Origin of the sequence: Acidovorax sp. SDU_ACID1 (genome assembly GCF_045291395.1) — a bacterium.
Taxonomy (GTDB): domain Bacteria; phylum Pseudomonadota; class Gammaproteobacteria; order Burkholderiales; family Burkholderiaceae_C; genus MR-S7.
This window is the reverse complement of sequence record NZ_CP152342.1, coordinates 2,645,242-2,754,205: the sequence shown is the minus strand read 5'-3', so window position 1 is coordinate 2,754,205 and position 108,964 is coordinate 2,645,242. Positions and strand designations below refer to the sequence as shown.

At 69.2% G+C, this 108,964-nt stretch carries 104 protein-coding genes, 7 tRNA genes and 7 pseudogenes (2 of these 118 running past the window's edge); 63 read left to right on the top strand and 55 right to left on the bottom strand.

Annotated elements, in window-relative coordinates; translation table 11 throughout:
- Positions 1-432, top strand: the 3' end of a protein-coding gene (gene rarD, locus AAG689_RS13590; RefSeq protein WP_406622502.1) for an EamA family transporter RarD. The gene continues 447 nt to the left of window position 1, outside the view; the window shows 432 of its 879 coding nt (coding positions 448-879); the start codon falls outside the window, past its left edge; it ends in the stop codon at positions 430-432.
- 76 nt (positions 433-508) lie between these two features.
- Positions 509-1,138 carry a hypothetical protein gene (locus tag AAG689_RS13585; RefSeq protein ID WP_406622501.1) on the top strand — a complete coding sequence of 210 codons (630 nt, stop codon included), beginning with the start codon at positions 509-511 and terminating at the stop codon, positions 1,136-1,138.
- Positions 1,139-1,141: 3 nt separating this feature from the next.
- On the opposite strand, the gene AAG689_RS13580 is transcribed toward AAG689_RS13585, so the two are convergent.
- The 3 genes and pseudogenes from AAG689_RS13580 to AAG689_RS13570 form a co-directional block, all read right to left on the bottom strand.
- Entirely contained in the window at positions 1,142-2,164 is a 1,023-nt protein-coding gene (locus AAG689_RS13580) for a tetratricopeptide repeat protein (RefSeq protein WP_406622500.1), read from the bottom strand.
- Between the two features lie 76 nt (positions 2,165-2,240).
- Positions 2,241-2,828: pseudogene (locus AAG689_RS13575) on the bottom strand (pseudouridine synthase); the annotation flags it as partial.
- The gene (locus tag AAG689_RS13570; RefSeq protein ID WP_406622499.1) at positions 2,777-3,622 is read right to left on the bottom strand and encodes a peptidoglycan DD-metalloendopeptidase family protein; all 846 of its coding nucleotides are present in this window, start codon (positions 3,620-3,622) and stop codon (positions 2,777-2,779) included. The gene AAG689_RS13570 and the pseudogene AAG689_RS13575, both read right to left, overlap by 52 nt.
- Positions 3,623-3,877: 255 nt before the next feature.
- On the opposite strand from AAG689_RS13570, the gene AAG689_RS13565 reads away from it, so the two are divergent.
- A complete protein-coding gene (locus tag AAG689_RS13565) occupies positions 3,878-5,281 on the top strand; it encodes an aspartate ammonia-lyase (RefSeq protein ID WP_406622498.1) in 1,404 nt (467 codons plus the stop codon).
- Positions 5,282-5,396: 115 nt separating this feature from the next.
- On the opposite strand, the gene AAG689_RS13560 is transcribed toward AAG689_RS13565, so the two are convergent.
- Positions 5,397-6,203, bottom strand: a complete 807-nt coding sequence (locus tag AAG689_RS13560) for a DUF4377 domain-containing protein (protein ID WP_406622497.1) — start codon at positions 6,201-6,203, stop codon at positions 5,397-5,399.
- 117 nt (positions 6,204-6,320) lie between these two features.
- Here AAG689_RS13560 and AAG689_RS13555 point away from each other — a divergent pair, with 117 nt between their 5' ends.
- The 8 genes from AAG689_RS13555 to AAG689_RS13520 all read left to right on the top strand — a co-directional run bounded on the left by AAG689_RS13555 (position 6,321) and on the right by AAG689_RS13520 (position 10,711).
- Positions 6,321-6,806 carry a sigma-70 family RNA polymerase sigma factor gene (locus tag AAG689_RS13555; RefSeq protein ID WP_406626340.1) on the top strand — a complete coding sequence of 162 codons (486 nt, stop codon included), beginning with the start codon at positions 6,321-6,323 and terminating at the stop codon, positions 6,804-6,806.
- A 5-nt stretch (positions 6,807-6,811) separates the two neighbouring features.
- Positions 6,812-7,759, top strand: a complete 948-nt coding sequence (locus AAG689_RS13550; protein ID WP_406622496.1) for a FecR domain-containing protein — start codon at positions 6,812-6,814, stop codon at positions 7,757-7,759.
- A 91-nt stretch (positions 7,760-7,850) separates the two neighbouring features.
- Positions 7,851-8,261 (top strand): STN domain-containing protein, encoded by a 411-nt coding sequence (locus AAG689_RS13545; protein WP_406622495.1) that lies wholly within the window; start codon positions 7,851-7,853, stop codon positions 8,259-8,261.
- Between the two features lie 175 nt (positions 8,262-8,436).
- Complete coding sequence (locus AAG689_RS13540; protein WP_406622494.1) at positions 8,437-8,757, top strand: TonB-dependent receptor plug domain-containing protein; 321 nt, start codon at positions 8,437-8,439, stop codon at positions 8,755-8,757.
- Positions 8,708-9,193, top strand: a complete 486-nt coding sequence (locus AAG689_RS13535; RefSeq protein WP_406622493.1) for a hypothetical protein — start codon at positions 8,708-8,710, stop codon at positions 9,191-9,193. The genes AAG689_RS13540 and AAG689_RS13535 overlap by 50 nt, the downstream gene beginning before the upstream one ends.
- Before the next feature lie 652 nt (positions 9,194-9,845).
- Positions 9,846-10,040, top strand: a complete 195-nt coding sequence (locus AAG689_RS13530; protein ID WP_406622492.1) for a hypothetical protein — start codon at positions 9,846-9,848, stop codon at positions 10,038-10,040.
- A gap of 3 nt (positions 10,041-10,043) precedes the next feature.
- The gene (locus AAG689_RS13525; RefSeq protein ID WP_406622491.1) at positions 10,044-10,274 is read left to right on the top strand and encodes a hypothetical protein; all 231 of its coding nucleotides are present in this window, start codon (positions 10,044-10,046) and stop codon (positions 10,272-10,274) included.
- On the top strand, positions 10,271-10,711 hold the full coding sequence (locus AAG689_RS13520; RefSeq protein ID WP_406622490.1) for a hypothetical protein: 441 nt from the start codon (positions 10,271-10,273) through the stop codon (positions 10,709-10,711). The genes AAG689_RS13525 and AAG689_RS13520 overlap by 4 nt, the downstream gene beginning before the upstream one ends.
- Before the next feature lie 209 nt (positions 10,712-10,920).
- Here AAG689_RS13520 and AAG689_RS13515 read toward each other — a convergent pair.
- From AAG689_RS13515 to ureE, 7 genes are all read right to left on the bottom strand, one after another.
- Positions 10,921-10,996, bottom strand: a tRNA-Thr gene (locus AAG689_RS13515).
- Between the two features lie 11 nt (positions 10,997-11,007).
- Positions 11,008-12,027 (bottom strand): class 1 fructose-bisphosphatase, encoded by a 1,020-nt coding sequence (locus AAG689_RS13510; protein ID WP_406622489.1) that lies wholly within the window; start codon positions 12,025-12,027, stop codon positions 11,008-11,010.
- A 14-nt stretch (positions 12,028-12,041) separates the two neighbouring features.
- A complete protein-coding gene (pepN, locus tag AAG689_RS13505; protein ID WP_406622488.1) occupies positions 12,042-14,741 on the bottom strand; it encodes an aminopeptidase N in 2,700 nt (899 codons plus the stop codon).
- A gap of 18 nt (positions 14,742-14,759) precedes the next feature.
- Positions 14,760-15,864, bottom strand: a protein-coding gene (prfB, locus tag AAG689_RS13500) for a peptide chain release factor 2 (RefSeq protein ID WP_144425164.1) whose coding sequence is annotated in 2 segments (ribosomal slippage) — positions 14,760-15,782 and positions 15,784-15,864 — 1,104 coding nt in all. Because the reading frame shifts where the segments join, the coding sequence is not laid out codon by codon here.
- Positions 15,865-15,940: 76 nt separating this feature from the next.
- A complete protein-coding gene (ureG, locus tag AAG689_RS13495; protein ID WP_406622487.1) occupies positions 15,941-16,603 on the bottom strand; it encodes an urease accessory protein UreG in 663 nt (220 codons plus the stop codon).
- Positions 16,600-17,301 (bottom strand): urease accessory protein UreF, encoded by a 702-nt coding sequence (locus tag AAG689_RS13490; protein WP_406622486.1) that lies wholly within the window; start codon positions 17,299-17,301, stop codon positions 16,600-16,602. Before AAG689_RS13490 ends, ureG begins: the two co-directional genes overlap by 4 nt.
- On the bottom strand, positions 17,291-17,818 hold the full coding sequence (ureE, locus tag AAG689_RS13485; RefSeq protein WP_406622485.1) for an urease accessory protein UreE: 528 nt from the start codon (positions 17,816-17,818) through the stop codon (positions 17,291-17,293). The genes AAG689_RS13490 and ureE overlap by 11 nt, the downstream gene beginning before the upstream one ends.
- A gap of 29 nt (positions 17,819-17,847) precedes the next feature.
- On the opposite strand from ureE, the gene AAG689_RS13480 reads away from it, so the two are divergent.
- Positions 17,848-18,330: a gamma-glutamylcyclotransferase gene (locus AAG689_RS13480; RefSeq protein WP_406622484.1), complete on the top strand. Its 483-nt coding sequence runs from the start codon at positions 17,848-17,850 to the stop codon at positions 18,328-18,330.
- A gap of 60 nt (positions 18,331-18,390) precedes the next feature.
- Here the strand turns inward: AAG689_RS13480 and AAG689_RS13475 are convergent, their stop codons facing one another.
- The 6 genes from AAG689_RS13475 to ureA are packed head-to-tail and all read right to left on the bottom strand — an operon-like array spanning position 18,391 to position 24,091.
- Entirely contained in the window at positions 18,391-19,095 is a 705-nt protein-coding gene (locus tag AAG689_RS13475; protein WP_406622483.1) for a DUF4198 domain-containing protein, read from the bottom strand.
- 18 nt (positions 19,096-19,113) lie between these two features.
- Complete coding sequence (locus tag AAG689_RS13470; RefSeq protein WP_406622482.1) at positions 19,114-21,129, bottom strand: TonB-dependent receptor; 2,016 nt, start codon at positions 21,127-21,129, stop codon at positions 19,114-19,116.
- Positions 21,129-22,847 (bottom strand): urease subunit alpha, encoded by a 1,719-nt coding sequence (ureC, locus tag AAG689_RS13465; RefSeq protein ID WP_406622481.1) that lies wholly within the window; start codon positions 22,845-22,847, stop codon positions 21,129-21,131. Before ureC ends, AAG689_RS13470 begins: the two co-directional genes overlap by 1 nt.
- Complete coding sequence (locus tag AAG689_RS13460; protein ID WP_406622480.1) at positions 22,847-23,152, bottom strand: urease subunit beta; 306 nt, start codon at positions 23,150-23,152, stop codon at positions 22,847-22,849. The genes ureC and AAG689_RS13460 overlap by 1 nt, the downstream gene beginning before the upstream one ends.
- A gap of 1 nt (position 23,153) precedes the next feature.
- Positions 23,154-23,744 (bottom strand): HupE/UreJ family protein, encoded by a 591-nt coding sequence (locus AAG689_RS13455; protein WP_406622479.1) that lies wholly within the window; start codon positions 23,742-23,744, stop codon positions 23,154-23,156.
- Between the two features lie 44 nt (positions 23,745-23,788).
- Positions 23,789-24,091, bottom strand: coding sequence for an urease subunit gamma (ureA, locus tag AAG689_RS13450; protein WP_406622478.1), 303 nt, complete (start codon positions 24,089-24,091; stop codon positions 23,789-23,791).
- A gap of 292 nt (positions 24,092-24,383) precedes the next feature.
- Between ureA and urtA the strand changes: the two genes are divergently transcribed.
- The 5 genes and pseudogenes from urtA to urtE all read left to right on the top strand — a co-directional run bounded on the left by urtA (position 24,384) and on the right by urtE (position 30,362).
- Positions 24,384-25,646 (top strand): urea ABC transporter substrate-binding protein, encoded by a 1,263-nt coding sequence (urtA, locus tag AAG689_RS13445; protein WP_406622477.1) that lies wholly within the window; start codon positions 24,384-24,386, stop codon positions 25,644-25,646.
- 81 nt (positions 25,647-25,727) lie between these two features.
- The gene (urtB, locus tag AAG689_RS13440; protein ID WP_406622476.1) at positions 25,728-27,314 is read left to right on the top strand and encodes an urea ABC transporter permease subunit UrtB; all 1,587 of its coding nucleotides are present in this window, start codon (positions 25,728-25,730) and stop codon (positions 27,312-27,314) included.
- 173 nt (positions 27,315-27,487) lie between these two features.
- A pseudogene (gene urtC, locus AAG689_RS13435) lies at positions 27,488-28,585 on the top strand (urea ABC transporter permease subunit UrtC); the annotation flags it as partial.
- A gap of 1 nt (position 28,586) precedes the next feature.
- Positions 28,587-29,456 carry an urea ABC transporter ATP-binding protein UrtD gene (gene urtD, locus AAG689_RS13430; RefSeq protein ID WP_406622475.1) on the top strand — a complete coding sequence of 290 codons (870 nt, stop codon included), beginning with the start codon at positions 28,587-28,589 and terminating at the stop codon, positions 29,454-29,456.
- Positions 29,457-29,669: 213 nt separating this feature from the next.
- Positions 29,670-30,362 carry an urea ABC transporter ATP-binding subunit UrtE gene (gene urtE, locus AAG689_RS13425; protein WP_406622474.1) on the top strand — a complete coding sequence of 231 codons (693 nt, stop codon included), beginning with the start codon at positions 29,670-29,672 and terminating at the stop codon, positions 30,360-30,362.
- 3 nt (positions 30,363-30,365) lie between these two features.
- Here the strand turns inward: urtE and AAG689_RS13420 are convergent, their stop codons facing one another.
- From AAG689_RS13420 to AAG689_RS13410, 3 genes are all read right to left on the bottom strand, one after another.
- Positions 30,366-31,196, bottom strand: coding sequence for an urease accessory protein UreD (locus AAG689_RS13420; RefSeq protein WP_406622473.1), 831 nt, complete (start codon positions 31,194-31,196; stop codon positions 30,366-30,368).
- Positions 31,197-31,391: 195 nt separating this feature from the next.
- Positions 31,392-31,934: a phage tail protein gene (locus AAG689_RS13415; RefSeq protein ID WP_406622472.1), complete on the bottom strand. Its 543-nt coding sequence runs from the start codon at positions 31,932-31,934 to the stop codon at positions 31,392-31,394.
- A gap of 100 nt (positions 31,935-32,034) precedes the next feature.
- Positions 32,035-32,616: a phage tail protein gene (locus AAG689_RS13410; protein ID WP_406622471.1), complete on the bottom strand. Its 582-nt coding sequence runs from the start codon at positions 32,614-32,616 to the stop codon at positions 32,035-32,037.
- Positions 32,617-32,631: 15 nt separating this feature from the next.
- Here AAG689_RS13410 and AAG689_RS13405 point away from each other — a divergent pair, with 15 nt between their 5' ends.
- A complete protein-coding gene (locus AAG689_RS13405) occupies positions 32,632-32,889 on the top strand; it encodes a hypothetical protein (RefSeq protein WP_406622470.1) in 258 nt (85 codons plus the stop codon).
- Between the two features lie 136 nt (positions 32,890-33,025).
- Here AAG689_RS13405 and AAG689_RS13400 read toward each other — a convergent pair.
- The 6 genes and pseudogenes from AAG689_RS13400 to AAG689_RS13375 all read right to left on the bottom strand — a co-directional run.
- Positions 33,026-33,127: pseudogene (locus AAG689_RS13400) on the bottom strand (tail fiber protein); the annotation flags it as partial.
- A 119-nt stretch (positions 33,128-33,246) separates the two neighbouring features.
- Positions 33,247-33,996, bottom strand: a complete 750-nt coding sequence (locus tag AAG689_RS13395; protein ID WP_406622469.1) for a hypothetical protein — start codon at positions 33,994-33,996, stop codon at positions 33,247-33,249.
- 104 nt (positions 33,997-34,100) lie between these two features.
- On the bottom strand, positions 34,101-34,994 hold the full coding sequence (locus tag AAG689_RS13390) for an IPTL-CTERM sorting domain-containing protein (RefSeq protein ID WP_406622468.1): 894 nt from the start codon (positions 34,992-34,994) through the stop codon (positions 34,101-34,103).
- Between the two features lie 131 nt (positions 34,995-35,125).
- Positions 35,126-35,527 (bottom strand): fibronectin type III domain-containing protein, encoded by a 402-nt coding sequence (locus tag AAG689_RS13385; protein ID WP_406622467.1) that lies wholly within the window; start codon positions 35,525-35,527, stop codon positions 35,126-35,128.
- Positions 35,524-35,805, bottom strand: a complete 282-nt coding sequence (locus AAG689_RS13380; RefSeq protein WP_406622466.1) for a hypothetical protein — start codon at positions 35,803-35,805, stop codon at positions 35,524-35,526. The genes AAG689_RS13385 and AAG689_RS13380 overlap by 4 nt, the downstream gene beginning before the upstream one ends.
- Complete coding sequence (locus AAG689_RS13375; RefSeq protein ID WP_406622465.1) at positions 35,802-35,924, bottom strand: hypothetical protein; 123 nt, start codon at positions 35,922-35,924, stop codon at positions 35,802-35,804. Before AAG689_RS13375 ends, AAG689_RS13380 begins: the two co-directional genes overlap by 4 nt.
- Positions 35,925-36,159: 235 nt before the next feature.
- Here AAG689_RS13375 and AAG689_RS13370 point away from each other — a divergent pair.
- From AAG689_RS13370 to AAG689_RS13350, 5 genes and pseudogenes are all read left to right on the top strand, one after another.
- Positions 36,160-36,848, top strand: a pseudogene (locus tag AAG689_RS13370) (LuxR C-terminal-related transcriptional regulator).
- Positions 36,849-36,867: 19 nt separating this feature from the next.
- Positions 36,868-37,541, top strand: a pseudogene (locus tag AAG689_RS13365) (response regulator).
- A complete protein-coding gene (locus tag AAG689_RS13360; RefSeq protein ID WP_406622464.1) occupies positions 37,541-39,439 on the top strand; it encodes a 7TM diverse intracellular signaling domain-containing protein in 1,899 nt (632 codons plus the stop codon). The pseudogene AAG689_RS13365 and the gene AAG689_RS13360 overlap by 1 nt, the downstream one beginning before the upstream one ends.
- Entirely contained in the window at positions 39,436-41,319 is a 1,884-nt protein-coding gene (locus AAG689_RS13355) for a sensor histidine kinase (RefSeq protein ID WP_406622463.1), read from the top strand. Before AAG689_RS13360 ends, AAG689_RS13355 begins: the two co-directional genes overlap by 4 nt.
- Positions 41,320-41,492: 173 nt before the next feature.
- Positions 41,493-43,220, top strand: coding sequence for an IPTL-CTERM sorting domain-containing protein (locus AAG689_RS13350; RefSeq protein ID WP_406622462.1), 1,728 nt, complete (start codon positions 41,493-41,495; stop codon positions 43,218-43,220).
- 94 nt (positions 43,221-43,314) lie between these two features.
- On the opposite strand, the gene AAG689_RS13345 is transcribed toward AAG689_RS13350, so the two are convergent.
- A complete protein-coding gene (locus AAG689_RS13345) occupies positions 43,315-44,235 on the bottom strand; it encodes an alpha/beta fold hydrolase (RefSeq protein ID WP_406622461.1) in 921 nt (306 codons plus the stop codon).
- A 166-nt stretch (positions 44,236-44,401) separates the two neighbouring features.
- Between AAG689_RS13345 and AAG689_RS13340 the strand changes: the two genes are divergently transcribed.
- The 7 genes and pseudogenes from AAG689_RS13340 to plsY all read left to right on the top strand — a co-directional run bounded on the left by AAG689_RS13340 (position 44,402) and on the right by plsY (position 51,802).
- Positions 44,402-45,739 carry an ABC transporter substrate-binding protein gene (locus tag AAG689_RS13340; protein ID WP_406622460.1) on the top strand — a complete coding sequence of 446 codons (1,338 nt, stop codon included), beginning with the start codon at positions 44,402-44,404 and terminating at the stop codon, positions 45,737-45,739.
- 9 nt (positions 45,740-45,748) lie between these two features.
- Positions 45,749-47,484 (top strand): annotated as a pseudogene (locus tag AAG689_RS13335) (ABC transporter permease).
- A 4-nt stretch (positions 47,485-47,488) separates the two neighbouring features.
- Positions 47,489-48,574, top strand: coding sequence for an ABC transporter ATP-binding protein (locus tag AAG689_RS13330; RefSeq protein WP_406622459.1), 1,086 nt, complete (start codon positions 47,489-47,491; stop codon positions 48,572-48,574).
- A gap of 19 nt (positions 48,575-48,593) precedes the next feature.
- Positions 48,594-49,469: a LysR family transcriptional regulator gene (locus AAG689_RS13325; RefSeq protein WP_406622458.1), complete on the top strand. Its 876-nt coding sequence runs from the start codon at positions 48,594-48,596 to the stop codon at positions 49,467-49,469.
- Between the two features lie 42 nt (positions 49,470-49,511).
- Complete coding sequence (locus AAG689_RS13320; protein WP_406622457.1) at positions 49,512-50,573, top strand: aldo/keto reductase; 1,062 nt, start codon at positions 49,512-49,514, stop codon at positions 50,571-50,573.
- A 64-nt stretch (positions 50,574-50,637) separates the two neighbouring features.
- Positions 50,638-51,138, top strand: a complete 501-nt coding sequence (ybaK, locus tag AAG689_RS13315; protein WP_406622456.1) for a Cys-tRNA(Pro) deacylase — start codon at positions 50,638-50,640, stop codon at positions 51,136-51,138.
- 31 nt (positions 51,139-51,169) lie between these two features.
- Positions 51,170-51,802 (top strand): glycerol-3-phosphate 1-O-acyltransferase PlsY, encoded by a 633-nt coding sequence (plsY, locus tag AAG689_RS13310; RefSeq protein ID WP_406622455.1) that lies wholly within the window; start codon positions 51,170-51,172, stop codon positions 51,800-51,802.
- Between the two features lie 3 nt (positions 51,803-51,805).
- Here plsY and AAG689_RS13305 read toward each other — a convergent pair whose 3' ends face one another.
- The 3 genes from AAG689_RS13305 to AAG689_RS13295 are packed head-to-tail and all read right to left on the bottom strand — an operon-like array spanning position 51,806 to position 53,937.
- Positions 51,806-52,798: an HD-GYP domain-containing protein gene (locus AAG689_RS13305; protein WP_406622454.1), complete on the bottom strand. Its 993-nt coding sequence runs from the start codon at positions 52,796-52,798 to the stop codon at positions 51,806-51,808.
- Between the two features lie 5 nt (positions 52,799-52,803).
- Positions 52,804-53,436 (bottom strand): TIGR02281 family clan AA aspartic protease, encoded by a 633-nt coding sequence (locus tag AAG689_RS13300; RefSeq protein WP_406622453.1) that lies wholly within the window; start codon positions 53,434-53,436, stop codon positions 52,804-52,806.
- 15 nt (positions 53,437-53,451) lie between these two features.
- Positions 53,452-53,937: a YajQ family cyclic di-GMP-binding protein gene (locus AAG689_RS13295; protein WP_024002072.1), complete on the bottom strand. Its 486-nt coding sequence runs from the start codon at positions 53,935-53,937 to the stop codon at positions 53,452-53,454.
- Positions 53,938-54,003: 66 nt separating this feature from the next.
- Here AAG689_RS13295 and murB point away from each other — a divergent pair, with 66 nt between their 5' ends.
- The 4 genes from murB (at position 54,004) to AAG689_RS13275 (ending at position 57,511) form a co-directional block, all read left to right on the top strand.
- Positions 54,004-55,080 (top strand): UDP-N-acetylmuramate dehydrogenase, encoded by a 1,077-nt coding sequence (gene murB, locus AAG689_RS13290; protein ID WP_406622452.1) that lies wholly within the window; start codon positions 54,004-54,006, stop codon positions 55,078-55,080.
- 121 nt (positions 55,081-55,201) lie between these two features.
- Positions 55,202-55,504 (top strand): iron uptake protein, encoded by a 303-nt coding sequence (locus tag AAG689_RS13285; RefSeq protein ID WP_406622451.1) that lies wholly within the window; start codon positions 55,202-55,204, stop codon positions 55,502-55,504.
- An 11-nt stretch (positions 55,505-55,515) separates the two neighbouring features.
- Complete coding sequence (locus AAG689_RS13280) at positions 55,516-57,198, top strand: PepSY-associated TM helix domain-containing protein (protein ID WP_406622450.1); 1,683 nt, start codon at positions 55,516-55,518, stop codon at positions 57,196-57,198.
- Positions 57,191-57,511 carry a DUF3325 family protein gene (locus tag AAG689_RS13275; RefSeq protein WP_406622449.1) on the top strand — a complete coding sequence of 107 codons (321 nt, stop codon included), beginning with the start codon at positions 57,191-57,193 and terminating at the stop codon, positions 57,509-57,511. Before AAG689_RS13280 ends, AAG689_RS13275 begins: the two co-directional genes overlap by 8 nt.
- A 68-nt stretch (positions 57,512-57,579) precedes the next feature.
- Here AAG689_RS13275 and AAG689_RS13270 read toward each other — a convergent pair whose 3' ends face one another.
- Complete coding sequence (locus AAG689_RS13270) at positions 57,580-58,446, bottom strand: MBL fold metallo-hydrolase (protein ID WP_406622448.1); 867 nt, start codon at positions 58,444-58,446, stop codon at positions 57,580-57,582.
- A gap of 106 nt (positions 58,447-58,552) precedes the next feature.
- On the opposite strand from AAG689_RS13270, the gene AAG689_RS13265 reads away from it, so the two are divergent.
- Entirely contained in the window at positions 58,553-59,446 is an 894-nt protein-coding gene (locus AAG689_RS13265; RefSeq protein ID WP_406622447.1) for a LysR family transcriptional regulator, read from the top strand.
- Between the two features lie 67 nt (positions 59,447-59,513).
- Here AAG689_RS13265 and AAG689_RS13260 read toward each other — a convergent pair whose 3' ends face one another.
- From AAG689_RS13260 to AAG689_RS13250, 3 genes are all read right to left on the bottom strand, one after another.
- A complete protein-coding gene (locus tag AAG689_RS13260; protein WP_406622446.1) occupies positions 59,514-59,972 on the bottom strand; it encodes a carboxymuconolactone decarboxylase family protein in 459 nt (152 codons plus the stop codon).
- Between the two features lie 64 nt (positions 59,973-60,036).
- Positions 60,037-60,930, bottom strand: coding sequence for an RNA polymerase sigma factor SigJ (gene sigJ, locus AAG689_RS13255; protein WP_406622445.1), 894 nt, complete (start codon positions 60,928-60,930; stop codon positions 60,037-60,039).
- Between the two features lie 64 nt (positions 60,931-60,994).
- On the bottom strand, positions 60,995-62,515 hold the full coding sequence (locus tag AAG689_RS13250) for a DASS family sodium-coupled anion symporter (protein WP_406622444.1): 1,521 nt from the start codon (positions 62,513-62,515) through the stop codon (positions 60,995-60,997).
- Positions 62,516-62,869: 354 nt separating this feature from the next.
- Between AAG689_RS13250 and AAG689_RS13245 the strand changes: the two genes are divergently transcribed.
- Together AAG689_RS13245 and queC are read left to right on the top strand one after the other, a co-directional pair.
- Positions 62,870-63,535 (top strand): 7-cyano-7-deazaguanine/7-aminomethyl-7-deazaguanine transporter, encoded by a 666-nt coding sequence (locus AAG689_RS13245; protein ID WP_406622443.1) that lies wholly within the window; start codon positions 62,870-62,872, stop codon positions 63,533-63,535.
- Positions 63,532-64,230: a 7-cyano-7-deazaguanine synthase QueC gene (queC, locus tag AAG689_RS13240; protein ID WP_406622442.1), complete on the top strand. Its 699-nt coding sequence runs from the start codon at positions 63,532-63,534 to the stop codon at positions 64,228-64,230. The genes AAG689_RS13245 and queC overlap by 4 nt, the downstream gene beginning before the upstream one ends.
- On the opposite strand, the gene AAG689_RS13235 is transcribed toward queC, so the two are convergent.
- Together AAG689_RS13235 and AAG689_RS13230 are read right to left on the bottom strand one after the other, a co-directional pair.
- Positions 64,214-64,921 carry an SDR family oxidoreductase gene (locus tag AAG689_RS13235; protein ID WP_406622441.1) on the bottom strand — a complete coding sequence of 236 codons (708 nt, stop codon included), beginning with the start codon at positions 64,919-64,921 and terminating at the stop codon, positions 64,214-64,216. The two genes, queC and AAG689_RS13235, sit on opposite strands and share 17 nt — an antisense overlap.
- Positions 64,922-64,966: 45 nt before the next feature.
- Positions 64,967-66,010 carry a helix-turn-helix transcriptional regulator gene (locus AAG689_RS13230; RefSeq protein ID WP_406622440.1) on the bottom strand — a complete coding sequence of 348 codons (1,044 nt, stop codon included), beginning with the start codon at positions 66,008-66,010 and terminating at the stop codon, positions 64,967-64,969.
- A gap of 39 nt (positions 66,011-66,049) precedes the next feature.
- Between AAG689_RS13230 and AAG689_RS13225 the strand changes: the two genes are divergently transcribed.
- Positions 66,050-69,394: a fibronectin type III domain-containing protein gene (locus AAG689_RS13225; RefSeq protein WP_406622439.1), complete on the top strand. Its 3,345-nt coding sequence runs from the start codon at positions 66,050-66,052 to the stop codon at positions 69,392-69,394.
- 227 nt (positions 69,395-69,621) lie between these two features.
- Here the strand turns inward: AAG689_RS13225 and argG are convergent, their stop codons facing one another.
- The 4 genes from argG to AAG689_RS13205 form a co-directional block, all read right to left on the bottom strand.
- Entirely contained in the window at positions 69,622-70,965 is a 1,344-nt protein-coding gene (gene argG, locus AAG689_RS13220) for an argininosuccinate synthase (RefSeq protein WP_406622438.1), read from the bottom strand.
- An 8-nt stretch (positions 70,966-70,973) separates the two neighbouring features.
- The gene (locus AAG689_RS13215) at positions 70,974-71,291 is read right to left on the bottom strand and encodes a pyrimidine/purine nucleoside phosphorylase (RefSeq protein ID WP_406622436.1); all 318 of its coding nucleotides are present in this window, start codon (positions 71,289-71,291) and stop codon (positions 70,974-70,976) included.
- A 93-nt stretch (positions 71,292-71,384) separates the two neighbouring features.
- The gene (locus AAG689_RS13210) at positions 71,385-72,035 is read right to left on the bottom strand and encodes a glycine zipper 2TM domain-containing protein (protein ID WP_406622435.1); all 651 of its coding nucleotides are present in this window, start codon (positions 72,033-72,035) and stop codon (positions 71,385-71,387) included.
- A 117-nt stretch (positions 72,036-72,152) separates the two neighbouring features.
- On the bottom strand, positions 72,153-72,527 hold the full coding sequence (locus AAG689_RS13205; RefSeq protein WP_406622434.1) for an ArsC family reductase: 375 nt from the start codon (positions 72,525-72,527) through the stop codon (positions 72,153-72,155).
- Between the two features lie 20 nt (positions 72,528-72,547).
- Here AAG689_RS13205 and folC point away from each other — a divergent pair, with 20 nt between their 5' ends.
- The 13 genes and pseudogenes from folC (at position 72,548) to AAG689_RS13140 (ending at position 80,540) form a co-directional block, all read left to right on the top strand.
- Positions 72,548-73,873 carry a bifunctional tetrahydrofolate synthase/dihydrofolate synthase gene (gene folC, locus AAG689_RS13200; protein ID WP_406622433.1) on the top strand — a complete coding sequence of 442 codons (1,326 nt, stop codon included), beginning with the start codon at positions 72,548-72,550 and terminating at the stop codon, positions 73,871-73,873.
- A 14-nt stretch (positions 73,874-73,887) separates the two neighbouring features.
- Positions 73,888-74,721, top strand: coding sequence for an SPOR domain-containing protein (locus AAG689_RS13195; protein WP_406622432.1), 834 nt, complete (start codon positions 73,888-73,890; stop codon positions 74,719-74,721).
- A gap of 26 nt (positions 74,722-74,747) precedes the next feature.
- Positions 74,748-75,236: a CvpA family protein gene (locus AAG689_RS13190; RefSeq protein WP_020230148.1), complete on the top strand. Its 489-nt coding sequence runs from the start codon at positions 74,748-74,750 to the stop codon at positions 75,234-75,236.
- A 46-nt stretch (positions 75,237-75,282) separates the two neighbouring features.
- Complete coding sequence (gene purF, locus AAG689_RS13185) at positions 75,283-76,791, top strand: amidophosphoribosyltransferase (protein ID WP_020230147.1); 1,509 nt, start codon at positions 75,283-75,285, stop codon at positions 76,789-76,791.
- Between the two features lie 74 nt (positions 76,792-76,865).
- A complete protein-coding gene (locus tag AAG689_RS13180; RefSeq protein ID WP_406622431.1) occupies positions 76,866-78,113 on the top strand; it encodes an O-succinylhomoserine sulfhydrylase in 1,248 nt (415 codons plus the stop codon).
- 13 nt (positions 78,114-78,126) lie between these two features.
- Positions 78,127-79,508 (top strand): annotated as a pseudogene (gene gltX / locus AAG689_RS13175) (glutamate--tRNA ligase).
- Positions 79,509-79,573: 65 nt separating this feature from the next.
- A tRNA-Ala gene (locus AAG689_RS13170) sits at positions 79,574-79,649 on the top strand.
- Positions 79,650-79,669: 20 nt separating this feature from the next.
- A tRNA-Glu gene (locus tag AAG689_RS13165) sits at positions 79,670-79,745 on the top strand.
- 47 nt (positions 79,746-79,792) lie between these two features.
- Positions 79,793-79,869: transfer RNA gene (locus AAG689_RS13160), tRNA-Asp, on the top strand.
- 6 nt (positions 79,870-79,875) lie between these two features.
- Positions 79,876-79,951 (top strand) — tRNA-Ala (locus AAG689_RS13155).
- 29 nt (positions 79,952-79,980) lie between these two features.
- A tRNA-Glu gene (locus AAG689_RS13150) sits at positions 79,981-80,056 on the top strand.
- 46 nt (positions 80,057-80,102) lie between these two features.
- A tRNA-Asp gene (locus AAG689_RS13145) sits at positions 80,103-80,179 on the top strand.
- Between the two features lie 55 nt (positions 80,180-80,234).
- A complete protein-coding gene (locus AAG689_RS13140; RefSeq protein WP_406622430.1) occupies positions 80,235-80,540 on the top strand; it encodes a cell wall-binding protein in 306 nt (101 codons plus the stop codon).
- Positions 80,541-80,547: 7 nt separating this feature from the next.
- Here the strand turns inward: AAG689_RS13140 and AAG689_RS13135 are convergent, their stop codons facing one another.
- The gene (locus tag AAG689_RS13135) at positions 80,548-81,306 is read right to left on the bottom strand and encodes a 3-hydroxyacyl-CoA dehydrogenase (RefSeq protein WP_406622429.1); all 759 of its coding nucleotides are present in this window, start codon (positions 81,304-81,306) and stop codon (positions 80,548-80,550) included.
- Between the two features lie 130 nt (positions 81,307-81,436).
- On the bottom strand, positions 81,437-82,486 hold the full coding sequence (locus tag AAG689_RS13130; protein ID WP_406622428.1) for an extracellular solute-binding protein: 1,050 nt from the start codon (positions 82,484-82,486) through the stop codon (positions 81,437-81,439).
- 231 nt (positions 82,487-82,717) lie between these two features.
- On the opposite strand from AAG689_RS13130, the gene AAG689_RS13125 reads away from it, so the two are divergent.
- Entirely contained in the window at positions 82,718-83,218 is a 501-nt protein-coding gene (locus tag AAG689_RS13125) for a chemotaxis protein CheW (protein WP_020227723.1), read from the top strand.
- A 27-nt stretch (positions 83,219-83,245) separates the two neighbouring features.
- Positions 83,246-84,982: a methyl-accepting chemotaxis protein gene (locus AAG689_RS13120; RefSeq protein WP_406622427.1), complete on the top strand. Its 1,737-nt coding sequence runs from the start codon at positions 83,246-83,248 to the stop codon at positions 84,980-84,982.
- A gap of 12 nt (positions 84,983-84,994) precedes the next feature.
- Here AAG689_RS13120 and AAG689_RS13115 read toward each other — a convergent pair whose 3' ends face one another.
- Entirely contained in the window at positions 84,995-86,224 is a 1,230-nt protein-coding gene (locus tag AAG689_RS13115; RefSeq protein WP_406622426.1) for a GNAT family N-acetyltransferase, read from the bottom strand.
- A 106-nt stretch (positions 86,225-86,330) separates the two neighbouring features.
- Here AAG689_RS13115 and AAG689_RS13110 point away from each other — a divergent pair, with 106 nt between their 5' ends.
- Positions 86,331-87,992 (top strand): NAD+ synthase, encoded by a 1,662-nt coding sequence (locus AAG689_RS13110; RefSeq protein ID WP_406622425.1) that lies wholly within the window; start codon positions 86,331-86,333, stop codon positions 87,990-87,992.
- 60 nt (positions 87,993-88,052) lie between these two features.
- Positions 88,053-88,391, top strand: a complete 339-nt coding sequence (locus tag AAG689_RS13105) for a P-II family nitrogen regulator (protein WP_020227719.1) — start codon at positions 88,053-88,055, stop codon at positions 88,389-88,391.
- A 3-nt stretch (positions 88,392-88,394) separates the two neighbouring features.
- On the opposite strand, the gene AAG689_RS13100 is transcribed toward AAG689_RS13105, so the two are convergent.
- From AAG689_RS13100 to AAG689_RS13075, 6 genes are read right to left on the bottom strand one after another with little or no spacing between them, the layout of a single operon-like run.
- Positions 88,395-88,988 (bottom strand): TIGR00730 family Rossman fold protein, encoded by a 594-nt coding sequence (locus AAG689_RS13100; protein WP_406622424.1) that lies wholly within the window; start codon positions 88,986-88,988, stop codon positions 88,395-88,397.
- Complete coding sequence (locus tag AAG689_RS13095; protein ID WP_406622423.1) at positions 88,981-89,376, bottom strand: diacylglycerol kinase; 396 nt, start codon at positions 89,374-89,376, stop codon at positions 88,981-88,983. The genes AAG689_RS13100 and AAG689_RS13095 overlap by 8 nt, the downstream gene beginning before the upstream one ends.
- Before the next feature lie 12 nt (positions 89,377-89,388).
- Positions 89,389-89,910 (bottom strand): RDD family protein, encoded by a 522-nt coding sequence (locus AAG689_RS13090; RefSeq protein ID WP_406622422.1) that lies wholly within the window; start codon positions 89,908-89,910, stop codon positions 89,389-89,391.
- Positions 89,911-89,928: 18 nt separating this feature from the next.
- The gene (locus AAG689_RS13085) at positions 89,929-90,759 is read right to left on the bottom strand and encodes a DUF3106 domain-containing protein (RefSeq protein WP_406622421.1); all 831 of its coding nucleotides are present in this window, start codon (positions 90,757-90,759) and stop codon (positions 89,929-89,931) included.
- Positions 90,760-90,789: 30 nt separating this feature from the next.
- Positions 90,790-91,230 carry a DUF3619 family protein gene (locus AAG689_RS13080; RefSeq protein ID WP_406622420.1) on the bottom strand — a complete coding sequence of 147 codons (441 nt, stop codon included), beginning with the start codon at positions 91,228-91,230 and terminating at the stop codon, positions 90,790-90,792.
- Positions 91,227-91,796: an RNA polymerase sigma factor gene (locus AAG689_RS13075; protein WP_020227713.1), complete on the bottom strand. Its 570-nt coding sequence runs from the start codon at positions 91,794-91,796 to the stop codon at positions 91,227-91,229. Before AAG689_RS13075 ends, AAG689_RS13080 begins: the two co-directional genes overlap by 4 nt.
- Positions 91,797-92,085: 289 nt before the next feature.
- On the opposite strand from AAG689_RS13075, the gene AAG689_RS13070 reads away from it, so the two are divergent.
- From AAG689_RS13070 to AAG689_RS13040, 7 genes are all read left to right on the top strand, one after another.
- Positions 92,086-93,888 (top strand): acetolactate synthase 3 catalytic subunit, encoded by a 1,803-nt coding sequence (locus AAG689_RS13070; protein ID WP_406622419.1) that lies wholly within the window; start codon positions 92,086-92,088, stop codon positions 93,886-93,888.
- Positions 93,889-94,017: 129 nt separating this feature from the next.
- A complete protein-coding gene (gene ilvN, locus AAG689_RS13065; RefSeq protein WP_020227711.1) occupies positions 94,018-94,509 on the top strand; it encodes an acetolactate synthase small subunit in 492 nt (163 codons plus the stop codon).
- A gap of 52 nt (positions 94,510-94,561) precedes the next feature.
- Positions 94,562-95,578, top strand: a complete 1,017-nt coding sequence (gene ilvC / locus AAG689_RS13060; RefSeq protein WP_020227710.1) for a ketol-acid reductoisomerase — start codon at positions 94,562-94,564, stop codon at positions 95,576-95,578.
- Positions 95,579-95,754: 176 nt separating this feature from the next.
- Positions 95,755-96,588 carry a CDP-diacylglycerol--serine O-phosphatidyltransferase gene (gene pssA, locus AAG689_RS13055; RefSeq protein ID WP_020227709.1) on the top strand — a complete coding sequence of 278 codons (834 nt, stop codon included), beginning with the start codon at positions 95,755-95,757 and terminating at the stop codon, positions 96,586-96,588.
- A gap of 187 nt (positions 96,589-96,775) precedes the next feature.
- Positions 96,776-98,485, top strand: coding sequence for a 2-isopropylmalate synthase (leuA, locus tag AAG689_RS13050; protein WP_406622418.1), 1,710 nt, complete (start codon positions 96,776-96,778; stop codon positions 98,483-98,485).
- Positions 98,486-98,567: 82 nt separating this feature from the next.
- Positions 98,568-100,106, top strand: coding sequence for a 2-isopropylmalate synthase (locus AAG689_RS13045; protein WP_020227707.1), 1,539 nt, complete (start codon positions 98,568-98,570; stop codon positions 100,104-100,106).
- 113 nt (positions 100,107-100,219) lie between these two features.
- Complete coding sequence (locus AAG689_RS13040; protein WP_024001067.1) at positions 100,220-101,305, top strand: serine hydrolase; 1,086 nt, start codon at positions 100,220-100,222, stop codon at positions 101,303-101,305.
- 57 nt (positions 101,306-101,362) lie between these two features.
- On the opposite strand, the gene AAG689_RS13035 is transcribed toward AAG689_RS13040, so the two are convergent.
- From AAG689_RS13035 to AAG689_RS13010, 6 genes are all read right to left on the bottom strand, one after another.
- Positions 101,363-102,172 (bottom strand): IclR family transcriptional regulator, encoded by an 810-nt coding sequence (locus AAG689_RS13035; protein WP_034690177.1) that lies wholly within the window; start codon positions 102,170-102,172, stop codon positions 101,363-101,365.
- A gap of 120 nt (positions 102,173-102,292) precedes the next feature.
- The gene (locus tag AAG689_RS13030; protein ID WP_406622417.1) at positions 102,293-103,567 is read right to left on the bottom strand and encodes an acyl-CoA dehydrogenase family protein; all 1,275 of its coding nucleotides are present in this window, start codon (positions 103,565-103,567) and stop codon (positions 102,293-102,295) included.
- A gap of 30 nt (positions 103,568-103,597) precedes the next feature.
- Positions 103,598-104,680, bottom strand: a complete 1,083-nt coding sequence (locus AAG689_RS13025; RefSeq protein ID WP_406622416.1) for a phosphotransferase — start codon at positions 104,678-104,680, stop codon at positions 103,598-103,600.
- A 119-nt stretch (positions 104,681-104,799) separates the two neighbouring features.
- On the bottom strand, positions 104,800-105,513 hold the full coding sequence (locus tag AAG689_RS13020; RefSeq protein ID WP_020227702.1) for a Crp/Fnr family transcriptional regulator: 714 nt from the start codon (positions 105,511-105,513) through the stop codon (positions 104,800-104,802).
- Positions 105,514-105,624: 111 nt separating this feature from the next.
- Positions 105,625-106,404: an oxepin-CoA hydrolase, alternative type gene (locus tag AAG689_RS13015; RefSeq protein WP_406622415.1), complete on the bottom strand. Its 780-nt coding sequence runs from the start codon at positions 106,402-106,404 to the stop codon at positions 105,625-105,627.
- A 1-nt stretch (position 106,405) separates the two neighbouring features.
- Positions 106,406-107,926 (bottom strand): 3-hydroxyacyl-CoA dehydrogenase, encoded by a 1,521-nt coding sequence (locus AAG689_RS13010; RefSeq protein ID WP_406622414.1) that lies wholly within the window; start codon positions 107,924-107,926, stop codon positions 106,406-106,408.
- Between the two features lie 69 nt (positions 107,927-107,995).
- Here AAG689_RS13010 and AAG689_RS13005 point away from each other — a divergent pair, with 69 nt between their 5' ends.
- Positions 107,996-108,964, top strand: partial view of a FimV family protein gene (locus tag AAG689_RS13005; RefSeq protein WP_406622413.1) — the 5' portion only. The gene runs 837 nt beyond the window's last position; only the first 969 of its 1,806 coding nucleotides appear in the window; its start codon is at positions 107,996-107,998; its stop codon lies beyond the right edge, outside the window.

Here is a 108,964-nt window from a genome sequence, read left to right as displayed (position 1 = left end):
TCGTGGGAGGTGTGGCTGGTCTCCGTGGGCTACACGGTGTATTTCGTGGCGCGCCGGCGCATGCGCACCGACCACCTGGGCGGGCACTGGCTCGACATGCTGCTGCTGATGCCGGCCGCGCTGTGGTTCGTGGCGAGCGCGCCGTCGTCGCTGCCGCTGGTGGCCGGGCACGCGCACCTGTGGGCCATGGTGCCGGTGCTGGGCGTGGTGAGCGCGGTGGCGCTGGCGCTCTACATGGCGGCCAGCCGGCTGCTGCCGCTGGGGCTGTTCGGCCTGCTGAGCTACGTGGAGCCGGTGTTGCTGGCGCTGGTGGCGCTGCTGCTGGGCGAGAGCATCCAGCCGGGCCAGTGGCCGACCTACGGGCCGATCTTCGCCGCCGTGGGCGTGCTGGTGGTCGATGGGGCGCTGCGGCTGCGGCAAGTGCGGGGTTGAGGTGATTTGGGGCTGCAGCGCCCGTCCATCAGGCGCTGGCAGCTATGAGAAAAGAAGCAAAAGGCAGGGGGAAGACGTGAGCACACGGAAATGGACATGGGCGGCGCTGGCCGCTGCCGCCGCGCTGGCGCTGCCCGCGGGCACGGCGCTGGCGCGCGACGAGGCGCATGGCAAGCGGCTGGTGGAATCGTTCGAGCTGCCGCCCGAGGCGCTGGCGGATTTCGCGCGCCACCAGGCGAAGACGGCGGGCACCAGGCCGGCGGGCGTGCTGTCCGACACCGTCACCTGGACGGCGCCGCGCACGCTGGACCTGCCCGCCAGCGGCAACCCCTACACGCTGGTGGTGCGCGTCTCGGGCGTGGCGCAGGCCGCCGGCGAGGGCCACACGCTGTGGATGGCCGGCTGGATGCTGGACGGCGGCGCGCGTCTGGGCATGATGCAGGGCGCGTCGTTCCCGGACGGCACGCGCGCGGGCGAGGTGCTGCGGCTCACGGGCGCGGCCCCGCCGGTGAGTTTCAAGGAAAACCGCACGGTGGCGCCGGTGCTGGCCTTCGCCGGCGCGCGCAACCTGCGCGTGGACGGCGTGCGGCTGGAGGTGTGGTCCGGCATGCGCCGCAGCTCGTTCGTGGAGCTGCTGTTTTCCGCCGTGCCGCTGCTCACCGGCGTGGTGTTCCTGGGCCTGGTCTGGTGGTGGCGCCGGCGGTAGCCGCTACAACCCCAGCGGCTGGCCGGGCTTCCAGGCGTCGGCCAGGCGCTCGGCCTCGGCGATGTCGCTGGGGTGCATCCTCTCCTTCAGGCGGCTGAGGCCCGCGCGGGCGCTGGACGGGCGGTGCCGCTCGGGCAGCAGCTCGTCGCGCTCGGGCGCGGCGCGGTAGGTGCGGTCGGCCAGCGTCAGCAGCATCCAGGCGGGGATGGGGCGCTGGCTCACCGGGTCGGCGCCGTGCGCGTAGAGCATGCCCAGGCTGTAGAGCCCCGCGGAATGGCCCTGGCGTGCGGCGCGCAGGTACCAGTTCTCGGCCAGCGAAGGCTGGCGCGCCGTGTGTTCGCCGCGCTCGTAGATGCCGCCCAGGCGCACGGCGGCCACCGGGTCGCCCAGCGTGGCGGCGCGCTCCAGCCAGCGCTGGGCCTCGGCCGGGTCCAGCGGAGTGCCGATGGCGTCGCGGTACGGGCTGCCGCCCAGCAGCATGCAGCCGAGCAGGGTCATGGCGCGCACTTCGCCCTGGTCGGCCAGCGTGCGCACCTCGGGCAGGGAGCGGGCGCCTTCGCCCATGCGCCACTGGCGCTCCAGCGCGTCGATGCGCGCGCGCATGTCCTGGCTGGCGCGGGTGTCGTCCACCTGGGCCGCACGGGCATCGCTGGCGGCGCGCGCGGCCTGCTGCGTCGCGCGGTCGCGGTCGTCCGCCGCCTTCCAGGCCAGCAGCGCGGCGCCCGCGAGCACGGCGCCGCCCAGGGCGATCAGCGTCCAGGGGCGCTGCGGCGCGGCCTGGCGCGTGGAGCGGGCGGGGCGGGGGGCCTCGTCTTCGTCGCCGCCGCGTGCGCGGCTGCGCGGCACCGCCTTGTCGTACACCACTTCGCAGCGCGGGCACTGCCATGCGGGCGCGGTGTCGGTGCTCTGGCGGGTGTAGTGACAGCGGGGGCAGGTGCGGCCGCCGGGCGGCGCGGGCGGTGGCGCGGGCGTGGCGGCGGCGGGCGTGTCCAGCGGTGCGAGGGAGAGTTCGGTGTCGGGCTTCATGTTGTGAGTAAAAACGGGCTCCAGCGCTTGTCCAGAAAGCGCTAGCAGCTCTTTTTCGATAGCTCGGCTGGGGCGGCGGATCGGCGTCCGCCCAGGTGCCGGGCGCCAGGCTCTCCAGCGTGTAGGGGCCGATGGCCGCGCGCACCAGCCGCAGCGTGGGGTGGCCCACGGCGGCGGTCATGCGGCGCACCTGGCGGTTGCGGCCCTCGCGGATGACGAGTTCGATCCAGCTGTCGGGGATGTGCTGGCGCACGCGGATGGGCGGGTCGCGCGGCCACAGCGCGGGCGCGGGGTCGAGGCGGCGCGCGCGGGCCGGCAGGGTGGGGCCGTCGTTCAGCTCCACGCCCGCGCGCAGGCGGGCCAGCGCCTCGTCGCCGGGGATGCCCTCGACCTGCACCCAGTAGGTCTTCTCCATCTTGTGGCGCGGGTCGCTGATGCGCGCCTGCAGCGGCCCGTCGTCGGTGAGCAGCAGCAGGCCTTCGCTGTCGGCATCCAGCCGGCCGGCGGCGCGCACGCCGGGCAGGGCGATGAAGTCCTTCAAGCCCCGCCAGCGGCCCTCGGGCGTGAACTGGCTCAGCACGCCGTAGGGCTTGTTGAAGCGGATCAGCCGGGTCACAGGAACAGGGCCGGATCGACCATGGTGCGATTGAGCATGACGCCCCAGTGCAGGTGCGGCCCGGTCACGCGGCCGGTGGCGCCCACCTGGCAGAAGACGTCGCCCGTGCGCAGCACGTCGCCCATCTGGCAGTCCATGCGGCTCAGGTGGCAGTACAGGGTGAGCAGGCCGCCGCCGTGGTCCAGCCAGACGGTGCCGCCGTTGAAGAAATAGTCGCCCACGTCGATCACCCGGCCGGGCAGCGGCGCGGCGATGGGCGTGCCCGTGGCGGCGGCGATGTCCATGCCGCTGTGCGGATTGCGCGGCTGGCCGTTGAACACGCGCCGCAGGCCGAAGCTGCTGCTGCGCCGCCCCGGCACGGGCTGGCGCATGCGCAGATCGTCCGGCGGCAGCGGGGTGGAGAACGTGGCCATCACCTGCTGCTGGTGGGCGCGCTCGCGCTCGTAGCGGGCGTTGTCCTCGGGCGAGAGATCGACGGTGCGCGGCGCCACGGTCAGGCGCTGCTCGCTGTATTTCTTGGGCGTGATGCGGTAGGGGATGCGCGCGGCCTGCGTGGCGATGTGCGCCTCGCCCGCGGGCGCGGCCAGGGGGATGCCCACGAGCGCCGTCCACTCGATCGCGTCGCCCAGCACCAGCACGGGCACGCCGTCCGCCGTGTGCGCCACGGGCCGCTCGGGCCCGGGCCCCAGGGACAGGCGGGCCACGCCGCCGGGCACGCGCCGGTCCTGCGGCCAGGGGCCGGCGGGCGGGGCCGCCCAGGCGGTGCGGGCGGCGAGCAGCGGCAGGGCCAGCGCCTGCAGCAGCGTGCGGCGCGGGAAGGCGGTAGGGGGCAGGGCAGGCATGGGCGGCAAGTGTAGATGCCGAAGGGGTTATGCGCGAAAGTAAGAAGCCCATGCGCGGGGCGTGCCTGCGGGCCATAATCGCGCCCCAATGCCCTGTGCGGCGGCGCATCGCTTCGTTGTGAAGCGTGCTTCGGCGTCAGGGCATTTCCACGTGAGAGCGTGTTGTGCCCTTTCGTGGGCACGCAAAAGGGCGCAACACGCTCTGGGCGCTGCGGCGCCTTTTTTCCATCCTTTTTTGACAGAAAGCTGTTCGCCATGCGTCAAGAACACGACTTCATCGGCATCAAGACCATCCCTCCGGACGCATACTGGGGTGTCCACACCGCACGTGCCGTAGAGAACTTTCCCATCACCGGCCACACCGTGGCCCACATGCCCGAGTTGATCCGGGCCTTCGCCTTCGTCAAGAAGGCCGCCGCCCGCGCGAACCTGCAGCTGGGCGTGATCAACGAAACCCAAGCCCGCGCCATTTCCGCAGCCTGCGACGACCTGATCGCCGGACAGCTGCACGACCAGTTCGTCGTGGACGTGATCCAGGGCGGCGCCGGCACCTCCACGAACATGAATGCCAACGAGGTGATCGCCAACCGTGCCCTGGAGCACCTGGGATTGCCCAAGGGCCGCTACGACGTGATCCACCCGAACGACCACGTCAACGCATCGCAGAGCACCAACGACGCCTATCCCACGGCGCTGAAGATCGCCACGTATTTCGGCATCGCGGCGCTGCTGCAGTCCCTGGCCGCCCTGCGCGGCGCCTTCGAGGCCAAGGCCGGGGAATTCGCCGCCATCCTGAAGATCGGCCGCACGCAGCTGCAGGACGCGGTGCCCATGACGCTGGGCCAGGAGTTCGCGGCCTTCGCCGCGATGATCGCCGACGACGAGAAGCGCCTGCGCGAGTCCGCCTACCTGATGGCCGAGGTGAACATGGGCGGCACGGCCATCGGCACCGGCATCAACGCACCGGTGGGCTACACGGACGTGGTCGTCCCTGCGCTGGCCGAGCTGTCGGGCGTGCCCGTGCAGGCCGCCGGCAACCTGATCGCCGCCACGTCGGACACGGGCGCCTTCGTCGATATCTCCGGCGTGCTCAAGCGCATCGCCGCCAAGCTCTCCAAGATCAGCAACGACCTGCGCCTGCTGTCCTCCGGCCCGCAGGCCGGCGTGGGCGACATCCGGCTGCCCGCGCGCCAGGCGGGCTCGTCCATCATGCCGGGCAAGGTGAACCCGGTGATCCCCGAGGTGATGAACCAGGTGTGCTTCGAGGTGATCGGCAACGACGCCGCCATCACCATGGCCGCCGAGGCGGGCCAGCTCCAGCTCAACGCCTTCGAGCCGCTGATGGGCTGGGCGCTGCACAAGAGCCTGCGCCACCTGGCCCAGGCTTGCCGCACGCTGCAGGTCAACTGCGTGGAAGGCATCGTGGCCAACCAGGCGCTGCTGGGCGAGCGCATCGCCGCGTCGGTGACGCTGGTGACGGCGCTCAACCCGCTGATCGGCTACGAGAAGGCCGCCGCCATCGCCAAGTCGGCCATCGCCTCGGGCAAGCCCATCGCGCTGGTGGCCGAGGACCTGGGCATCATGAGCCAGGCCGACATGCAAAAGCTCCTGGTGGCCGAACGCCTGACGCAGGCGGGCGCGCTCTCCGCCGGGACCTGAGGTGCCATGGAGTCCGTAGCTGCCCGCGCTTTCTGGCCGGGCGCTGCGGGCCGTTTCCAAGGAAAAAGCCGGTGCATGCACCGGCTTTTTCGCATGCGGCGCCGGCGCGCCGCTTTCAGCGCGTGCGCTCGGACTCGACCACCATGTCCAGCACGTAGGCGTAGGCCGAGGCATCCGCCGGCACGTTCTGGCGCTTGAAGCGGTTCACGCGCAGCACGTTGCGGATGCCGGGCTCGTGCGTGTAGCCCTCGATCTCGCTGTAGAACAGCTGCCATTCGCCCGTGCCCAGCTTCACGCCGTTGTCGCCATAGCGGACCTCGCGCACGCGCAGGCACTGCGCGCCCTTCATCACGCCGTGGCTGCAGGCGGCGCGTTGGGGCGCCACTTCCAGGAAGATGCGCTCGCCGGCGCCGCCGTATTTCGTCTGCGGCGTGGGCGTGCCGGCCAGCTCCCAGCGGCTGCCGTCGGCGAAGTGCAGCACCAGCTGCGGCGCCGCGCCGCTGCGCAGGTCCACGCGCTGGGCTTGGGGCAACTGCGCGGCCACGCGCTGCTCCAGGGCCATCAGGTCGCGGTCGGCGCAGGCGCGCAGGGTGGACATGGGGCGGCTCACCTGCAGGCGGCTGCCTTCCAGCGTATAGCCCGCGCCCAGCGTGTTGCACAGGTTCTGCACCGAGAGCTGCTGGCCGCCGAAGTGCAGCCGCGCGGCCGGGCGCCCGTCCAGCCGCCAGCCGGGCGCGGCCTGCCCGCGCCCGTCGTAGGCGGCGGCCAGATCCCAGTCATAGGCTTGCAGTTGCGTGGATGCGTTGGCGGGCGGCGGGGTGGGGGTCACGGACGCTCCTTGCGGCGAGCTGCCGCAGGCGGCCAGCAGGGCGGCCAAGCCCAGTGCGGGCATGGCCTTGGTGAAAAAAGATGTGTGGTTCATGGCAGGACCTTACCGCAGGTGCGCACACTGCCGGGTAGGAGAGGGGCGCATTCAGGACGCGATGCGCCGGTGTATGCGCACCAGGCCGGGCGCTCCGCGACCTCCCTTCCGAACCCGCTGCAGCGCGACGTCGCCGCCCTCTACACCACCCACTACGGCTGGCTGCAAGGCTGGCTGCGCAAGAAGGTGGGCAACGCCTTCGACGCGGCCGACCTGGCGCAGGACACCTTCGTGCGCATCCTGGGCGCGCGCGAGCCGCAGGCCATCGACGTGCCGTGCGCCTACCTGACCACGGTGGCCAGGGGCGTGCTGATCAACTGGTGCCGGCGCCAGGCGCTGGAGCGCGCCTACCTGGAGGCGCTGGCCCTGCTGCCAGCGCCCGAGGCGCCGTCGCCCGAGCAGCGCGCCGTGGTGCTGGAGACCCTGCACGAGATCGACGCCATGCTCGATGCGCTGCCGCCGCTGGCGCGGCGCGCGTTCCTGCTGTCGCAGCTGGACGGTATGAAGTACGAGGACATCGCCCGGCAGCTCGGCGTGTCGCTCACCAGCGTCAAGCGCTACATGGCCCAGGCCTTCCGCCAGTGCCTGGCGCTGATGGACTGACGGCCATGGACGCGCGCCTGCTCGACGAAGCGGCCGACTGGCTGATGCGCCAGCACGGCGAGGGCATGACCGCCGCCGAACGCGCCGACTTCGAGCGCTGGCGCCAGGCCAGCCCCGCGCACGTGCGCGCCTGGGAGCGCGCCGAGCGGCTCATGGGCATGCTCGGCGGCCTGCCGCCCGCCCTGGCCCGGCCCGCGCTGGACCGCCCGGCGCGCCGCAGCCGCCGCGCCACCGTGGCCCGGCTGGCCGCGCTGCTGGCCGTGGCGCCCGCGGGCTGGCTGGGCTGGCGCCTGGCGCAGGAACAGGGCTGGACAGCCGACCTGCGCACAGCCACGGGCGAGCAGCGCACCGTCACGCTGGCCGACGGCAGCCGCCTCGTGCTCGACACGGCCAGTGCCGATGACATCGAATTCGATAGCGCCCAGCGCTTGCTGCATATGCGCCAGGGGGCGATTTCATTGCAAACCGCGCCCGACCCGGGCGGCGCTCGCCGGCCGTTGATCGTGCACACCGCCCTGGGCCGGCTGCGCGCGCTGGGCACGCGCTTCACCGTGCGGCTGGACGGCACCGCCGTGCTGCTGGCCGTCACCGAGGGCGCGGTGGAGGTTACGCCGCGCGGCGCCTCCGCGCCCGCCCTGGTGGTGCCGGCCGGCCGCCAGACCGTGGTCACCGGGCAGGGCGCCGGGCCGCTGCGCCCCGTGGCGCCGCAGGACCACGCCTGGGTGCACGGCATGCTGATGGCCGACGCCATGCCGCTGACCGAGGTCTGCGCGCAACTCGTGCGCTACCGGCCCGGCCTGCTGCACTGCGCGCCGGAGGTGGCGCGGCGCAAGGTCTCGGGCGCATACCCGCTGGCCGACACCGACCGGGCGCTGGCCATGCTGGCCGACACCCATGCGCTGCAGGTCCATCGCCGCTGGGGCGGCTACTGGGTCACGGTGGCGGATCGCTGAAATTTTTTGCCGGAAGGTGAGACCCTTTGGCGCGTCGCTTGGCAAGGCATGTGAACCCCTTCACCGAACGCCCCGAAAGGACTTGCCTTCCATGCCCGCTTCTCCCTCCGCCATCCACCCCCTGGCCCATGCCGCGCGCCTGGCTCTGCTGGGCTGGGCCATCGCGGCCGGCGCCGCCCAGGCCACCCAGGCCACCCAGGCCGCAGATAGGCCTGCCGACGGCCCGGTGCAGACCTACCAGATCGCCCCCGGCCCGCTGGGCCGCGCGCTGGCCGAAGTAGCAGCCACGGCCGGCATCGCGCTGTCGTTCGACCCCGCGCTCACGCAGGGGCGGCAAAGCCCGGCGCTGTCCGGCAGCCATACGCCGCGCGAGGCGCTGCAGCATCTGCTGGCCGGCAGCGGGCTGCGCCTGGAAACCATGCGCAACGGTACGTTCACCGTGGTGGAGCAGCCTGCTGTGGTGACCCCTGTTCGCCCCACTCAGCCCCCCCTCTGCTGGTGACTACAGCCTGCGCGAGGTGCGTGTCGAGGCCCGGCGCCTGGGGGAGACAGAGGGAACAGGCTCATACACCAGCGACGCCATCACCGTTGGCAAAACGGCTCAGGCCATGTGTGAGATGCCGCAATCGGTGTCGGTGCTTACCAAGCAGAGGCTGGAGGATTAGAACATTACCGACTTGGGTAAGGCCGCAGAGCAGATCGTGGGTCTGACGGTACAGGATAGCGGCCACCGTTTGACAGACATCTATTCACGTGGCTTCGCTATCGATAGCGTTCAAATTGATGGTGGTGCGCCAATGTCTACGTCGAGTAGCAGCTATACGTTCATCTCCTATGACATGACCGAATTCGACCGCGTTGAAGTTCTGCGTGGCGCGGCGGGCCTGCTCAATGGAACAGGCAACCCAGTGGGTGCCGTCAACCTCGTGCGGAAGATGCCGACAACCAATGACAGCAGCCCCCACAAGCACCCAACGTGTCTACGACGCAGTGTGTGAACTGCATGCTCTGGAGCAGGTGGCCACGCGCGAGATAGTGGCCGAACTGACGGGGCTCAAGATGTCCATCATTGACGACCGCATGCGCGCCCTGGTGAACGACGGCAGGCTGAAGCGCGTGCTGCGCGGCGTGTTCGTTCCTGTGGAGATTCACCCGCCTGCGCGCTGCATCAGCAAGACCGTGCTGTCTGATGGGTCGGTGAAGCTGGAGATCGGCGACGAGGTACTGACCCTGACGCCGCGCGAAGACCGAGCGCTTGCACTGCTGCAGGTGGGAGCCGCCATGCAGGGCTGGGCATTGCTCGCCTGGCCGCCGCATGATGCCCCGCAAGACCATGAAGAAGCTGGCGGCCCCGTGAAGGAGGCCGCAGGCAAAGCCGCGCCTACCCTTAAGCGAAACGCGGCCGGTATCGAGAAGGCAACGCCGAAGGCGTGAAGTTCCTTGGAAACCCTTGGATTGCCGAAGCTATCGCCGAAGCCTGGAAGGCGCAACAGGAGCGCACCCCACGCGAGGTGGATATGGAACACTTGAAAAGCGAAACTGTAGGCGCCAAGGAAGCTGCAGAGCTTCTAAAAATTCACCCTCACTCTGTCGAGAAGCTACTTAGGTAAGGGCGGATTGCCGGCGCCAAGATCGGCCGCAGTTGGGTGATGATGCGCAGTGACGTGCTGGCTTACATAGAGCGCGCCATCATTGAACAGACCGGGAGACGCTTGGTTGCGCTGGGCAAAGTTCCACCGAAACCCCCTCAGCGTCGCCGCCGTATGCTCGGGTAAGACTGTTTGGCCCTTTCGGAAACCCAGTGGGATGCAAGTAAGCCACATCGTGCTAGAGTCCGTCCGGCCTGAAAGGCCCGGTGCGTAAGAACACCATTGGATAAGCGGTTGCAGCCCCCACCGACAAGCGGGGTTTTGTCGCGCCCAAATTTTGGGGCTGGTGCGTCTGCATCGCCCTCATGTTTTCGGGCGGGATGGGCCTACCCGTAAGGATGGCCGCACGGCTTATCCCGTGTTCTTAACATCCCGCCCACCCGCTGCGCGTAAGAACGCAAACGGTGGATTTCCAGTCTCGATAAGGAGCTGAATCCATGACCGCAACCCAGGGCCGCACTGCGCCCATCCAGGTCAATCCGTCCATTCCCGCCCACCACCTAGCCGCCGTTCTCGCCGCCTTCAATGCTGCCAACCTGGCGGCCAGCTACATCGAGCGCGGCAACATCGCCGCCGCCCGGCGCAAAATGGTGCAGGCGCGGGCATCCGTCAACCAACTGGTGGAGGGCTGAACCATGGCCGCCATCAGAAAGAACCTCGACGCATACGACGCCCTGAACGCCGCCGTCACTAAGGCTCATGCCATGTCAATGATGACCTATGGCAACGCTGGCGAGTGCTTCCGCTGCATGTCGAATGCCCTGCAAGATGAATACCTATGGGCGCTTGGCGACCTGTTGAGCGACGCAGTGGCGGCGCTGAGAATCATCGATGGTGCCCAGGAACAGAAAGGTGGTGCAGCATGAGCACCACGCCTTGCCTCGCCGCCTGCGCACTGGTGCCTGACCCGGAGAAGCCTTGCCTGAAATCGCCACCAGCGCTTGATGGGAAAGCGCTGGCAGCTATTGAAACGGTAGTGAATGCTGGTGCTTCAGAGTTGCCCAGCGTGCGGCAGGTAGAGCGCCTGATTTTGGGCTTCATGATTTCCAGCGTCGAGGACCTGAGTGCCGTTCGCTGTGATGACGCCGACTGGAGCAGTGACGACGTGGACACCGAGATGGCGGCAGACTTGGTTCTGGCGCACCTGAAGCGGATGCGCGCTGGCGACCCTGGCGATTTCTCCCTGAACTGGTGGCAGGCGGCAAGCGCTATCCACCTGGGGCACAGGGCATTCAGCCGCCCCGATTCCACCTATGGCCAGCACGCTGGCCGGCTTGGTGCAGGACTTCTCCGCGCTGATTAAGCTGCCCGCCTTCGTGGAAAACCAGCCCCAGGAATAAGGCGCGGTCCCGCGCACACTGGGGTGCGCAATCCGACCGAAGCCCCTGCGCGGGGCTTTTCTGTTCCTGGTGTTGGCCCGCTTTTCCGAAATCGTCTTACATCCGCCCTTACATCGGACGGCCAAAGAAAAACCCCGCTATCTTCTGGATAGCGGGGTTTCTTTTGCTGACTTGGTGCCGGAGACATGAATCGAACACGCGACCTTCTCATTACGAATGAGCTGCTCTACCGACTGAGCTACACCGGCGAAGACTGAAATTATATACCGGAATGATAGCTGGTCACGCGCTCGACCTCGTTCTTCGAGCCCAGGATCACGCTCACGCGCTCGTGCAGCTGGGTGGGCTGGATGTCGAGGATGCGCTGCTTGCCGTTGGTGGCGGCGCCGCCGGCCTGCTCGACCAGCCAGCCCATGGGGTTGGCCTCGTACATCAGGCGCAGCTTGCCGGGCTTGTTCGGTTCGCGCTTGTCCCAGGGGTACATGAAGATGCCGCCGCGCATGAGGATGCGGTGCACGTCGGCCACCATGCTGGCGATCCAGCGCATGTTGAAGTCCTTGCCGCGCGGGCCTTCCTTGCCGGCCAGGCACTCCTGGATGTAGCGCTTGACCGGCGCGTCCCAGTGGCGCATGTTGCTCATGTTGATGGCGAATTCCTTCGTGTCCTCGGGAATGCGGATGTTCTCGCGCGTGAGCACGAACGAGCCCTGTTCGCGGTCGAGCGTGAACATGGCCACGCCGTCGCCCACGGTGAGCACCAGTGTGGTCTGCGGGCCGTAGATGCAATAGCCCGCCGCCACCTGGCTGGAGCCGGGCTGCAGGAAGTCGTCCACGGACACGGGTTCGGCGGCGTTGGGGTCGTCGTGGTGCTTGCGCAGCACCGAGAAGATGGTGCCGATGCTGACGTTCACGTCGATGTTGGACGAGCCGTCCAGCGGGTCGAACATGAGCAGGTATTCGCCCTGGGGGAAGCGGTTGGGCACGACATAGATGCCGTCCATTTCTTCGGACGCCATCGCGGCCAGATGGCCGCCCCATTCGTTGGCTTCGATCAGCACTTCGTTGGCGATGATGTCGAGCTTCTTCTGCACCTCGCCCTGCACGTTCTCGGAGCCGGCGCTGCCCATCACGTCGCCCAGGTCGCCCTTGTTCACGGCGAGGGCGATGCGCTTGCAGGCGCGCGCCACCACTTCGAGCAGCAGGCGCAACTGCGGCGGGATGCGGCCGTCGACGCGCTGTTGTTCGACGAGGTAGCGGGTGAGGCTGATGCGTTCGGTCATTGCAAGAATCTCCTTCAATTGGCGAGGGCGCGGGTGACGACCTCGCGCACGTCGTTGGACAGATCGGGCTTGGCGGCCACGCGGGCGATGGCTTCGCGCGCGGCCGTGCGGTAGGGCTCGGCGAGTTTGCTCCAGCGGTCGAGCGCACGCGCCAGGCGCGACGCGACTTGCGGGTTCAGGCTGTCGAGCTCCAGCACGCGGTCGGCCCAGAACACGTAGCCTGCCGCGTCGGCGCGGTGGAAGCCGCCGGGGTTGGCGCTGCAATAGCTGAAGATCACGCTGCGCGCGCGGTTGGGGTTCTTCAGGTTGAAGTCGGGATGCTTCATGAGCTGGCGCACGGCGGGCAGCACGTCGCCGCCATGGTCGGGGCGGCTGGCCTGCAGGGCGAACCACTTGTCGATGACCAGTGCGTCGTCCTTGAAGATCTGGTGGAAGCGCCCGAGCGCGGGCGCCGCGAGTTCGTGGCCGCTGGTGACGAGGGCCGAGAGCGCGTTGAAGCGGTCGGTCATGTTGCCCGCATCCTTGAAGCGCTGGTAGGTCTTGCCGGGCCACACGGCGTCGCCGCTTTCGCGCGCGGCCAGGCAGAGCATGGCGAGTGCGCTGCCCGCGAGCGCGCGGCGGCCGCTGCTCACGGCGTCGGGGCGGTAGGCGCCGCAGTCCTGATGCGTTTCCCAGGCCCATTCCCAGTCGCCGCGCAGCGCGGTGGCGAGCTCCATGCGCAGCGCCTCGCGCACGGCATGGATGCGCTGGGGATCGACCATGTCGAGTTGCTCGGCGATGTAGCTTTCCGAGGGCAGGGTGAGCACCAGGTCCTTGAACGCCGCGTCGAGCTGCGGGTGGCGCAGCACGTCGCGCATGGCCTGCACGAACGCGGGTTGCAAGAGATTTTGGCCTCCAGCGCTTGTCTGGTCTGCGCTGGCAGCTATTGCATTAATAGCAATGCGCAGCATCAGACGCTGGCTGGCCTCCCAGCGGTTGAAGGCGTCGGTGTCGTGCGCGAGCAGAGTGAGCAACTGCTCGTCGGTGTAGTCGCACTCCAGGATGACGGGCGCGCTGAAGCCGCGCAGCAGCGAGGGCACGGGCTGGCTGGGCACATTGACGAAGGTGAGCGTCATGCTCGGCTCGGTCAGCACCACGGTGCGGTCTGCGGCGCCCGTGGCCGCTTCGCCCTGCAGTTGCAGGGGCAGGGCGGCACCGTCGGCACCGAGCAGGCCCAGCGCCACGGGGATGACGAAGGGCTGCTTTTCCGGCTGGCCCGGCGTGGCGGGGCAGCTTTGCGAGAGGGTGAGCGTGTAGGTCTGCGCTGCGGCGTCATAGCGACCCTCGGCCTTCACGCGCGGCGTACCGGCCTGGCTGTACCAACGCTTGAACTGGTCGAGGCGCTGCGCCAACTCGCTGCCGGGATTCGCATCGGCGATGGCCTGCGCGAAGTCGTCGCAGGTGACGGCCTGGCCGTCGTGGCGCTCGAAGTAGAGCGTCATGCCCTTGGCGAAACCGTCGCGGCCCACGAGGTTGTGCTGCATGCGCACGACTTCCGAGCCCTTTTCGTAGATGGTGACGGTGTAGAAGTTGTTGATCTCGACGTAGCTGTCGGGCCGCACGGGGTGGGCCATGGGGCCGGCGTCCTCGGGGAACTGCACGGTGCGCAGCACGCGCACGTCCTCGATGCGCTTGACGGCGCGCGCCGAGGGGCTGCCCGCCATGTCCTGGCTGAACTCCTGGTCGCGGAAGACGGTGAGGCCTTCCTTGAGCGAGAGCTGGAACCAGTCGCGGCAGGTGACACGGTTGCCCGTCCAGTTATGGAAGTACTCGTGGCCGACCACGCTCTCGATGTTGGCGAAGTCCACGTCGGTGGCGGTCGCCTGGCTCGCCAGCACGTACTTGGTGTTGAAGACGTTCAGGCCCTTGTTCTCCATCGCGCCCATGTTGAAGTCGCTGGTGGCGACGATCATGAAGCGGTCGAGGTCGAGCGAGAGCCCGAAGCGCGCCTCGTCCCAGGCGATGCTGGCCATCAGCGAGTTCATCGCGTGCTCGGTCTTTTCCAGATCGCCGGGGCGCACGTAGACCTGCAGCAGGTGGTCGCGGCCCGCGCGGCTCTTGATCTTCTGCTCGCGCGCGACGAGCTTGCCCGCCACCAGCGCGAACAGGTAGGCGGGCTTCTTGTGCGGGTCGTGCCACTTGGCGAAGTGACGGCCTTCCGGCAGGTCACCGCTTTCGACGAGGTTGCCGTTGGAGAGCAGCACCGGGTACGCGGCCTTGTCGGCGCGCAGGGTGACGGTGTAGCTCGCCATCACGTCGGGCCGGTCGAGGAAGTAGGTGATGCGGCGGAAGCCCTCGGCCTCGCACTGGGTGAAGAAGGTGTCGCCGCTCACGTACAGGCCCGAGAGCTGCGTGTTCTTCGCCGGCGCGCAGGTGGTGAAGATTTCCAGGTCGAACGGCTCTTCGCCTTCGGGCAGGTTCTCCAGCACGAGCTGGCCGCCGTCCATCTTGAACGAGGTGCCCGCGCCGTTGACCATCACGCGCGCCAGGTTCAGCTCCTCGCCGTGCAGGCGCAGCGGCTGGGGCGCCACGGCCGGATTGCGGCGCAGGCGCATCCTGTTCAGCACGCGGGTCTTGGCCGGGTCCAGGTCGAACGCGAGATCCACCGTGTCGATCCAGAACGCGGGCGGCGCGTAGTCCAGACGGTGGATGGCGGTGGCTTGTCCTTCTTTCATCATGATTCCTTCGGGCGCTTACACGCCCTGCTTGAGCGAGGCTTCGATGAACACGTCCAGGTCGCCGTCCAGCACCTTCTGCGTGGCGGAGACTTCGACGTTGGTGCGCAGGTCCTTGATGCGGCTGTTGTCCAGCACGTAGCTGCGGATCTGGTGGCCCCAGCCCACGTCGGTCTTGGTGTCTTCGAGCTTTTGCTGCTCTTCCATGCGCTTTTGCATCTCGTGCTCGTAGAGCTTGGAGCGCAGGCGCTGCCAGGCCACGTCGCGGTTGCTGTGCTGGCTGCGGCCATCCTGGCATTGCACCACGATGCCCGTGGGAATGTGGGTCAGGCGCACGGCCGAATCGGTCTTGTTGATGTGCTGGCCGCCCGCGCCGCTGGCGCGGTAGGTGTCGGTGCGCACGTCGGAGGGGTTGATGTCGATCTGGATCGAGTCGTCGATCTCGGGATAGACGAACAGCGACGCGAACGAGGTGTGGCGCCCGCCCGAGGAGTCGAACGGGCTCTTGCGCACCAGGCGGTGCACGCCGGTTTCGGTGCGCAGCAGGCCGTAGGCGTATTCGCCCTCGATGTGGATCGTGGCGCTCTTGATGCCGGCCACGTCGCCGGGCGTCTCTTCGTCCACGGTGGCCTTGAAGCCCTTGCGCTCGGCGTACTTGAGGTACTGGCGCAGCAGCATGCCGGCCCAGTCGCAGGCCTCGGTGCCGCCGGCGCCGGCCTGGATGTCGACGTAGCAGTTCAGCGGATCGGCCTCCTTGCTGAACATGCGGCGGAACTCCAGCTCCTCGATGAGCGGGCGCAGCTTGTCGGTCTCGGCCTCGATGGTGACCAGGCCTGCCTCGTCGCCTTCCTCCTTGCTCATCTCGTAGAGCTCGGCGTTGTCGGCCAGTTCGGCGGTGAGCTTCTCCAGCGTGAGCACCACGCCGTCCAGGAGCTTCTTTTCCTTGCCCAGTTCCTGCGCCTTCTTGGGGTCGTTCCAGACGTTCGGGTCTTCCAGAGAGGCGTTTACCGTGCGCAGGCGTTCGTACTTGGCATCGTAGTCAAAGATACCTCCGTAACTCTTGCGTCCGGGTGGACAGGTCTTCGAGGGTGGTGCCGATGAGGTTGATGTGTTCTGCGTCCATGGTTGCGGTGTCCTGTGTGTCTTGTTGGGGAGTAACCCGCGATTTTCTCATGGGACGCGCATTGCACCGCCCGGCCTCACCCCGCCCGCAGCAGGCCTTGCCGTTCGATGAAGTCCACCACCGCATCCAGGCCCTGCTGCGTCTTCAGGTTGGTCATCACGAAAGGCTTGAGCCCCTTGGGCGTGGTGCGCATGCGCGTGGTGTCGGCGTGCATCACCTCCAGGCTGGCGCCCACGTGCGGCGCCAGGTCGGTCTTGTTGATGACGAACAGGTCGCTCTTGGTGATGCCGGGGCCGCCCTTGCGCGGGATCTTCTCGCCCGCGGCCACGTCGATCACGTAGATCGTGAGGTCGGAGAGCTCCGGGCTGAACGTGGCGGCGAGGTTGTCGCCGCCCGATTCGATGAAGACGATGTCGGCATCGGGGAATGCGCTGAGCATGCGGTCGATGGCCTCCAGGTTGATGGAGGCATCTTCGCGGATCGCCGTGTGCGGGCAGCCGCCCGTCTCCACGCCCAGGATGCGCTCGGGCGGCAGCGCGCCGCTGATGGTGAGCAGGCGCTGGTCTTCCTTGGTGTAGATGTCGTTGGTGATGGCGACCAGGTCCCATCGGTCGCGCATCGCCTTGCAGAGCATCTCCAGGATGGTGGTCTTGCCCGAGCCGACGGGCCCGCCGATGCCCACGCGCAGCGGGGGCAGCTTCTTGGTGCGGTGGGGGATGTGGTGCAGTGCGGTGGTCATGATCTGAAGAGGCGTGAGTACTGGTGTTCATGCCGGGCCGAGAGGATGGCCAGCATGGGCGAAAACGCTTGCCGTGCGGCGTCCGGCAGGGCCAGGGCGTGCTCCACGGCGGCGGGGATCTCCTGGCTCAGCCGCGCCAGGATGCGCTGGCCGCTGCTCTGGCCCAGCGGCACGGCCTTGATGGCGGCCTGCACCATGTTCTCGGCCCAGCCGAAGGCGTAGGCCAGCAGGGCACCCTGCGGCGCGGCGCCGGTGCAATGTGCGGCGTAGGAAAAGGCGATGGGGTAGGCCGCATCGTGCGCGGCCAGCCAGGCGATGGTGTCTTGCCGCCCGGCATCGCCCGCATGGCGGTTGCGCAGCCAGTCGACGAGCGAGCGGCCCATCTGCTCGGCCTGCAGGCGCAGCTCGCCGGTTTCGCGCGTGGTGCGCACCCAGGCGTTGAGGGCGGCGATGCGCTCTAGGTCATGCGCGGCCCAGGCATGCAGGGCCTGCGCGATGGCGGCCATGTCGCCGCGTGTCTGGGCGAGCTGCAATTGCTGCACCAGCCAGTCGCCCGCTTCCTGCTCCGTCGCGGCCAGCCCGGCATGGACGGCCGCCTCCAGCCCTTCGGAGTAGGAAAAGCCGCCGATGGGCAGCGCGGGCGAGGCCAGCCACATCAGCTGCAGCAGGCTGCCGGGCGCGAGGGACTCAGTGGTCATGCGCGTGGCCGTGACCATGGCTGTGGCCATGTCCGTGATGGCTGTGGCCGTCGTTGGTCACATGCCCTCCGTAGGCGCCGCCCTCGGGCTCGAAGGGCAGATCGGCTGCCTCCACCGTCATGTGCATGGCGCGCAGCATGTCGGCCAGCACGTGGTCGGGCTCGATCTTCAGGTGGTCGGGCTGCAGCTCGATGGGCACGTGGCGGTTGCCCAGGTGGTAGGCGGCGCGCATCAGGTCGAACGCCGAGCCGTGCTGCGCGCACGCCGTGATGCGCAGCACCTTCTGCGGTGCGGCCAGCACGCGAACCAGGCTGCCGTCCTCGGCCACCAGCACGTCGCCGCCGCGCACGGCCTGGCCGCGCGGCAGGAAGACGGCGAGCTGGCGGCCCTGGCTGTCTGTCGCGGAAAAGCGGCTTTTCTGGCGCACGTCCCAGTCGAGTTCCACGGTGGCGGCGCGCTTGAGGAGGACGGGCGAAAGGCCCTGGCCCTGGGCCAGGAGTTTGTTGGCGGTGAGCATGGCGTGGTTCCTGCTTGGATGATCGGCCTATGGTGACTGAAAAATCTTCTTCATGGCTGCCCTGCGGCGCGGCCTGGGTGGCCGTCTATGGCACCTTGCGCGCGGGTGGCGTCAACGACGTCGCGCGCCTGCGGCCCGGTCTCGCGCGTGTGGGCAGCACGGTGCTGACGGGCACGCTGCACGACCTGGGGTGGTATCCGGGCCTGTGCCTCGCCGGCACGCAGCCGGTGCAGGCCGAGGTCTATGCGCTCGACTCCGCGCTGGAGCAGCAGCTCGACCGTATCGAAGGGCTGTGGCCCGAGGACGTGGGCGAATACGCCAAGCGCCTGCTGACCCTGCCCGTTGCGCTGGCGCAGGGCGGCACGCAGGAGATGCCGGTGCTGGTCTATGAGGCCCTGCCGCCCGCCGTGCGCGGTGCGCCGGTGATCGCGGTGAGCGACTGGCTGGCATGGTTCGCGCAGACGGGGCGGGGCGCGCCGGGCGGGGCGTTTCAGCTCAGGAGCCATATGTAGCCTTGTGCTATCAAAAACAATAGCTGCTTGCGCTTGGTGCATAAGCGCTGGAGGCATATTTCATTCATGAACCGGAAAGGCCAGCAGGTATTCGTAGCTCAGGCTTGTCGTGCGTGCATCGCCCGCTACGGGCGCGCGGCGGATCGCCAGCAACTGGTTGATGCCCGCCACCGGCGTCACCGTGGCCGTGCCGTCGGCGGCGGTCGTGACGGGCGCGCCTTTCTCGCCGAGTGAGAGACGGATGCCCTCGGCCGGCTTGCCGTCCAGCAGCGCCTGCACGCGCAGCGGCTGGCCCGCATGCGGCGTCTGGTGGGCGAGCGGCACGATCTCGAACGGCTGGCCCAGCGGCTGCCGGGCGAACGCGCCCCAGGCGATGAGGGTCTTGTGGTACTTGACGGCGTGCACGCCGCTGGTGGCGCCGGGGTTTTCGTTCATGGGCTTTTCCACCATCGGCCCGTCGCCCGCGCGGCTGAAGTAGCCGTTGTCGAAATGCACGGCCAGCATGGCGGCCTGGCGCTCGGGCCGCACGCGCACGCCGCCTTCACGCGGCTCGATTTTCACGGGGATGCTGCGACCGCGCTGGTCGAAGGCCTGCACGCTCTTGAGCTTTTCGGGCCGGAAGGTTTCGAGCACGCCTTCGTGCCCGCCGAACTGCACGACGTAGCCTCCGCCCGCGTCGGGCTCCAGCCAGACGTTGTGGGCCAGTGCGGGCGTGGCGAGGGCTGCGGCGCAAGCGAGCGCGGAGAGGGTGGAGAGAAAACGCATGGTGAAGATTCCTGTGGATCAGAACTGCGCCTGCACGCCGATGCGGAACGTGCGCGGCACGCCGGGGGCGAAGACCTGGGTACCGCCGCCCATGAAGGACGATGAGGAGGCATACACCTTGTCCGTGAGGTTGGCGACGGTGGCGTAAAGCCGATAGCCGGTGCCGGGCACGGCGTAGTTCACGCCCGCGTCCCAGATGGCGTAGCCGCCATAGCTGACGCTGTTGCCGGCGTTGACCGCGTAGCGGCCCACGCGGCGCCAGGCGAGCGTGCCTTCCCAGCCTGCTACGGGGCGCCATGCGGCGCTCACCGTGGTGGTGGTGCGCGGCACGCCGGCCACCTGCTTGCCGGGCATGGCGGGGTCGGCGTTCTGCGTGACGCGCGAATGCGCGCTGCCCCAGGCCAGCGACAGATCGAGCTGGCGCGTGGCGGCCCAGAGGACGCTGGCCTCGACGCCGCTGCGGCGCGTGGCGCCGTAGTTCTCGTAGAGGCCGGGCGCCACGGCGCGGATTTCATCCGACGACAGCAGCCGGTACACGGCCACGTCCAGCGTCAGGCCCGCGAAGGGCTGGATCTGCGCGCCGACTTCGGTCTGGCGGAAGATGTTGGGGCCGAGCGTGCGCGCGCCCAGCGCGTATTTGGCGAACTCGTCGGGCAGCGCGAAGCCTTCCGACCAACTCGCACGCGCCAGCACGCCGGGCAGCAGTTGCGAGCGCACGCCTATCTTGGGGCTGGCGTGCGACATGCGCGCCAGCGGGCCGCAGTCGGCACTGTCGGTCTCGGGGCCCAGCGGACGGCAATTACCGGTGAAGCGATCCCAGCGCAGGCCGAACGAGGGCTGGAACAGCGGGTGCACGGGCGCATCCACTTCGGCGAAGGCCGACACGCTGTTCAGCCGCGTGCGCCGGTCGAGCCCTGGCGGCGCGGTGCGCATGCGGTCGTTCTCGCCATCGTGGAACTGGTAGTCCGTGGTTTCGCGGAAGGTTTCGATGCCCGCAACCCAGTTAATCGGCGTGAACGCCGTGAAGTGGCGGCCATTCAGGCTGGTGCCCGCGCCATAGACCGTGCGGTCATAGGTCTCCTCGCGCTGGCGCCAGGCGCTGCTGCTCACGGGGCGGCTGAACCAGCGCGTGAAGTCCTGCCGCGTGGTGTAGGCAAAGGTGAGCCATTGGAGTTCCGGCGCGATCGTGTACTGCACGTCCGCGCGCAGCGTGGCGAAGTGCTTCTTCGATCCGTCGAGCATGGCCTGCGGCTCCTTGCCGTAGGGGTCGGTGGCGAAGCGCGCCGCCGTCACGTAGCCGGGCGAATCGCCGTCGCCCTGGTGCAGGCGGCCCGAGAGCGCGATCTCTAGCGCAGGCGTGACGGCCTTGCTCCAGCGCGCGGCCAGCGTGGTGCGCTCCGTGCTCGATTGGGTGCGAAAGCCATCGGAGCGGTAGTGCTGCGCGGCGAGGTTGAGCGTCTGCCCCTCGCTGGGCTTGAGGCCCAGCGCGGCCTGCGCATCCAACGTGCCGTGGGAGGCGATGCTCGCATCCACTTCCTTGTACTCGCCGCCCTTGCGCGTCTCGATCGCCAGCAGCCCCGCGCGGTTGAAGTTGCCATACAGGGCGGACACCGGCCCCTTGTAGGCGGTGAAGCGATCGATCTCCAGCGGCACGATGACGTTCAGATCGACGTAGCCGTCGGCATGCGACATGGCCTCGTTGAGCGGGATGCCGTCCAGCACCACGCCCACGTCCCCGCCATGCCCGCCGCCGCCGAATCCGCGCATCACGATGGCGTTGCCAACGCCCGGGAGCTGGTAGTCCTGCACGTTCATGCCGGGCACCTGGCGCAGCAGATCCTCGGGGCGGGTGATGTGGGCGTTCTGGATGTCCTGTGTCTCCAGCGTGGTGGTGGAGTACGCCGCCGCGCCGCCGCGCGCGGATTCGCCCTTGACCTCCACCGCGTCCAGTACGGGTGTCTGGGCCTGGGCGGTGTGTGCCAGGGCCAGCAGGCAAGCGGCGGTGGCGTGTCTGGCGGACGATGCGCCGCGCATCAGAACAGGAAATACCGTTGCGCCATCGGCAGGCTGGTCGCCGCCTCGCACACCAGCAATTCGCCATCGGCGCGCACCGTATAGGTCTGCGCGTCCACCTCCATGCGCGGCGCCAGGCCGTTGTGGACCATATGGCCCTTCTTCACGCCACGCATGTTCTTCGCTGCCGCAAGGCGCTTGGCGAGGCCGTAGCGCTGGCCCACGCCCGCGTCCAGCGCGGCTTGCGAGACGAAGGTGAGCGAGCTGCGCGCGGTATTGCCGCCGAAGGCGCCGAACATCGGCCGGTAGTGCACGGGCTGCGGGGTGGGGATGCTGGCGTTCGGGTCGCCCATCGCCGCCATCGCGATGCTGCCGCCCTTGAGGATGCACGCGGGCTTGACGCCGAAGAACGCGGGCTTCCAGATCACGATGTCGGCCCACTTGCCTGCCTCCAGGCTGCCGACTTCGTGGCTGATGCCGTGGGCGATGGCGGGGTTGATCGTGTACTTGGCGACGTAGCGCCTGGCGCGGAAGTTGTCGTTGCGCGCGCTGTCCTCGGGCAATGTGCCGCGCTGTGCCTTCATCTTGTGCGCCGTCTGCCAGGTGCGGATGATGACCTCGCCCACGCGGCCCATGGCCTGGCTGTCGCTGCTCATCATGCTGATGGCGCCCATGTCGTGCAGGATGTCCTCGGCGGCGATGGTTTCCTTGCGGATGCGGCTCTCGGCGAAGGCCAGGTCCTCGGCGATCGCGGGGTCGAGGTGGTGGCACACCATGAGCATGTCCACGTGCTCGTCCAGCGTGTTGCGCGTGAAAGGCATGGTGGGGTTGGTGGAGCTGGGTAAAAAGTTCTCCACGCCCACCACTTTCAGGATGTCGGGCGCATGGCCGCCGCCCGCGCCCTCGGTGTGGAAGGCGCACAGCGTGCGGCCCTTGGTCGCCGCGATGGTGTCCTCCACGAAGCCCGATTCGTTGAGCGTGTCGGAGTGGATGGCCACCTGCACGTCCTCCAGCTCCGCCACGTCCAGGCAGTTGCTGATCGCGCTGGGCGTGGTGCCCCAGTCCTCGTGCAGTTTCAGTCCGATCACGCCCGCGTGGATCTGTTCGTGCAGCGCGCCGGGTAGGCTGGCGTTGCCCTTGCCGAGGAAGCCCAGGTTCATCGGAAAGGCGTCGGCCGCTTGCAGCATGCGCTCGATGTGCCACGGCCCCGGCGTGCAGGTGGTGGCAAAGGTGCCGGTGGCCGGGCCGGTGCCGCCGCCGATCATGGTGGTGACGCCGCTGGCGAGCGCCTCCTCGATCTGCTGCGGGCAGATGAAGTGGATGTGGCAGTCGATGCCGCCCGCAGTGACGATATGGCCCTCGCAACTGATGATCTCGGTGCCGGGCCCGATCACGATATCCACGCCCGGCTGCGTGTCGGGATTGCCCGCCTTGCCGATGGCGGCGATGCGCCCGTCCTTCAGGCCGATGTCGGCCTTGACGATGCCCCAGTGGTCGAGGATCAGCGCATTGGTCAGCACGGTATCCACGGCGCCCTCGGCCCGCGTGCGCTGCGATTGCGCCATGCCGTCGCGGATGGTCTTGCCGCCGCCGAACTTCACTTCTTCGCCATAGCCGCCTGCGGCCAGGGTGAAGTCGCGTTCCACCTCGATGACGAGGCCCGTGTCGGCCAGCCGTAGGCGGTCGCCCACGGTGGGGCCATAGGTTTCGGCGTAGGCGCGCCGGTCGATGCTTGCCATCACAAATCTCCCTGCACCAGTCCGCGAAAGCCGAACACGCGGCGCGCACCGGAAAAATCGACGAGTTCCACCGTGCGCTGCTGGCCCGGTTCGAAACGCACGGCCATGCCGCTCGCGATGTTGAGGCGCATGCCGCGTGCGCTGTCGCGGTCGAATTCCAGCCCCGCGTTGGCCTCGGCGAAGTGGTAGTGCGAGCCGACCTGGATCGGCCGGTCACTCGCGTTCTTCACCACCAGCGCGAGCGTGCGGCGGCCGGGGTTGAGCGCGTGCGCGCCGTCGCCTGGGATGAGTTCACCGGGAATCATGTCAGGCCCATCGCGTCAGCATGAACACACCCAGCAGTGCCGTGGCCGCGCCGCCCGCGCGGGCGATCCACTGGTGGCGCTGCATCACCGCATGGCCCAGCAGCATGCCCGCGACGTGCAGCACGGCCGAGCCCGCCGCCATACCCGCCAGCGCGCCGAAGGCGGCGCCGCCGCCATCGCCCGCCAGTTCATAGCCATGCGCCGCGCCGTGGAAGAACGCGAACACGCCGGCCAGGGCAGCGGCTGCGCCCCAGGGCATGCGCTTGTGGACGGCCACGAGCAGGCCGAGCACCAGCACCGAGGCGGCGATCATCGGCTCCACCCCAGGCACCCACAGGCCACTGAAGCCTGCCAGCGCACCCAGCACCAGCAGCGCCACGAACGCGGCGGGCGCACGCCACGCGGGCCGCACGGCCAGCGCGCTCCAGGCGCCCACGGCCAGCATGGCGGCGAGGTGGTCGAGGCCCGTGAACGGATGCACGAAGGCGTGCGCGAAGCTGTCCGCCACGCCATGCGTGTGCGGCTGTCCGCCCACGTGGGCAAGAGCCGCGAAGGGCAGGGCGGCGAGGGAGAGGGGCAGTATCTTTTTCATAGCTGTTCGTGCTTGGTGGATAAGGGCTGGAGGCAAAAAAGGCTTCAAATGATGGGCTCGTGCACGGTCACCAGCTTGGTGCCGTCGGGAAAGGTGGCTTCGATCTGGATGTCCGGGATCATCTCGGCCACACCCTCCATCACGTCGGCGCGCGCGAGTACGGTGCGGCCCGCGCTCATCAGCTCGGCCACGGTGCGCCCGTCGCGCGCGCCTTCCATCACGAAGGCGCTGATGAGGGCCACGGCCTCGGGGTAGTTGAGCTTGAGCCCGCGCGCCTTGCGGCGCTCGGCCAGCAGCGCGGCGGTGAAGATCAGCAGCTTGTCTTTTTCACGAGGTGTCAGTTCCATTTCGCTTCGCTTAAGGCTCGATTAATCAGTTCGTGCGGCCAGGAATACCGGCCGAACACGCGGTGTCAGCTCCATGCACCGGGATATGCAAAAACGGTGCCTGTGCGTCGCCGCCGTGGTGCATGGCGCGCGCCCGATGCTGGTGCGTGGCTGGCCGTCATGGTGCCTGCGCCGCCGCTTTTGCACCACGAGCGTGAGAAGGCGCGGTGGCACGGTGCTTGCAAGACGAGAGCAGTCCCGCCGTTTTCGCAGATGGCGGCCTTCTCCATCGACAGCCAAGGATCGCATCGTGATGAACCCGCGCCGTTTCACCCTCCAGACCCTCGCCGCCGCTGCGGCCATCGCCAGCCTGCCGCTCGCCGCGCATGCGGCGGACACCATCAAGGTGGGCGTGCTGCATGCGCTCTCCGGCACGATGGCAATCTCGGAAACCGCGCTCAAGGACATGGCGCTGATGACCATCGAGGACATCAACGCTAAGGGCGGCGTGCTCGGCAAGAAGCTGGAGCCCGTGGTGATCGACACGGCCTCCAACTGGCCGCTGGCGGCCGAGAAGGCCAAGCAGCTCATCGGCCAGGACAAGGTGGCCGTCACCTTCGGCTGCTGGACCTCGGTGTGCCGCAAGTCGGTGCTGCCGGTCTACGAGGAGAACAACGCGCTGCTGTTCTACCCCGTGCAGTACGAGGGCGAGGAACTCTCCAAGAACGTCTTCTACACCGGCGCCGCGCCCAACCAGCAGGCCATTCCCGCCGTGGAATACCTGATGGGCGAGGACGGCGGCAGTGCCAAGCGCTGGGTGCTGCTGGGCACCGACTACGTGTACCCGCGCACGGCCAACAAGATCCTGCGCGCCTTCCTCAAGGCCAAGGGCGTGGCCGACAAGGACATCATGGAGACCTACACCCCCTTCGGCCACAGCGACTACCAGACCATCGTGGCCGACATCAAGAAGTTCTCTGCCGGCGGCAAGACGGCGGTCGTCTCCACCATCAACGGCGACTCCAACGTGCCCTTCTACAAGGAGCTGGGCAACGCGGGCCTGAAGGCCACCGACGTGCCCGTGGTCGCCTTCAGCGTGGGCGAGGAAGAGCTGCGCGGCCTCGACCCCAAGCCGCTCGTGGGCCACCTCGCCGCGTGGAACTACTTCATGAGCGTGAAGAACCCCACGAACGATGCCTGGATCAAGCAGTGGAGCGCCTACGCCAAGGCCAAGAAGCTGCCCGGCCAATCGACCAAGCCGCTGACCAACGACCCGATGGAAGCCACCTACGTCGGCATCCATATGTGGAAGCAGGCGGTGGAGAAAGCCAAGAGCACCGACCCCGACAAGGTGATCCCCGCGATGGCCGGGCAGACCTTCAAGGCGCCCAGCGGCTTCACGCTGACCATGGACGCCAAGAACCACCACCTGCACAAGCCGGTGCTGATCGGCGAGATCAAGGCCGACGGCCAGTTCAACGTCGTCTGGAAGACCAAGGCGCCCGTGAAGGCCCAGCCCTGGAGCCCGTACATCGACGGCAACGACAAGAAGAAGGACGAGCCTGAAAAGAAGTAACTCCCGAGTCTCCTCGCCCTGGTGGGCAGCCTTCGGCGCGGCGCGCACAGTCGCGCGCCGCGCCGTTTTTTTGAGGTTCGTATGTTGAGACAACTGTTGTTGCGAACGCTGGTGTGGATGGCCTGCATGGGCGGCGTGCACCTGGTCCACGCGCTCACGCCCGAAGCCGCGCTGGCGATGGCGCAGGGCGACAGCGCGGGCCGCATCGCCGCCATGCAGACGGCAGTGGCCGAGCAGCCCGATGCGCGCACCGCCGCCTTTCTGCGCGCGCTGGCCGAGGGCGAGGTGGCCGTCGCGGACGGCCGCGCGTTGATCGTCAAGGACGGCCAGGCGCAAGATCCGGCGACCGGGCAGGACGTGACACTGCCCGAGGGCGCGGAGGACGTGAGCAACAACAACCGCATGCGCTCTGCCATCGGCGCTGCGCTGGCCGCGCTCGACCTGTTCGCGCCCGATGCCGGGCAGCGCCTGCAGGCCGCGCAGGCCATGCGCCAGGGTGCGACGGCCGAGCGCCTGCCGCTCATCGACAAGGCGCTGGCGCAGGAGAGCGACGCGCGCGTGAAGCGGGCGCTGGAGCAGATCCGCGCCAGCGTGCAGCTGAACAGCGGCGACGCGATGGGCCGCATGGCCGCCATCGCCACGCTGCTGGAAGACGCCAGCCCCGCCACGCGCCTGCTGCTCAGCGAGCGGTTAGCGCAGGAGCGCGACGAAAAGGTGCAGGCCGCCCTGCGCCGCGCGCTTGCGCAGGTGGACGACCAGCTCGCCTGGGGCGAGCGCCTGGGCGTGGCCTTCACGGGCGTCAGCCTGGGCAGCATCCTGCTGCTGGTCGCCCTGGGCCTCGCGATCACCTACGGGCTCATGGGCGTCATCAACATGGCGCACGGCGAGCTGATGATGATCGGCGCCTATGCCACCTATCTGGTGCAGGGCCTGTTCCAGAAATACCTGCCCGGCGCATTCGATGCCTACCTGATCGCGGCCGTGCCCGCGGCCTTCCTCGCGTCGGCGCTCGTCGGTGCCATCCTGGAGCGCGGCGTGCTGCGCTTCCTCTATGGCCGCCCGCTGGAGACGCTGCTCGCCACCTGGGGCATCTCGCTGATCCTGATGCAGCTCGTGCGCACCGTGTTCGGCGCGCAGAACGTCGCGGTGGAAAACCCGTCGTGGATGAGCGGCGGCTGGCAGGCGCTGCCCAACCTCACGCTGCCCTACAACCGGCTCGTCATCATCGCCTTCGCGTTCGCCGTGCTGGCGCTGGTGGCCTGGGTGATTGCGCGCACGCGCATGGGATTGTTCGTGCGCGGCGTGACGCAGAACCGGCCCATCGCCTCGTGCATGGGCGTGAACACCGCGCGGGTGGACACCATGGCCTTCGCGCTCGGCAGCGGCATCGCCGGGCTGGCAGGCTGCGCTCTCAGCCAGGTGGGCAACGTGGGGCCGGACCTGGGCCAGAGCTACATCGTCGATTCGTTCATGGTCGTGGTGCTCGGCGGCGTGGGCCAGCTCGCGGGCACCGTCTATGCCGCGCTGGGGCTGGGCGTGCTGAACAAATTCCTCGAAGGCTGGACGGGCGCGGTGCTCGCCAAGATCGCCGTGCTGGTGTTCATCATCGCCTTCATCCAGAAGCGGCCGCAGGGCATCTTCGCCATGAAGGGCCGCAGCGCGGAATGACCATGAAACACCCCCCTGAGTCGCTTCGCGCCTTCCCCCGCTCTCGCAACGCTGCGCGTTGCGGGCAGGGGGACGCAGCCAGCGCGGCGGGGCGGCCCTTGCGCGGCTGCCCGCGCATGGCGCGCGCCAGTTGCATGGCGCATGGGTAGTGCGCAGCACGATGGAAAACTGACATGACAACCCTATCCATACCGATTCAACTGCCTGGCCGCAAGCCGCTGCTCACGCGCAAGGGCTGGGGCGCGTTCTTCGCCGCGCTGCTGGTGGTGTGCGCGCTCGCGCCCGCGCTCAACCTGTGGGTGCCGCCGGGCAGCGCGTTGCACCTGTCGGACTACGCGGTGGCGCTCACGGCCAAGATCATGTGCTACGCCATCGTGGCGCTGGCGATGGACCTGATCTGGGGATACACCGGCATCCTCAGCCTGGGCCACGGCCTGTTCTTCGCGCTCGGCGGCTACGTGATGGGCATGCACCTGATGCGCGACGCTGCCGGGCCTGACGGCCTGCCCGCCTTCATGGTGTTCCTCGACTGGAAGGAGATGCCGTGGCACTGGGCGCTGTCGGACAGCTTCGCCGCCACGCTGGTGCTCATCGTGGCCGTGCCGGGGCTGGTGGCCTTCGTGTTCGGCTGGTTCGCGTTCCGCTCACGCATCAAGGGTGTGTACTTTTCCATCATCACGCAGGCGCTCACCTATGCGGCCATGCTGCTGTTCTTCCGCAACGAGACGGGCTTCGGCGGCAACAACGGCTTCACCGACTTCAAGCGCATCGCGGGTTTCGCCATCGCCACGCAGGAAACGCGCATGGCCCTGTTCGTCATCACGGGCTGCACGCTGCTGGGCTTCTACCTGCTGGCGCGCTGGCTCGTACAAAGTAAGTTCGGCCGCGTGCTGCAAGCCATCCGCGACGCGGAAAGCCGTGTGATGTTCTCGGGCTACGCGCCGCTGCCCTACAAGCTCACCATCTGGGTCATCAGCGCCATGATGTGCGGCGTGGCCGGGGCGCTCTACGTGCCGCAGGTGGGCATCATCAATCCCGGCGAAATGAGCCCCGCCGCCTCGATCGAAATGGCCGTGTGGGCGGCAGTCGGCGGGCGCGCCACGCTGATCGGCCCCATCGCGGGCGCATTCATCGTCAACGGCGCCAAGAGCTGGCTCACCGTGGTGGCGCCGGAGTTCTGGCTCTACTTCCTCGGGCTGCTCTTCATCGCCGTGACGCTGTTCCTGCCGAACGGCGTGGTCGGCTTGCTGCGCCGCAAGAAAGGGGCAAGGCATGACACCCGATCTGATGGAGGCGGGCGCGCAGCGCTTCGGGCGCGCGGCTCCCGCACCGGCCGCCGCCGCTTCGGGCGGCCGCAGCCCAGGCTACGCGCGCCCGGCCGTCCCCGGCGAGGTGGACGTGACCCACGGCCGCATCCTGTACCTGGAGGACGTGCACGTCAGCTTCGACGGCTTCAAGGCCATCAACGGCCTGCACCTCGACATTGCCCCCGGCGAGCTGCGCTGCATCATCGGCCCCAACGGCGCGGGCAAGACCACGATGATGGACATCATCACCGGCAAGACGCGGCCCGACAAAGGCACGGTGTTCTTCGGCTCCACCATCGACCTGCTGCGCCACAACGAGCCGCAGATCGCGCAGCTCGGCATCGGCCGCAAGTTCCAGAAGCCCACGGTGTTCGAGCACCTCAGCGTGTTCGAGAACCTCGAACTCGCGCTGAAGACGCACAAGGGCGTGCGGCATTCGATGTTCTTCCGGCTCGACAGCGCGCAGAGCGGCCGGCTGGCCGAGGTGCTGCACACCATCCACCTCGCCGGCAGCGAGGCGCGCCTGGCGGGCGAGCTGAGCCACGGCCAGAAGCAGTGGCTGGAGATCGGCATGCTGCTCATGCAGGACCCGAAGCTGCTGCTGCTCGACGAGCCCGTCGCCGGCATGACCGACGAGGAAACCGCGCGCACGGCCGAGCTGTTCCTCTCGCTCAAGGGCCGGCACTCGCTGATGGTGGTAGAGCACGACATGCATTTCATCCGCGCCATCAGCGAGAAGGTGACGGTGCTGTGCGACGGCAGCGTGCTGGCCGAAGGCACGCTCGACCAAGTGCAGTCCGACGAGCGCGTGATCGAAGTCTATCTGGGGCGCTGATATGGAACACCCCCTGTGGCGCTGCGCGCCTTCCCCCGCTCTCGCATTGCTGCGCAATGCGGGCGGGGGACGCCGCCCTCGCTACGGGGCGGCCCTTGCTCGGCTGCCCTGGCTTGGGGCGTGCCGGTTTCATGCGGCGCGGGCGATGCAGACCGATATGTATAAAAACAATAGCTGCCAGCGAATGCTGGATAAGCGCTAGAGGCCAAAAACATGCTCAGAGTCCAGGACCTGCACCAATACTACGGCGGCTCGCACATCCTGCGCGGCGTCAGCCTCACGGCCGAGGCTGGCCAGGTCACCGTGCTGCTGGGCCGCAACGGCGTGGGCAAGACCACGCTGCTCAAGTGCCTGATGGGCCTGGTGCCGATCCGGCAAGGCGCCATCGAGTGGAACGGCCTGGCGCTGCCCGGCCGCGCGACCTACGAGCGCGTTCGCGCCGGCATCGGCTTCGTGCCGCAGGGGCGCGAGATCTTCGCGCGCCTCAGCGTGGAGGACAACCTGCGCATGGGTCTGGCCTACCGCCCGGCGGGTACGCCCATACCGGACGATCTGTACGCGCTGTTCCCGGTCCTCAAGGAGATGCTGCACCGGCGCGGCGGCGACCTCTCGGGCGGGCAGCAGCAGCAGCTCGCCATCGCCCGCGCGCTGGCGCCGGGGCCGCAGCTGCTGATCCTCGACGAGCCCACCGAGGGCATCCAGCCCAGCATCATCAAGGACATCGGCCGCGTGATACGCATGCTCGCCAAGGAGCGCGGCATGGCCATCCTGCTGTGCGAGCAGTACTACGACTTCGCCGAGGAACTGGCCGACGCCTACCTGGTGATGGAGCGCGGCGAGGTCATCGCGCACGGGCCGGGCAGCGAGATGCGCGAGAAGAACATCCGCAGCCTGGTGGCGATCTGACCGCTACATGGCCCAGATGCGCGGCGCCGCCGCGGGCAGGCCCCAGAGCCGCTCGCGCCACGCGCCGCGCACCTGGCGCCACAGTTGCATGAGCGGCTCCACCACGGGCGCGAGGCCGCGCAGCACCAGCATGTGGTCGTTGGGCGCGGTCACTCCGCACAGGTGGCCCTGCGGGTGCGCGTCGAGCAGGGCGCGCGCGGCATCCAGCAGCGCTTCGCGTTCCTCCCGCGCCAGCGGGGTGCCGCAGGCCAGCAGCAGCGTGGCCAGGCAGCGGTGGCCCGCCAGGCCCAGCGCGCCGTCCATCAGCAGCGCGTCCTGCGCGTCCACCGTGCCGCGCTCCAGCCAGCGGCCTGCCCATTCCTGGTGCTGCACGAGGCGCCCGCGCGTGAACGGTGCACCGGCATGGGGCAGGCCGAAGGCCGTCACGTCCCAGGCGATGAGCGCGGCGCCCTCGGCCAGCGCGAAGTCGAGGCGGTTGTGCGCATCGCAGCCGTCGTAGGCCAGCGTTTCCAGCGGCAGCCACTCCAGCCGCGCACCGGCGTCCAGCACCAATTGCGTGCGCTGCGCGGCGGGCTGGCCGTTGCTGCGGTAGAAGCGCGTGGCGCCGGGCGTGGTTACCAGCGCGTGCGCGCCTTCGCCCACGCGCGCGCCGATCTCCAGCACGTCGCCGCCCACCAGCCCGCCGGGCGGGTGCACCAGCACGTTGTGGCAGATGCCCTCGCCCTCGGGGTAGAGGCTGCGCAGCAGGCGTAGCGGCCCCTGGTGGGTGAAATGCACGGCGGTGCGGCCGCCGTGGCGGGTGTAGTCGAGGGAGAGTCGGGCGAGCCAGTTCATGGATGCGCACGATGATGCACGGGCCATGCCTGGCGGCCAGGCGCTATGGCGCGGTAGTCACATCCACATACACCGCATAGACGGTTTGCGCGGCGGCCACGGACACAGAGCGGGTGCGGGTCATGGAATTTGCTATTGAAAGTGGAGCTGCTTGCGCTTGCCTGGTGGGCGCTGGAGGCCAAAAAACTTGATCTGCTACTGGGATGACGGCCACACGCCCGTCAGCGCCACGCACCAGTTGATGACCAGGTACGGCTCGCGCGTGGGCAGCGGCATGTTGGCGCCTGCGGGGGCGGTGGTCAGCGTGGTGTTGGCGTCGGCGCTGTCCACGTACAGGCCCGCGTTCTGCGTTTGGGCCAGCACGCGGGCGGCGGGGGCGGCGTGGGTGGCAGGGGCGGTGGTGGCGGGCTGGCCGCCGGGGTGGGTGTGCAGGGGCAGCTGGCTGGCTATCAGGGTGGTGGATTCCTGCCCGGGCTGGCTGCCACGCGGCAGGGTGGCGCCATTCGCGCCCATTGGCGTGCGCCCGCGCAGGTCGGGCAGGTTGAAGACGGTGCCGTTGCCGCCGTAGTTGACGCCCAAGAGGGCGGACAGTGCCTGGTTGGTGTTCACGGCCAACAGCGCTCCGTTGGCCGGCGCCCAGTTGCGCGGGCAGCGGGGATAGGCGAAGGCGCGCAGTTCGCTCACATAAGGGGTTTGCGCCTGCGCGCTGCCGCTGGCGGCCAGCAGGGCCAGGGCCAAGGCCCGTGCGGCAGCGCGCGGTTTGCTATTTTTAAGATAGCTGCTTGCGACCGCTGCGTGGGCGCTGGAGGGGGTTTGGGTGCTGTTCATGGGCTGCGCGTCAATTGAAGCTGGGGAAGATGCCCTGAACGGCAATGCACCACTGCAAGGCCATGTAGGGGCTGCGCAGGTTGACCGGCACGCCGCTGCCCGCGCTGCCGGTAGCGGAGCCGGGTGCAGGGCTGCCGGCGGCGGCGTAGGCCCCGCCGTTTTGCGCGGCGGCGGGCACGCGGCCTGTGGCGGGCGTGGCGTGGGTGGCGGGGGCGGTGCTGGCGGGCAGGGTGTGGGTGTGGGCGGGCATGTGGTTCTGGGTCAGCGTGACGGACTCGGCACCTGCCTGTTCGCCCATCACGCGGTTGCCCAGGCCGGGGCCCTGGCCCTGGCCCACGGCCGTGCGCCCGCGCAGGTCGGGCAGGCCGAAGTCGGTGACGCCGTTGCCGCCGTAGGTGGTGCCGATCAGGGTGTACAGCGGTTCGTAGCCGGCAACGGGCAGCAGTCGCCCGTCGGCCGGCAGCCAGTAGCCGTCGGGGCAAAAGGTGCCGCCAAACAGCATCAGCTCGCCCATGAAGGGCTGGGCATGGGCGCCGGGGGCGGCGCACAGGGCCGTGGCCAGGGCGGTGGCGTGGAGCAGGTTGGGTTTCATGGGCGTAGGGGGTATATGGCGTTTCCGCCCGTGGCGATGCACCACTGGATGGCGAGGGCGGGGGCCTGCGTGGGCACGGGGCTGGGCGCTGCCTGGCCCGCCGCGCCGGTGACGGCGGCCATCTCGAAGGCGGTGCCGCCGGGCGCGCCGGGGCTGGCATACAGCCCGGCGTTCTGCCCCTGGGCCAGCTGGCGCGTGGGCGCGGGCGTGGCGTGGGTGGCGGCTGCGGCAGTGCTGGTGGTGTGGGTGTGGGGGGAAGCTGCTGGAGCGTGAGCGTGGTGCTGCTGCTGCCGCCCACTTGGCCCAGGGTCAGCTCCTGCAGCCCAAGGCCTTGGCCCACGCCCGGCGCAACGCGCCCGTTCAGGTTGGGCAGGGCAAAGGTGACGGTACCGTTGCCACCGTAGGTGGTGCCCAGGATGGCGAACAGCGCGCTGTTTTGGGCAATGGCCAGCAACCGGCCATCGGCGGGCAGCCAGCCATTGGGGCAGCTGCCGCCGGACAAGCCCGCCATGGGCATGAGCGTGCCGTAGTAGGCGGATTCGGCGTCGGCCCGCGCCGCCGCGCAGGCCGCCAGCAGGGCCAGGGCGCAGGCGGCCCGGCGCAAGGGGGTGGTGTAGGGCGTGCGCATGGTCAGCGGGCCAGCAGGAAGCAGATGCGAGTGATGGTCTCGGGCCCGTCCTGCGCCAGCCAGCCGGGGGTGAGGGTGAGGCCGGCGGCGGGGCTGCCCCCGTCGGTGACGGCCAGCGCGCGGCCCGTGCTGGTGCGCGCGTCCACCAGCAGGCTGTAGGCGCCCGCGCCCAGGGCGGGGGTGAAGGTGACGGTGTAGGTGCCGCCGTTCAGTGCCACGGCGTAGTCCGTGCCGCTCAGGGTGGTTCTGTCGGCCCCGAAGCAGCCGTGGCGCACTTCGGCCAGGCCGGGGATGGCGCCACCCGCGCCAGGGGCGCCGGGGTCGCCCTTGTCGCCCTTGGGGCCTTGCGCGCCGTTGCAGACGTAGCGGGTGGCGGTGATCTCGCCCGCGTCCAGCGTGCTGTTGCCGTTGGCGTCCAGGCCGGAATCCACGCGCACGCCGCCTGCGGCGCAGTTGGGGCCGGCAGCCTCGGCAGCGGTGGCGACCAGGCTTTTCAGGCCGGGGCTGCCATTCGTGCCTGGGGTGCCATTCGTACCGGGGGTGCCGGGGTCGCCCTTGTCTCCCTTGGGGCCGGTCACGCTGCAGCCCACCAGCGTGCCGCTGGCGTCGTGGCACACGGCGGTGCCGGTGGCGGCGGGCGTGGCGCCGGGCAGCAGCGGCAACTGCACCGCGCCGTCGGGCTGCACGCGCAGGGCGGGCGTGCCGCCGGGCTGCACCACCACGGCGCCGCCGGTGGCGGGGGTCAGGGTCATGTCGCTGCTTTGCGCGGCGGCGCCGCCGTAGGCCAGAGCCAGGGCCAGAGCGATCGCAAGGGGGAGAAGGTGTGTTTTTGCATGGTGGTTTGGGGGGCGAGGGTTCAGTCGAAACGGCGCGGGGCGGGGCGCAGGCGGCGCGCGCCCAGCAGCGCGGCCAGGGCCGAGAGCAGCAGCAGCCCCCATTCGTTCAGCGTGGGGATGGCCGCAGGCCCGCCGGGGCCGGGCGCGGCCAGCAGCTGCATGGGGGCGAAGGGGTCGGCGATGAAGCCTGCGCGCGCGTCGCCGTCGCCATCGCCGCCGTCGGTGACGGTGTAGGTCACGGTGGTGCCGTTCACCTGCAGGTTGGGCGGGGTGAACCAGCCGGTTTGGGGCTGCGGCGTGCCGGTGTCGTAGGGGCCGTGCTTTTGCAGCGCCAGGCCCGCCAGGCTGGAGGGGTAGGTCACGTTGACCTGCAGCGTGGCGCCGGGGCAGCCCTGGGCGGCAAAGCGCAGTGCGCCCAGCGGAAAGCTGGCGTTGGCGGGCGCGCCGGGCGGGATGGCGTGGGTGATGGCGAGTTGCATGACCGTGCAGCCCGGCGGCAGGGCCGCGGCCGCGCCGCCCGCGTCCACGGCGGCAATGGTGACCTGGGCCGTGCCGGGGCTGGCGCCGCCGCCGGGCGGGGTGGGTATCACCACGGGCTGCGCGGGGGGCGGTGCCGTGCCGGGCAGCAACTGGCCCACGGCGCCCACGGCCGGGCAGCCGGGGCTGGCGTCCTTGCGCTCCACGCGGCCGGTGGTCAGGGTGACGCTGGCGGCCGCGTCCACCGACCACTGCTGCGCCAGCTCCACATGGCCCGCGCCCACGGCCAGCAGCGCGCCGGCTTGGAGTTGCACGTCGCGCGCGCCCAGCAGCGCGCCGCCGTCCAGTTGCAGCGCGCCGCCGCTGCGCAGGCTGGCGCAGCCCAGCGCGGCGGTGCCGCCGCCCAGCTGCGCGCTGGCGCCGGGGGCAGCACCCATTCAGTGGGGGCGGGCTGCGCCTGCGCCGCCGTGCCGCAGCAGGCCAGCGCCAGCCCGGCCAGCGTGGCCAGTGGCCCCAGGGGGAAAGAAGTGTTTTTGCTCATAATTCAATAGCTGCTTGCGCTTGACTATCAAGCGCTGGAGGCTAATTTGGCTTGAAGACCGCGCCGCCCCGCCAGCGCGCCCAGCAAGGCCAGCGGCATAAGCAGCAGCCCCCAGCCGGAGAGTGCGGGCACGGGCTGCGCAGCGGGCGGGGGCGCGGCCAGGGTGGTGAACAGCGTGCCGACGCCCATCGGGGCGATGCCGGTGCCGTTGTAGGGCTGCACGCTGCATTGGTAGCCGGTGCTGGGCGTCAGGCCGCCCACGGTGAGGGGGCTGCCCACGCCGAGCGCGGCCACGTAGCGGGTGGGCGGGACGGCGGACTGGTCGATGCAGACGGCCGCATAGCCCGCGATGGAGGCGCTGGGCGCTGCGGGCGGGGTGAATGCTAGGCGCAGGCTGGTGGGGGCGGGGGTGGCGTGCAGCCCGGTCACTGCGTCGGCGGCGGTGGGGGCGGGCCCGGACAGGCCGTCCGGCGCGATGACGACGGGGGGCGTGGCCGCGCCGAGGAGCTGGGCCCGCCCCGGCTGAACTCCAGCTCGCAGGTGTAGGGCGTGCCGGGCGCCAGCGCAACGACGGGCGGATTGGTGCCCGAGAGCGCGGCGCCGCCGGCCAGGGGACGGCAGCGGCCGGTTTGCTGGGAGGCGGGCGGGAATGCGGCGGCGATGGAGAACAGCACCACGGAGTTGCCCGCGAGGGTGGCAGTCGTCATGCCCAGCGGCAGCAAGGTGGGGGCGTGCCCTGTGCCCGCGCCGTGCCGCCCAGGCACAGCAGGGCCAGGGAGAGCAGCACGGTGCGGCGGTGGCGAGGCAGGGCGTAGACTGGCGGCACGAAAACTCCTTTTTTGATAGCTGCTTGCGCTTGCTGGACAAGCGCTGGATGCCATCAATGCCTCCAATCGCCTGCGGTAGTGAGAAATCGTAGATGGCCGTACTTTTTTGCAACATCCCTGAAATTGGGTAATTTGCGGGCATGCGTTCAAATTCACCAATTTCAGGGATGCGCGCGCGGGGCGGGGTGGCCTACGATGGCGCCATCCTGTTGCCCGCTGTTACGCCGCCGCGCCATGAACGATCCTTCCGCCTCCGCCGAACCTGCCTTGCCCGCGCCCGTGCTGGTGGTGGAGGACGAGCCGCTGCTGCAGCAGCGCCTGCGCGGCGTGCTGCTGGGGCTGGGCTATGCGGCGGATGCGCTGGTGTTCGCCGCCACGCTGGCCGAGGCGCGCGCGTGCCTGGCCGAGCAGCCGGTGGCGCTGGCGCTGGTGGACCTGCAGCTGCCCGACGGCAACGGGCGCACGCTGATCGGCGAGTTGCGTGCGCAGGACCCGGGGCTGGGCATCCTGGTGGTGTCGGCGTGGAGTTCGGAGGACGCGATTCTGGGCGCGCTGCGTGCCGGGGCCACGGGCTACGTGCTCAAGGAGCGCGACGACGTGGAGGTGCAGCTGTCCATCCGCAGCGTGCTGCGCGGGGGGCGCCGATCGACCCGTTCATCGCGCGGCGCATCCTGGAGCTGCTGCCCGCGCCCCAGCCCGCGCCCGGCCCTGGTGCGCAGGGGCTGGAGGAGGCGCTGAGCGAGCGCGAGGGCGAGATATTGCGGCTGGTGGCCGATGGGCTCTCCAATCGCGAGATCGCCGAGCAGCTCTTCCTGTCGCGCTATACGGTGGAGAGCCACGTCAAGCGCGTGTACCGCAAGCTGGCGGTGTCCTCGCGCACGGGCGCGGTGCGCGAGGCGCGTTCACGGGGCTGGCTGGGGTGAGTGTGCGATGACGTATTTCATGCGTTTGCCCGAGGAGGGAGCGCTGCCCGTGCCGGTGCTGGTGGTGGAGGACGAGCCGCTGCTGCAGCGGCGCATCAAGGCGATCCTGGGCAGCCTGGGCTACACCGATTCGCTGGTGTTCGCGGGCTCGCTGGCGCAGGCGCGGGCCTGCCTGGCCGCGCAGCCGCCGCGGCTGGCGCTGGTGGACGTGCAGCTGCCCGACGGCAGCGGACTGGAGCTGATCCGCGAGATCCGCGCGGGCGATGCGGACGTGGGCATCCTGGTCGTCTCGGCCTGGGGCACGCACGAATCCATCCTGGGCGCGCTGCGCGCAGGGGCCACGGGCTACGTGCTCAAGGAGCGCGACGACGTGGAGGTGTCGCTGTCCATCCGCAGCGTGCTGCGCGGGGGGCGCCGATCGACCCGTTCATCGCACGCCAGCTGTTGCGCGAGCTGCCCCAGGTGGCGCCCGGCGAGGCTGCGGACGCGGAGGGCGGCCCCGCGCTCGACGGCCGCGAGCGGCAGATCCTGCGCCTGGTGGGCGACGGCCTGTCCAACCGCGAGATCGCCGAACAGGTGCTGCTCTCGCGCGGCATGGTGGAGGGCGTGATCCGCGCCATCTACCGCAAGCTGGCGGTGTCCACGCGCGTGGGCGCGGTGCGCACGGCGCAGGCGCGGGGGCTGCTGGATTGATGCGCTGGCTGTGGTTGGCGGCCGTGCTGGCGCTGTGCCTGCCCGGTAGGGTGCTGGCCGCCAGTGCGCAAGAGGGCTGCGCGCCGCGCGTGCTGTCCGTGCAGGCCGCGCGCGCCGTGGATGACGCGCGGCCCGCGCAAGGCTGGGAAGACGTCACGCTGCCCGATGTCTGGACCCAGCGCTGGCCCGGCCACGGCGGCGCGGTGTGGTACCGCATCGACTGGGAGCGCGGATGCGCGGGCGCTGCGCCCTCCGGCGATCCGGTGGGGCTGGGCATCGACGGCATGAGCATGGCGGGCGAGGTGTACGCGGGCGGCGGCTTGCTGTGGCGCGACGCCTCGCTGGCCGAGCCGCTGTCGCGCAGCTGGAACACGCCGCGCTGGTGGCTGCTGCCCGCGGCGGGCGTGCACGAGGGAGTGAACACCGTGTGGGTGCGCGTGGTGGGCGTGGCGGCGCTGTCGCCGGGGCTGGGCCACGTGCGCATCGGCCCGGCGGCGCAGGTGGGCCAGGCGCAGGCGGCGCGGCAGTGGCGCCAGCGCACGGTGTACGTGTTCTCGGCCGGGCTGTCGGCGGCGGTGGGGTGCCTCTTCGGCGTGGTGTGGTGCCTGCGCCGGGCGGAGCGCGCGTTCGGCTGGTACGCGCTGATGTCGCTCGCGTGGACGGTGTACCTGTTCACGCTGCTGGCCACCAGCCCGTGGCCGTTCGGCGGGACGCTGGCGCTGTCGCGGCTCAACATCGTCGCCTTCGTGCTGTACGTGCTGTGCTTCTGCCTGTTCACCTGGCGCTTCGGCGGGCAGCACCTGCCCCGGCTGGAGCGGGTGCTGCGCTGGCTGGCCCTGCTGGCCGCGGCGGCCGTGCTGCTGGCGCCGCAGGACGCGGCGGCGCCGGTGTTCCTGGCGGCGTGGCTGGGCTTCGTGGCGGTGTTCTTCGCCAACTGCCTGCAGTTCCAGTGGCACGCGTGGCGGCCCCGCCCCGGCGGGCGTGATGTGCAGCACATGCTGCTGGCGCTGTGCTGGCTGGTGTTCGTGGTGGTGGGCGTGCACGACCTGCTGCTGGTGATGCAGCATTGGCGCGCGGAGCAGTCCTGGTCGTCGGTGGCCGGCCCCGTCACCACGGTGGTCATGGCGTTGCTGCTGGGCGGGCGGCTGGCGGGCAGCATGCGGCGCATCGAGCGCTTCAACCACGAGCTGGAAGAGAGCGTGGCCCACGCCCGCGCCGAATTGGCGCAGGCCCTGGCGCGTGAGCATGCGCAGGCGCTGGACAACGCCAAGCTGCAGGAGCGCATGCAGATCGCGCACGACCTGCACGACGGCCTGGGCGGCAGCCTGGTGCGCGGCATGGCGCTGCTGGAGCAGGCGCGCGAGCCGCTGTCCAACGCGCGCGTGCTGTCCCTTCTGAAGGTGCTGCGCGACGACCTGCGCCAGGTGATCGACCACGGATCGAGTGCGGGTGCCGCCGCGCCCGCCACGCCCGTGCAGTGGGCCGCGCCGCTGCGCCACCGCTTCACGCGCATCCTCGACGAGATGGGCGTGGCCAGCGAATGGCGCATCGCCCCGCGGTGGCGCGAGGGCGGCGAGCGGCCCAGCGCGCTGCAGTGCCTGGGGCTGACGCGGCTCGTGGAGGAAGCCCTGTCCAACATCATCAAGCACAGCCAGGCGCTGCAGGTGCGCGTGGAGTGCGCCCAGCCCCTGCCCGGCGTGTTCGCGGTGCGCGTGGAGGACGACGGCGTGGGCTTCGACGTGCAGGCCGTGCAGTGCGCGGGCCTGTCCGTGGGCATGCGCAGCATGGCCGCGCGCGCCGAGCGCATGGGCGCCACGTTCAAGGTGGAGTCGGGGCTGGGCGGCACGGCGGTGAGCGTGGTCCTGCTGCTGCCCGAGGCGGCAAGGACGGCGGCATGAGGCTGTGGCTGCTGCTCGCGTGGATGCTGCTGGCAGCGCGGCCGGCCTGGGCGGATGCGCCGGACGCCTGTGCCCCGCGCATCCTCGCGGTGCAGGCGGCGAAGGCCGAGGGCGAGGCCGGCCGGCCCGCGCAGGGCTGGGAAAGCGTGACGCTGCCCGAAGTGTGGACGCGCCGCTGGCCGAACCATGGCGGCGCGGTCTGGTACCGCATCGACTGGGAGCGCGGGTGTGCCGGCGACGCGCCTGTCGCGCTGGGCATCGACGGCGTCAGCGTGGCCGGCGAGGTGTTCAGCAACGGCGACCTGCTGTGGCGCGACGCCTCGCTGGCCGAACCTCTCTCGCGCAGCTGGAACGTGCCGCGCTGGTGGCTGTTGCCCGCGTCCGGCCTGCATCCCGGCGTGAACACGGTGTGGGTCCGTGCCGTGGGGCCGTCGGCCCTCTCGCCCGGCCTGGGCGCGGTGCGCATCGGCGATGCGGACATGGTGGCCGGGCAGCATGCGCAGAGCCTGTGGCGCCAGCGCACCGTGTATTTCATCAACGCCGTGCTGTGCGCCATGGCGGGCGCGCTGTTCCTGCTGGTGTGGGCGCTGCGCCGCAATGCGCGCGGGGGCGGCGCCTATGGCTGGTTCGGGCTCATGGCGCTGGCGTGGCTGGCCTACCTCACCACCTTCCTCGCCGAAACGCAGTGGCCCTGGCCCGATTCGCTGGCGCGCGGGCGCTTCAGCCTGGTGGCGCTGGTCTGCTACGTGCTGTGCGCGTGCCTGTTCACCTTCCGCTTCGGCGGGCAGCGGCTGCCGCGCGTGGAGCGCGTGCTGTGGGCGCTGGCGGCGCTGGGCGCGGGCGCGGCGGTGCTGGCGCCGCGCGCGGCGGCGGGGCCCTGGTTCGGCGCGGTATGGCAGGGGGCGATGGCGGTGTTCCTGGCCAACTGCGTGCAGTTCCAGTGGCATGCCTGGCGGCCGCGGGCCAGCGGGCGCCGCGTGTCGCATCGGCTGCTGGCGCTGTGCTGGCTGGTGTTCGTGCTGGTGGCGCTGAACGATCTGTTCTCGGTGCTGGACGGCTGGGAGGTGGCGCGCAACTGGGCGGCGCTTTCGGGCCTGCTGGTCATCGCGCTGGTGATGCTGCTGTTGGGCGGGCAGCTGGCGCAGCAGATGCGCAAGGTGGAGCGCTTCAGCCGGGCCCTGGAAGAGGGCGTGGCCCGCGCGCGGGCCGAGCTGGCGCAGGCATCGGCGCGCGAGCACACCCGTGCGCTGGAGAACGCCAAGCTGCAGGAACGCATGCAGCTTGCGCACGACCTGCACGACGGCCTGGGCGCGAGCCTGGTGCGCGGCATGGCACTGCTGGAGCAGGCGCGCGAGCCGCTGTCCAACGAGCGCACGCTGTCGCTGCTCAAGACCCTGCGCGACGACCTGCGCCAGGTGATCGACCACGGGTCGAGCGCCGGCGCTGCCGTGCCGGAAACTCCCGTGCAGTGGGCCGCGCCGCTGCGCCACCGCTTCACGCGCATCCTCGATGAGATGGAGGTGCCGTCCGAATGGCGCATCGCCACGCAGTGGCAGGGCACGCTGGAGGAGGGCGGGCGCCCCAGCGCGCTGCAGTGCCTGCTGCTCACGCGGCTGGTGGAAGAGGCGCTGTCCAACATCATCAAGCACAGCCAGGCCCGCCGCGTGTGCGTGGAATGCGCCCAGCCTTTGCCCGGCATGTTCGCGGTGCGCGTGGAGGACGACGGCGTGGGCTTCGACGTGCAGGCCGTGCAGCGCGCGGGCCAGTCCGTGGGCATGCGCAGCATGGCCGCGCGCGCCGAGCGCATGGGCGCCGCGTTCACGGTGGAGTCGTGTCCTGGCGCCACGGTGGTGAGCGTGGTGTTGCTATTGAAGCAATAGCTGCTTGCGCTTGGTTGGCAGCCGTTGAGGGCAGTTCCGTCATTGACGGAAATTGTGAGACTTCGTTCATGGCGCGGGTGGCGCTTCTTGGGTACAAGGCTCCGGTCTGCCCATCTGCCGAGTGCAGATGCGAACCCACCGGCCTCTTGCCGGGCCGCCATTCCGAGGAATCCATGCCAACCCACTCTTTTTTGTCCAGGCCCGCCCTGGCGGCACTGCTGGCTACCGTCTGCGTGCCCGCCTTGGCGCAGGTCACGTCGCTGGAGCTCACGGTCGATACCAAGAGCAACCTTTTCTTCGCGGGCCGCGCGGTCACGCCTCACACCAATAGCTGCCAATACAGCGGTTCGGGTGCAGGCTATCGCAGCGACGGCAAGCTGCCACCCCATCTGGCCCTTAGCCCCGGCATCCATGCCATGCAGTTGCGGGCGACCTCCACGGAAGGCGTGGCCTACAGCGGCGCGGCGCCTGCGCCCGGCGGGCCCTACTCATCGCCCGACGGCACAACGACCGGTTATCCCGGCAACGTCACCGACCCCACAGGCGCCTTCAACGGGCTGACATTCGCCGGCCGCCTGGGCATCCTGGGTGCTGCATTCCTCGACGGCGGCGAGCCTGTGGCGACGGGAACCGCCAAGCCCATGCAGACCTTTACGGCCGCCACCATGAACGCCGCCAGTCCTGCCTATGCGCTGGGCGACGCTTTCTTCATGGGCGACGGGACGCTTTCCGACCGCAAAGGCGCGGGAGTGGTCGGCGGCGTTTCCGAGACGAACGCCGAGCAGCGCCAGAGCTTCCTCGTGCCTGCGGGCGCCACGCGCATGTTCTTCGGCTTCACCGACTCCTACGCCGTCAGCGGCCCGTACCGCTGTTTCATGGACAACTCGGGCGAGGTCTACGTCAAGCTGATGCTCACCACCAGCAATGACGCGGGCCAAGTGCAGGCGGGAGTGGGCGGCACGGCCATCGCCAACGTGCGCGGCAACGACTACGTGGATGGCGGCATGGCCAACGCCACCGTGGCGGCTACCGGCACGTGGCCGCCGGGCATCGCGCTGGACCCGGCTACCGGCGCCGTGACAGTGGCGCCCGGCGTGGTCGCCGCCACCTACGACATGGACTACGAACTGTGCGACACGCGCACCACGCCGGCCAGCTGCTCGCCCGCGAAGGTGCAGGTGGTGGTCACGCCCACGGCGGCCAAGCCCATCGCGCCCTCCGACAACGCCGTCGCCGTGTCGAAGACCGGCACGACGGCCGCCGTCGATCTGTTGGCCAACGACAGTTTCGACGGCAGCGCCGCCACGCCCGCCAACACCGACGTGAGTCCCCAGGGCGTGTGGCCCCCGGGTATCACGCTTGACCCGGCCACCGGCGTGGCCACGGTGGACCCGGCCGTCGCCGCAGTGGGCAACTACGACCTGAGCTACCGCCTGTGCGAGAAGGGCAGCACCACCAACTGCAAGAACGCCAAGCTCACCGTCTCGGTAGTGAACGGCGCCGTGAACCCGATCACGGCCACGCCCGACGCCGCCATAGTGCCGCCCGGTGCGTCGGGCGAGGTGATCGCCAGCCTGCGCGGCAACGACACGCTCGGCGGCGGCAGTGCCACCACGGGCAACACCGGCATCACGCCCCTGGGCTGGCCGGCCGCGTTCATGCTGACGCCGGGCGGTGGCGTGTCCGTGGCGCCCGGCACGCCGCCGGGCACCTATGTGCTGCCCTACCGGCTGTGCGAGACGGCGGCGCCGGGCAACTGTGTGGAGACTTCTGCCACGGTCACGCTGAGCGCGCCTGCTGGCGTGGCCGCAATTCCCACCCTGGGCGAATGGGGTCTGCTGCTGACCAGCGCCGCACTGGCCGCCATGGCCCCGCTGGGTCTGCGCCGCCGCCAGGGCTGAACGGACACTGCGCCCGGCACAGCAAGCCGCTCAAGCGGTTTGCTGTGTTTTTGATAGCTGCTTGTGCTTGATCCGTATGCGCTACAGGCGGTTTTCATTCAGAAAGAAAATCCTCGATCAGCGCCGCCACCGCCTGCGGCTGGTCGTGGTGCAGCATGTGGCCGGCGTCCTGCACCACGGCCGTGCGCGCGTCGCGCACGTGGGCCAGGCGTTCGCGGTATTCGGCCAGCGTGTAGACCCCTTTCCACCAGCGCGAGAGGCTGTCGTCGCTGGCCTCGACCGACAGCACGGGCGCGGTGATGGCCGCGTACAGTGCCAGCGCCTCGTCCACGCGGTAGAGCTGGGCGCTGGCGACTTTGTGCGCGGCCTCGCCCAGGATATGCCAGCGCCCGTCGCGGCCTTCGCGGGCCCAGTGGCGGGCCAGCCAGGTGGCCTTGTCGCCGGCCAGGCGGGGGTTGGTCTTCATGAGGCGCAGGGCCACGCCGTCGGCGCTGTCGTAGTGCGTCAGCTCCATCTCGCCGCGCTCCCACTGGCGGATCTGGTCCATCCACTGGGCGTAGCGGCCCGGCGCTTGCGCGGGCCGCGTGGCGGGCAGGCCGAAGCCCTCCAGGTTCACCAGCCGGCGGATGCGCGCGGGCCGCGCGCCGGCATACATCATGGCCACGTTGCCGCCCATGCTGTGGCCCACCAGGTCCACGCTGCGGCCGGCGGCGTAGTGGTCCAGCAACTGGTCGAGGTCGGCAAGATAGTCGGCGAAGTGGTAGCTGTCGCACGGGGAGGGCGGCAGCGACAGGCCGAAGCCGCGCCAGTCGGGCGCGATGATCTGCCGCCCCTGGGCGAAGGCCGCGCCGAAGGCGTCCACCACGAACTGGTAGGACGCGCCCACGTCCATCCAGCCGTGCAGCAGCACGAGCGGGGCGGCGTCGGGGCGAGCCTCGCCCCAAAGGCGCACGTGGTAGTTGAGCGTGCGGATGCGGATGGATTCGGTGCGGGCAGGGCGTTGGACTTGGTACATGGGGCGGATTATTTCGCGGCTGCGCGCTGGCCGCAGTCGCACAGGCGCATGGGTACAAACCCGATGCCGCACCGCGCTGATGCGCGGCATCAGAAACAATGATTGGCAGGCGCTCCGCCAGAGCCCTACAGTGGCAAGCCACACCTACTACGACAAGGAGACAACCATGCAACGCAGCCCTTTCAAGGCGACTGTGGCCGCCGCACTGGCCGCTGCACTGGCCGCCGCCTGCATCGGCGCGCAGGCGGGCACGGTCACGGTGCTGACCTCGTTCCCCAAGGAACTCACGACGGCCTACCAGAAGGCGTTCGAGGCAGCCAACCCCGGCATCAAGATCGAGATCCTGAACAAGAACACCACCGCGTCCGTGGCCTACGTGCGCGAGCTGCCCGAGGGCCAGCGCCCCGACGTGATGTGGGCCAGCGCGCCCGATGCGTTCGAGGTGCTTTCGCGCTACAAGCTGCTGCAGCCCGCGCCCGACACGGTGAACAAGAGCGCGCCCGCGAAGATCGGCAACTACCCGCTCAACGACCCGCAGGGCATGTACTACGGCCAGGCGCTGGCGGGCTACGGGATGATGTGGAACACGCGCTACCTGCAGGCGCACAAGCTGCCCGCGCCCAAGGAGTGGAGCGACCTCACCCGGCCCGAATACTTCGGCCACGTGGCGATCTCCTCGCCCTCGCGCTCGGGCACCACGCAGCTCACGGTGGAGACCATCCTGCAGGGCGAGGGCTGGGAGAAGGGCTGGGGCCAGATGCTGCAGATGATGGGCAACGCCGCCGCTGTCACCGACCGCAGCTTCGCCGTGCCCGATGGCGTGAACAACGGCCAGTACGGCATCGGCATCGTGATCGACTTTTTCGGCCTCGCGGGCAAGTACTCGGGCTTCCCCGTGGACTTTGCCTATCCGGCCATGACGGCCGTGGTGCCCGCCAACATCGCGCTGATCGCAGGCGCGAAGAACGCCGACGAGGCCAAGAAGTTCATGGCCTTCACCATGTCCGCGCCGGGCCAGCAGCTGCTGTTCGACCCGAAGATCAGCCGCCTGCCCATCCTGCCCTACAGCATGCTCAAGGCGCCCGCGGGCTACCCTGTGCCGCAGGAGGTGGCCGCGCGCGCCAAGGTGCAGTTCGACTCGCAACTGTCCGAGTCGCGCTACCCGGTGGTCATCAGCCTGTTCGACCAGATGGTGACTTTCCGCCTCAAGGAACTGCAGGCCGCCACCAAGTCCATCCACGAGGCGGCCAAGGCCCTCAAGGCCAAGCCCAACGCCAAGGGCAGCGAGCTGCTGGCGCAGGCGCGCAGCCTGGCGTATACGCCGCTGGTGGGCGAGGCCAACGTGAAGAACGAGGAGTTCCTGGAGCTGTTCCGCAAGAGCCGCCGCGACGTCGCCGTCTCCAAGCAGCTCACGGGCATGGAGCAGATGTGGGCCGACAAGGCCCGCGCAAACTACGAGCGCGCACGCCAGCTGGCCGACGAAGCGCGCGGCCTCGCCAGGTAAGCGCAGGCCATGCAGGCAACCACCACGCGGCCAGGCCTGGCGCGGCGCGGCCTGGCGTGGCCCGGCCTGGCCGGGCCGGGGCCGTGGATCGCCTTCGGGCTGATCCTGGCCTTTCTGCTGTGCTTTCTGATCGTGCCCGTGGGCACGGTGATCTACACGGCCTTCGTCAACGAGGCGGGGGGCTCACGCTCGGGCACTTCGGCAACTTCTTCGGCCAGGGGGTGTTCCGCGAGTCGTTCTTCAACAGCCTCATCGTGTCGCTGGCCAGCGTGTTCTTCGCCAGCCTGATCGCGGTGCCGCTGGCTTACCTCACGGTGCGCTTCGAGTTCCGCGGCGCGCTCCTGATCCAGACGCTGGGTGTGCTGCCGCTCATCATGCCGCCCTTCGTGGGCGCCGTGGCGCTGCAGCTCATCTTCGGGCGCAGCGGGTCGGTGAACCTGCTGCTGAACGACTGGTTCGGCTTCACCATTCCCATCATGGACGGCCTCGTGGGCGTGACCTTCGTGGAGAGCATCCACTACTTCCCGTTCATCCTGCTGAACCTCGTGGCGGCCATGCGCAACATCGACGGGGCGATGGAAGAGTCGGCCCTGAACCTGGGGGCGCGCGGCTGGCGGCTCTTTCGGCGCGTGATCTTTCCGCTGGCCATGCCGGGCTACCTGGCCGGCGCGGCGCTGGTGTTCGTGAAGGTGTTCGACGACCTGGGCACGCCGCTGGTCATGGGCGTGACCAACATGCTCGCGCCGCAGGCCTACCTGCGCATCACCTCGATGGGCATCGAGGACCCGCTGGGCTACGTGATCAGCGTGATCATGATCGTGTTCTCCATCCTCGCGCTGTGGCTGGCCGCGCGCGTCATGAAGGGCAAGGACTACGCCACCATGCAAAAGGGCGGCAACGCGCTGCAGAAGCGCCGCCTTTCCGCCTGGGAGTCGGTGCTGGCCTATGGCTGGATCCTGTTCGTGCTGGCCGTCACGCTGGCACCGCACATCGGCATCCTGCTGATGTCGTTCTCCAAGGTCTGGAGCTTCTCGGTACTGCCCGACGCCTACACGCTGGAGCACTACGGCACCGTGTTCAGCGACGCGGGCGGCATGATCGGCAACACGCTGCTCTACTGCGTGCTGGCCGCCGGGCTGGACGTGGTGATCGGCACCGCCATCGCCTACCTGATCCTGCGCACGCAGCTGCCCGCGCGGCAGTGGCTGGACTACCTGGCCTCGGCGGCGCTGGCGATCCCGGGGCTGGTGCTGGCCATCGGCTACCTGCGCCTGTTCAAGGGCGTCAACTTGCCGTTCACCGATACGCCGCTGGTCGGTACCTGGGTGCTCATCATGCTGGCCTACGCGGTGCGGCGCCTGCCGTATGCGCTGCGCTCGTGCATGGCGGCGCTGCAGCAGGTGCACGTGTCGCTGGAGGAGGCGGCGCAGAGCCTGGGCGCCACGCGCATGTCCACCATCCGGCGCGTGATGGTGCCGCTGATGGCGGGCGGCATCCTGGCGGGCTTCGTCACCAGCTTCATCACGGCGGCGGTGGAGCTGTCGGCCACGCTGCTGCTCACCTCCAGCGAAAGCCAGGCGCCGATGAGCTACGGCATCTACCTCTACATGCAGAGCATCGCGGGCCGCGGGCCGGGTGCCGCCCTGGGCGTGCTGGCCGTGGTGGTGGTGGGCCTGGGCACGTATTTCTCGCACCGCTTCGTGGAGCGCTCGCGCTCCACCGTGGCATCGTCCTCGAAGGAATGAAACCATGAACAAGGCATCCCTCGAATGCCGGCACATCAGCCTGGCCTACGGCGCCACGCCGGTGCTGCGCGACGTGAACCTGAAGATCGAGCCGGGCGAGTTCTTCGCGCTGCTCGGCCCCTCGGGCTCGGGCAAGTCCACACTGCTGCGGCTCATCGCGGGCTTCAACCGCCACCAGAGCGGCGAGCTGCTGATCGACGGGCAGGACATCACGGGCGTGCCCCCGCACGCGCGCAACGTGGGCATGGTGTTCCAGAACTACGCGCTGTGGCCGCACATGACGGTGTGGGACAACGTGGCCTTCGGCCTGGTGGAGCGGCGCGAGACGAAGGACGCCATCCGCCGCAAGGTGGGCGCGGCGCTGGAGCTGGTGGGCCTGTCCGACTACGTGCAGCGGCGCCCGGCGCAGCTCTCGGGCGGGCAGCAGCAGCGCGTGGCGCTGGCGCGCACCATCGTCATCGAGCCCAAGCTGCTGCTGCTGGACGAGCCCCTCTCCAACCTCGACAAGCAGCTGCGCGTGCAGATGCGCGAGGAGCTGAAGAACCTCCAGCGCAAGCTGGGCCTGACCACCATCTTCGTCACCCACGACCAGGAGGAGGCCATGACCACGGCCGACCGCATGGCCGTGCTGGACAAGGGCATCCTGCAGCAGGTGGGCTCCGCTGCCGGGCTGTACGACTTCCCGCAGAACCGCTTCGTGGCGGGCTTCGTGGGCACGGCCAATTTGCTGGAGGGTGAGGTCACGGCGCTCTCGGGCGAGACGCTCACCTTCCACGCGCGCGGCCTGGGGCCGCTCACGCTGCCGCGCCCGGCCGAGCCACCGGCCGTCGGCGCGGCGGCGCTCGCCTTCCGGCCGCACCAGGTGAGCATCTGCGTGCGCGACGAGCAGGGCGACGCCTCGCGCGTGTGGCTCGACGGACAGGTGGAGAGCGCCGAATTCCTCGGCGAGTTCTCGCGCTACCGCGTGCGCGTGGGCGAGGTGGCGCTGGTCACCGACCAGCCGCACTACGCGGGCATTGCCATGTTCCCGCCCGGCGCGCAGGTGCGCTTAGGGGTAGAGCCCACGCAGCTGCGCTACCTCGACCGTTGAGCGCGTTACGCTCTGCGGCATGGAGATCTACCAGGTACGCGCCTTCGTCACCGCCGCCAAGCTCGGCAACGTGACGCGCACGGCCGAGGCGCTGCACCTCACGCAACCTGCGATCACCGCGCAGATCAAGGCGCTGGAGGAAGAGCTGGGCGTGGCCCTGTTCGACCGCCGCCCGGGCCGCATCAGCCTCACGCGCGCGGGCGAGGCGCTGCTGGCCGAGGCCGAGGAGGTGCTCACTGCCGCGGGCCGCCTGCAAGGCCGCGCGCGCGAGCTGCAGGGCGAAGTGACGGGCAGCTTCGCCATCGGCACCGTGGCCGACCCGGATGCCCTGCGCCTGGGCTCGCTGCTCGGCGGCCTGGTGCGCACGCTGCCGCTGCTGGAGATCAAGACGCGCGGCGGCGCGGCCGAGGAACTGCGCGAGCAGGTGGCGGCCGGGCTGCTGCAGGCCGCGTTCTACATCGGCCCCCACATCCCGCGCGAGGTGGCGGGCCTGGCGCTGCAGACGCAGCACTACCGCATCGCCGGCCCTGCGGCCCTGCGCGCGCAGCTGCTGCACGCGGGCTGGCGCGACATCGCGGCCCTGCCGTGGATTGGCGCGCCCGCGCAGCACCACGTGCAGACGCTGCTCAAGGACGTGTTCGCGCGCCAGGGCCTTGCGCCGCGCCAGGTGATCGAATCCGACGAGCCCGCGCTGCCCCTGGTGCGCGCGGGCGTGGGCCTGGCCCTGCTGCGCGAGGACGTGGCCCTGCCCGCCAGCGAGCAGGGCGAGGTCGTGGTCTGGCCCCATGCCCGCGTGGGCGCGCAGCTCGGCTTCATCTATCCGCGCGCGGCAGAGCACGACCCGGCCACCGTCGCGGCGCTGTCCGTGCTGCGCGGCGTGTGGGGACTGCCGTGACGCGGTGAGCGCGCGATGTGCCGAATCCGTACACTCGCGCGCATGAATACAGTCCCCCTCGGCCAAAGCGATCTGCACGTTTCCCCCATCTGCCTGGGCACCATGACCTTCGGCGAGCAAGTCGATGAGCCGCACGCCCACGCCATCCTCGACCGCGCCGTGGAGCGCGGCGTGAACTTCCTCGACACGGCCGAGATGTACGCCGTGCCCGCGCGCGCCGAGACCTATGGCTCCACCGAAACCATCATCGGCCGGTGGCTCAGCGCGCGCCCCGGCATGCGCGCGCGGATCGTGCTCGCCACCAAGGTGGCCGGCCCCTCGCGCGGCATGCCGTGGATCCGCGAAGGCAAGGGGATGACGGCGGCCGACATCGCGGCCTCGTGCGATGCCAGCCTGCAGCGCCTGCAGACCGACGTGATCGACCTCTATCAGATCCACTGGCCCGAGCGGCACGTGCCCGCGTTCGGCAACCTCTACTACGACCCGGCCAAGGAAGTCAGCACCACGCCGATCCGCGAGCAACTGGAGGCGCTGGCCGGCCTGGTGAAGGCGGGCAAGGTGCGCTATGTCGGCCTCTCGAACGAAACGCCCTACGGCGTGCACGAGTTCGTGCGCCTGGCCGAAGCCCACGGCCTGCCGCGCGTCGTCGCGGTGCAGAACCCGTACTGCCTGCTCAACCGCAGTTGGGAAAACGCGATGGACGAAACCTGCCACCGCCTGAATGTCTCGCTGTTGGCCTATTCGCCCGTCGGCTTCGGCCTGCTCACCGGCAAGTTCGATCAGCACGCGCTCACCGACTCCGGCGCGCCGCAGCAGGCGCGCATGGCGCGCTTCGAATCCATGCGCAAGCAGCGCTGGGGTCGCCCCGAGGCACTGGCCGCCGCGCGCCGCTACAACCAGCTTGCGCGCGACCACGGCCTGTCGCCCACGCAGATGGCGCTGGCCTTCTGCTACCAGAACTGGCGCGTGGCCAGCACCATCATCGGCGTGACCTCGCTCGCGCAATTGGACGAAGACCTCGACGCCTGGAGCACGAAGCTCTCGCCCGAACTGCTGGCCGCGATCGACGCGGTGCGCTGGGAGATGCGCGATCCGGCGCAGTGAGTCGAAGGTAAAAATAGGCTCTAGCGCCCGTCCATCCAGCGCGGGAAGCTATTGTTTTTGAAGAATGGCAAAGAAAGACAAGACCGCGCACGTCAGCGAAACCCCCGCCACGCAGATGCTGCGCGCCCACGGCGTGGAGTTCAGCGAGCACACTTACGACTACGTGGAGCATGGCGGCACGGGGGAGTCCGCGCGGCAGCTCGGGCTCGACGAGCACACGGTGGTCAAGACGCTGGTGATGCAGGACCAGGACGCCAAGCCGCTCATCGTGCTCATGCATGGCGACTGCAAGGTCTCCACCAAGAACCTCGCGCGGCAGATCGGCGCCAAGAGCGTGGAGCCGTGCAAGCCCGAGGTGGCCAACCGCCACAGCGGCTACCTGGTGGGCGGCACCTCGCCCTTCGGCACGCGCAAGCAGATGCCGGTGTTCATCGAGGAGAGCATCCTGCAGCTGCCTCGCATCGCCATCAACGGCGGGCGGCGGGGCTTCCTGGTGCAGCTCGATCCGCAGGCGTGCGTGCGGCTGCTGGGAGCGCGGCCGGTGCAGTGCGCGCTGGCAGAATAGGCCGCCGCAAAAGAACAACCGAGGATCTGCCTTGACCGCCGTGTATTCCCTTCTGGCCACCGTGGCCGCCTACCTGCTGGGCTCCCTGTCGTTCGCTGTCATCGTGAGCCGCGTGATGGGGCTGTCCGATCCGCGCACCTACGGCAGCAAGAATCCCGGCGCCACCAACGTGCTGCGCTCCGGCTCCAAGGCGGCCGCGGCCGTCACGCTGCTGTTCGACGCGGCCAAGGGCTGGCTGCCGGTGGTGCTGGTGCGCTGGTTCGGCGCACCCTACGGGCTGGAGGAGGGCACGATGGCCCTGGTGGGCCTGGCTGCGTTCGTGGGCCACCTGTGGCCGGTGTTCTTCCGCTTCCAGGGCGGCAAGGGCGTGGCGACGGCGCTGGGCGTGCTGCTGGGCATCAGCGGCTGGCTGGGGCTGGCCACGCTGCTCACCTGGGTCATCATCGCGGCGTTCTTCCGTTACTCGTCGCTGGCCTCGCTGGTGGCGGCGGTGTTCGCGCCGTTCTTCTACGTGCTGGGCGGCGGCGTGGCCTGGTACACCGATGCGCGCGTGGGCCTGGCCATCGCCGTGATGTCCGGCCTGCTGGCCTGGCGGCACAAGGAGAACATCAAGCGGCTGATGCAGGGCAAGGAGTCGCGCCTGGGCGCCAAGAAAAAGGCCTAGGGCCTAGAGCGTGTTCGCGCGGTGCGCGGCATACAGGCCGATGCGCACCATGGTGCGGTGGCTCAGTTCCACCGTGACCGCCGAACGCGCCAGCGCCGACTGGATGCGCGGGCGGCCGCGCACCGTGTGGTAGAGCGCCGGGGTGCCCAGCGCCTCGCCCTTGGCGTCGAGCAGGCTGGCCACCAGCGGAAAGTTGGCTTTCTCGCTGCGGCGCAGGACCACGGCGGTTTCGCCGTTGTCCAGGCGCACGAAGGTGCCGGGCGGGCACAGGCCTACGGTGCGCACCAGCGTGAGGCTCACTTCGTCACGCTGCTCGTCGTCCTGGCCCACGATGGCGCGCACCGAGTCGGTGGCGCTCTTGCCCGCGCGCGACTTGCGCGGGCTGATCATGGCGGCGTAGCGGTCGATGGTGCCGAGGATGCGGTTGAGCCGCTCCTGCGCGGGCAGCGAGGCGAGCGGCGCGCTCTCGGGCAGCGGCGCATGGTGCTGCGCCACCACGTCCAGCCAGAGATCGTCGGTGACGTGCAGTTCCTCCAGCATGTCCATGCCGGCCTGCGGATGGCGGGCCACGTCCTGCTGCTGCTGCGCCGTGAGCGGCTCGCGCTGCGCGGCCAGTTCGTCCTGCAGCGCCGTCATGCCGATGTTCATGGTGAACGCCGCGCGCACCAGGCTGTCGCGCTCGTGCGGCGGCAGCGCCAGTTCCTGCGCCAGGATGTGGCACAGCGTGCCGCAGACCAGCGCGTGCGAGGCGCTGTAGCCCACAGTGGAGGTGGTAGCGAGCTGGAACATCAGGTACAGCGCGGCGTCGATGTCGTGCGCCACCAGGTCTTGGAGCCAGCGGTCGCACTGGCGCACCTTGGCCGTGAAGTCCTGCGCCTGCACAGGCCGCGCCAGCAGCATGGACAGGGCCGACTCCAGGTCCGACCACTGGCCGAGCAGGTCCTCGTATTCGCTGTCGGGTGGCTCGGCGCCGTGGGGCTGGGGCAGGGCGGACATGGTTTTCAGGGGCGTTGCTGCAGCACCATCTCGTCGCCGGTGCGGCTCATCTCGAAGGCGCGCAGGAAGCTGTTGCCCAGCAGCACGTAGGGCATGGGCTGTGGCGTGACGATGGCGTCCACGCCGCGCAGCTCCAGCGTGCCGGCGCGCACGGAGTCGAGCCGCACGCGCCAGCCCTGGGCCGTGCCGTTGGCGGTGCTCATGAGCACGGGCTGGCCGTTCTCGGCCTTCAGGCCCATGCGCTGCGCTTCGGGCAGGCCGATGGCGACCGTGGAGGCGCCGGTGTCCACCATGTACTGCATGACGCGCCCGTTGATGAATCCGGTGTTGACGAAGTGCCCGCGCGCATCGGCCTTGAGCACCAGGCGCTGGCCCCCGCCCGGCGTGGCCACGCTCACCGGCGCCTCGCCCAGGCGCAGCGTACGGCGGCCGCCGTCCACGTCCACCACCGCCTCGCCCTGGCCCACGGAGACCACGCGCACGCCCCGGTGCGCCTCGCCCGCCGCGACGGCGCGCGGCGCACCGCCATCGACCACCAGCAGCGCCTTGCTGCCCAGGATGCCCGCCAGCGCCACGTTCTGCGCATGCGCCGCCATCGCTGCCAGCGAGAGCATTGCGGCGAGGAAGGGCGCGCGCATGGAACCCGCCGGGCGCTAGTCGCGGAAGTTGTCGAAGGTCAGCGGCAGGTCGGCCACTTCCTTGCGGATCAGCGCCATGGCGGCCTGCAGGTCGTCGCGCTTGGCGCCGGTGACGCGCACCTTGTCTTCCTGGATGGCGGCCTGCAGCTTGAGCTTGCTTTCCTTGATGAGCTTCTGGATCTTCTTGGCCTGCTCGCTGTCGATGCCGTTCTTGACCTTCACCAACTGCTTGAGCTTGTCGCCGCCGATCTTCTGGGGCTTTTGCACGTCGAGGAAGCGCACGTCCACGCTGCGCTTGGTGAGCTTGCCCCGCAGGATTTCCTCGACCTGCTGCAGCTGGAACTCGGCGTCGCCGAACAGGGTGATTTCCTTGTCCTTCAGCTCCACGGCGGCGGAGGTGCCCTTGAAGTCGAAGCGCGTGCCGATCTCCTTGGCGGTGTTCTCCACGGCGTTCTTCACTTCGACGAAGTTGGCTTCACAGACGGTATCAAAAGACGGCATGGCGGAACTCTCGGCTACTCGGTACAAACCCGCGCCCCGCGAAGGCGGGGTGCGACAATCCGGCCGATGTTAGTCGAGAAAAACGTCTCCCTGCAGCACAGCAACACCTTCGGCATCGCCGCGCGCGCCCACACGCTGGTGCGCGTGCGCTCGGAGCAGGACGTGCACGACGTGCTGGCCGACCACCGGCTGGTCCGCCAGCCCCTGTTCGTGCTGGGCGGGGGCAGCAATATCGTGCTGACGGGCGACGTCAAGCCCGTGGTGCTCAAGATGGAGATCAAGGGCCTGCGCCTGCTGGAGGAAACCGACCGGGGCTGGGTCGTCGAGGCCGGTGCCGGCGAGGTCTGGCACGAGGCCGTGGCCTGGACGCTGGCGCAGGGCTACCCCGGCCTGGAGAACATGGCGCTGATCCCCGGCACCGTGGGCGCGGCGCCCGTGCAGAACATCGGTGCCTACGGCGTGGAGCTGCAGGACCGCTTCCATTCGCTCGACGCGATCGACCTGGCCACGGGCCGCGCCTTCACGCTCGATGCGGCGCAGTGCGCCTTCGGCTACCGCGACTCGGTCTTCAAGCACGCGGCGCCGCAGGCGCCGCACGAGGGCAGCGGCTTGCCGCGCGGCATGGGCCTGGCCGGGCGCGCGGTCATCACCCGCGTACGCCTGTGGCTGTCCAAGGAATGGCGGCCCGAGCTGGGCTACCTCGACCTGGAGAGGAAGCGCGCGGAAGCCGGCACCGAGCACCCCACGCCCCGGCAGATCTTCGACTGGGTGTGCGAGATCCGCCGCGCCAAGCTGCCCGACCCGGCCGTGGTGGGCAACGCCGGCAGCTTCTTCAAGAACCCCACGGTGACGCCCGAGCAGTGCCAGGACATCATCGCGCGCGATCCCAAGGTCGTGCACTATCCGCTGCCGGACGGCACCATCAAGCTGGCCGCGGGCTGGCTCATCGACGCCTGCGGCTGGAAGGGCAAGACGGTGGGCAAGGCCGGCGTCTACGAGAAGCAGGCGCTGGTGCTGGTCAACCGCGGCACGCGCAGCGACAGCGTGACCGGCGGCGAGGTCATGACGCTGGCCAAGGCCATCCAGACCAGCGTGTACGAGCGCTTCGGCATCCGGCTGGAACCGGAGCCGGTGGTGGTGTAGGCCGCCGGCCGCTTTCCTTTGATAGCTTTCTGCGCTTGCTGGGCAAGCGCTGGAGGGCGATTTGGCATGCAATCCTCATGTCCGCGATAATGCAAACAGTTCTCATTTTCTGTTTGCCCGCATGACCGCCAGCCTCGCCACCCGCCCCCGCCTGCACGCCGCGCTGCGCATCGCCGCCGCCGTGCTGGGCGGCTACGCCTTCACGTGGGGCTTCATCGCCCTGGGCATGTCCGGCCTGTTCGCGCTGGGCATGCCGTTCCACGACGCCGAGCACCTCACCAGCATCCTGGGCATGCTGGTGTACTTGGTGGCGTTCCTGTGGGCCTTCGCGGCCCGCAGCCTGGCCCGCGTGTGGATCGTGCTCGCGGGCGGCGGCGCGTTCATGGCGGCGGCGGCCTCGGTGCTGCAAGGCGTGCTGGCGTGAAGGAGGCCGCGATGTTCCCGAATTTCCGCTTGGCCATGGCCTGGCTGCACACTTGGTTCGGCCTGGCGCTGGGCTTCGTGCTCATGGCCTGCTTCTTCTTCGGCGCGCTATCGGTGTTCGACCGCGAGATCGACCGCTGGGCGATTCCGCAGTCGCGCTTCGCGCCGCAGCCCATGCCCTCGTTCGACAAGCTGCTGCGGCCGGTGTTCGAGGACATGCAGCCCAGTAAGCAGAGCCTGGACTTCATGCGCGACCGCGTCAACGGCGCGCTGCCCGAGCGTTTCGACACCGTGCGCCGCTGGGGCGCCTACACCACGCACCGCGACCCGGTGCTGGGCCTGTTCGCGGGCTACGAGGTGCCCAACGCCAAGGACCCGGAGCAGGGCGTCTGGGGCAACCGCACCATCGACCCGCGCAGCGGCGCGGCGCTGCCGGACGACCGGCTCAAGATCGGCAGCCAGTTCTTCTACCCGCTGCACTACAGCCTGAACCTGCGTTGGGCGGGCCTGGGCACCTGGATCGTAGGCTTCGCGGCGCTGGTGATGCTGGCGGCGCTGGTCAGCGGCGTGGTCATGCACCGCAAGATCTTCCGCGAGTTCTTCACCTTCCGCCCCAAGAAGGCCACGCAGCGCAGCACGCTCGACCTGCACAACATGACCGGCGTGCTGGCGCTGCCGTTCCACTTCTTCTTCGCTTTCACCGGGCTGGTGATCTTCGCGGGCATCTACTTCCCCGTGTCGCACACCCAGCTGGAGCCGCTGCACGAACTGCACGAAAAGCTGGAAGCCGAGGAAACCGGCCTGCCGCACGACCGCGCCGGCGTGGCCGCGCCGCTGGCCTCGGTGGACGCCATGGTGGCCGAGGCCCAGCGCCGCTGGGCCGCCAAGGACATGGCGGGCGAGGTGGGCTTCCTCGCGGTGCAGCACGTGGGCGATGCCAACGGCTACGTCAGCATCTACCGCGCGGGCACCGACCGCATCGCGCTCGTGGGCGACGGCATCCACTTCAAGGCCAGCACCGGCGAGGTGCTGCGCGAAGACCCGCCGCCCACCGCGGTGGATAGCGTCAACACCTTCCTCACCGGGCTGCACCTGCAGCACTTCCGCCACTGGCTGCTGCGCTGGCTGTACGTGCTGGGCGGGTTGATGGGCTGCGTGTGCATCGCCACGGGCTTCATCTTCTTCGTGGAAAAGCGCAAGAAGCAGCATGCCAGGCAGGGCAGCCAAGGGGCGCGCGTGGTGGATGCGCTGGCCGTGACCACCGTCACCGGCATGCTGCTGGCTTCGCTCACCATCCTGATCGCCAACCGGCTGCTGCCCGACGTGTTGCCCGCTGGCTGGCCCCCGCGTGGCGATCTGGAACAGTACCTGTTCTGGGCCGGCTGGGTGGCAGCCATGGCGCACGCCTTCGTGCGCAGCGCCCCGGTGGCGCAGGGCCGCCGGAACCCGGCGTGGCACGAACAGTGCTGGGCCGTGGCCGCCATGGCCGTGGCTACCGTGCTGCTCAACTGGGTGACCACCGGCGACCACCTGCTCAAGACCCTGGGCGCGGGCTACTGGCCGGTGGCGGGGGTGGACCTGTTCATCCTGGCCGGCGGCGCCCTGGCCGCATGGACCGCGCGCCGGCTCAAGCAGCGCGCGCAGGCCGCGCCCGCCGTCCCCGGCCTGGCCGCAGCGGAGGCCGCCCATGCATGACGCACTGCTGCTGACCGCCGCCGTGGCCTGCGCCGTGGCGGGCATGGGCTGGCTGGCCCTGGCCATGGACGTGCACTGGGAGCAGGTGCGCGGCGCCGCCGCGCCCCGCCCCGCCCAGGCGATGCGCCTGCGTGTGCTGGGCGCGCTGGGCCTGCTCGGTGCGCTGGGCCTGTGCCTGGCGGTGGACCATGCGTCGATGGCCTCGCTCGTGTGGGTCATGGCCCTGGCCTTCGCCGCGCTGGCGGTGGGGCTGGCGCTGGCCTGGCGCCCGCGTTGGCTGCGCCTGCTGGCCTGGGCCGGCGGGGCAGGGTAAGAAACTCCTGTTTCCATAGCTGCCAGCGCTTGCCCAGCAACCGCTGGAGCCCGAAAACCCTCAAAGAATCACCAGGCCATCTCGCCCTTGTTCACCTTGGCGCCGAGGTCGAGCGAGGCGCTCTCGCCCAACTGCGGGTAGGCCGTGCGCAGGGCCTGGATGACGCCCGCGCTGTCTTGCGCCTGCTGCAGCGCCGCCTCGAACCTGACCAGGTAGCCGCGCGTGAAGTCGATCACCCCGGCGTCGGTCGCCGTGCCGGCGGCCATGTGGCCCGGCACCACCACGCGCGGCTGCAGGGCCTTCATCTCGTCGAGTTGGGCGATCCAGGCCTGGCGCTCGGCGGGCTTTTGCGTGTCGGCCGTCCACACGTGCATGTTGCCGAACAGCGCCACGTTGCCCACGATGGCATGCAGCGATGGCACCCACACGTACGGGCGGTGCGCCAGCGGCCCGGTGGTGCCGCGCAGCTCCACGGCCTGGCCGTCCACGGTGAGCGTGGTGCCCGCCAGGGCCTCGGGCAGCACCGGCCGCGCGGGGGCGTTCACGCCCATCTTGGGGCCCCAGAACGCGAGCTTGCCGGCCATCTTGGCCTGGATCTTCTCGCGCACGGCGGGCGTGGCCACCACCTTGGCCTGCGGGAACAGGGCCTGGAGCGTCTCGGCGCCGAAGTAGTAGTCGGGGTCGGCGTTGCTCACCAGGATGGTGGTGAGCGTCTTGCCGCTGTCGAGCACGTTGGCGGCGATGCGGTAGGCGTCGGCGCGCGTGAAGCCGGTGTCGATCACCAGCGCCTCCTTCTCGCCGCTCAGCAGCACGGAGTTGACGTGGAAGCTGTTCGCGTCGGCGTTGTAGACCGTGAGCCGCAGCGGCCCGGCGGCGTGGGCGGCGCCGAAGGCCAGGGCGAGCGTGGTGGAGAGCAGGGTGGTGCGCAAAGTCATGGAGAAGTCCGGTGGAAAAAAACGATGGACAGGACTTTATTGCTTGAAACGAAACAGATAAACGGCTCAGAATGCGCTTGATTGTTTCTTGATTCGCGCAAATACCATGGACCGCCTCACCGCCATGCGCGTCTTCGCCGATGTGGCGCAGACCGGCAGCTTCACCGCCACCAGCGAGCGCCTGGCCCTGTCGCGCGCCATGGTCACGCGCTACGTGGCCGCCATGGAACAGTGGCTGGGCGCGCGCCTGCTGCAGCGCACCACGCGCCGCGTGACGCTGACCGACGCGGGCGAGCAGTGCCTGCGCCGCTGCCTGCAGATGCTGGCCATCGCCCAGGAGGTGGAGGAGGCCACCGCGCCCGCCGGCGGCGCGCTGCGCGGGCAGCTGCGGCTGACCTGCAGCATGTCCTTCGGCTACGCGCAGCTCGCGGCGGCGCTGGGCGACTTCCTGGCGCTGCACCCGCAGCTCCACGTGGACTTGAACGTGAGCGAGGGCGCGGTGAACCTGGTGGCCGAGCGCATCGACCTGGCCATCCGCATCAGCGCCGACCCCGACCCGGCCCTGATCGCGCGGCCGCTGGCCGTGTGCGAATCGGTGCTGGTGGCCGCGCCCGCCTACCTGGCGCGCATGGGGCGCCCGGCGCAGCCGGCCGACCTGGCGGCGCACCGCTGCCTGGGCCACGCCAACTTCGGCCGTAGCGAATGGCGCTTCACCCACGCGCAGGCCGGCGTGCAGGCGGTGAGCGTGCCCACGCGCTTCACGGCCAACGACGCCGTGGTGCTGATGGCGGCGGCGCAGGCCGGCGCGGGCATCGCGCTGCAGCCCACCTATCTGGTGCGGCCGCTGCTGCAGGCGGGCGCGCTGCAGGCGCTGCTGCCCGGTTGGGCGCCGCCGCAGCTCACGGTGTACGCGCTGTACCCGTCGCGCCGCCACCTGGCCCCGGCGGTGCGCGCGCTGCTGGACTTCCTGGTGCAGCGCTTCGCGGGCGCGCCGTGGTAGGTGGATCAAAAATGAGAGCTGCCCGCGCTTGCCCAGCAAGCGCCGCAGCCCGATTTGGCTACAAGAATCAGCCCGGCGTGTGCCCGCCCGGCGGCGTGCGGAAGGCGACCATCAGCCGGTTCCAGCCGTTGATGGCGACGATGGCCATCGACAGCTCGACGATCTCCGCCTCGGTGAACTGCGCGCGCACTTCGTCGTACACGCTGTCGGGCACCTGCGACTGCTCCACGCGCGTGAGTGCCTCGGTCCAGGCCAGGGCCGCGCACTCGCGCGCGTCGAACGCGCCGCTCTCGCGCCAGGCGTTGAGCAGGTGCAGGCGCCGGTCGCTCTCGCCGTGCTCGCGCGCCACGCGGGCGTGCAGGTCGAGGCAGAAGGCGCAGCCGTTGATCTGCGAGGCGCGCATCTTCACGAGTTCGTGCAGTTGCACGGGCAGGCTGCCGGCGTTCACGTGCTTCTGCAGGCCGTACATGGCCGCGTAGGCCGCAGCGTGGTTGCGCGGCAGGTCGATGCGCTGGGCATGGGACATGGTGTTCTCCTGGGGGGTGAAAGAAAGGGGGCCGGGCCGCGTGCGCGGCCGGTGAAGGCGGGCGTTACAGGCCGCGCAGCTTGTCGGGGTTGAGCACCGAGTACACGGCGTGGATGCGCACGCCGTCGGTCTCGAAGGCCATCACCGAGCGCACGCCGCCCGCGTCGCGCAGCAGCAGGCCCGGCGCACCGTTGACCTGCACGGGCTCGATCTGGTGGCCGTGCAGGTACACGCGCCACACGGCGGCGGCCAGGCGCGCGAGCGCGCGCGGGCCGCGCAGCACCTTGCTGGCTGCGCGCACCTTGCCGCCGCCGTCGGCGGTCCATTGCGCGTCTTCGGCAAAGAGGGCCAGCAGGGCGGCATGGTCCTGCGTGCGCATGGCCTGCACGAAGCGCGCGATGAGCGCGCGCGCCGCCTCGGGCGTGGCCGTGAAGCGGGCCTTGCGCTGGCGCACCTGGGTGCGCGCGCGGTGCACGAGCTGGCGGCACGCGGCCTCGCTCCTGCCCAGCACGGCGGCCACCTCGGCGTAGTCGCTGTCGAACACGTCGTGCAGCAGGAAAGCCGCGCGCTCGTCCGGCGTGAGGCGCTCCAGCACCACCAGCAGCGCCACCGACAGGTCGCTGGCCAGTTCGGCGCGGGCGTCGGCGGGCGGCGCCGCGTCGGGCGCGATCCAGGGCTCGGGCAGCCAGGGGCCGTCGTAGGCCGCGCGCTCGGTGCGCGCGGCGCGCAGGCGGTCCAGGCACAGCCGCGTGACGGTGGTCACCAGCCAGGCCTCGGCCGTGTGCACGCGCTCGGCCGGCGTGGCCTGCCAGCGCAGCCAGGCGTCCTGCAGCACGTCGTCGGCATCGGCGCGGCTGCCCAGCATGCGGTAGGCCACGCCGGCCAGGCGCGGGCGGTGCTGCTGGAAGACGGCGGTGTGCGGGTCCGGCGGGATGGCGGGGGAGGAGGGCGTTGACATGCGCATGCCCATAAGACGGCTGGCACGCGCATTGTGTGACAGCTGGCCGCGGCCGGCTGCCGGGTCAGCCCGCGGCGGGCAGCGTCATGTAGCCCATCCACGGCCAGTAGGTCAGAGCGAACACCACCAGCAGCGCCGTGGCCGCCGCGGTGAGCACGAGGCCGGTGCGGATGTAGTCCTTGATGTCGAACGTGTCCGTGCCGTAGGCCAGCATGCCCTGGGGCGAGTTCACCGGCAGGATGAAGCCGAAGCTCACCACGAACTGCAGCAGCATCGTCATGCCGATGGGGTTGATGCCCGGCGTCTGCACCGCCTGCAGCACGCTGATGATGATCGGGATCATGGTCGAGGCCAGCCCCGTGGCGCTGGCGAAGCCCAGGTGGATCACGATCAGGAACAGCGACAGCAGCATGAAGATGGCGAAGGCCGTGGCGTTGGCCAGCCCGAGGTGCTCGACGATCAGGCGCGCCAGCCACGGCGCGGCCTCGGTCTTGAGCAGGGCCGAGCCCATGGCGATGCCCACCGCGAACAGCAGCACCGTGCCCCAGGGGAAGCCCTTCTGCGACTCCTTCCAGTCCATCACGCCGATGCGCGGCACCAGCATCAGCGCGATCGCCACGATGGTGGAGGAGGTGGTGTCCACGTCGTGCAGCACGCCCTCGGTGGCCCAGAAGCCCAGCAGCACCACGGTGATGGCCAGCAGCTTCCACTGCTTGGGCGTGGTCGGGCCCAGGGCGTCGAGCTGCTGGCGGATGGCTTCGCGCCCGCCCGCGATGTGGTCCATCTCGGGCCTGAGCATGCGCGTCATGATGAAGTAGAGCAGCACCGTGAGCACGGCCGAGAACGGCGCGCCGGCCACGAACCACTCGCCCCAGGTGATGGTCTGGCCGAACTGCTTCTCGATGAAGCCCACGGCCACCATGTTCTGCGCGGCGGCGGTCTTGATGCCCACGTTCCACACGCTGGCCGTCTGCGCGGCGGTGATGACCACCAGCGCCGCGAACTTGCTGCGCCGGTCGGCGCCGAAGGCGGTGAGGAAGCCCAGCATGATGGGCATGAGGCAGGCCACGCGCGCCGTGGCGCTGGGCACGATGAACGAGAGCAGGAAGCCCACGAGAATGGCACCCATGGCCACGTGCTTGGCCCGCGCGGGCACGTGGGCCAGCACCTGCAGCGCGATGCGCCGGTCGAGCTGCGTGGCCGTCATGGCCGAGGCGATGAAGCACGCCGCTGCCACCAGCACCACCGCGCTGTTGCTGAAGCCCGAGAGCGCGTAGGGCAGGGCGGCGCGGGTGCCCATCACCGTGCCCGCGGCCTCCTGGCCGGGCGCGGGGCTGAGGGCCAGCAGCACGATCATCAGCGCGCCGATCACCACGGCCGAGACGGCGTAGTCCAGCGCCTCGGTCATCCAGAGAATCACCGCAAACGCCAGGATGCCCAGCATCACCTGCCCCGCGTGGGGCAGGCCCGGCAGCGGCGGCATGAACGACACGGCGAGCAGCACGGCGATGGCAGCCCACAGGCCCGCGCGCCGGGTGAAGGATGGAGCGGGCGGCGCCGCGGCGGTGGAAGGGGTCGCAGTCATTCGGAACCTTTCGAAGAACGCATGCGGCCATTGTGGGACGGGAGCGGGCCGGCGGGCACGCGGCGATCGCTTTGTCATGACTTGCATCAAGCCGGAAGGCGGGCTGGAGGGCGAGTGCAGCGGGGGCGTACAATCCGCGCCTTTCGTCAATCCATGGGTTCCCTCGCCCCCATGAGGAACCTCTGCAACACCTGTGGCGCCGCACATATCTGCGGACCCGGGCGGTCTGCGTCGTTGCAAATCCTCGCCATAGCTACGGCTATGGCTGCGGTTTGCGCCTAGCAACCCATCCCGATCCGCAGCGCGTGCTTTCCGCTCCAGGTGCTGCAAAGGCTCCATTCAAAAAGGACAGCCATGACGCCCGTTCAGGCGCCGCCCTCGCGCGTGCCGCTCTACCTCTCCCTCCTGGTGGCGTTCCACATCGCCATCGTCATCGCCAGCAACTACCTCGTGCAGTTGCCGATCAACCTGCTGGGCTTCCACAGCACCTGGGGCGCGTTCAGCTTCCCGTTCATCTTCCTGGCGACCGACCTCACGGTGCGGCTGATCGGCAAGCAGCCCGCGCGGCGCGTCATCACGCGCGCCATGCTGCCGGCGCTGGTGGCGTCCTATGTCGTGGGCGTGCTGTTCCACGAAGGGCGCTTCAACGGCTGGGACTCCTTGAGCGACTTCAACACCTTCGTCTTCCGCATCGCGTTCGCCAGCTTCGCGGCCTACGTGCTGGGGCAGTTGCTCGACATCCAGGTGTTCGACCGCATCCGCCAGCAAAGCCGCGCCTGGTGGCTGGCGCCCGCGGCGGCCTCGGTGTTCGGGCAGGCGCTGGACACGGCCGCGTTCTTCTCCATCGCCTTCTGGCGCAGCCAGGATGCCTTCATGGCCGCGAACTGGGGCGAGATCGCCGTGGTCGACTACGTCATCAAGCTCGCGGTGAGCCTGCTGCTCTTCGTGCCGGCCTACGGCGTGATGCTCGCGGCCATCGTGCGCGCCATGCGCACGCCGCCCGCGACCGCGGCGGCATGAGCCGGCGCGCGCTGGTCCTGTTCTCCGGCGGGCAGGACTCCGCAACCTGCGTCGCCTGGGCACTGTCGCGCTATGCGCACGTGGAGACGCTGGGGTTCGACTACGGCCAGCGCCACCGCGTCGAGCTGGACTGCCGCGCCCGGCTGCGCGAGGGGTTGCTGGGGATGGCGTGGCCGGGGCAGCTGGGCGACGACCACCTGCTGACCGTGGACGTGCTCGGCCAGCTGGGCACGAGCGCCATGACCGACGACGTGGCCATCGCCATGCAGGCCGATGGCCTGCCAAACACCTTCGTGCCGGGGCGCAACCTGCTGTTCTTCACGCTCGCCGCCGCGCTGGCCTACCGGCGCGGGCTGGATGTGCTGGTGGGCGGCATGTCGCAGACCGATTACTCGGGCTACCCCGACTGCCGCGACAACACCCTCAAGGCCCTGCAGGTTGCGCTGAGCCTGGGGATAGACCGCCCGCTGACGCTGGAAACGCCGCTGATGTGGCTGGACAAGGCGGCCACCTGGGCGTTGGCGCACGAACTGGGCGGCGATGCGCTGGTGGAGCTGATCCGCCGCGATTCGCACACCTGCTACCTCGGCGAGCGCGGGCAGCTGTACCCCTGGGGTTACGGCTGCGGCGCATGCCCGGCCTGCGAGCTGCGCGCCCGGGGCTGGGCGCAATGGCAGCTCACACGCTGCGCATGAGCCCGCCATCCACGCGGATGTTCTGCCCGGTGATGTAGGCCGCTCCTTCCGAGGCGAGAAAGGCCACCGTCGCGCCGATCTCCTCGGCCTTGCCGTAGCGCTGCAGGGGCACCGACTGGCGCCGCTCCTCGGTTTGCGGCAGGCTGTCGATCCAGCCGGGCAGCACGTTGTTCATGCGTATGTTGTGGCGGCCGTACTCGTCGCAGAAGATCTTGGTGAACGCCGCCAGCCCCGAGCGCGCCATGGCCGAGGTGGGGAACAGCGCCGTCGGCTCGAACGCCCAGGCGGAAGAAATGTTGACGATGCTGCCCCCGCCCTGGCGCTGCATGATGGGCGCCACCAGCCGCGTGGCGCGCACCACGTTGAGGAAGTAGACCTCCAGGCCCTTGATCCAGTCCTTGTCGCTGATCTCCAGCAGCTTACCCTTGGGGCCGTGGCCCGCGCCGTTGACCAGCACGTCGATGCGGCCCCAGCGCTGCATCACCGCGTCCACCAGCTGCTGCAGGTCGGCCACGTTCTGGTTGGAGCCGGTCACGCCCACGCCGCCCAGTTCCTGGGCCAGCGCCTCGCCCTTGCCGGAGGGCGACAGGATGCCGAGGGCGAAGCCCGCTTCGTGCAGCTTCCTCGCCGCGGCGGCGCCCATGCCGCTGCCGCCTGCGACCACGATGGCCACGCGTTGTTGTTCGTTCATGAGTTGCTCCCTTATTAATAGCTGCTTGCGCTTTCTAGATAAGCGCTAGAGGCTGATTTTATGTAAATCCCTGGCCTCAAGCGGCGTCATGCCGTAGCGGCGCTTGAACATGCGGTTGAAGGTGGGCTGGTCGGCAAAGCCGCAGCGGTGCGCCACTTCGCCGACGTGCAGGTGCGCCAGCGTGCGGGTGGCGAGCAGGGCGTGGGCCATCTCCAGCCGGGTGGCCCAGATGGTGGCGGCCACGCTGCCGCCCTGGGCCGCGAACACGCGGTACAGCGTGGCCCGGGAGCAGCCGATGGCGGCTGCCAGGCGCTCGGGTCCCAGGTCGGGGTCGTGGCAATCGCGGCGGATGGCGAGCAGGGCGGCCTGGTGCAGGCCGCCCGCCAACTGCTCCTCGTGCAGGCGCAGGCCGCGCTCCGTCTGCAGCCCAGCCAGGGCCATGTCCACCGCCGCGCCGATGGCGGCGGCGCGCTGGTCGGGGGTGAGCCACGGCATTTGCGCGCCCAGCAGCCGCAGGTGCGAGCGCAGCAGCGTGGCCAGCCCGCGCCGGGGCAGGCGCTGGCCCGCGAGGATAGAGGCATCGCCGCCCAGCGCCTGCTCCACGCGCTGGCGCGAGCAGATCAGGCTGATGTCGTCGTGCGCGGGGCGGATGGTTTCCATGCGCTGCGCGTAGTCCATGACGAACACATCGCCGCCGCGCAGCACGTGGCGGCCGCGGTGGATCAACTGGATGGGCTGGGCCGAGGCCAGCAGGGTGATGCTGATGTCGTCGCAGCTGTCGCGGCGGATGCGCGCGGCGTCGCGCAGCGCGTGGCCCGCGTCGGAGGTGTGCTGCACGAAGTCGGTCTGCGGGCCGACCACGTGCACCAGCCGCGCCTCCAGCCGCCGGTGCGGGCCGGACGTGGGCGCCGCCAGCAGCTCGATGCGCCGCAGCACGCCGTCACGCCAGTAGGCCATGGCGTGGCGCGCGGACTGCGCCTGCGTGGACAGCACGGACATCTGGCCCCAGGGGCGCGTGTCGGCATGGCGCGCGACGATGTCCAGCGGAGACGCTGAATCAAAGGTGCCCTGCGCAGGTTGAGACGCCAAACCTATCACCTCCTGAGCGGCGCATTCTACAAACGCCGCATGACTTTGCTTCGTGTTTCCACCTTGCTTCGGCGCCTGCTGCCGGGCGCCTTGCTGGCCTTGCTGGCGCTGTCCGCTGCCCACGCGCAAAACCTTGATTACGGCTTCGACCCTGACGTGAATGCCCAGGTGTACGCCGTGGCCATCCTGCCGGGCGGGCAAATCGGGCTGGGCGGCGGGTTCACCACAGTGGGCGGCACCGCGCGCCAGTACCTGGCCCGGCTGGGCCCGGGCGGCGCGCTGGACGCGAGCATGGCCCGCTCCCCCAACGCCCCCGTCCGGGCGCTGGCCGCGCAGGCCGACGGCAAGCTGCTGGTGGGCGGCAGCTACGGCCAGGTGAACAGCAATGTGCGCTACGGCCTGTCGCGCATCGATGCCAGCGGCGCGCTGGACGCAGGCTTTGCCCCCATCGTCATGAACAGCAGCGGGACGGCCTACGTTCTGGCCCTGGCGGTGCAGCCGGACGGCAAGATCCTCGCGGGCGGCGTGTTCACGTCCCTGCAAGGCGCGCCGCGCGCCGCGCTGGGGCGTTTGAACGCCAGCGGCGCGCTGGACGCCACCTTCAAGAACCCCGCCATCAGCCACGCCAGCGGCACGCCCCAGGTGCTGGCGCTGGCCGTGCTGCCCGGCGGCAAAGTCATGGTGGGCGGCAACTTCACGCACGTGGGCGGCCAGCCGCGCGCCAACCTGGCGCGGCTGAACGCCGATGGCACGCTGGACGCCAGCTTTGCCCCGCAAGACGCCAACGGCGTGGTGCGCGCCCTGGCCGTGCAGGCCGACGGCGCGGTGGTGGCGGGCGGCGAATTCACCACCCTGGGCGGCCAGCCGCGCAGCCGCATCGCGCGGCTTAACGCTGATGGCAGCCTGGATGCGGGCTTTGCCGCCAGCGCCAGCACCAGCGTGCACACCGTGGCGGTGCAGGCGGACGGCAAGGTGGTGTTCGGCGGCCAGTCCTTGCTGGCGCGGCTCCATGCCGGCGGCACGCCCGACGCTACGTTCAGCGCCACCACCACCGGCATCGTCCAAAGCCTGGCCGTGGACGCCAGCGGGCAGATCGTGCTGGGCGGCACCTTCACCAGCGTCAACGGCCAGCCGCGCAACCGCATGGCCCGCCTGCACCCCGACGGCACGCTGGACGCCACCCAGCCCGCTAGCGCCGACAACACCGTGCTGGCCCTGGCCGCGCAGGCCGACGGCAAGCTGCTGATGGGCGGCAATTTCACGGGCCGCCTGGCGCGCCTGAACGCCGACGGATCGGCGGATGCCGCGTACACCCGCACCGCCGACGGCACGGTGTACGCCCTGGCCGTGCAGCCCGGCGGCCACGCGTTGGTGGCGGGCAACTTCAACGACCCCGGCCCTTCCATCGCCCGCCTGCATGCCGACGTCACGGTGGATGCCGCCTTTGCCGCCCAGGTGGGCACGGGCCCCGATGGCTCTGTCTATGCACTGGCGCTGCTGCCCGGCGGCGACATCGTTGTGGGCGGGTCGTTTCAAACCTGGAACGGCACGCCGCGCAACCGCCTCGCGCGCCTGGCACCCGACGGCAGCCTGCGCATGGACTGGAACCCCGGCGCCAGCAACGCCGTGCAGGCCCTGGCCGTGCAAGCCGACGGCAAGCTGCTGGTGGGAGGGTATTTCGACCACGTCGGCGCGCAGGCGCGCAACCACATCGCCCGTCTGCACGATGACGGCAGCGTGGACGCCGGATTCGACCCCGCGCCCAACGGCTTTCATGTGGCCTCGCTGGCCGTGCAGGCGGACGGCAAAGTTATCGTGGGCGGCTTCTTCACCCAGATCGGCGCGCAGCCGCGCAACTACCTGGCGCGGCTGATGCCCGACGGCACGCCGGACAGCTTCAACGTCAATACCGACGGCCCCGTGTGGAGCATCCTCCTGCAGGGAGACGGCAAGATCGCCGTGGGCGGCGAGTTCTACACCATCAACGGCAACCCCGCGCGCGGCATCGCCATGCTGGACGGGGCGGGCACCTTCCTTCCCACCGGCCTGGGCGCCAACCAGGTCGTCTACGCCCTGGCCCTGCTGCCCGGCGGCAACCTGGCGGCGGGCGGCGCGTTCACCCAATTCAACGGCCAGCCGCGCAACGGCATCGCCCGCGTGTCCATGCCCGCCGCGCCGCTGCAAACCCTGCGCGCCACCGCCACGCGCGACGGCCTGCGCTGGCTGCGCAGCGGCGCCGCGCCCGAGCTGGCGCACGCGCGCTTTGCCTACGCCACCACCGAAAACGCGCCCGACGCCGCCTGGACCGACCTGGGCGCCGCCGCGCGCATCACCGGCACCCCGGGCGGCTGGGCGCTGGACGGCCTGGCGCTGCCCCAGGGCCAGCGCCTGTGGGTGCGCGCGCAGGGGCCCGCGCAGGGCGGCTACGGCAACGGCTCGGCATCGCTGGCGCAGCACACCGCCATGCTCTACCTGGCCGCGGCGCCCGATGTGCCCGCTGCGCCGACCGCCACGGCGGGCGACGAGCAGGTGACCCTGGCGTGGGCGGCCCCGGCCGACGGCGGCAGCCCCATCACCAGCTACACCGTGACCGGCGCGCCGGGCGGCACCTGCACGCCCGTGCCCGTCACGGCCACCACCTGCACCGTGACGGGCTTGGCCAATGGCACGACCTACACCTTCACCGTGGCCGCCAGCAATGCGATGGGTGACGGCGCAGCGTCGCCTCCGTCCGCCTCCGCCACGCCGCAGCGCGCGCAGACCATCACCTTCAACGACCCCGGCGCGCAGTCTTTTGGCACCACGCTCACGCTGGGGGCCACGGCCAGTTCCGGCCTGCCGGTGGCGTATGCGGCGTCGGGCGACTGCACCGTCAGCCTGGGCGTGGCCAGCTACACCGGTGCGGGCAACTGCACCATCACCGCCACGCAGCCGGGCGACGCGGCCACGCTGCCCGCCGCGCCCGTGGCGCACGCCTTCGCGGTGCTGGCGGCGCCGCCGGGCGCACCCACGTCCGCCATGGCCACGCCGCTCGGCCCCACCGCCATGCGCATCACTTGGATGGCGCCCGCCAGCAGCGGCGGCAGTCCCATCACCGACTACACCGTCACCGCCAGTCCTGGCGGCCTGGGCTGCACCACCACGGGCGCGCTCACCTGCGACGTGGCGGGCCTGGCGCCCGGCACGGCCTACAGCTTCACCGTGGTGGCGAGCAACGGCGCGCAGGCCAGCGCGCCATCGGCCGCCACCAGCGCCAGCACCCCCGCAGCGCCGGTGCCGCCCGCAGGCGCGCAGGCCATTCCCGCGCTGTCGCAGCGGGCCGTGCCGTGGCTGGCCGTGCTGCTGGCGGGTGTGGCCTGGATCAAGAGGAAAAAAGCCCTCTAGCGCTTGATGGACAGGCGCAAGCAGCTATCAAAAAATGAGTCAATGACCCCACTAAAGGAATTCACCGCCGTGCCCACCCGCCTGCGCGCGGCCACGCCCTGGTCATCCGTCGGGATGGCTGGCGGCCATGGGCATGGCCAAAAAAAGCAGCCGGGGTGAGCGGCTGCTTTTGTTTTGATAGCTGCCAGCGCCTGTCTATCAAGCGCTGGAGGCCGATTAGGCTCTGATTATTTCTTGGCGGAGCCGTCTTCCAGCTGCGCCAGCGCCGCATTGCCGCCCAGCGACAGCAGCCCGGCCTTGGAGTACACGCCCAGCTTGCCGCGCGTGTCCACGATGTCGAGGTTGCGCATGGTGAGCTGGCCGATGCGATCGAGCGGGCTGAACGGCGCGTCTTCCACCTTCTCCATCGACAGGCGCTCGGGGGCGTAGGTCAGGTTGGGGCTGTCGGTGTTCAGGATCGAGTAGTCATTGCCCCGGCGCAGTTCCAGCACCACGGTGCCGGTGATGGCGCGGGCCACCCAGCGCTGGGCGGTTTCGCGCAGCATGATGGCCTGGGGGTCGAACCAGCGGCCCTGGTAGAGCAGGCGGCCCAGCTTGAGGCCGTTCATGCGGTACTGCTCGATGGTGTCCTCGTTGTGGATGCCGCTGACCAGGCGCTCGTAGGCGATGTGCAGCAGCGCGAGGCCGGGGGCCTCGTAGATGCCGCGGCTCTTGGCCTCGATGATGCGGTTCTCGATCTGGTCGCACATGCCCAGGCCGTGGCGGCCGCCGATGCGGTTGGCTTCGAGGAACAATTCCACCGGGTCGCTGAACTCCACGCCGTTCAGGGCCACGGGCTGGCCTTCCTCGAAGCGCACGGAGACTTCCTCGGCCTTCACTGGCACGTCGTCCTTCCAGAACGCCACGCCCATGATGGGGTTCACGATGCGGATGCCGCTGTTGAGGAACTCCAGGTCCTTGGCCTCGTGCGTGGCGCCGAGCATGTTGCTGTCGGTGCTGTAGGCCTTCTCGGCGCTCATCTTGTAGCCGAAGCCTTCCTTGGTCATGAAGGCCGACATCTCGGCGCGGCCGCCCAGTTCGTCGATGAACAGCTGGTCCAGCCAGGGCTTGTAGATCTTGAGCGAGGGGTTGGTCAGCAGGCCGTAGCGGTAGAAGCGCTCGATGTCGTTGCCCTTGAAGGTGGAGCCGTCGCCCCAGATGTGGACGTCGTCCTCCTTCATCGCGGCCACGAGCATGGTGCCGGTGACGGCGCGGCCCAGCGGGGTGGTGTTGAAGTAGGTGGCGCCAGCGGTGCGCACGTGGAAGGCGCCGGCCTGCAGCGCGGCGATGCCTTCGTGGGCGAGCTGCGTGCGGCAGTCGATCAGGCGAGCCTTCTCGGCGCCGTATTCCATCGCCTTGGCGGGGATGGCGTCGTAGTCGGGCTCGTCGGGCTGGCCCAGGTTGGCGGTATAGGCGTAGGGCAGGGCGCCCTTGTTCTTCATCCAGCGCAGCGCGGCGCTGGTGTCGAGGCCGCCCGAGAAGGCGATGCCGACTTTTTGCCCCTTGGGCAGGTTTTGCAGGATGGTGGCCATGGTGCGGATCAGCCGTAGTGGCAGATGTAGTGGTAGGCGTCGGTGACGCGGATGTCGAACTTCGAGTTGCCGGGCACGCTGAACTGGTCGCCGGGGCCGGATTGGACCCAGGCATCGCTGCCGGCGAGCTTGTATTCGCACGAGCCGCCCACGCATTCCATGACCTCGGGCGCGCCCGTGCCGAAGGTCAGCGTCGCGGGCAGCACCACGCCCACCGACTTCCGGGTGCCGTCGGGGTAGGTGATGCCGTGGCTCACGCACTTGCCGTCGAAATACACGTTGGCCTGGGTGGTGACGGAGACGCCGTCGATTTTCTCGGTGGTCATGGATGGGGCAATGGGCTGAAAGGACAAACCCGCAATTCTATGGCGTGAAAAAAGGAGCCCTGGGGGCTCCTTCGTGGCGGGGTGGGCGCGTGGTTAACGCCAGTAGTGCGGGTGGCGCGGCGGACGGTACGGGTAGCCGTAGGCGTCGCGGTACTCGATCACGGTGACGGGCGGTTGCGACACATAGGCGGGCGGGCCGGGCTGGGTGGACACCACCACGCCGGGCTGCGGGTAGCCGCTGTCGCCGTACGAGGAGTAGGTGGCCGGGGGCGGGGCCTGCACCGCGGGCTGCACGGACAGGGGGATCCAGTGGCCCGGGTCGCTTTGCGTGCGGGTCGTGTACTGCCGGCCGGCGTATTCGTACACCACGTCGTAGCCGACCACGCGGTTGTCGTAATAGGTTTCCGTGGTGCAGCGCTGCACGTTCTGGTAGCCGGGGCGGCCGCCTTCGACCTGGTTGCCCAGCAGTGCGCCGCCGACCACGCCCAGCGCCGTGGCCGCCGCGCGGCCGCTGCCGCCGCCGATGGCATTGCCCGCCGCGCCGCCGGCGATGGCGCCCAGCACGGCGCCCGCACCCGTGGTGGGCCGCGCGCCGCTGTAGACGGTTTCATTGCCGCACACCTGCTGGGGAATCGCCACCTGCTGCGTGATGGGCGTGGCGGACAGCACGCGCCCCTGTTCCTGCTGTGCCTGGGCCGCCAGCGCAGTGGCGGCCAGGGCGGTGAAAACGAGGGTTTTGTTCATGGCGGAAATCGGCTCCTTTCGGTTGGCATACAACGCGCCAAGCCGGGAATAAGTTTCAGGTCCGCGCATGAATGCGCCGGGGCCGGCCCGTAAATCTGCGTAAAGAGTCGTATGCCTTTATTTGGAGGCTCCGGCCAGCCGTTCGTTCCACGCATCGGCGTCGAAGCCCACGGTGACGGCGCCGTCGCCCCATTCGACCACGGGGCGCTTGATGACGGACGCGTGCTCCACCATCAGCGCCGCAGCGCTGGCGGCATCCTGCGCGCGGGCCTGCACGGCAGGGTCGAGCTTGCGCCAGGTCGTGCCCTGGCGGTTGAGCAGTTTCTCCCAGCCCACGGCGGCCATCCAGGCGGGCAGGCGCTCGGCGGGCACGCCCTGCTTCTTGAAGTCGTGGAACTGGACGGGTGCGCCGCGCTCCGAGAGCCAGGCGCGGGCCTTCTTCACGGTGTCGCAATTGGGGATGCCGTACAGGGTGATGGTGGAAATGTTCATGGGCGACAATTCTGCGCTCTATGCAATCCCTCCCCCAGACCCTGGAAGGCTGGCTCGCCCACTGCGAGCGGCTGCACCCCAAGAACATCGACATGGGCCTGGCCCGCGTGGGCGAGGTCGCGCGCCGCATGGGCCTGGCCTTCGGCTGCCCCGTGATCACCGTGGCGGGCACCAACGGCAAGGGTTCCACCTGCGCCATGCTGGAGGCCGTGGCGCTGCAGGCGGGCTACCGCACGGGTGTCTACACCTCGCCGCACCTGGTGCATTTCGAGGAGCGCTGTCGCATCCACGGCGAGACCGTCGCCGCTGCGGACCTGGTAGTGCACTTCGCAGCGGTGGAAAGCGCCAGGACCCAGAATGGCGACGAAGTCTCGCTGAGCTATTTCGAATTCACCACGCTGGCCATCCTGCGGCTGATGAGCCAGTCGCGGCTGGACGTGGCGATCCTGGAGGTGGGCCTGGGCGGCCGCCTGGACGCGACCAACGTCATCGACACCGACTGCGCCATCATCACCAGCGTGGACATCGACCACGTCGAGTTCCTCGGCACCGACCGCGAGACCATCGGCCGCGAGAAGTCCGGCATCATGCGCACGGGCCGCCCGGTGGTGGTGAGCGACCCCGTACCGCCGCAGAGCGTGATCGACCATGCGCGCGAGATCGGCGCCGACCTGTGGCGCTTCGGGCAGGACTTCAACTTCTCCGGCGACAAGCAGCAGTGGGCCTGGGCCGGACGCGGGCGGCGCTACGCGGGGCTGGCGTATCCGGCGCTGCGCGGGGCCAACCAGCTCGTCAACGCCTCGGGCGTGCTCGCCGCGTTCGAGGCATTGCGCGAGCGCCTGCCCATCACCGCGCAGGCGGTGCGTGCGGGCCTGGCGCTGGTGGAACTGCCGGGGCGCTTCCAGATCGTGCCGGGCCAGCCCACGCTGGTGCTGGACGTGGCGCACAACCCGCACTCGGTGGCGGCGCTCACCGCCAACCTCGATGCAATGGGCTACTTCCCGACCACGCACGCCGTCTTCGGCGCCATGGCCGACAAGGACCTCGCTCCCATGCTCGCCAAGGTCGGGCCGCTGATCGACCGCTGGTACTTCACCGACCTGCCCACGCCGCGCGCGGAAAGCGCGGCCAGCCTGCAGCAGAAATGGAACGCGCTGCAGATGGTCGCGGGCGGGCGCCGGCCCGTCGCCACCAGCCTGCACGCCAGCCCGCAGAAGGCGCTGGCCGCGGCCGTGGAGGCAGCGGACCCGGCTGATAGAATCGTGGTCTTTGGCTCGTTCTACACGGTGGGCGGCGTGCTCGAAAACGGGGTGCCCCGCCTGCAGGCCAAACATCTGGGCGCATAGCGAGTCCCCTGTCCATGGCATTTTTCAAGTTTCGTTGGCCCGGCAAGCAAGCGCCCCAGGGCGACAACGGCAAGCCCGCCAAGCGTTCCCGCACCTCCTCCCAGGCCGAAAGCATCGAAGAGATGCGCCGGCGCGCACGCCATCGCCTCATCGGCGCCGCCGTGCTGGTGCTGGCCGGCGTGGTGGGCTTCCCGCTGCTGTTCGATACGCAGCCACGCCCCATCCCGGTGAACGTGGCCATCGACATTCCCGACCGCAACAAGGTGGCTCCCCTGGTGGTGCCGCACCCCGGCACCGCCGCGCCGGCCACCCCGGCCGAACCGGCGGGCGCCGGCCTGGACGCGGGCGAGGAGGTGGTCGCCAGCAGCCCGCGCAGCACGCCCGCGCCGCAGCCGGCGCCCCCGCGTGCTTCCGAACCCAAGCCGTCGGCTGCGCCCGCACCGAAGCCTGAGCCTAAACCCGAGCCGAAGCCCGAACCCCGGCAGGAGCCCAAGCAGCCTCCCAAGCCCGAGCCCAAGGTGGAGCCCAAGCCCGCGCGCACGGACGACGCGGAGCGCGCCCGCGCACTGCTGGAGGGGCGGTCCGCCACGGCCGCCGCCAAGCCCGATGCGGGCGATCCGGGCCGCTTCATCGTGCAGGTGGGCGCGTTCGCCGATGCCGACAAGGCGCGCGAGGTGCGCGACAAGCTGGAGCGCTCGGGCCTCAAGACCTATACGCAGGTGGTGGACACCAAGGACGGCAAGCGCACCCGCGTGCGCGTGGGCCCGTTCGGCAGCCGCGCGGAGGCCGACAAGGCGGCCGAGCGCGTCAAGGGTGCCGGCCTGGCGGGCGCGGTGCTGGCGCTGTGAACCGCGCCAGCGGCGGATGACGGCCCATGGCGGCGCTGGACTGGATCTTCGTGGTGGTGCTCGCCGCATCGCTGCTGATCGGCGCATGGCGCGGACTGGTGTTCGAGCTGCTGTCGCTGGCGGGCTGGGTGGCGGCGTTCTTCGCGGCGCAGTGGTTCGCCGATGACATGGGGGCGCTGCTGCCCATGGGCGAGGCGGACGCCACCTGGCGCCACGTGGCGGGCTTCGCGGTGGTCTTCGTCGCCGCGGTGTTCGCCTGCGGGCTGCTGGCCTGGGTGACTAAGAAGCTGGTCGAGGCCGTGGGGCTGCGCCCCGCCGACCGCGCGCTGGGCGCGCTGTTCGGAGTGCTGCGCGGCGTGGTGCTGCTGCTGGCCGTGGCGCTGGTGGCCGGCTGGACGCCGGTGGCGCAGGCGCCGTGGTGGAGACAATCGCAGGGTGCGCCGCTGTTGGAAGCGGCGCTCAAGGGGCTCGCGCCCGCCCTGCCCGAGGAATTGGGAAGGCATCTGCCTTCGTGATGGCATGTTGGCGGGAGGCTCCCGCCCATCGAATGGAACTGCAACTATGTGTGGAATCGTCGGCGTGGTCAGCGCCAGCCCCGTCAATCAGCTGATCTATGACGCCTTGCTGCTGCTGCAGCACCGGGGGCAGGACGCCGCGGGCATCGTCACCCAGGACGGCCGCAAGTTCTTCATGCACAAGGCCAAGGGCATGGTGCGCGACGTGTTCCGCACGCGCAACATGCGTGCGCTGCCGGGCCCGATGGGCCTGGGCCAGGTGCGCTATCCCACGGCGGGCAACGCGTCGAGCGAGGAAGAGGCGCAGCCCTTCTACGTGAATGCGCCCTTCGGCATCGTGATGGTGCACAACGGCAACCTTACCAACGCCAAGCAACTGCGCCGCGAGCTGGCCGACACCGACCACCGCCACACCAATACCGAGAGCGACTCCGAGGTGCTGCTCAACGTGCTGGCGCACGAGCTGGCCCGCGCCAGCAGCGGCGCGCCGCTGCGCTCGGAGGACGTGTTCGCCGCCGTGCGCGCGGTGCACAAGCGCATCAAGGGCTCGTACGCGGTGATCGCGCTGATCGCGGGCTACGGCCTGCTGGCCTTCCGCGACCCGTTCGGCATCCGCCCGCTGTGCATGGGCAAGGGAGCCGACGGCACGGTGATGCTGGCCAGCGAGTCCGTGGCGCTGGAGGGCACGCTGCACCGTCTGGAGCGCGACATCGCCCCGGGCGAGGCGGTGTTCGTGCACACGGACGGCCGCGTCGAGACGCAGCAGTGCGCCGAGACGCCGCGGCTCAACCCCTGCGTGTTCGAATACGTCTATCTGGCCCGCCCCGATTCGGTGATGGACGGCATCTCCGTCTACCAGGCGCGCCTGAACATGGGCGAGACGCTGGCCAAGCGGGTGATCTCCACCGTGCCGCCGGGCGAGATCGACGCCATCATCCCCATCCCCGAGTCCAGCCGCCCCAGCGCCATGCAGCTCGCGCAGCTGCTGGGCATCCCGTACCGCGAAGGGTTCGTGAAGAACCGCTACGTGGGCCGCACCTTCATCATGCCGGGGCAGGGCGTGCGCAAGAAATCCGTGCGCCAGAAGCTCAATGCCATCGGCAGCGAGTTCAAGGGCCGCCGCGTGCTGCTGGTGGACGACTCCATCGTGCGCGGCACCACGTCCAAGGAGATCGTGCAGATGGCGCGCGACGCGGGCGCGGTGAAGGTCTACCTGGCATCGGCCGCGCCGCCGGTGCGCCACCCCAACGTCTACGGCATCGACATGCCCACGCGCGGCGAGCTGGTGGCGCACGGCCGCACGGTGGAAGAGATCCGCCAGGTGATCGGCGCCGACGCGCTGATCTACCAGGACGTGCAGGCCATGAAGCAGGCCGTGGGCAAGATCAACCCGCGCGTGGAGGGCTTCGAGGCCTCGTGCTTCGACGGTGTCTACATCACCGGCGACATCTCCGACGAGGAGGTGACGGCGCTCAACGAGGGCCGCCAGCGGGGCGGCGAGGAAGAGGGCGACGACACCTCGCGCCTGTCGCTGCCGAATGCGCAGGAAGCCTAGAACTTAAAAATGTGAGCTGCTCGCGCTTGCTGTACAAGGATTTCAGCATGAAAAGTGCCTGAAACCATTGCCTAATGAGCGCAAGCAGCTCCTGTTTTCTTCAAACGAGGAACCCCATCGTGAGCAACCTTCCCCCCGGCCTGCGCCCCGAGACGCTCGCCATCCGCGCCGCCGTGGCGCCCAGCCAGTACGGCGAAAACTCCGAGACGATGTACCTCACCACGGGCTTCGTGCAGCCGGACGCCGCCACGTCGGCCGAGCGCTTCGCCAGCGGCGAGGGCTACACCTACGCGCGCACGTCCAATCCCACCGTCACCAGTTTCGAGCAGCGCCTGGCCGCGCTCGAAGGGGCCGAGGCCGCCATCGGCACGGCCAGCGGCATGGCGGCCATCCTGCTGATGATCATGGGCCTGCTCAAGGCGGGCGACCACGTCGTCCTGTCGCGCTCCATGTTCGGCTCCACACTCAACCTGTTCGCCAAGGAGTTCGGCAAGTTCGGCGTGGAAACCACGTTCTGCTCGCAGACCGACGTTCAGGAATGGCGCGCCGCCGTGCGCCCCAACACCCGGCTGCTGTTCGCCGAAACGCCCACCAACCCGCTCACCGAAGTCTGCGACATCGCCGCCCTGGCCGACATCGCCCGCAAGGCCGGTGCCCTGCTGGCGGTGGACAACGCCTTCGCCACACCCATCCTGCAAAAGCCCCTGGCGCTGGGTGCGGACATCGTCATGCACTCCGGCACTAAGTACCTGGACGGACAGGGCCGCGTCATGGCCGGCGCGCTGTGCGCCAGCAGCCAGCTCGTCACCGAGAAGTTCGCGCCCGTGGTGCGCACGGCGGGCATGGTGCTGTCGCCCTTCAATGCCTGGGTGGTGCTCAAGGGACTCGAAACCCTCAGCGTGCGCGTGAAGGCGCACTGCGAGAACACCCTGGCCATCGCCCGCTGGCTCGAAGCCCAGCCCCAGGTGGCGCGCGTGTTCTACCCCGGCCTGCCGTCGCACCCGCAGCATGAGCTGGCCATGCGCCAGCAGGGCGGGCTGGGCGGCGGCGTGGTGGCCTTCGAGCTGGCCGGCGATACGCTCGAGGCCGCGCGCGCCAAGGCGTTCCACGTGCTCGACAGCTGCCGTCTGCTCTCGCTCGCCACCAACCTGGGCGACACCAAGACCATCATCAGCCACCCGGCGACCACCTCGCACGGCCGCCTGACCGAAGCGCAGCGGCAGGCCGCGGGCATCAGCCAGGGCGTCATCCGGCTGGCCGTGGGGCTGGAGCATCCCGAAGACATCCAGGACGATCTATTGCGCGGCCTTCGCGGCCTGTGACGAGCTTGAGCAAATGACGAAAGTACGTACCCGTTTCGCCCCGTCCCCCACGGGCTTCATCCACCTGGGCAACATCCGCTCGGCCCTGTACCCGTGGGCCTTCGCGCGCGCCACCGGCGGCGACTTCATCCTGCGCATCGAGGACACCGACCTGGAGCGCTCCACGCAGGCCTCGGTCGACGTCATCCTGGAGGGCATGGCCTGGCTGCAGCTCGACCACGACGAAGGTCCGTACTACCAGATGCAGCGCATGGACCGCTACAAGGAAGTGCTGGCGCAATTGCAGGCCTCCGGCCACGTCTATCCCTGCTACATGAGCGTGGAAGAACTCGACGCCCTGCGCGAGCGCCAGATGGCAGCCAAGGAAAAGCCCCGCTACGACGGCACCTGGCGCCCCGAACCCGGCAAGCAGCTGCCCCCCATCCCCGAAGGCGTGAAGCCCGTGCTGCGCTTCAAGACGCCCAAGGACGGCGTCGTCGGCTGGGACGACAAGTGCAAAGGCCGCATCGAGTTCCAGAACAGCGAGCTTGACGACCTGGTGATCGCCCGCCCCGACGGCACGCCTACGTACAACTTCTGCGTCTGCGTGGACGACATGGACATGGCCATCACCCACGTCATCCGCGGCGACGACCATGTCAACAACACCCCGCGCCAGATCCACATCTTCGAGGCGCTGGGCGCCCAGGTGCCTGTCTTCGCCCACCTGCCCACCGTGCTCAACGAGCAGGGCGAGAAAATGAGCAAGCGCAACGGCGCCAAGGCCGTGACGCAGTACCGAGACGAGGGCTATCTGCCCGACGCCATGGTCAACTACCTCGCCCGCCTGGGCTGGAGCCACGGCGACGACGAGATCTTCGGCCGCGCGCAGTTCCTGGAATGGTTCGACCTCGACCACCTGGGCCGCAGCGCCGGCCAGTTCGACGAGGCCAAGCTGCGCTGGGTCAACGCCCAGCACCTCAAGGCCATGGACGACGCGCAGCTCGCCGGCATGCTCACCCCTTCCTCGCGGACGTGGCGACCGACGAGCGCCTGCCGCGCATCTGCGCGCTGTTCAAGGACCGCTGCGAAACGCTGGTCGATCTGGCGAATTGGGTGCGCGTCTTCTATGTGGACGCCGTGGAGCGCAACGACGACGACTACGCCAAGCACGTCACCGAGGCCGCCGCGCCGCTGCTCGATGCCTTCGCTGCCGCCATCGGCAACGTGGAGTGGAACAAGGAAGCCATCGCCGCCGCCATCAAGGAAGTGCTGAAGGCGCAGGGCGCCAAGATGCCGCAGCTCGCCATGCCCGTGCGCGTGCTCACCACGGGCACGGCGCACACGCCATCAGTGGATGCAGTGCTCGAGCTGCTCGGTCGCGAAAAAATCCTGGCAAGATTGAAAAACCGCTAAAAACCTGTCTATAATTTGAGGCTCAGGTGATGACGACGATTATGCAAATAAACGCCGGAATCAACGGGGGTATAGCTCAGCTGGGAGAGCGCTTGCATGGCATGCAAGAGGTCAGCGGTTCGATCCCGCTTACCTCCACCACCTGAAACAATCTAGGTTTTGACCCTATCGTCTAGAGGCCTAGGACATCACCCTTTCACGGTGAGTACCGGGGTTCGAATCCCCGTAGGGTCGCCAAGTTTTGTGGCACTTGGCTCCGAAAGGAGCGAAAGTCACACCGACGCGGAGTGGTAGTTCAGTTGGTTAGAATACCGGCCTGTCACGCCGGGGGTCGCGGGTTCGAGTCCCGTCCACTCCGCCATCTCTTGGGGGTATAGCTCAGCTGGGAGAGCGCTTGCATGGCATGCAAGAGGTCAGCGGTTCGATCCCGCTTACCTCCACCAAGATTGTCGGTTTGCAGTTTCTAGGTTTTGACCCTATCGTCTAGAGGCCTAGGACATCACCCTTTCACGGTGAGTACCGGGGTTCGAATCCCCGTAGGGTCGCCAAGTTTTGTGGCACTTGGTTCCGCAAGGAGCGAAAGTCACACCACGCGGAGTGGTAGTTCAGTTGGTTAGAATACCGGCCTGTCACGCCGGGGGTCGCGGGTTCGAGTCCCGTCCACTCCGCCATTGATTGAAAAAGCCACCTTCAGGTGGCTTTTTTGCGTTCGAAATCGTGCAATCCATGAATCTGCGTTCCCGCTACGAGCAAGCCGTGCGCGAATTGCGCGAGCGAGCGCACGCAATGCAGCGCGAAGGATTGGCTGCCGAGGCCATCGCGCGCAACTTGCACGCGGAGCGCATACGGCTGGCCTCCCACTTCAAGGAACTGACGCCCGAGCCCTACCGCAGCCGCATCTATGAGCGGACGCTCCAGGTCTACGGAAACGAGTTCGGCCCCTCGATCGAATTCCTGCGAGCGTCTGGCAAGTCGTGGGAGGCGATCATCGACAGCGCGACGCGCCCCGGGCTGCCGCCTCCCTTCGACTGACAGGCTTTTACTTTGGTGCCAGGCGGATGGCACCGTCGAGGCGGATCACCTCGCCGTTGAGCATGTCGTTCTCGATGATGTGCCGCACCAGCTTGGCGTAGTCCTGCGGCGTGCCGAGGCGGCTGGGGAAGGGCACGCCGGCAGCGAGCGCGTCCTGCACTTCCTGCGGCATGCCGAACAGCATGGGCGTGCCGAAGATGCCGGGAGCGATGGTCATGTTGCGGATGCCGCTGCGCGCCAGGTCGCGCGCGATGGGCAGGGTCATGCCCACCACGCCGCCCTTGGACGCGGAATAGGCCGCCTGGCCGATCTGGCCGTCGTAGGCGGCCACGCTGGCCGTGGAGATCAGCACGCCGCGCTCGCCCGTGGCTTCGGGTTCGTTCTTGGCCATGGCCTCGGCGGCCAGGCGGATCATGTTGAAGCTGCCCACGAGGTTGACCGTGATGGTCTTGCTGAACACAGCCAGGCTGTGCGCGCCGTTCTTGCCCACGGTCTTCTCGGCCGGGGCGATGCCGGCGCAGTTCACGAGGCCCGCGAGCTTGCCCAGGGACACGGCCTGGGCGACCACGGCCTGGCCATCGGCCTCACTGCTCACGTCGCAACGCACGAAAGCGCCGCCGATGTCGCGCGCGACGGCTTCGCCCTTGTCCGCCTGCATGTCGGCGATGACCACCTTGGCGCCTTCGCCAGCCAGCATGCGCGCGGCGCCTTCCCCGAGGCCCGAGGCGCCGCCCGTGACGATGAAGACCTTGCCCTTGATTTCCATGTGTTGTCTCCTGTGATGAGAGTGACGTTGACGTTAACGTCAATTATGGCGCAGCCGTCCGCACCCGCCCGACGGGAGCGGAAAGAAAACCCGGCCATGCCGGGTTGTCTTGGAGAAGGGGGCGTGGCTCTCAGCGGAAGCCGACGCGGTCCAGCATCTGCTGCACCTTGGTGGTGTTCGCACCCACGGCGCCGATCGGGATGGTCTCGCTCTTGAAGGGCTTGCCATCGGTCATGGCCTTCAGCGCGGGGTTGCCCGGGTCGACGCCCTTGGCGGCGGGCCATTCGTTGTTGCCGTTGGCGAAGTAGTTCTGCGCCTCGGGGCTGGCCAAGTATTCCAGGAACTTGATGGCATTGGCGCGGTTCTTCGCATGGCGGGCGACGGCGCCGCCCGCGATGTTCATGTGTGTGCCCCAGGATTCCTGGTTGGGGAAGACCACGGACACCTTCTCGACCACGGCCTTGTCCTCCGGCTTGTCGGAGCGCATCAGCCGGGCCAGGTAGTAGCTGTTGGTGACGGCGATGTCGCATTCGCCCGCGGCCACGGCCTTGATCTGGTCGGTGTCGCCTCCCTTGGGCGGGCGTGCGAGGTTGTCCACGATGCCCTTGAGCCAGGCTTCCGCCTTCTGCTCGCCCAGGTGCTCCATCACCGAGCCGAACAGGCTCAGGTTGTAGGGATGGGAGCCCGATCGGATGCAGACCTTGCCCTTGTTCTTGGGATCGCCCAGTTCCTGGTAGGTGTCCACGTCGTCCTTGTTCACTTTCGCCTTGTTGTAGACGATCACGCGGGCGCGGGTGGACAGGCCGAACCAGGCGATGCCGCCGTCCGCCGCGGGCGTGGCGCGCAGGTTGGCGGGAATGGCGCTTTCCAGCACCTGGGAGCGGACGGCCTGGAACAGGCCATCGGCTTCGCCGCGGTACAGGCGCGCGGCATCGACCAGCAGGATCACGTCGGCGGGAGAGGCCGTGCCTTCGGCCTTGAGCCGGGCCATGATGCCTGCATCGTCTGCGTCCACGCGGTTGATCTTGATGCCCGTGGCCTTGGTGAAGCCGCTGTACAGCGCTTCGTCGGTGGCGTAGTGGCGGGCGGAATACAGGTTCACCACCTGTTCCTGCGCGGCTGCAGCGCCTGCCGCGGCGAGCAGGCATGCGGCCAGCAGTGATTTCAAGGGTTTGGACATAGGGCTTGCGGCCTCCTGTGACTGGAATGCGCGGCATGATACAGAAGGCGAGAATGGTTCTTATTTGTCGGGCTCGCGCCAGGGGAATGGAAGGCGGCCACGCGGACTTTCCCGCATGCGCTGAAATTGTCAGCATCAGTAACTTCGGGCTGTTATGCTGGCGGAATCCGCGGTGCCGCAGGCCGTATTCCATCGTTGCGGGCCGCAGCCTATTTGTGTCAAGGAGCCACCATGTTGTCTGCACCCGCCCAGCGTTCTTCCACCGGCGCCACCGCCAGCGCCGCGGAATACCTGACTTTCCGCCTGGGGCAGGAGGAGTACGGAATCGACATCCTGCGCGTGCAGGAAATCCGCTCCTATGAGCAGCCCACCCGCATGGCCCATGCGCCGGAATTCATCAAGGGCGTGATCGACCTGCGCGGTGTCATCGTGCCCATCGTGGACCTGCGCTTGAAGCTGCACTGCGCCGAAGCCGAGTACACCGATTTCACCGTGGTCATCATCCTCAATGTGGGTGGCACGGTGCTCGGTGCAGTGGTGGATGCGGTGGCCGACGTGGTGGCACTGCCGGCCGATGCCATCAAGCCCGCGCCCCAGTTCCAGGGGCAGATGGATGCCTCGTTCGTGCGCGGCATCGCGACGGTGGGCGAGCGCATGCTGATCGTGGTGGACATCGAATCGCTGCTGAGCAGTGCTGAAATGGGATTGGTCAAGACCGTCGCCACCGCCTGAGGCGGGGCTGCCCGGAGGGAGCATCACATGGCGTTTTCCAATCTGCGCATCGGGGCGAAGCTGGGCCTGGCCTTCGCCGCCATGGTGCTCCTCAACGTATTGCTGGGCGTCCTGGCCATCGTGCAGATGGGGCAGATCAACGACGACACGCGCGATGTCGCCACCAACTGGCTGCCCAGCGTGCAGGCGCTGGGCGATATGCGGGCCACGGCCAACCGGCTGCGCGCCAGCGAGATCGGCATGGTGCTGAGCCCCGACCCGGCCGAGAAGGCGCGGCTGAGCAAGGACGCGACGGCCGTCGCTGCCATGCTGGGCGAGTTGGAGCAGCGCTACGCCCCGCTGGTGACCCCGGCCGAGGCGGCCGCGTTCGAGGAATTCAAGACGCACCGCGCCGCGTACCTGCGTACCCAGGCGCAACTGCAGGAACTGGTGGCCCAGGGCGAGTCGCGCCAGGCCGACGCCGGCCAGTTGCTCTACCAGGGCTCGCAGCAGGCCTTCGTGGGCATGGCCGAAACCATCGGCAAGCTCTCCAAGATCAATGCCGCGGGCTCCACCGAGGCGTATGAAGATTCCCAGCGGGCGTTCGGAATGGCCCGCGGCACCATGCTCGGTGTGCTGGCGGCGGCCATCGCCGTGGCGGTGGCGCTGGGCGTGTGGATCACGCGGCTCATCACGGCGCCCGTGGCCCAGGCCGTGCGGGCGGCCAGCGAGATCGCCCAGGGCAATCTAACGGTGGAGCTGGCGGTGCGCTCCAAGGACGAGATGGGCCAGCTCACGCAGGCCCTGCGCGACATGCAGCACAACCTGGCCAGCGTGGTTTCCGGCGTGCGCAGCAATGCCGAAGGCGTAGCGACGGCCAGCGCCGAGATCGCCCAGGGCAACCACGACCTGTCGGCCCGCACCGAAAGCCAGGCCAGCGCCCTGGAAGAGACCGCCGCCTCCATGGAGCAGTTGGGCGCCACCGTGCGCCAGAACGCCGACAACGCCCGCCAGGCCAACCAGCTCGCCATGAGCGCCAGCACCGTCGCCGTGCAGGGCGGCGAGGTGGTCAGCCAGGTGGTGGACACCATGCGCGGCATCAATGATTCCAGCCGCAAGATCGCCGACATCATCGGCGTGATCGACGGCATCGCCTTCCAGACCAACATCCTGGCGCTCAACGCTGCCGTGGAGGCGGCGCGCGCGGGCGAGCAGGGCCGGGGCTTCGCGGTGGTGGCCGGCGAGGTGCGCAGCCTGGCGCAGCGCAGTGCGGAAGCCGCCAAGGAGATCAAGCAGCTCATCACGGCCAGCGTAGAGCGCGTGGAACAGGGCTCGCAGCTGGTGGACAAGGCGGGCACGACCATGACCGAGGTGGTCAACTCCATTCGCCGCGTGACGGACATCATGGGCGAGATCAGTGCGGCCAGCAGCGAGCAGAGCAGCGGCGTGGCCCAGGTGGGCGAGGCCATCACGCAGATGGACCAGGCCACGCAGCAGAACGCGGCGCTGGTGGAGCAGAGCGCGGCTGCCGCAGGCAGCCTCAAGGCGCAGGCGGCGCAGCTCGTGGACGCCGTGGCGGTGTTCCGCATCGGCAAGCAGCCGCAGGCCATCGCCGCGCCACGTTCCGTGCCGCAGCCGCCGCGCGCGGTGGCGCCTGCACCGAAGCCTCAGGCCGCACCGCCCAAGCCGGTCCTGCGCAAGAGCCCGCCGCCCGCCGCCAAGTCGGCGGCGCTGGCCAAGCCGGTTGCCGTCGCAGCGCAGGACGACGATTGGGAAAGCTTCTGACAGGCCGCCGGCTCAGCCCTGCCTGAACGGGCTGCGCGTGTGCAGCTCGTCGAGGTAGTGCGCGACGCCCTCGCTCTCGCGCTCCAGGAAACGGTCCACGGCTTCGGCGAAGGCCGGATGTGCCAGCCAGTGCGCGCTGGTGGTCTGCACCGGCAGCAGGGCGCGGGCCATCTTGTGCTCGCCCTGGGCACCGCCCTCGAAGCGCTGCACGCCATGGGCGATGCACCACGCCAGGGGCTGGTAGTAGCAGGCCTCGAAATGCAGGCAGTCCACGCGTTCCAGCGCGCCCCAGTACCGGCCATAGGCCACCAGAGGTTGAGGGTGTTTTGAGCCTGCAGCGCTTACGGGGCAGGCGCTGACAGCTATCAGGCTGCTAGCAATGGGGCGCCCGCCGCGCTCGGCCACGAACAGCACCCATGCCTCGGGCATGTGGGTGGCCATGCGGGTGAAGAAGTCGCGCGTGAGGTAGGGCGGGTTGCCGTGCTCGGCGTAGGTGCGCTCGTAGCAGCGGTAGAAGAAGTCCCAGTCGCGCGCCGTGATCTCGGCGCCGCGCAGCGCGCGGAAATGCACGCCGGCGTCCGCCACGCGGCGGCGTTCCTGGCGGATCTTCTTGCGCTTGTCGTGCGAAAGGGTGGCGAGGAAATCGTCGAAGTCGCGCAAGGGCCGCTCCGCCGTGCCGGCAGATGGCGGTGCGGCGTTGTTCCAGTGGAATTGTACGCCGTGGCGCAGCATCAGCCCGGCCTCGCGCGCGGCCTGCACGTCCTCGGGTGCGGTGAACAGCAGGTGCAGCGACGACAGCGCCTGGGCGTCGCACCAGTCCACCAGGGTGCGCAGCAGCGCCAGGCGTGCCGCTGCGTCGCGCGCCAGCAGACGCGTGCCCGGCACGGGGGTGAAAGGCACGGCCACCACGGCCTTGGGGTAGTAGGGCAGGCCGTGGCGCGCATAGGCGTCGGCCCAGGCCCAGTCGAAGACGTATTCGCCCCGCGAGTGGGGCTTGAGGTAGAGCACGCAGGCGGCATGCAGCGCACCGCCCTGCCAGAGGGTGAACCACAGCGGCGTCCAGCCCGTGGCGGGCACGGCACTGCCGCTGGCCTGCAGCGCCGCGAGATAGGCGTGGCGCATGAAGGGCGTGGGCTGGGACTGGGCCTGCAGCAGCGCGTCCCACGCGGCGGCGTCCGCGGCGGGCAGGGCGTCGGACACGCGCAGGTCGTAGGGGGCGGTAAGAGGGGCAGAGGAGTGCATGCGATAGGAGCGGCTGCGCCCGGCCATCCTGCCACAGGCGCGGCTTTCGCATGGGAGGCGGAGGTACGAATGACATAATTCCCTCGACTCCTTTCCCTCCCTCCCTATGCCATTCGTCATCAGCATCGCCCAGCTCAACTTCGTGGTGGGCGACGTGCCGGGCAATGCCCAGCGAATCATCGGCGCCGCGCGCGAGGCCCATGCCGCCGGCGCGCGCCTGCTGCTCACGCCGGAGCTGGCGCTGTGCGGCTACGCGGCCGAAGACCTGTACCTGCGCCCGGCCTTCCTGGCGGCCTGCGAGCAGGCGCTGGCCGAGGTGGCGCAGGCCACCGCGCAGTGGCCGGGGCTGGCGGTGGTGGTCGGCCATCCGCAGCGGGCCATGGGCGCCAATGCAGGCGGGCACGGGCGCGTCCACAACGCCGCCAGCGTGCTGCGCGGCGGGCGCGTGGAGTGCACCTATGCCAAGCAGGAACTGCCCAACTACGAGGTCTTCGATGAGCAGCGCTACTTCGTGCGCGGCCAGGACACCTGCGTCTTCGAGGTCGAGGGCGTGCGCATGGGCCTCTTGATCTGCGAGGATGCCTGGTTCCCCGGCCCCGCACGCCGCGCGGCCGACGCGGGCGCGCAGATGCTGCTGACGATCAACGCCTCGCCCTACCACATGGGCAAGGCGCGCGAGCGCGAGGAGGTGATGCGCGAGCGCGTGCGCGAGACCGGCCTGCCGCTGTTCTACGCCCACCTGGTGGGCGGGCAGGACGAGGTGGTGTTCGAGGGCCGCTCCTTCGCCCTGCAGGCGGACGGCGCGGTGGCGCTGCGCGCCCCGGGTTTCAAGGAAAATATGGCCCTGGCGCTTGTACAGCAAGCGCAAACAGCTATCAAAATAGAAGCGAAAGTGTTACCCCACGATGATGCGGACGCCGAGCTGTGGCACGCGCTGGTGCTGGGCGTGCGCGACTACGTGGGCAAGAACGGCTTCCCGGGCGTGCTGCTGGGGCTGTCGGGCGGCATCGACTCGGCGCTGGTGCTGGCGGTCGCGGTGGACGCGCTGGGCGCGGACAAGGTGCGCACGGTGATGATGCCCTCGCCCTACACGGCCGACATCAGTTGGATCGATGCGCGCGACATGGCCGCCCGCGTGGGCGTGCGCTACGACGAGATCGCCATCGCCCCGCAGTTCGAGGCGTTCAAGGCCGCGCTGGCGCCGCTGTTCGTCGGCCGATCCGAAGACACGACGGAGGAAAACCTGCAGGCGCGCATCCGCGGCACGCTGCTCATGGCGCTGTCCAACAAGTTCGGCGCCGTGGTGCTCACCACCGGCAACAAGAGCGAGATGGCGACGGGCTACTGCACGCTGTACGGCGACATGGCCGGGGGCTTCGCGGTCATCAAGGACGTGCTCAAGACGCGCGTCTTCGCGCTCGCGCGCTGGCGCAACGCGCACGATCCGTACGGCACGGGGGCCGACCCGATCCCCGAGCGCATCATCACGCGCCCGCCCAGCGCCGAACTGCGCGAGGACCAGAAAGACCAGGACAGCCTGCCGCCTTATGAGGTGCTCGATGCCATCATCGAGCGTTACATGGAAAATGACGCTCCCATCGAAGACATCGTCCGCGCAGGTTTCGACCGGGCCGACGTGGAGCGTGTCACCCGCCTCATCAAGATCAACGAATACAAGCGCCGCCAGGCCGCCGTGGGAGTGCGCGTCACCCGCCGCAGCTTCGGCAAGGACTGGCGCTACCCCATCACGAACCGCTTCCGGGCCTGACCGGGCGCCTCCGCCCGTGCCCGTTCCGCACCCACCGCACAGCCACCAGGAGTTTCCGCCATGCAAATGATCACCGCCGTCATCAAGCCCTTCAAACTCGAGGAAGTCCGCGAGGCATTGGCCGAGTGCGGCGTGACGGGGCTGACGGTGACGGAAGTGAAGGGCTTCGGGCGCCAGAAGGGCCACACCGAGCTCTACCGGGGAGCCGAGTACGTGGTGGACTTCCTGCCCAAGGTGAAGATCGAGGTGGTGGTGCGCGGCGAGGACGTGGACCGCTGCGTGGACGCCATCGTGGGTGCCGCACGCACCGGCAAGATCGGCGACGGCAAGATCTTCGTCACCGCCGTGCAGCGCGTGGTGCGCATCCGCACCGGTGACCTGGACGACGCGGCAGTCTGATTTCTAGATCACGCTGCGCAGCGGGATTGCCTGGGCGTTGAGGCCCGCGTCCTGCACCAGGGAGGAGAGCAGGGCATCGACCTCGGTGCCGGTGCGCACCAGGCCCATCTGCCATTCACCCATGAAGCCGTTCGCCACCGCCTGCTCCAGGAAGCGCAGCATGTGGGCGTAGTAGCCGTCCACGTCCAGCAGGCCGATGGGCTTGTCGTGGTAGCCGAGCTGGCGCCATGTCCAGACCTCGAACAGCTCCTCCAGCGTGCCGATGCCGCCGGGCAGCGCCAGGAAGGCGTCGCTGCGCTCGGCCATCATGGCCTTGCGCTCGTGCATGGTCGTGACGATGTGCAGTTCGTCGCACTGGTGGTTGGCCAGTTCCTTGTCCACCAGGGCCTGGGGAATCACGCCCACCACGCGCCCGCCCGCCAGGCGGGTGGCCTCGGCCACGGTGCCCATGAGGCCGCTGCGCCCGCCCCCATAGACCAGTTGCCCGCCGTGCTGGCCGATCCAGCGGCCGACGGCCGTGGCTGTTTCGGCGAAGAGGGGGTTGTCGCCGGGGCGAGAGCCCAGGTAGACGCAGACGGAGAAGGCGGGATCAGCCATGGGCAAACCTTTGGTAGAGCGCTGCCGCCCAGATGCCGGCGCACAGCAGAAGGCTGAGCAGCACCGCGGCGCTGCCCATGTCCTTGGCGCGCTTGGACAGGTCGTGCAGTTCGGGACCAATGCGGTCGATGGCCGCCTCGATACCCGAGTTGAGCAGTTCCGTGACCAGGACCAGCACCACGGCGGCGGCCAGCAGCGCGGCTTCCATCCAGCTGCGGCCCACCCACAAGGAGAGCGGCAGCAGCACGATGGCCAGGCAGGCTTCCTGGCGGAAGGCCTTCTCGCCCCAGCCCGCGCGCAGGCCCTGCAGCGAATAGCCTGCAGCGTGCCACAGGCGGTTCAGCCCGGTGCGACGCTTGTGGGGGTGGACGGAAGGGGTGTCGGACATGGCGTGGCGGGCCTATCGGCGTCCCTGGTGGGCGCGGGGCCGCGGTTGATGGTGTACCAGCCTCGTGCGCGCCAGCGCATCGTGCCAGAACTGGTGCTCGGGGTGGAGGCGGCTCAGCAGGGCCCAGAGCACTACCCACAGGGCCAGCAGCAGCAGGGTAGTCAGGGCGGGAACGCCCAGTGCGTAGGCCGCCAGCGGCGGCAGGAACCACAGCCAGCACAGCACGTAGCGCAGGCAGGCGCGGGACTGGGTGACGGGCTGGCCGGCGGTGTCCACCACGCGGATATGCCAGGTCTTCTGCGCCAGGGTCTGGCCGCGCGACCAGAACCAGCCGAAATAGATGCCGAAGACCACGAACAGGAACGCCATCCGCAGGGGCCGGTTGGCGAGGGCGTGGCGCGACTGGCTGAGTGTGTCGAACAGGTAGCCGGCGATGAACACCAGCCCGAACATCAGCATGCCTTCGTAGAACCAGCAGGCCATGCGGCGCCAGAGCGCGGGGGCCACAGTGGTGGTCGGGCTGGGAGATTGCATGCAAAAAAGGGCGATCGGCTAGGACGGGCTGTACAGGGGCGCGTGGTCGGAAGGAGGCGGTGCCGGCTCCGCTTCGGGAGCGGGGAGCATCGGGGGCAGGGGCACCGGAACGGCCGACGGCGTCGCGACGGGTGCGGTTTCTACCACAACCGGCGGAGGCGGCGGCGCTACCGGCAGGGCCTGGGGCGAATGGAATTCCGCGGGCGGCAGGATCTTTGGCGGGTTGGGGGCAGCCGGGGCGGCATTGGTGGCCGCAGGCACGCGGGCGAGCTTCTTGGGCGACACGGGCCGCACGGCTGTGGCGGCGCCCGAGGGCTTGGGAGCGGCCTTGGCGGCCAAGCGCTTTTTCTCTTCTTCGCTCAGGGCCTGGTAGGCTTCCCACTGGGCGCGCTTGCTGTCGGGTGCCAGCTTGTTGGCCGCCGCATAGTTCAGCCGGGCCTGGCTGCGCTGCTGGACGCTCAGGCTGGCCCAGTCGGTGATGCGGGCCAGCATCTTGGACTGCTCCTCGGGGGACAGGGCGTGGAAGCCGGCTGCGAGCTTGAGCCAGTTGCGCTTTTGCGCCTCGCTGAGGAAGGCCCAGCGGTTGGCCAGCGGGTACAGGGCTTCCTTCTGCGGCGTGTTCAGCTCGCTCCAGTCGGGGCCGGCCTGTACCTGGGGCGGCAGCAGCACGCTGTGGGTCTTGTGCTTGCCGCCCAGGGCCTCGGCCGGCACGGGGGTGCTGGGGGCCATGCGCACGTAGCCTGCCATCCACCAGCCGGCCGCCGCCAGGAGGCCCAGCAAGACAAAAGCCAGCACGAAGACTGGCCATTGGCGGGAAGGGGAGAGGTGGCGGTGGTGCGATGCGTGCATCAGGCGGTGGATGGGCCCGGGCCCATGGGGTTATTGGCCCGGGCTGGAGGTCTTGATGAATTGCAGGAAGCCGGGGTCGGCGTAGGCGGAAGGCGGCAGGTCGTCGGTCAGCAGGGCGGCGTCGATCTCGGCGATCTCGGCGGCGACGGTCTGGTCCTGGGCCATGTTGACGAAGAACAGGCCGACGAGCAGCGCCGCCACCGGCACGGCCGATACCAGCGCGCGCCACCAGTTGCCCTCGTCGCCGCCCCGGCCGAGGACGGCAGCCCCGCCGGCGCCCACGAGCACCGTCGCGGTTTCCGCACGGCGCACGGCCTGTGCCATGGGCTTCTTGCGCTTGTCCAGCGCCTGCATGCGGGCCGCGCGCAGGCGTTCGGTGATGTCGTAGGGCAACTCCTCGGTGGCATGCGTGAGGCGCGCGGTCACGCGCAGTGCATACGCATCCACGGCGGTTTGAGAGGGGCTGTTCATAGCACGATTCCTTTGGCCTTCAGTGCCTTGCTGAGGGTTTGGACGGCACGGAAGCAGTGTGTCTTGACACTGCCTTCGGAGCAACCCATGGCGGCTGCTGTTTCTGCCACGTCCATTTCCTCCCAGTAACGCATCAAAAATGCTTCGCGTTGACGGGCAGGTAATTCCTGGATCTCCGCCTCAATGTCGCGCAGGACCTGTGCCCGGCGTACGGTGTCTTCCGCGCTCTGCGCCAGCTCGCCTTCCGCCGGGGACTGGTAGGCCTCGAGAAAGTCGAAATCCTGGCCATCGTCTCCCGGCCCCTCGAAGTCGCTCATGCTCGAGAAGAGCGCGTTGCGGGTCTTCTGGCGGCGGAACCAGTCCAGCGTGCAGTTCGTCAGGATGCGCTGAAAAAGCATCGGCAGCTCGGCCAGGGGCTTGTCGCCGTAGTGTTCGGCCAGCTTGAGCATGCTGTCCTGCACGATGTCCAGGGCCGACTCCTCGTTGCGCACGTGGTAGAGCGTGCGCTTGAAGGCACGCTTGTCGACGCTCTTGAGGAAATCGGACAGCTCTTGTTCGGTGGCCAAAAGACGAAAAAACCGCGGAGGGCTGGCAGGGGCGGCGCGAAGCGCGCGCGGCGCGGGCTTGGAAACGGGCGATTATGGCATCGCACCGGAAAAATTTGCGCAAGGCGCACGCCAGGTGCGGCGCGCAGTGCGATAATCGCCGCTGCAATTCAAAAAGGCAAACGGGTCCCGGTCCGGCGCAGTACGCATGTCGCCCATGGCCGAGGCCTCAAGTTCCAAGGCGGCTTCACAAGAGCTGGCGCGAGGAGCACCCAAGGTTTTTCGTTAGAGAAATTCGCAAAGGTTGATCATGGAAATCTCCAAGGCCGAACTCGCTTCGGCGGCCGCCGCCTCCAGCGGCAACGCTTCCGCATCCTCCCCCGCAACCGGCTCCCAGGAACTGATGGGCGCCGAAATCCTCGTCAAGGCCCTGCAGGCCGAAAACGTGCAGTACATCTGGGGCTACCCCGGCGGCGCGGTGCTCTACATCTACGACGCCCTGTACAAGCAGGACACCATGCAGCATGTGCTGGTGCGCCATGAGCAGGCGGCCGTGCATGCTGCCGATGGCTACGCCCGTGCCACGGGCGAGGTGGGCGTCGCGCTGGTTACCTCCGGCCCCGGTCTGACCAATGCGGTGACGGGCATCGCCACCGCTTACATGGACTCCATCCCCATGGTCATCATCTCCGGCCAGGTGCCCACGCCCGCGATCGGGCTGGACGCCTTCCAGGAGTGCGATACCGTGGGCATCACGCGCCCCATCGTCAAGCACAACTTCCTGGTCAAGGACGTGCGCGACCTGGCGGTGACGCTCAAGAAGGCATTCCACGTCGCGCGCACCGGCCGCCCCGGCCCGGTGGTGGTCGATATTCCCAAGGACGTCTCGTTCAAGAAGACGGCTTACCAGGGCTATCCCCAGAGCGTGGAGATGCGCTCGTACAACCCGGTCAAGAAGGGCCATGGCGGGCAGATCCGCAAGGCGCTGCAGCTGCTGCTGGCCGCCAAGCGCCCCTACATCTACACGGGCGGCGGCGTGCTGCTGGGCAATGCCTGCAACGAACTGCGCACGCTCGTGGACATGCTGGGCTATCCGGTCACGCATACGCTGATGGGCCTGGGCGCCTATCCGGCCAGCGACCGCAAGTTCCTCGGCATGCTGGGCATGCACGGCACGATCGAAGCCAACAACGCCATGCAGAACTGCGACGTGCTGCTGGCCGTGGGCGCGCGCTTCGACGACCGCGTGATCGGCAACCCCAAGCACTTCGCGCAGAACGACCGCAAGATCATCCACATCGACATCGACCCGTCCTCCATCTCCAAGCGCGTGAAGGTGGACATTCCCATCGTGGGCGATGTCAAGGAAGTGCTGACCGAGCTGATTTCCATGATCCGCGAGGCGAGCACACGCCCCGATGCCAAGGCGCTCGGCGCCTGGTGGGACCAGATCGAAACCTGGCGCAGCCGCGACTGCCTGAAGTACGACCGCGGCAACCAGGAGGTCATCAAGCCGCAGTACGTGGTCGAGACGCTGTGGAACATGACCAAGGACGCGGACACCTACGTCACCTCCGACGTGGGCCAGCACCAGATGTGGGCCGCGCAGTTCTACCGCTTCGACGAGCCGCGCCGCTGGATCAACTCCGGCGGCCTGGGCACCATGGGCGTGGGCATTCCCTACGCCATGGGCATCAAGCTGGCCAAGCCGCAGTCCGAGGTGTTCTGCATCACCGGCGAAGGCTCGGTGCAAATGAACATCCAGGAGTTGTCCACCTGCCTGCAGTACAACACGCCGATCAAGATCTGCTCGCTGAACAACCGCTACCTGGGCATGGTGCGCCAGTGGCAGGAAATCGAGTACTCCGGCCGCTACAGCCATAGCTACATGGATGCGCTGCCCAACTTCGTGAAGCTGGCCGAGGCCTATGGCCACGTGGGCATGCTCATCGAGCGCCCGCAGGACGTGGAGCCCGCGCTGCGCGAAGCCCGCAAGCTCAAGGACCGCACGGTGTTCATGGACTTCCGCACCGACCCCACCGAGAACGTGTTCCCGATGGTGCAGGCCGGCAAGGGCATCACCGAAATGCTGCTGGGGTCGGAAGACCTTTAAGCATCAAAACGGCCTCCAGCGCTTGCCAGCCAAGCGCTGGCAGCTATCTTTCTTGACGAATCTATTGCCTGCCAAGCCTGGCGCTTACCGGCGCCAGGGGAGGGCAGCGAAAAGAGGAATCGCATCACCATGAAACATATCATCGCCGTCCTGCTCGAAAACGAGCCTGGCGCTCTTTCCCGCGTGGTGGGCCTGTTCTCGGCCCGCGGCTACAACATCGAATCGCTCACCGTGGCGCCCACGGAGGATGCATCGCTCTCGCGCATGACCATCCAGACCACGGGCTCGGACGACGTGATCGAGCAGATCACCAAGCACCTGAACCGCCTCATTGAGGTTGTGAAGGTGGTCGACCTGACCGAGGGGGCCTATACCGAGCGCGAGCTCATGATGGTCAAGGTGCGCGCCGTCGGCAAGGAGCGCGAGGAGATGAAGCGCATGGCCGACATCTTCCGCGGCCGCATCATCGACGTGACCGAAAAGAGCTACACCATCGAACTCACGGGCGACCAGGCCAAGAACGACGCCTTCCTGCAGGCCATCGACCGCACCGCCATCCTCGAAACCGTGCGCACGGGCGCCAGCGGCATCGGCCGCGGCGAGCGCATCCTGCGCGTGTAGGACAATTCCCGCTTTTCCCTTCCCCCTCAACAGAATTTCAACCGGAGCGACCATGAAAGTTTTCTACGACAAAGACTGTGACCTGAGCCTGATCAAGGGCAAGACCGTTGCCATCATCGGCTACGGTTCGCAGGGCCACGCACACGCACAGAACCTCAACGACAGCGGCGTGAAGGTCGTGGTCGGCCTGCGCAAGGGTGGCGCGAGCTGGGACAAGGTCGGCAAGGCCGGCCTGACGGTCAAGGAAGTGAACGACGCGGTCAAGGAAGCCGACGTGGTCATGATCCTGCTGCCCGACGAGCAGATCGCCGAGGTCTACAACAACAACGTGGCGCCGAACATCAAGCAGGGCGCGTCGCTCGCCTTCGCCCACGGCTTCAACGTGCACTACAACCAGGTCGTGCCGCGTGCCGACCTCGACGTGTGGATGGTCGCTCCCAAGGCCCCCGGACACACCGTGCGCTCCACCTACACGCAGGGCGGTGGCGTGCCCCACCTCGTGGCCGTGCACCAGGACAAGAGCGGCAAGGCGCGCGACCTGGCCCTGTCCTACGCCATGGCCAACGGCGGCGGCAAGGCCGGCATCATCGAGACCAACTTCAAGGAAGAGACCGAGACCGACCTGTTCGGCGAGCAGGCCGTGCTGTGCGGCGGTGCGGTCGAGCTGATCAAGATGGGCTACGAGACCCTGGTCGAAGCCGGCTACGCTCCCGAGATGGCCTACTTCGAATGCCTGCACGAGCTCAAGCTCATCGTGGACCTGATCTACGAAGGCGGCATCGCCAACATGAACTACTCGATCTCGAACAACGCCGAGTACGGCGAGTACGTGACCGGTCCCGAGGTCATCAACGAGCAGTCGCGCGCCGCCATGCGCAACGCCCTCAAGCGCATTCAGAACGGCGACTACGCCAAGATGTTCATCCTGGAAGGCCGCACCGGCTACCCCAGCATGACGGCCCGCCGCCGCAACACGGCCGACCACAGCATCGAAGTGGTGGGCGGCAAGCTGCGCGCCATGATGCCCTGGATCGCCAAGAACAAGCTGGTGGACCAGACGCGCAACTGATGCGGCTGCGGCCCCATGCGCCGCACGCACTCCTGGAAAAAGGCCACTTTGGTGGCCTTTTTCGCGTGCGGCGCTGCGGCTACACTGCCTCCTTTTCCGCAGCGGTAGCGCGGATTGGATCACTATTAAAAATATAGCTGCTCGCGCATGTGCGATGGGCGCTGGAGGTCGATTGAATGCATGACGGCAATGACTCTGCCGAAGGCCAGGGCATCATGGTGCGCAAGCGCCGCAAGGGTATCTACATCCTGCCCAACCTGTTCACGTTGGCCGCGCTGTTCGGCGGCTTCTATGCGATCGTCATGGCCATGAACGGCCGCTTCGACCTGGCGGCGGTGGGCGTGTTCTGCGCCATGGTGCTCGACAGCCTCGATGGCCGCGTGGCGCGCATGACCAACACCCAAAGCGCGTTCGGCGAGCAGATGGATTCGCTGTCGGACATGGTGTCCTTCGGCGCGGCGCCGGCGCTCATCGCCTATGAATGGGCGCTGCAGGGGCTGGGGCGCTGGGGCTGGATCGCGGCCTTCGTCTATTGCGCATGCGCGGCGCTGCGGCTGGCACGCTTCAACGTCAACACCGGCGTGGTGGACAAGCGCTATTTCCAGGGCCTGCCCTCGCCCGCGGCGGCGGCGCTGGTGGCAGGGTTCATCTGGCTCATGACGGAGGCCGGCGTGCACCCGGGCGATGACGGCTGGCTGAGCTGGGAGCAGACCACCTGGGTGATGTGCGCCTTCACGCTGTACGCCGGCCTGACGATGGTGACCAACGTGCCGTTCTACAGCTTCAAGGACATCCAGATGAAGAAGAGCGTGCCCTTCGCCGCCATCGTGCTCATCGCGCTGGGCATCGCCGTGATCAACATCGATCCGCCCAGCGTGCTGTTCGGGATCTTCATGATGTACGGCTTGTCGGGCTACGTCGTCTATGCCTGGCGCAAGGCCAAGGGCAAGCCTGCCAGCGTGATCAGCACATCTACCGACGAGCCCGACGAGCGCGGGTTGCACCAATGAGAATCTGTGCTACAGTGGCCGCCATGCATTCCCTGTCGCTAGCCCTACTACTGATGTCCCACGGGCAGGCAGAGTAGCGCACGCGTCAACTCCACTCCTATCGGCCCGTATGCACCAGCAACGGGCCGTTTTGTTTTTGCATGCAGTTGCTGGTGGTTCCTCCCCCTTGAATGGAAGACCTGCAACCATGTTGAAGAACCCCGCCAGCAAGTACCGCGCCTTCGCCCCCATCGGGCTCAAGGACCGCACATGGCCCGACGCGCAGATCACCCGTGCGCCCATCTGGCTGTCCACCGACCTGCGCGATGGCAACCAGGCGCTCATCGAGCCCATGGACCTGCAGCGCAAGCTGCGGATGTTCGAGATGCTGGTGCGCATCGGCTTCAAGGAAATCGAGGTGGGCTTCCCCGCCGCGTCCCAGATCGAATGGGACTTCGTGCGCAAGCTCATCGACGAGGACCGCATTCCCGACGACGTGACCATCCAGGTCATGACGCCGGCGCGCGAGGAACTGATCGGACGCACCGTCGATGCCGTCCAGGGCGCGCGCCGGGCCATCGTGCACGTCTACAACGCCGTGGCGCCCGTGTGGCGTACGGTGGTGTTCGGCATGGAGGTGCCCGAGGTCATGGCCCTGGTGGAGCGCCACATCCGCCAGGTGCGCGAACTCACCGACGCACGGCCCGAGACGGAGTGGGTGCTGCAGTATTCGCCCGAGACCTTCAGCCTGGCCGAGCTCGACGTGTCGCTGCAGGCCTGCGAGACCGCGATCGCCGCCTGGGGCCCGGGGCGTCCCATCATCCTGAACTTGCCGACCACCGTGGAAGCGGCCACGCCCAATATCTTCGCCGACCAGATCGAGTGGATGGCGCGGCACTTCGCAGGCCGGCCCGAGGTGGTGCTGTCCGTGCACCCGCACAACGATCGCGGTACGGGCACGGCCGCCGCCGAGATGGCGCTGATGGCCGGTGCCCACCGCGTGGAAGGCTGCCTGTTCGGCAACGGCGAGCGCACCGGCAACCTCGACATCGTCAACGTCGCGCTCAACATGTACGTGCAGGGCGTCTCGCCGGAGCTGGATTTCTCGGACATCGATGCCATCCGCGCCGAGGTGGAGCACTGCAACCAGTTGCCTGTGCCGGCGCGCCATCCCTATGCGGGCGACCTCGTCTACACCTCGTTCTCAGGCTCGCACCAGGACGCCATCAAGAAGGGCTTCGCCGCGCGCCGCCCGGATGACGTGTGGGAGATTCCCTATCTGCCCATTGATCCCAAGGACCTGGGCCGCAGCTACGAGGCGGTGATCCGCGTCAACAGCCAGTCGGGCAAGGGCGGCATGGCCTATCTGCTGGAGACGGAGTACGGCATGCAGTTGCCGCGCCGGCTGCAGATCGAATTCAGCCAGGCGGTGCAGCGCGCCATGGACGTCGAGGGCAAGGAGCTGGCCGCCGCGGACCTGTGGCGCATCTTCTGCGGCGAATACGGCCTGGATGCCACGCCGCCGCTGCAGGACCGCGAGCTGGCGTCGCGCACCAATGCGCATGGCGTGCAGGAGACGGAACTGCGCGGCAGCATCGACTGGCAGGGTCGCGTGCGCCCGGTGCACGGGCTGGGCAACGGGCCTATCGACGCCTTCGTCAACGCGCTGGGCGCGGCCACGGGGCACAGCATCCGGGTGGTGGACTACCACGAGCATGCCATCGGCGGCACCGGGGCCGTGGGCGGCGACGCGCGCGCGGCGGCCTATGTGGAGTTGCGCGTGGACGACGGCCGGCAGGTGTTCGGCGTGGGCATGGACCACGACATCATCAGCGCCGCGATACGCGCCGTGACCTCGGGCGTGCTGCGGGCGGCCCGCACGCAGTCCGCAGGCGCCGCGCAGGAGGCCGTCGCCTGAACAGGCGGCCGGGTCGCTTAAATTAACGGGTTGCCCGGCACGCCACGCATTGCCGCCATCGCATTTCATGGAGAGACACACGATGACCGACCAACTCATTATTTTCGACACCACCCTGCGTGACGGCGAGCAGTCGCCCGGCGCCTCGATGACGCGCGACGAAAAGCTGCGCATCGCGCGGCAGCTGGAGCGCCTGAAGGTGGACGTGATCGAGGCCGGCTTCGCCGCCAGCTCCAACGGCGACTTCGAATGCATACAGGCGATCGCCAACGCGATCAAGGACTCCACCGTGTGCTCGCTGGCACGTGCCAACGACCGCGACATCGCGCGTGCCGCCGAGGCGCTCAAGGGGGCCAACCGCGGGCGCATCCACACCTTCATCGCCACCAGCCCGCTGCACATGGAAAAGAAGCTGCGCATGACGCCCGAGCAGGTGCTGGAGCAGTCCATCCAGGCCGTGCGCTTCGCGCGCAACCTGGCGGGCGACATCGAGTACAGCGCGGAAGACGGCTATCGCAGCGAGATCGACTTCCTGGCACGCGTGTGCGAGGCCGTCATCAAGGAGGGCGCCACCACCATCAACATCCCCGACACGGTGGGCTACGCCATTCCCGAACTGTACGGCAACTTCATCAAGACGCTGCGCGAGAAGGTGCCCAACAGCGACAAGGCCGTGTGGAGCGTGCACTGCCACAACGATCTGGGCATGGCCGTGGCCAACTCGCTGGCGGGCGTGCAGATCGGCGGCGCGCGCCAGGTGGAGTGCACCATCAACGGCCTGGGCGAGCGCGCGGGCAACTGCTCGCTGGAAGAGGTGGTCATGGCCGTGAAGACGCGCAAGGATTACTTCGGCCTGCAGGTCAACATCGATACCCAGCACATCGTGGCCGCCAGCCGCATGGTCAGCCAGACCACGGGCTTCGTCGTGCAGCCCAACAAGGCCGTGGTGGGCGCCAACGCGTTCGCCCATGCCTCGGGCATCCACCAGGACGGCGTGCTCAAGGCGCGCGACACCTACGAGATCATGCGCGCGGAGGACGTGGGCTGGAGCGCCAACAAGATCGTGCTGGGCAAGCTCTCGGGGCGCAACGCCTTCAAGCAGCGCCTGCAGGAGCTGGGCGTGGAGCTGGAGAGCGAGGGCGAGATCAACGCCGCCTTCGCCAAGTTCAAGGAGCTGGCCGACCGCAAGAGCGAGATCTTCGACGAGGACATCCTGGCCCTGGTGAGCGACGAGAGCGTGACCAGCGAGAAGGAGCAGTTCGGCTTCGTGTCGCTGGCGCAGCACAGCGAGACCGGCGAGCGTCCGCAGGCCACGGTGGTCTTCACCGTGGACGGCAAGGAAGTGCGCGGCGAGTCGGACGGCAACGGCCCGGTCGATGCGTCCCTCAAGGCGATCGAGTCGCACGTGCAGAGCGGTGCGGAGATGGTGCTGTATTCGGTCAATGCCATCAGCGGCTCCACCGAGAGCCAGGGCGAGGTCACGGTGCGCCTGCAGAGCGCCGGGCGGGTGGTCAACGGCGTGGGCGCCGACCCGGACATCGTCGTGGCTTCGGCCAAGGCCTACCTGAGCGCCCTGAACAAATTACAAAGTAAAGCCGAGCGCGTGGCCGCGCAGGGCTGATTTGCCAGCCTATAATTGAGGCAATTTCTAAAAGAGTCGCGCAAGATATTGATCTTGCGCGACTTTTTTGATTCTGTACACTGCCACACAGTTTTTGCCGCCTGGAGCATCTGATGCACGCCCGTCCTCGCGCCGCCGCCCGGTTTTTTCATGCCCTGGCCCTCATGGCCGTCAGCCTGGCGCTCGCGCTGCCGGGCGCGCAGGCGGCGGAGCGCAAGAAGGTAGCGGTGAAGAAAACCGCGGCCTCGGCCACCACCCACCGCTCGGCCGCCAAGGTGCCGCGCAAGTCCGCCGCGAAGGCGACCAAGGCGGTGCGCGTGTCCGCCCGCAGCGCCAAGGCGCCCGCGCGCATCGTGGCTGCGGTGCCGCCGCGGCTGTCGTTCGGCCAGCTCGCGGGCCTGCATGAGGTGAGCGATCCGCTGGACCTGAAGTCCAGCGTGGCGCTGGTCATCGACCAGGACACCAAGGAAGTGCTGCTCAGCAAGAACGACCATGCGGTGCTGCCCATTGCCTCGCTCACCAAGCTCATGACCGGGCTGCTGATCTCCGAGGCGCACCTGCCCATGGACGAGCCCATCACCATCACCCAGGACGACGTGGACACCGAGAAGGGCAGCGGCTCGCGCCTCGTGGTGGGCGCCACGCTGACGCGCGGAGAGATGCTGCACCTGGCCCTGATGTCCAGCGAGAACCGCGCCGCGCACGCGCTGGGCCGTACCTACCCGGGTGGGCTGGCGGCCTTCGTGGAGCGCATGAACGCCAAGGCCCGGCTGCTCGGCATGGCCGACACGCGCTACGTGGAGCCCACCGGCCTGTCCAGCCGCAACCAGTCCAGCGCCCATGACCTGGCCACGCTGGTCAATGTGGCGCACAGTGACCCGCTGCTGCGCGAGCTGTCCACGTCGCCCAGCTACGAAGTGGCCGTGGGCCGCCGCACGCTGCAGTACAACAACACCAACCGCCTGGTGAGTAGCCCGGCGTGGGACATCGGCCTGCAGAAGACCGGCTACATCTCCGAGGCCGGCCGCTGCCTGGTGATGCAGGCGCAGGTGGCGGGCCGCAAGCTCATCATGGTGTTCCTGGATTCGGCGGGCAAGTTCAGCCGCCTGGGCGACGCGGAGCGGGTGCGCTCCTGGGTCGAGAAGATGCATCCCATGGACGGGATCATGCTGCACGCGGAGGCCGGCCCCAAGGGCTGACGGAAAGCCTTTTTCCTAGCAAGGCGCGCGGCCCGAGGCCGCGCGCTTTTTTATCGCCTACGCCAGCGGTCCCTGCAGCGCCGTGCGCATGCCGGCGGTGTAGCCCAGGGCGGCCGAGATCTCGCCCGCGGTGGCCTGCAGCTTGGGCAGCCAGCCGTCGTCCAGCCGGTCGGCCGGAGCGGAGATGGACAAGCCGGCCACGAGCTGGCCCTGGTCGTCGAACACGCCGGCGGCCATGCAGCGCACGCCCAGCTCCAGCTCCTCGTTGTCGCGCGCGATGCCGTACTGCCGCGCCTTGCCCAGTTCGCGTTCCAGGATGGGCAGCTGGGTGATGCTGTTGCGCGTGTGCCCCGGCAGGCCGGTGCGGGCGGCGTAGGCGCGCACGCGCTGCGGATCGTCGGCCGCCAGGAACAGCTTGCCGGTGGAGGTGAGGTGCAGCGGTGCGTGGCCGCCGATGGCGCGCACCACCTGCATGCCCGAGCGTTCGCTGTAGGCGCGCTCCACGTAGACGATCTCGTCGCCCTGGCGCACGCTGAGGTTCACGGGTTGCTGGATCAGCTTGTGCAGCTGGCGCATCGGGGCCATGGCCGCGTCGCGCACGGACAGGCGTCCCTTGACGAGGTTGCCCAGCTCCAGCAGGCGCATTCCGAGCCGGTAGCTGCCCGATTCCGGCCGGTCGACGAAGCGGCCGATGGTCAGGTCGTTGAGGATGCGGTGCGCGGTGGACGGGTGCAGACCCGTCTTCTCGCTGATTTCCTTCAGCGAGATGGCCTCCTCGCGCGAGGCCAGGACATCGATCAACTGGAACATGCGCTCCAGCACCTGGACGCTGGGCTTGGGCGGCATGTCCGGATGGCTTTTCTTCATGGCGATGGAAGAGGCTCCCAAAAGCCGGCCATTTTACGTAATGAAAACGTCCGCTGTGGAATGCGCATGAAAAGAGCTGCTAGCGCTTGCCCAGCAAGCGCTGGCAGCTCTCATTTTGAATCAGGCGCCGCGCGTCACGGGCACATGGGCATCGCGGCCGTAGCTGCCGTACTTGCCCAGCTCCCACTTGGCGATGGCGTTGCGGTGCACTTCGTCGGGGCCGTCGGCGAAGCGCAGCGTGCGGGCGTTGGCGTAGGCGTAGGCGAGCGGGAAATCGTCGCTCACGCCGCCGCCGCCGTGCACCTGCATGGCCCAGTCGATCACCTGGCAGGCCATGCTGGGGGCGACGACTTTGATCATGGCGATCTCGGTCCTGGCCACCTTGTTGCCCACGGTGTCCATCATCCAGGCGGCCTTGAGCGTGAGCAGGCGCGCCATGTCGATCTTGCAGCGCGCCTCGGCGATGCGCTCCTGCGTCACGGTCTGCGCGGCGATCGGCTTGCCGAAGGCCACGCGGCTGCTGGCGCGCCGGCACATCAGCTCCAGCGCGCGCTCGGCCTGGCCGATCAGGCGCATGCAGTGGTGGATGCGCCCGGGGCCCAGGCGCCCCTGCGCGATCTCGAAGCCGCGGCCTTCGCCCAGCAGGATGTTCTCCACGGGCACCTTCACGTTGTCGAAGACGACCTCGGCATGGCCGTGGGGCGCGTCGTCGTAGCCGAACACGTTGAGCGCGCGCACCACGGTGATGCCGGGCGTGCCGGCCGGCACCACGATCATGCTCTGCTGCGAGTGCTTGGGCGCCTCGGGATCGGTCTTGCCCATGGTGATGAAGACCTTGCAGCGCGGGTCGTTGGCGCCGCTGGTCCACCACTTGCGGCCGTTGATGACGTAATGGTCGCCCTGGCGCTCGATGCGCGTGCAGATGTTGGTGGCGTCGCTGGAGGCCACGTCGGGCTCGGTCATCGCGAAGGCCGAGCGGATGCGGCCTTCCAGCAGCGGCCCCAGCCACTCGGCCTTGATGGCCTCGGAGCCGTAGCGCGCGATGGTTTCCATGTTGCCCGTGTCGGGCGCGGAGCAGTTGAACACTTCGCTGGCCCATAGCACGCGGCCCATGATTTCGGCCAGCGGTGCGTATTCCTGGTTGGTGAGGCCCGCGCCGTGGTAGCCCGAGGCCTCGGCCGTGTCCACCGGCAGGAACAGGTTCCACAGGCCTGCGGCCTGGGCCTTGGGCTTGAGGTTCTCGATGGTCTTGAGCGGCTGCCAGCGGTTGCCGGCCGCCGTGTTGGCGGCCATCTCCTGGGCATAGGCCTTCTCGGCGGGGTAGATGTGCTCGTCCATGAACTGCGTCAGCCGGGCCTGCAGTTCCTTGGTTTTGGGAGAGTAGTCGAAGTCCATGGGGATTCCCTTCAGAGGTCGGAAAGAAGCTCAGCGTTGCGCGAAGGACCAGGCCAGCTCGGCCATGGGCCGCGCGGTGGCGCCCGCGGCCCTGGCCTGGGCGCTGGCGGCCGTGCCGGCCTCCACGCGCTTGGCGATGCCCTGCAGGATGGCCGCGATGCGGAACATGTTGTAGGCGAGGTAGAAGTTCCAGTCGGCGCGCAGCGCATCGACGTCGGCGATGCCCGTGCGCTCGCAGTAGCGGCGGATGTAGGCGTCCTCCGCCGGGATGCCCAGCGCGGCCAGGTCCAGCCCGCCGATGCCGCGGCTGAGCGCGGCCGGGATGTGCCAGCTCATGCAGTGGTAGGCGAAGTCGGCCAGCGGGTGGCCCAGCGTGGACAGCTCCCAGTCGAGCACGGCGATCACGCGCGGCTCGGTGGGGTGGAACATGAGGTTGTCCAGCCGGTAATCGCCGTGCACGATGGACACGCGGCTCTCGTCGCGCGCGCTGGCCGGCATGTGGGCGGGCAGCCACTGCATGAGCCGGTCCATCTCGGCAATGGGCTGGGTGATGGAGGCCACGTACTGCTTGCTCCAGCGGTCGATCTGGCGCTCGAAGTAGTTGCCGCTCTTGCCGTAGCCCGCCAGGCCCCGCGCGGCGAAATCGACACCGTGCAGCGCGGCGATGACGCGGTTCATCTCGTCGTAGTGCGCGGCGCGCTCGGCGGGCTGCATGCCGGGCAGCGACTGGTCCCACAGCACGCGGCCCTGCATGAACTCCATGATGTAGAAGGCGCGGCCGATGACCGATTCGTCCTCGCACAGCGCCAGCATGCGCGGAACGGGCACATCCGTCCCCGCCAGGCCGCGCATCACGGCGTATTCGCGCTCGATGGCGTGGGCCGAGGGCAGCAGCTTGGCGGCCGGCCCGGGCTTGGAGCGCATCACGTAGCTGGCGCCGGGGGTAAGCAGCTTGTAGGTGGGGTTCGACTGCCCGCCCTTGAACATCTCCACCGAGAGCGGCCCGGCGAAGCCCTCGACATGCTGCGCCAGCCAGGCGCCGAGCGCCCCGGTGTCGAAGGCATGCTGCGCGGAGACGGGGCGGGTGCCGATGAAGTGGTCGAAGTCGCTCATGGGGGCAAGGGTCCAGTCACAAAAAAGAGCTGCCAGCGCTTGCCTGGCAAGGGATTTCGGCACTTTTGATGCTGAAACCCTTGCCAGGTAAGCGCTGGCAGCTATGGTTTTCGAAAGCCTCAGGTCTCGGCGATGCGCAGCAGCGCGGCGCGATCGCGCACCACCAGGCCGGCCGGCTCGATGCGGATCACGTCCTCGCGCTCCATGGCCTTGAGCTCCTGGTTCACGCGCTGGCGCGATGCGCCGAGCAACTGCGCCAGCTCCTCCTGCGCCAGCTGCAGGCTGATGCGGATCTCGTCGCCGTTGGACAGGCTGGTCACGCCATAGCTGCGCATCAGGTGCAGCAGCTGCTTGGCCAGGCGCGCGCGCAGCGGCAGGGTGTTGAGGTCTTCCACCAGCCCGAACAGCTGGCGGATGCGCCGCGCATGCAGGCGCAGCATGGCCTCGTACAGCTCGGTGTGCTGCGCGAGGATCTTGCGGAAGTCCGCCCGCGCCACGCAGACGATGGTGGTGTCGCCATGCGCATAGGCATCGTGCGTGCGCCGGTCGCCGTCGAAGATCGCCACGTCGCCGAACCAGATGCCCGGCTCCACGTAGGTCAGCGTGATCTGCTTGCCCGACAGCGACGTGGAGCTGACCCGCACCGCGCCGCGCGCGCAGGCGATCCACTCCTCGGGCGGGTCGCCGCGCGCCGCAATGAGCGCGCCGTCCTTGAAGCGCTTGACGTAGGAACATCGCAGGATGTCGTGACGCAGTGAGGGAGAGAGGGAGGAAAACCAGCGACCGGTATTGATCGCCTCGCGTTCTTCGATGGTAAGAATCGGCTCGTCCATGGTCTGTCGTTTGCGTGACTGCGGTTGCGGCCCATTGTCGCGTGGGGGACCGGCGGCGCGGCAGGAGGCTGTCGCGCGCGGGGCAGGGCGCAGCGAGTGCGCCTGCTTTTTTTATTGGTAGCGCGGCGCGCGCTTTTCCAGGAAGGCCGCGATGCCTTCGCCGGCATTGGCGTGCTGCAGGTTGCGCACGAAGTGGTCGCGCTCGTGCGCCAGCTGCTCGGTGAACGTGTGGCGGGAGGCATCGTCCAGCAGTTCCTTGATGCTGGCGAGCGCGTTGGGCGCGCGCCCGTTCAGGCGCTCGGCCAGCGCCAGTGCCTCGTGCAGCGCGCGGCCGGGCTCGGCCAGCTGGTTGACCACGCCCAGCGCCTGCAGGCGCGCCGCGTCGATGCGGCTGCCGCACAGCAGCAGCTCGCCCGCGAGCTGGCGCGGCAGCATGCGGCCCAGGCTCCAGGTGGCGCCGCCGTCGGGCGAGAGGCCCACGCCGACGTGGCTCACGGCGAAGAGCGCGTTGCGCGCCGCCACCACGAGGTCGCAGGCCAGCACCAGCGAGAAGCCCGCGCCCGCCGCATGCCCCTCCACGGCCGCGACCACGGGCTTGGGAAAGGTGCGGATCGCCTCCACCCAGTCGTGCAGCGCCTCCACGCCGCGCGCCTGCTCCTGCGCGCCCTGCTGGCGGCGCGCCTGCAGGCGCTGCAGGTTGCCGCCCGCGCTGAAGGTGCCGCCCGCGCCGGTGAGCACCACGCTGCGCACGTCGGCGCTGCGTTCGGCCACGTTCAAGGCCTCGATGCCGGCGGCGTAGATGGCCGGGTCGAGCGCGTTGCGCATCTCCGGGTGGTGGATGGTGAGGACCAGGGTCTGGCCCTGGCTGGTGCTTTGCAGTTCGGCGGGCATGTCAGCTTTCGGGATGCGTCAAACTGAGGCCGATGGCGCCGCGGCGGCGCAGCCAGGGGCTGGGACGGTAGCGCGTGTCGCCATAGACGGTCTGCATGTTGAACAGGACTTCGAGGATGTTGGTGGGGCCCCAGCGGTCGCCCATCGCCAGCGGGCCGAGCGGGTAGCCCAGGCCCAGGGTGACGGCGGTCTCCAGGTCGGCGGGCGTGCAGATGCGCTGCTGGCAGATGTCCGACGCGATGTTGACGATGGTGGCCACCACGCGCTGCGTGACGAAGCCGCCCGAGTCGCGGATCACGCTCACGGCCTTGCCGTCGCGCGCGAAGAGGGCGTGCGCGGCGGCGGCCATGTCCTCGCGCGTGGCGGGGTTGGTGGCGAGCACGCGGCGCCGGGTGGCGGCGTCGTCGATGAGCATGTCGATGCCCACGGTGCGCGCCGGGTCCAGCCGCTCGACCACGGCCACCGTGGTCACGTCGAAGCCCAGCGGCGCCACCAGCGTGAGCGCCTGGGCGGATGGCGACGTGCCGGTCTCGATGCGTGCGCCCAGGTCCTTGAGCAGCTGGTACAGCTCCGCGCGCCGCGCCGCGCGCGTGGACACCCACACGGGCGGCATCTCGGTCACCACCGGGGCCGCGGGCTCGGGCGGCACCTGGGCCGTGCCGTCCACGTAGCGGTAGAAGCCCTCGCCCGACTTGCGCCCCAGCAGTCCGCCGGCCAGGCGCTGCGCGGCGATGGCGCTGGGGCGAAAGCGCGGCTCGTCGTAGAACTGGTGGTAGATGGATTCCATCACCGGGTGCGACACGTCCAGCCCCGTCAGGTCCAGCAGTTCGAAGGGGCCGAGCTTGAAGCCCACCTGGTCGCGCAGGATGCGGTCCACCGTGGCGAAATCGGCCACGCCTTCGCTGACGATGCGCAGGGCCTCGGTGCCGTAGCCGCGCCCGGCATGGTTGACGATGAAACCCGGCGTGTCCTGCGCCATCACGGGCGTATGGCCCATGGCGCGTGCGTAGCGGGCCAGGCGTTCGCAGACGGCGGCGCCGGTGCGCAGGCCGGCCACCACCTCCACCACCTTCATCAGCGGCACGGGATTGAAGAAGTGGAAACCTGCTACGCGCTCCGGGCGGGCAAGCGTTGCGGCCACCGCCGTGATCGACAGCGACGAGGTGTTGCTGGCCAGCACCGCGTCAGGTGCGACGATGGATTCCAGCTGCAGCAGCAGCTCGCGCTTGGCGTCCAGCCGCTCGACGATGGCTTCCACCACCAGCGTGCACGGCGCCAGCTCGCCGAGGGAGGCGACGGGCACCAGCTTGTCGCGCCAGAGCTGGGGCTGCCCCGCGTCGATGCGGCCCTTGTCCGCCATGCGCAGCCACTGCTGGTGGAGGTGGTCGCGCGCGGCCTCGGCCGCGCCGGGCTGGCTGTCGTGGAGATAAACCGTGCTGCCGGCCTGGGCCGCGATCTGGGCGATGCCCCGGCCCATGGCGCCCGTGCCGACGACGCCGATGCGTGTGAAATCGAGTTGCATGCGCGGCATTATCCCTGTGGCGATCCAGGGACGTTCTGTGTCAAAATCGATTCACAAATTGACACTATTGTGAGCACTCGTAACGCAATCGTCGGCGCCTGCCTGTTCGCCGTGGCCTGCGGCGCAGCAGCGCTTTCCCTCGGAGACAGCCGGGGCGCAGTGACCTTGGGGGCGGCGGTCGATCTGGCGTTCGAGGTGCGTCCCGATCCGGGCAAGGACCTGGCTTCCTCCTGCATCTCCGCCCGCCTGGTCGCCGGCTCCCATCCTCTCCCTTCGGCACGCATCCAGGTCACTCCCATGGAGGGCGGGCCTGTGCCACTGGTGCGCGTGCAGACCACGGTCGCCGTGGACGAACCCGTGCTCACCGCCACGCTGGTCGCAGGCTGCGAGGGCCGGGTGTCGCGCACCTACACCTTCCTGGCGGACCTGCCGAGCATGGCCGTGGCGACCGGCCAGCCCATCGACATCGCCCGCCTGGGCGGGGCTGCCGCAGCTCGCGCCGACACGGCCGCCGAAACGCCCGCCCCTCCGGCGGCGCGCCCTGCGCGGGCCGCATCGGGTGCGCCGACCCAGGCACGCCCGCGCCGCGCGGCCGCACGCAAGCCGGCCGCCGCGGCGCCTGCCAGCGCCACGCGCCAGGCCCGGCCGGTGGCGCCCGCTGCCGCTCCGCCGCCCGCACCGCGCCTGGTCATGGAGCCGTGGGACCTGCGGCCCGAGGCGCCCCAGGCGGCGGCCTCCGCCCCGGCGCTGCCCGCGGCTGCGGCCTCTGCCGCGCAGGCCGCGGCGGTGCCGGCGGAGGAGGTGCAGTCGCTCGAATCCCGCCTGCGCAAGCTGGAGGCTGCCGCCGACGCCCAGCGCGCGCGGCTGGAGACGGAGAAGGCCACGGTGGCCGAGCTGCGCCAGCGCCTGGCCCAGGTAGAGTCGCAGGGCTTTCCCGCCACCGTGGTCTATGCACTCGCGGGGCTGCTGGCCCTGGCCGTGCTGTGCATCGCCTGGCTGCTGCGCCGCGCGCGGCGCCAGGCGGAGCAGGACTGGCAG

Excerpts from the sequence above, each read along its gene's own strand:
- AAG689_RS13245 (WP_406622443.1), top strand. The coding sequence starts at position 62,870 with ATGACGCCCGTTCAGGCGCCGCCCTCGCGCGTGCCGCTCTACCTCTCC.
- urtB (WP_406622476.1), top strand. The coding sequence starts at position 25,728 with ATGTTGAGACAACTGTTGTTGCGAACGCTGGTGTGGATGGCCTGCATG.
- AAG689_RS13510 (WP_406622489.1), bottom strand. The coding sequence starts at position 12,027 with ATGACCGAACGCATCAGCCTCACCCGCTACCTCGTCGAACAACAGCGC.
- AAG689_RS13250 (WP_406622444.1), bottom strand. The coding sequence starts at position 62,515 with ATGACTGCGACCCCTTCCACCGCCGCGGCGCCGCCCGCTCCATCCTTC.
- AAG689_RS13010 (WP_406622414.1), bottom strand. The coding sequence starts at position 107,926 with ATGCAACTCGATTTCACACGCATCGGCGTCGTCGGCACGGGCGCCATG.
- AAG689_RS13030 (WP_406622417.1), bottom strand. The coding sequence starts at position 103,567 with ATGGACTTCGACTACTCTCCCAAAACCAAGGAACTGCAGGCCCGGCTG.
- AAG689_RS13565 (WP_406622498.1), top strand. The coding sequence starts at position 3,878 with ATGCGTCAAGAACACGACTTCATCGGCATCAAGACCATCCCTCCGGAC.
- AAG689_RS13095 (WP_406622423.1), bottom strand. The coding sequence starts at position 89,376 with ATGTCCGACACCCCTTCCGTCCACCCCCACAAGCGTCGCACCGGGCTG.
- AAG689_RS13085 (WP_406622421.1), bottom strand. The coding sequence starts at position 90,759 with ATGCACGCATCGCACCACCGCCACCTCTCCCCTTCCCGCCAATGGCCA.
- AAG689_RS13130 (WP_406622428.1), bottom strand. The coding sequence starts at position 82,486 with ATGTCCAAACCCTTGAAATCACTGCTGGCCGCATGCCTGCTCGCCGCG.
- AAG689_RS13235 (WP_406622441.1), bottom strand. The coding sequence starts at position 64,921 with ATGAACGAACAACAACGCGTGGCCATCGTGGTCGCAGGCGGCAGCGGC.
- AAG689_RS13125 (WP_020227723.1), top strand. The coding sequence starts at position 82,718 with ATGTTGTCTGCACCCGCCCAGCGTTCTTCCACCGGCGCCACCGCCAGC.
- AAG689_RS13330 (WP_406622459.1), top strand. The coding sequence starts at position 47,489 with ATGAACAAGGCATCCCTCGAATGCCGGCACATCAGCCTGGCCTACGGC.
- AAG689_RS13270 (WP_406622448.1), bottom strand. The coding sequence starts at position 58,446 with ATGACTTTGCGCACCACCCTGCTCTCCACCACGCTCGCCCTGGCCTTC.
- AAG689_RS13260 (WP_406622446.1), bottom strand. The coding sequence starts at position 59,972 with ATGTCCCATGCCCAGCGCATCGACCTGCCGCGCAACCACGCTGCGGCC.
- AAG689_RS13210 (WP_406622435.1), bottom strand. The coding sequence starts at position 72,035 with ATGAACAAAACCCTCGTTTTCACCGCCCTGGCCGCCACTGCGCTGGCG.
- AAG689_RS13535 (WP_406622493.1), top strand. The coding sequence starts at position 8,708 with ATGACAGCAGCCCCCACAAGCACCCAACGTGTCTACGACGCAGTGTGT.
- AAG689_RS13045 (WP_020227707.1), top strand. The coding sequence starts at position 98,568 with ATGACCGACCAACTCATTATTTTCGACACCACCCTGCGTGACGGCGAG.
- AAG689_RS13405 (WP_406622470.1), top strand. The coding sequence starts at position 32,632 with ATGGCGTTTCCGCCCGTGGCGATGCACCACTGGATGGCGAGGGCGGGG.
- AAG689_RS13285 (WP_406622451.1), top strand. The coding sequence starts at position 55,202 with ATGACCGCCAGCCTCGCCACCCGCCCCCGCCTGCACGCCGCGCTGCGC.
- AAG689_RS13355 (WP_406622463.1), top strand. The coding sequence starts at position 39,436 with ATGAGGCTGTGGCTGCTGCTCGCGTGGATGCTGCTGGCAGCGCGGCCG.
- leuA (WP_406622418.1), top strand. The coding sequence starts at position 96,776 with ATGTTGAAGAACCCCGCCAGCAAGTACCGCGCCTTCGCCCCCATCGGG.
- AAG689_RS13295 (WP_024002072.1), bottom strand. The coding sequence starts at position 53,937 with ATGCCGTCTTTTGATACCGTCTGTGAAGCCAACTTCGTCGAAGTGAAG.
- AAG689_RS13015 (WP_406622415.1), bottom strand. The coding sequence starts at position 106,404 with ATGCCCGCCGAACTGCAAAGCACCAGCCAGGGCCAGACCCTGGTCCTC.
- AAG689_RS13380 (WP_406622466.1), bottom strand. The coding sequence starts at position 35,805 with ATGACGACTGCCACCCTCGCGGGCAACTCCGTGGTGCTGTTCTCCATC.
- AAG689_RS13300 (WP_406622453.1), bottom strand. The coding sequence starts at position 53,436 with ATGCGCGCGCCCTTCCTCGCCGCAATGCTCTCGCTGGCAGCGATGGCG.
- ureE (WP_406622485.1), bottom strand. The coding sequence starts at position 17,818 with ATGCTCACCGCCAACAAACTCCTGGCCCAGGGCCAGGGCCTTTCGCCC.
- AAG689_RS13550 (WP_406622496.1), top strand. The coding sequence starts at position 6,812 with ATGGACGCGCGCCTGCTCGACGAAGCGGCCGACTGGCTGATGCGCCAG.
- AAG689_RS13020 (WP_020227702.1), bottom strand. The coding sequence starts at position 105,513 with ATGGACGAGCCGATTCTTACCATCGAAGAACGCGAGGCGATCAATACC.
- AAG689_RS13180 (WP_406622431.1), top strand. The coding sequence starts at position 76,866 with ATGAGCGCAAGCAGCTCCTGTTTTCTTCAAACGAGGAACCCCATCGTG.
- AAG689_RS13275 (WP_406622449.1), top strand. The coding sequence starts at position 57,191 with ATGCATGACGCACTGCTGCTGACCGCCGCCGTGGCCTGCGCCGTGGCG.
- AAG689_RS13470 (WP_406622482.1), bottom strand. The coding sequence starts at position 21,129 with ATGCGCGGCGCATCGTCCGCCAGACACGCCACCGCCGCTTGCCTGCTG.
- AAG689_RS13090 (WP_406622422.1), bottom strand. The coding sequence starts at position 89,910 with ATGCAATCTCCCAGCCCGACCACCACTGTGGCCCCCGCGCTCTGGCGC.
- AAG689_RS13350 (WP_406622462.1), top strand. The coding sequence starts at position 41,493 with ATGCCAACCCACTCTTTTTTGTCCAGGCCCGCCCTGGCGGCACTGCTG.
- AAG689_RS13120 (WP_406622427.1), top strand. The coding sequence starts at position 83,246 with ATGGCGTTTTCCAATCTGCGCATCGGGGCGAAGCTGGGCCTGGCCTTC.
- ilvC (WP_020227710.1), top strand. The coding sequence starts at position 94,562 with ATGAAAGTTTTCTACGACAAAGACTGTGACCTGAGCCTGATCAAGGGC.
- ilvN (WP_020227711.1), top strand. The coding sequence starts at position 94,018 with ATGAAACATATCATCGCCGTCCTGCTCGAAAACGAGCCTGGCGCTCTT.
- sigJ (WP_406622445.1), bottom strand. The coding sequence starts at position 60,930 with ATGTCAACGCCCTCCTCCCCCGCCATCCCGCCGGACCCGCACACCGCC.
- AAG689_RS13390 (WP_406622468.1), bottom strand. The coding sequence starts at position 34,994 with ATGGGTGCTGCCCCCGGCGCCAGCGCGCAGCTGGGCGGCGGCACCGCC.
- AAG689_RS13360 (WP_406622464.1), top strand. The coding sequence starts at position 37,541 with ATGCGCTGGCTGTGGTTGGCGGCCGTGCTGGCGCTGTGCCTGCCCGGT.
- murB (WP_406622452.1), top strand. The coding sequence starts at position 54,004 with ATGTTAGTCGAGAAAAACGTCTCCCTGCAGCACAGCAACACCTTCGGC.
- urtA (WP_406622477.1), top strand. The coding sequence starts at position 24,384 with ATGAACCCGCGCCGTTTCACCCTCCAGACCCTCGCCGCCGCTGCGGCC.
- AAG689_RS13420 (WP_406622473.1), bottom strand. The coding sequence starts at position 31,196 with ATGAACTGGCTCGCCCGACTCTCCCTCGACTACACCCGCCACGGCGGC.
- AAG689_RS13410 (WP_406622471.1), bottom strand. The coding sequence starts at position 32,616 with ATGAAACCCAACCTGCTCCACGCCACCGCCCTGGCCACGGCCCTGTGC.
- AAG689_RS13215 (WP_406622436.1), bottom strand. The coding sequence starts at position 71,291 with ATGACCACCGAGAAAATCGACGGCGTCTCCGTCACCACCCAGGCCAAC.
- queC (WP_406622442.1), top strand. The coding sequence starts at position 63,532 with ATGAGCCGGCGCGCGCTGGTCCTGTTCTCCGGCGGGCAGGACTCCGCA.
- AAG689_RS13205 (WP_406622434.1), bottom strand. The coding sequence starts at position 72,527 with ATGAACATTTCCACCATCACCCTGTACGGCATCCCCAATTGCGACACC.
- AAG689_RS13525 (WP_406622491.1), top strand. The coding sequence starts at position 10,044 with ATGGCCGCCATCAGAAAGAACCTCGACGCATACGACGCCCTGAACGCC.
- pssA (WP_020227709.1), top strand. The coding sequence starts at position 95,755 with ATGCATGACGGCAATGACTCTGCCGAAGGCCAGGGCATCATGGTGCGC.
- AAG689_RS13225 (WP_406622439.1), top strand. The coding sequence starts at position 66,050 with ATGACTTTGCTTCGTGTTTCCACCTTGCTTCGGCGCCTGCTGCCGGGC.
- ureA (WP_406622478.1), bottom strand. The coding sequence starts at position 24,091 with ATGGAACTGACACCTCGTGAAAAAGACAAGCTGCTGATCTTCACCGCC.
- AAG689_RS13035 (WP_034690177.1), bottom strand. The coding sequence starts at position 102,172 with ATGAAGAAAAGCCATCCGGACATGCCGCCCAAGCCCAGCGTCCAGGTG.
- AAG689_RS13105 (WP_020227719.1), top strand. The coding sequence starts at position 88,053 with ATGCAAATGATCACCGCCGTCATCAAGCCCTTCAAACTCGAGGAAGTC.
- AAG689_RS13490 (WP_406622486.1), bottom strand. The coding sequence starts at position 17,301 with ATGACCACTGAGTCCCTCGCGCCCGGCAGCCTGCTGCAGCTGATGTGG.
- AAG689_RS13040 (WP_024001067.1), top strand. The coding sequence starts at position 100,220 with ATGCACGCCCGTCCTCGCGCCGCCGCCCGGTTTTTTCATGCCCTGGCC.
- AAG689_RS13190 (WP_020230148.1), top strand. The coding sequence starts at position 74,748 with ATGGCGGCGCTGGACTGGATCTTCGTGGTGGTGCTCGCCGCATCGCTG.
- pepN (WP_406622488.1), bottom strand. The coding sequence starts at position 14,741 with ATGAAAGAAGGACAAGCCACCGCCATCCACCGTCTGGACTACGCGCCG.
- AAG689_RS13560 (WP_406622497.1), bottom strand. The coding sequence starts at position 6,203 with ATGAACCACACATCTTTTTTCACCAAGGCCATGCCCGCACTGGGCTTG.
- AAG689_RS13025 (WP_406622416.1), bottom strand. The coding sequence starts at position 104,680 with ATGAGCGACTTCGACCACTTCATCGGCACCCGCCCCGTCTCCGCGCAG.
- AAG689_RS13280 (WP_406622450.1), top strand. The coding sequence starts at position 55,516 with ATGTTCCCGAATTTCCGCTTGGCCATGGCCTGGCTGCACACTTGGTTC.
- urtE (WP_406622474.1), top strand. The coding sequence starts at position 29,670 with ATGCTCAGAGTCCAGGACCTGCACCAATACTACGGCGGCTCGCACATC.
- purF (WP_020230147.1), top strand. The coding sequence starts at position 75,283 with ATGTGTGGAATCGTCGGCGTGGTCAGCGCCAGCCCCGTCAATCAGCTG.
- AAG689_RS13475 (WP_406622483.1), bottom strand. The coding sequence starts at position 19,095 with ATGCGTTTTCTCTCCACCCTCTCCGCGCTCGCTTGCGCCGCAGCCCTC.
- AAG689_RS13395 (WP_406622469.1), bottom strand. The coding sequence starts at position 33,996 with ATGACCCTGACCCCCGCCACCGGCGGCGCCGTGGTGGTGCAGCCCGGC.
- AAG689_RS13135 (WP_406622429.1), bottom strand. The coding sequence starts at position 81,306 with ATGGAAATCAAGGGCAAGGTCTTCATCGTCACGGGCGGCGCCTCGGGC.
- AAG689_RS13080 (WP_406622420.1), bottom strand. The coding sequence starts at position 91,230 with ATGAACAGCCCCTCTCAAACCGCCGTGGATGCGTATGCACTGCGCGTG.
- AAG689_RS13530 (WP_406622492.1), top strand. The coding sequence starts at position 9,846 with ATGACCGCAACCCAGGGCCGCACTGCGCCCATCCAGGTCAATCCGTCC.
- AAG689_RS13195 (WP_406622432.1), top strand. The coding sequence starts at position 73,888 with ATGGCATTTTTCAAGTTTCGTTGGCCCGGCAAGCAAGCGCCCCAGGGC.
- AAG689_RS13545 (WP_406622495.1), top strand. The coding sequence starts at position 7,851 with ATGCCCGCTTCTCCCTCCGCCATCCACCCCCTGGCCCATGCCGCGCGC.
- folC (WP_406622433.1), top strand. The coding sequence starts at position 72,548 with ATGCAATCCCTCCCCCAGACCCTGGAAGGCTGGCTCGCCCACTGCGAG.
- AAG689_RS13455 (WP_406622479.1), bottom strand. The coding sequence starts at position 23,744 with ATGAAAAAGATACTGCCCCTCTCCCTCGCCGCCCTGCCCTTCGCGGCT.
- AAG689_RS13325 (WP_406622458.1), top strand. The coding sequence starts at position 48,594 with ATGGAGATCTACCAGGTACGCGCCTTCGTCACCGCCGCCAAGCTCGGC.
- ureG (WP_406622487.1), bottom strand. The coding sequence starts at position 16,603 with ATGACCACCGCACTGCACCACATCCCCCACCGCACCAAGAAGCTGCCC.
- AAG689_RS13570 (WP_406622499.1), bottom strand. The coding sequence starts at position 3,622 with ATGCCTGCCCTGCCCCCTACCGCCTTCCCGCGCCGCACGCTGCTGCAG.
- AAG689_RS13140 (WP_406622430.1), top strand. The coding sequence starts at position 80,235 with ATGAATCTGCGTTCCCGCTACGAGCAAGCCGTGCGCGAATTGCGCGAG.
- ybaK (WP_406622456.1), top strand. The coding sequence starts at position 50,638 with ATGGCAAAGAAAGACAAGACCGCGCACGTCAGCGAAACCCCCGCCACG.
- AAG689_RS13305 (WP_406622454.1), bottom strand. The coding sequence starts at position 52,798 with ATGTCCGCCCTGCCCCAGCCCCACGGCGCCGAGCCACCCGACAGCGAA.
- urtD (WP_406622475.1), top strand. The coding sequence starts at position 28,587 with ATGACACCCGATCTGATGGAGGCGGGCGCGCAGCGCTTCGGGCGCGCG.
- AAG689_RS13520 (WP_406622490.1), top strand. The coding sequence starts at position 10,271 with ATGAGCACCACGCCTTGCCTCGCCGCCTGCGCACTGGTGCCTGACCCG.
- AAG689_RS13110 (WP_406622425.1), top strand. The coding sequence starts at position 86,331 with ATGCCATTCGTCATCAGCATCGCCCAGCTCAACTTCGTGGTGGGCGAC.
- AAG689_RS13115 (WP_406622426.1), bottom strand. The coding sequence starts at position 86,224 with ATGCACTCCTCTGCCCCTCTTACCGCCCCCTACGACCTGCGCGTGTCC.
- AAG689_RS13580 (WP_406622500.1), bottom strand. The coding sequence starts at position 2,164 with ATGAAGCCCGACACCGAACTCTCCCTCGCACCGCTGGACACGCCCGCC.
- argG (WP_406622438.1), bottom strand. The coding sequence starts at position 70,965 with ATGGCCACCATCCTGCAAAACCTGCCCAAGGGGCAAAAAGTCGGCATC.
- AAG689_RS13480 (WP_406622484.1), top strand. The coding sequence starts at position 17,848 with ATGGTGACTGAAAAATCTTCTTCATGGCTGCCCTGCGGCGCGGCCTGG.
- AAG689_RS13345 (WP_406622461.1), bottom strand. The coding sequence starts at position 44,235 with ATGTACCAAGTCCAACGCCCTGCCCGCACCGAATCCATCCGCATCCGC.
- AAG689_RS13070 (WP_406622419.1), top strand. The coding sequence starts at position 92,086 with ATGGAAATCTCCAAGGCCGAACTCGCTTCGGCGGCCGCCGCCTCCAGC.
- AAG689_RS13100 (WP_406622424.1), bottom strand. The coding sequence starts at position 88,988 with ATGGCTGATCCCGCCTTCTCCGTCTGCGTCTACCTGGGCTCTCGCCCC.
- ureC (WP_406622481.1), bottom strand. The coding sequence starts at position 22,847 with ATGGCAAGCATCGACCGGCGCGCCTACGCCGAAACCTATGGCCCCACC.
- AAG689_RS13265 (WP_406622447.1), top strand. The coding sequence starts at position 58,553 with ATGGACCGCCTCACCGCCATGCGCGTCTTCGCCGATGTGGCGCAGACC.
- AAG689_RS13460 (WP_406622480.1), bottom strand. The coding sequence starts at position 23,152 with ATGATTCCCGGTGAACTCATCCCAGGCGACGGCGCGCACGCGCTCAAC.
- AAG689_RS13340 (WP_406622460.1), top strand. The coding sequence starts at position 44,402 with ATGCAACGCAGCCCTTTCAAGGCGACTGTGGCCGCCGCACTGGCCGCT.
- AAG689_RS13320 (WP_406622457.1), top strand. The coding sequence starts at position 49,512 with ATGAATACAGTCCCCCTCGGCCAAAGCGATCTGCACGTTTCCCCCATC.